An 86,678-nucleotide genomic window follows, 5' to 3' on the forward strand; every position below is an offset into this window, starting at 1 on the left:
AGCCCGCAACAGTTCGAGGACCAACACGCCCGGCAGATGGTCAAAACTGCGGCTTGACCCTGTCCGGTCCGAGGGGCGCACTCCAGTCATCGGTAAAAATGTTCCACGACTGAGGCGAGAATCGCATGGATCTCAAGATCGCCGCCCGGATAGCAGCCGTTCTTGCCCTTGGCACCGCCATGACCGCCGCCTCCATGGCGCTGCGCGGCGACGGCTCGCACGACGCGTCCTCCCCGCGCTCCGCATATCCGGGCGGCGAGCCGGCTAAGGTCGAGCTTGCCCGATGCCGGGCCATCGGCATGGCGGCCGTTGACGACGAAGCCTGCAGGAGAGCCTGGGCGGAAAGCCGCCGACGCTTCCTGCAACTATCCCTCCGCCCCATCGCGCCAAACGCGGCTCCGTGGATCGAAAAGGACCAGAGCCGAATGCTGCCGCTCCAACCGCCAACTCCGCCTCGCGCGGAAGACCGGCTGCATCCGGAAACGGTGGCGCCATGAACGACACCGGCGTGATCGATCGCTTCCTGGAGACCTTTACCCGCTATATCGATTCTGGCTTCGGGCTGCTCAGCGGCGAGGTCGCATTCCTCACCTCCACTTTGATCGTCATCGACATCACGATTGCCGGCCTGTTCTGGGCTTGGGGTGCGGATGAGGACGTCCTGCACCGACTGATGAAAAAGACGCTCTATATCGGCTTCTTTGCCTTCATCATCGGCAACTTCAATCGTCTGGCCGGGATCGTCTTCGAGAGCTTTTCCGGGCTCGGTCTGAAGGCGGGAGGTTCGGCACTATCGGGCGCCGCACTGCTGCAGCCGGGCCGCGTCGCGCAGGTCGGCGTCGATGCCGGCAATCCAATCCTCGAAGCCGCCAGCCAGTTGATGGGCTACGTCTCGTTCTTCGAGAATTTTGTTCAGATCGTGGTCCTGATGATTGCTTGGGCGATCGTGCTGATTGCGTTCTTTGTTCTCGCCGTACAGATCTTCGTCACGCTGGTCGAATTCAAGCTGACGACGCTTGCCGGCTTCGTGCTGATCCCTTTTGCGCTGTTCAACCGGACCGCCTTCCTCGCTGAAAAAGTGCTCGGCAACATCGTTGCCTCCGGCGTGAAAATCCTGGTGCTCGCCGTCATCGTCGGCATCGGCTCGGGCCTGTTCGGCGAGTTCACTCAAGGCTTTGGTGCCGAACAACCGACGATCACCGATGCGCTGTCGCTTGTTCTCGGCGCATTGTCGCTGATGGGCCTGTCGATCTTCGGTCCAGGCATCGCGACGGGGCTGGTTTCGGGTGCTCCGCAACTGGGCGCAGGTGCCGCTGTTGGCACGAGCCTCGCCGTTGGTGGCCTTGGCGTAGCCGGCGCTATGGGCGCCCGCGCCGCAATAGGCGGCGCAGCAGGCGGGCTCAGTGCAGGCGGGCGCATGTCGGCAGCCGCCGCACGTAGTGGCGCGCATCTGGCCGGCAGCACTTCGGCCGCCTGGGAACTCGCCGCAGCCACGTCTGGAAGAGGTGGTGCAGGCTCAATCGCCGCCGGCATGGCGGGTGTCGCAAAGGCTGGTGCCAGCGCTGCCGTTCAACCCGTCAAGCAGGCAATGTCGCGCGCCGCGTCAGCCCTGTCCGATAGCTACGAGGCCGCCCGCTTGGCAGCTTGGGCTACGACGAGTGGAGAGCGATCGTCGCGAACGGCTTCCTCCGGTGACTGGTCGACCACCCAAACCAGTGCCGACGCCCCGCCCGCATGGGCAAAACGCATGAAGCGCGGCCAGGCCATGAGCCATGGCGCCAGCATCGCCGCGCATTCAGTTCATTCGAGCGATGATGGCGGCGGCTCAATGAATGTTTCCCTCGATCAGGACGACCGCCGATGACCCCCTTTAGACGCCCTTTTGTTCGTTACGGAAAAACGCCTCACCCTGAGACGCCATATCAGCGTGCAGCCCAGATTTGGGACGAGCGCATCGGCTCGGCTCGCGTCCAGGCGAAAAACTGGCGGCTGATGGCCTTCGGCTCGCTCGTCCTGGCCGGCGGTTTTGCATCCGCATTGGTCTGGCAATCGACGCGCGGTTCGGTGATTCCTTGGGTGGTTCAGGTCGACAAGTTTGGCGAGGCGCAGCTTGTCGCCCCGGCCATTGCCGACTATCGGCCGACCGATCCGCAGATCGCCTGGCATCTGGCCCGCTTCATCGAAGAGGTCAGAAGCATTCCGGCCGACCCGGTCATCGTCCGCCAAAACTGGCTGCGCGCCTACGATTACACCACAGACCGCGGCGCCATTTCCCTCAATGATTACGCTCGCTTGAACGACCCGTTTGCCAAATTGGGCAAACTCCAGATCGCCATCGAGGTTTCCAGCGTCATCCGTGCTTCGCCGGATTCTTTCCGCGTCGCCTGGATCGAGCGCCGCTACGAGAACGGCAACCTGGCCGGCACCGAGCGCTGGACCGCAATCCTCACAATCGTGATTCAGCAACCCCGCGACGCTGACCGGCTCAAAGTCAATCCGCTTGGCGTCTATGTCAACGCCATCAGCTGGTCGAAGGAGTTTTCATGATGCGTGCAGCACCAACAAGAACATCGGCGAGACCGGCCACGCGCAATGCGCCCAAGGCACGTAGGCTTGCCCTGGCATTGCTGTCGGCAACGGCGCTCGCCGGCTGTGCATCGAAGAAATACATTCCGCCGGAAATCGCCTACGACGATGCGGTGCCTGCCGTGCGCAGGGTCGACCCGCCTGGTCCGGTCAAGGTGGTGGAAGTGCCGAAACTGCTTCCGCTGCCTGGTCAGTTGAAACCGGTCGAGGCCACGAACCCGAAGGTGAAGCCGGAGCCAGCCGATCCGAAGCAGCGGATCAGCCAGGCCAATGAGGCCGCGCGCATGCAGCCGGTTCGCGACGGTTTCGTCAATGCCATCCAGCTCTATCCCTGGAGTGAGGGCGCGCTCTACCAGGTCTACGCCGCACCCGGCCAGGTCACCGACATCGCCTTGCAGCCCGGCGAGCAGCTTGTCGGCTCCGGGCCAGTCGCCGCCGGTGACACAGTGCGCTGGATCATCGGCGATACGCAAAGTGGGGCAGGGGAGCGCCAGCAGGTCCATATTCTTGTGAAGCCGACACGGCCAGACCTCCAGACCAACCTGGTCATAAATAGCGACCGCCGCACCTATCATCTCGAGCTCCGCTCGACCGAAAAGACCTACATGGCCTCCGTCTCCTGGCAGTATCCGCAGGACCAACTGATTGCGCTGCGGCGCCAGAATGCGCAGGCTTCCGCCGCAAAGCCGGTCGCGACCGGCGTCGACCTCCAGAAACTGAATTTCCGCTACCGCATCGAGGGCGATGCCGCACCCTGGCGGCCGCTTCGCGCCTTCGATGACGGTGCAAAGGTCTATATCGAGTTCCCGTCGGGCATAGCGCAAGGTGAAATGCCGCCGCTCTTCGTCATCGGCCCATCGGGCGGCTCGGAGCTGGTCAACTACCGTGCTCGCCAGAACTACTACGTCGTTGATCGGCTGTTTGCCGCCGCTGAATTGAGGCTCGGCGACAAAACAAGCGAAAAGCGCGTCCGCATCGTGCGCACGGACGGCAAACGAACCTCGCCTAGCACGAGGCTGTTCCGATGAGCGACCCTGCAAATGCACCCAACCAGGACATTCGAGCGGAACTGCGCCTTCGGCCCGAACCGGCCAGGGTCACGCGACTGTCGCGCAAGGTGCTGATAGGCGTTGGTGGAGTTGCCAGCGCTGTGATCCTCGGCACGTTGATTTGGGCGCTCGACACCAGACAGCGCGGAACCGAACAGCCGCCCGAGCTCTTCACCACCGAAAACCGCTCAACGGCCGACGGGCTACAGAAGCTGCCGAAGGACTATGCCGGTGTTCCGCAACTCGGCCCCGCGCTGCCTGGCGATTTGGGCCGGCCGATCTTGCGCGCGAAGGAGCGCCGCCAACCGATTGGGGCGTCCAACGTCAGTGGACCGCGCGCAGATCCGGAGGAGCAGCGCCGACTGGCCGAGATCGAGGCCGCACGCGTGGCGAAGCTCTTCACCGATACGAATACGAGACCTGGTCCCGCACGACAGAATGCTGGCACCAGAGTCATAGAACCGGACACCCAATCTGGTCTGACTCCGCCGCCGGGGCCGCCACCAATCGATCCTGGCGCCGCGCAAAACGTGCAGGATCGCAAGCTGGCCTTCGTCAATGCCGAGCCAGACCGTCGTACAGTCAGCCCCAATCGGCTCGCCGAGAAGGCCTCGCCCCATGTGGTGCAAGCCGGCAGCGTCATTCCAGCTGCCCTTATCACCGGCATCCGCTCCGATCTGCCCGGCGAGATCACCGCTCAGGTCACGGAAAATGTCTACGACAGCCCGACAGGATCCCATCTCCTGATCCCGCAGGGTGCGAGGCTGATCGGCCAGTACGACAGCCACGTCGCCTTCGGCCAGTCGCGCGTGCTGCTGGTCTGGAACCGGCTGATCATGCCTGACGGCACCTCGATCGTGCTGGAGCGCCAGCAGGGCGCAGACGCTGAAGGATTTTCCGGGCTGGAGGACGAGGTCGACCGTCATTGGGGCCAGATGTTCCGGGCCGCAGCACTCTCGACATTGCTGGGCATTGGGACATCGCTTGGGTCCAGCGACGACGAAAGGGAAATCGCCAAGGCCATCCGCGAAAGCGCGCAGGATTCGGCCTCCGATATTGGCCAGCAGCTCGTGCGCAATCAGCTCAATGTCCAGCCGACGCTCACCGTGCGGCCCGGTTTCCCGGTTCGCGTGATTGTCAATCGCGACCTTCTTCTTGTGCCTTACGGCACGCCAAAGGATCCATCATGACCAAGCTGAAACTTTCTGCCATTCCCGATGACCGTCCGGTCAAGATCACCGTCGAACTGCCTGCCGCCGTTCATCGCGACCTCGTTGCCTATGTCGATTATCTGAACAGTCAACATGTCTTTGTCTCACAAGCAGGAGGTGAACCATGCCGGATCTGAGGCTCGGTCGGCTGCCGAAGGTTGGCGTCGTCCGCATGACCATCTCCCTGTCGGAACCGCTCAAGGAGGAACTCGACCAGTATGCAGCCGAACACAGCCGGCTCTACGAACCCGTGGACGCCGCAGCCCTGATTCCGCACATGCTGGAAGCCTTCGTCCGTTCGGATCGCGGCTGGCGCGGCCGTAAGGCGAAGGCCGGCCGTGCCCGTCAACGAGGGGCGTCTCCAGCCAGCAGTACGACACGAAGCGGTGCTGAAGGTGATGGCTCCGCCTGAAGCTGTCCTGGTGGCTTTACCCTAAGCGGAAGTTCGCTCGCCCTCGGTTGAACTCACACTCATGGACCCAATCCTGACCTTCCGGGACCCATTTTCCTTCCAGAAACCGGACATTGGGCCCAACCAGCGCTCGTGACCCGAAGGCGACCTTCATTTCCTAGAAGCGCGTATGACTGCTCTTAGCCGGAAACCCGGCATTTGATGGACGCTGTGCTTGGAGGGCGGGTAATGAAGCGTCATAGCATCGTCGGCATGATAGGCGCCGTCGGCTTGCTTCTCGCCGCTGTGTTTGATTGCCTGTTGCCTTCCACTGATGAAAGAGTCGACTAGGACCTTTTTTGCTGTGACCGCACCGAATTGGTGATTAGATAAGTTGTCATGTCCGACCCACGCATCGACAGGGGCGATGACGGGCGCAATTCCAAGGATGTGGAACTGGTCCGCCGCGCGTTGGCGCGCGACGCGGACGCATTACGAACCATCATGCAGATGCACAACCAGCGCCTCTACCGTATCGCGCGTGGATTGGCCGACGACGACAGCGAAGCCGAGGACATCGTTCAGGAAGCCTATGTCAACGCCTTCGCCCACTTTGCCGAGTTTCGAGGAGAATCGGCATTGTCGACATGGCTCTGCAGGATCGTCGTCAACGAGGCACTAGGACGCTTGCGAAGGAGTCGGCGCGCGGCAGCTTTTGCAAAATCCGCGGCACGGGCCAATGCCGAAGTCATACAGTTTGCTCTCGACAAGCATTCCGGGGACGCAGAGCGAACGGTGGCGCAACGACAAATCCTGAGCTTGGTCGAACAGGCAACCGATAGGCTGCCCCCCGCCTACCGCGTTGTTCTTATTGCCCGAGCAATCGAAGGACTCTCTAATGACGAGACAGCGGAACTGCTCGGCGTGCGTCCCGAGACAGTGCGGACGCGGCTCCATCGCGCTCGCCGTCTCCTTCGCCAAGAGCTAGACGAGCAGATTGGCCCCGTGCTGCTCAATGCCTTCCCCTTCAAGGGCCGACGCTGCGAGCGACTAATCGACACCGTTATAGATCGCCTTCGTTTTCCAGCCTGACTGCGTGACGGAAGGTCTTTCTGCGCCTCTCTCTCCCATGCCGGCAGAAGGTCCATGCTCTATCGATCGATCGGTCTTCGCGCCGGACGCGGGAACGTTTTGACGGTTCGGTCATCCAATATTGTCAGCCAGATTCGGTAGCCACGCAATCGGGACGTCGCCGAACGGGTAGACCAACTGGAAAACAATGTTCGGGAGGACAAGGCAGTGTCAGCACGGTTCAATCGTATTGGTGTCTCCTTGGTCATTCTGGTCTCCGCGGCTTTGATTCCGGCCGCTGCCCAGACGGGCGCAAAAGGATCGGTCAGTGGAAAGGATTTTGACGCCGCCACGGCCGAGCAGGCCAAGCGATATCTTAAGGAAGGTCGCGAGACTTTCCGTTTCGATACCTTTGGTAGCGAGGAGTTTTGGGGCGGCAAGCTCAAGCTCCATGAGGCGATCGCCGGGGAGAAACTGGGCGGGGTCGGACCTGGCCTCAGTCCGGAAATGGCTCTCGAACTTGGCCTCAAGGTCGATGTCAATGCAATTCCGAAGGATGTGGCTGCAGCTCTCGACAAAGGTGAGGTCGACCTTACCGATCCTGCAAGCACGCTTCTCCTGCTCAAAGCCAATGCCGTTGTCGGGGTCACCGGGTTCTTCGCCGAGGACGGAAAGACGCTGACTTCGGTCGGCATACAATGTGCCGTGTGCCATTCGACCGTTGACGACGCATATGCGCCAGGCATCGGGCATAGGCTGGACGGCTGGCCGAACCGCGACCTCAATATAGGCGCTGTCGTTGCATTGGCGCCTGACCTCACGGCGTTCACCGAAATGCTGCAGATATCCGAAGCGGAGGTGAAGAAGGCGGTGGAAGCATGGGGCCCTGGCAAATTCGATGCTGAACTGAACCTCGACGGCAAGGCATTCCGGCCGGACGGCAAGACGGCCGCCACGCTCAATCCACCCGCCTTCGGATTGGCCGGCGTGAACAACCATACATGGACCGGAGCCTGGGGCACGGTGAGCTACTGGAACGCCTATGTCGGCAATCTCGAAATGCACGGCAAAGGCGTTTTCTACGATCCGCGCCTGGACGATACAGAGAAGTATCCGGTCGCAGCGAGAACGAAACAGGGCCACAAGCAGGACGAGGAAGACCGGATCACGGCGAAGCTGCCGGCGCTTCACTTCTATCAGCTTTCGCTGCCGACCCCGAAGCCGCCCGAGGGCGCCTTCGACAGTGCGGCGGCGGAGAAAGGCGAGGCACTTTTCAACGACAAGGCCAAATGCGGCACTTGCCACGTGCCGCCACTATTCACCGAGCCGGGATGGAACCTGCATACGGCCGATGAGATCGGGATCGACGATTTCCAGGCGATGCGATCCCCGGACGAGCGTTACAGGACGGCATCGTTGCGTGCACTTTGGAACACGGAAAAAATCCACAAGGGCGGTTTCTACCACGACGGGCGGTTCGCCACCCTCAATGACGTCATCAAGCATTATGACGACCATCTGGGCCTTGATCTGACCGATCAGGAAAAGAGTGACCTGATCGAGTACCTCAAGTCGATTTGACCCAGCACTTGACGGCGTCGGCGTTCCTCGGATGTCGATTGGGAGGAAAGGTTATGAACGGTGATCGTAGTGAGGCAAATCGCTGGTCGGCACACAGCGTGCCAAGCCAGACGCTGTCTCGTCGGAAGTTTCTGAAGGTATCGATGACCGGCGTCGCCATGCCGGTGGAGGCGGGCTTGCTTCCTGCATGACGGGCCAGCCTGCGGCGCGTGGCGCCGGAATAACGCCAAAGCCTCTGGCACTCTATCAGGATGTTCCAGACAAAGGTCGCCGCTGCGCAGGGTGGGCCCATTTCCTGGAGCCGAATGCATGCGAGATCGTTGCGGGCGAAATCAGCCCTGATGGCTGGTGCCGCTTTTACAAACCGCGGCCAGCCTGATCGGTCGGAAACCAGCGGCAGGGGAACCTCGTTGGAAACGGATCAAGGAATCACTTGGGCGCAGCAAAACGTGTATTCCGCCCGAAATCCGCAGTGCACGTCCAACATCGCGGCCCACCCGATCCAACCAATGTTGATCCCGTTCCTGGTAGCTTTTGATCACGACATTCTCATGGGATCGCTGTCAGGAAATGGATCATCAATTCGCCTGATCTTGCTGGACAAACATCCGAGAAGAGGCCGGATCGCGATCTTCAGTGAGTCCACTGCAGACGTCCGCGCATGGCGCGACCGAGCCGGCCGAAGGATTCGTTCTGCCGTACAGCCGCGGAGCGTTCTTCGTCGCGGTTGGGCGGCGAGCCGACTTTCTGGCTGCGCGCGCCGCAGACCGGTTGACGTTAGAAAGAGGCCATTCCTTCTGTTTCCGATCAAGTGGGGCTCACAAGGAGCTACCAACTGGACTCTAGCTCAATCTGCTGTTCATTGTAACGAATGGGCAACCAAAAATCCTCAGGGGAAAGCAGGCCACCCCGGTTGTACAATCTCGGTTCAACTGGCCTTGCCGAAGCGATCCTGCAGACAATGGATCAGCCGCTGCTGGTCCTAAGAGACGACCTTACGGTCGAGGAAGCCAATTCGGCGTTCTATACGCTGTTCAAGGTCGACACCGAAGAGACCCGCGGGCGCCTGCTCTACGAAATCGGCAATGGCCAGTGGAATATCCCCGAGCTCCGTCGGCTCCTGGAAGAGATCCTGCCGCAGCAGTCGGTAGTGGAGCACTACCGGCTAGAGCATAAGTTCCCGGAGATCGGCAAAAGGATCATGATCCTGAACGCGAGGCGGCTGCCGCCCGAGGGCGACCGCCCTGAACTGATCCTTTTGGTCATCTCAGATCGCACCGAGACCGAACAGGCCCGGTTCGAACTCGAAGGCTACGTCGAGTTCGGGGAAAAGCTGATTGACAGTACCCGGGAGGCGCTCCTGGTGCTCGATTGGGACCTGAAGGTGGTTCGCGCCAACCGGCCCTTCTATGACGCCTTCCAGGTGTCTCCTGACGACACTAAGGGGCGGCTGATCTACGAGCTCGGCAATCGGCAATGGGACATCCCGCGTCTGAGAGAGCTGCTTGAGAACGTCCTGCCCAACAACAACGCCTTCGATGATGTGGAAGTGGAGCATGATTTTGAGCACGTCGGCCGCCGCGTCATGCTCCTCAACGGGCGACGCCTCGACCACCTCGACCTCATACTGCTGGCGATCCGCGACGTCACCGAGCAGCGCCGCATGGAGAAGGAGCGGGAAACGCAGGTTGGCGAGCTCCATCACCGGATAAAGAACGTCCTCACCACAGTCGATGCGCTGGTAAGACGAACGCTGCGCGACAGCGGTTCGCTTGAGGAATTCGGCCGAGCCTTCGAGAGCAGGCTCGGTGCCATGGCACGCACGCAGGATCTGTTGGTGCGCGCGCCGAGGGGAAGTGTTGATATGTCCGAGATTCTGCGGCTGGAGCTGCAGGCGCATGGCGGACGGGAAGGTGGGAATTTCAATCTCGACGGCCCCGCAATCGCGCTACCGCAAGATGCGGTCCAGGCATTCGCAATGGCCGTTCACGAACTCACCACCAACGCAGTCAAGCATGGCGCGTTTGCTTCGCCTGAGGGGCGAGTTGACATTCAATGGACGGTGCAGGCGGGCGAAGGGGGCGCGACGCGTGTAATGTTTCGCTGGCGGGAACGTTGCCCGATCATAACCAGCGCCGGCCTCACCGGCTACGGCTCCCGCGTCCTGGAGGCAGCGTTCCGCCACACCCTGAAGGGCAGCTCCCGGCTTACGCTGCATCCTGATGGAGCTGAATTTTCGGCTGAGTTCCAGCTCTAATACCGCGCGGACATGTCGAGGCTGCGAGGACTGCGCCAAATCCCATATCCACATGATGGTGTCAGGCCGCGGTTCTGCATGCTGGCATAGCAACCGGTCTGGATCGAACGGGTTCCGCCGGGGGCGATGGGAGGAATGACTGCGGAACCCTGGGCAGCGGTCGTTTCGGGCCATGGGAGGTCGCATCAAGTCATAGCGCGAACGGCAGGTTTGTAGATGCCATGAAGGTCAGCAAATGGCGCGCAACATGACCTCCAGCATTGTCACCCGCGATGTCCGCTTCCGGGCGGAGGCTGAAGAGACTGCCACCGCACTTTCAACCTCGCCAAGGAACACCTCGAACAGCTCAAGGCGAGGCCATCGACTTAAGCCTAGCTGTGCGTGTTTCGACATTTCGACGTCGCGGTGTCGGATTATTTGCATGCAAACCAGTTTTACGACGCTATCCTCCCATCCTCAACGGAAGATTCTGGGAGGAATGCATGGCTGCGCATGAGCAACATGCCGTTGAAATCATTAGGGACAAAGAGTGGTCGGTTCGCGTGACGGTCAACGGCACCACCACCACGGTCCCTTTTACATCTGAGAGCTACGCGCGTTCGTTCGCAGACGGTCAGGCGTTCCGACTGGGCGTTCAGGTCGCGGAGATCAAGAAGGCGGCCTAGCCGCGCGCTTGCCCCAAGAGCCCCACAGCGATTGAACCTCGAGTGACCAAAGCCGGTTGAAATTAGCCGTTGCGCGGCATAAGAGCTTGTGCCTATAGTTAGTACGTGGCTCGCACGAACAAACAGACTGACTGTGACGACCTGTAGATGGCGCCCAAGCTGGGCTGCTGCGCGGTCTGGACGTGAGCCGGAACACTCGGTCAACAGGGGATACGCACAGTGAACCGCTTTCAGAAACTCTCGACCGCAGCGCTCGTCGCAGCATCCTTCACGTCGACCGCCCTCGCCACGAATGACAAGCTGACGATCGGCATCGTCACCTTCTCGACATCCGACGTCGACACAAACCAGATGGTCGACACGATGAGCCAGGAAGCCAAGTCTAAGGGCTGGTCGGTGGAAACGCTCAATGCCAATGGCGATCCTTCGCAAGCGATCACCAGCATCAAGCAGCTGGCAACCAAGAAGGTGGACGCCATCATCGTCACGGTCTTCGATTCGACGGGCCTGGCGGCCGGGCTCCAGGCGGCGGCGGACGCAAAGATCCCCGTGCTTTCGGCCGGCGGCGGCATGGCAGACGGGATCGCGCTATCTGCAAGTACCGGTGCTGCGCAACCGCTGATGGACTTGATGCTGAAGGACATCGGCAAGTCCGGAACTGTACTCGACCTCACCTACCATCCCGGCATTCCGTGCCGCGAACGAGCCGACGCCTTCGATACGGCCGTCAAGGCAAATCCGGGGCTCAAGGCGACCTCGCACGAGATCAGCATCCCGGGTGCTGCCGAATCGTCGCAGGCCGCGACCAGCGCCTGGCTTGCAGCCAATGCCAACGCCAAGGGGCCGTTCGCCATCTTCAACTGCTATGACGACAACGCTATGGGCGCGATCGCGGCGCTGAAGCAGAACGGCCGCAGCGACGTGAAGGTCTATTCGTTCAACGCCACGGCGCCCGCTGTCCAGGCTGTCAAGGACGGGACGATGACCGCCACGCTCGGTGTCGATCTGACTTCGGCAGGCAAAATGCTAGTTGATCAGATTCCCGACATCCTGGCAGCCGGCGACCAGTGGAAGCCCAAATCCTTCGTGCCAGGCTATACGCTCGTCACCAAAGAGAACGTCGACAAGTTCATCAAGGACAATCCGCAGTAAGCTCTCCTGATTGTGGGTCTGGGCCGGACTTGCCTGGCCGGGCCGGAGTGCTGTCATGAGAGCCGCTATGTCCGCTGATCATTCCCTGCCCGAAACCCACGCTCCGGCAGAGGCGCCCCGCGTCCTGCCGTCAACGCAGACCGGCTATGCCTCGCCCAATGCCCGACAGCGGCGCGCGTTGCTCATGCGCCTGCTTGGAACCTACGGCACCATCATCGTGCTGGCGTCGATGCTGGGGATCTTCTCGGTGCTGGAGCCGGGGACCTTCGCAACCATCGGCAATTTTCGCAACATCGTAAACGACATGGCGATCGGCACCATTGTCGCGGCCGGCCTCACCGTGCCCCTCGTCGCCGGTGATTTCGACCTCAGTATCGGCTATGTCGCGAGTTTCTGCGGGCTTCTCGTGGTCGGGCTGTTGAGCAGCAGTGGCTTGCCGATCCTACCCGCCATCTTCCTTGTCGTCGGCCTCGGAACGGTCATCGGCATTGTCAACGGCATTGTCGTTTCGAAGATCGGGGTGAACGCCTTCATTGCCACGCTTGGCACGGGCACCATCATCGTCGGGCTGAACTACGCCTATTCGGGCGGAATTCCGCTGCAGCTCACCCAGTCGCGCGAATTCACCAGTATCGCGATCGGCCGGATTGCCGGAGTGCCGCACCTCGTCATCATCATGGCCGTCGTGCTTGCGCTGCTGTGGGTGATCCTCAACCGAACAGTGCAGGGCCAACACATCAAGGCCATCGGCGTCAGCCCGGAATCAGCGCGCCGCGCCGGCGTCGCCGTCGATCGCAGCCGCATCGTTGCCTTCGCCATCGCCAGCACCTGTGCTGCTATCGGTGGCGTGCTGATGGCCTCCAATCTCGGCTCCGGCCAGGTGACGGCGGGTGACAGCTTCATGCTGACGTCGTTTTCGGCCGCCTTCCTCGGTTCGGCGGCGCTGCGAGAGGGTCAGTTCCATATCCTCGGCACCTTGATCGGCGTGCTGACGGTCGCCGTCGGCAACAATGGGCTGGCCATGATCGGCGCGCCGATCTTCACGCAGTTCCTGTTCACCGGCTGCCTTCTCGTCGTCGCCGTAGCGCTCGGCGGTATTGGCCGCCGCTATGCGAGGGGATAGGCCATGGCGCAGAAGATGCTGCTCAGCCTGCGCCGGATCTGCCGCAGCTTCGGCGGCATCCAGGCACTCGATGACGTTTCGCTGGACATCGCCAGGGGCGACATACTCGGCCTCGTTGGCGACAATGGTGCCGGCAAGTCGACGCTGATCAAAATCCTGGCCGGCGCGCATGACCCAACTTCCGGCGACGTGATCCTCGAAGGGCGGCCGCAAAAGTTGTCGCCGCCGTCCGAAGCGCAACGCCTCGGCATCGAGACGGTCTATCAGGACCTGTCGCTGATCGGCACGTTCACTGCCGCCGAAAACTTCTTTCTCGGCCGCGAGATTGCGCTTGGCCGCGGCCCGGCGCTGCTGCGCTGGATCCGCCGCAAATCGATGGGCGACATCGCGATGCGCGGCCTCGAGGAACTGCACATCGAGATCCCCGGGGTGCGCAGCAAACCGGTGGATCGCATGTCCGGCGGCCAGCGCCAATTGGTGGCGATCGCGCGCGGTGCCTTTTGGGGCCACAAGCTGCTGCTGCTCGACGAGCCCACCGCGGCGCTCGGCGTGCGCGAATCCCGTGAGGTGCTCGACCTCATCAAACGACTCGGCGCCCAGGGGCTGACGATCGTCATGGTCACCCACAATCTCGATCATCTCTGGCAGGTGTGCAACCGCGTGGTGGTGATGCGCAGGGGCCGCAAGGTCGCCGATCTCGCAAGTTCCGGCACCAACATGGAGGATGTCGTCGCTTATATCACCGGCGCCAGGCAGCCGGCGACCGCGCAGGCGGAAGCATGAGCGCGGCTGAAACGATGACGCTGCGCCGGCTGCTGGGCAATGCGCCGAGCCGCTGGGGGCATTGGGGTGCCGACGACGAGATCGGAGCGCTCAACTATCTGACCGCCGACGAGGTCAAGCGGGGCCTGGCGTCGGTGCGGGACGGCCGCACCTTCACCCTCGGCGTGCCGGTCGGGACTTCTGAGGGCGATGCCGTCTTTCCCGGCCGCTGGCCGGCGAAGCATTTCATGGTCGCCGACAAGGCCGGCTTCGAGAACGGTCACTGGCAACCGCTTGCCGGCGGCCTCGAATTCGCAGACGACTATATCACCAGCTTCGCACAGGCCGGCACGCATTGCGACGCGCTCGGCCACATGTGGTTCGACGACACGCTTTGGAACGGCTTCGCGGCAAGCAGTACCAATGGCGGCATGACCAAGGCCAGCATCATGCCGATCGCGGAGCGCGGGATCGTCGGACGCGGCGTGCTGCTCGACATCGCCCGGTTCCGCGGCAAACCGGCCCTTGAGCGCGCTGAAACATTCACGCATCGCGACCTCATGGAATGCGCCCGGGCCCAAGCGGTCGATATCCTGCCGCGCAGCATCCTTCTCGTTCGCACCGGCTGGGTCGGCGCACTGGCGGCGGGAAGCCAGCGCGTCGGCGATGGATATTGGGAACCCGGACTGACCTTCAGCCTCGACCTCGTGCGCTGGTTCGACCAGATGCAGATCCCCTGTCTGGTTACCGACACACTGGCCAACGAGACAACCTACGAGCCCGAGACCGGGTTGATGCTGGTGCTGCACGCCGCGCTGATGCGCAATCTGGGCGTGGCGTTCACCGAAATGGCATCGCTCGACCTGCTGGCCGCCGACTGTGCCTCGGACCGCCGCTACGAAGGCTTCTACTGCGCCAGTCCGGTCAAAGTGAGCAAGGGCACCGGCGGCGCGGCAAATCCAGTGTTCATCAAATAGCACCCAACAAGCTGGAACGGCTTATGACTTCTGCAGACGACCAGATCTGTTTCCTGCCGGCCACGGAACTGGCCCAGCGCATCCGGCGCCGCGACCTGTCGCCGGTTGAAGTAACCGAGGCCTATCTGCGCCGCATCGAGGCGCGCAACCCGGTGGTCAACGCCTATACGCTGGTTCTCGGCGACCAGGCGATGGAAGCTGCGCGGGCCGCCGAAAAGGCCGTGATGGCAGGCGGTTCGCTTGGACCGCTGCATGGCGTCCCCGTCGGCATCAAGGACCTCGACGATATGGCCGGCGTGCCGACCTCGATGGGGTCGTGGGCGGTGCACGACCGGGTGCCCAAAACAAGTGCTGTGGCGGTCGAGCGCCTGCTCGACGCAGGCGCCATCGTGCTCGGCAAGACCAACACGCCGGAGTTCGGCCATAAAGGTATCACCGACAATCTGCGCTTCGGGCCGACCAGCACGCCCTTCGCGATCGGCTACAATTCCGGCGGCTCGTCCGGCGGCAGTGCGGCAGCGGTCGGCGACGGCATGGCGGCCCTGGCGCAAGGCACGGACGGCGGCGGTTCGGTCCGCATCCCCGCCTCGTTCAGCGGCACCGTCGGCTTCAAGCCCTCTTTCGGCCGCATTCCTTCGGTGACTCGCCCCGACGCCTTCTTGTGGGGACATCCTCTGGTCCATATCGGACCGCTGACCCGCACCGTTGCGGACGCCGCGCTGATGACCAAGATCATGGCCGGGCCTCACAACCGCGACCCGTTCTGCCTGCCGGATCACGGCGTTGACTATGTCGGCGCCGTTGCCGGGCGGACGCCGAAACTGCGCGTGGCCTACAGCCCGCGACTGGGCAATTTTCCGGTCGAAGCCGGGGTCGCCACCGTCGTTGCCCGGGCAGTCGATGTCATGCGAGCACATGGCATTGAGGTTGATGAGGTCGAGCTCGATTTCAGGGCCGATCACAAGGAACTGGCTGCGCTTTGGGTGCGCACGATCTCGATCCACTATGCTGCCATCGCCGTGTACTGGAAACAGGAGGGCATCGACCTAATGGGCAAGCACGCCAAGGTGCTCACCCCGCAGTTCCTCGCCATGCTGGAGGGCGCCTACAAGGTGTCCGCCGTCGACCATGCGCTCGACGATCTTTTGCGCACCGGCGTCCTTGACGGCCTCGAGGATGTATTCGAAACCCATGACCTGATCGTCTCGCCGACGCTGGCCGTTCCGCCCGTCAAGAATGCCCCCGACGGCAACACGATCGGGCCGACATCGATCAATGGCGAGGCGGTCGATCCGCTGATCGGCTGGTGCATGACCTATCCGATCAACTATACCGGCCATCCGGCGATTTCGGTTCCGGCCGGCCTGACGGCGCAGGGCCTGCCGGTCGGCCTGCAGATCATCGGGCGGCGGCACGCCGACGAAACCGTTCTGGCGATGGCGGCTCAGTTCGAACGTATGCAGCCCTGGTTCCAAAGCTATCCGGGGCTCGCTGGATAGTTGGGTGTCGGAATACCTAGATCGGAAGCTGCAGCAGCTCGGAAATCACCAGACCGGCTGCGCCTAGGAGGGCGGCCCGGTCACCTGCATCGCCGGCAATGAATTCGATCGCGCCGCCGGGTCGTGACGGAACCATGGCGCGGACATGCTCCGCGATTGCGCCGAGCAGGCAATCGCCGCCGAGCACGACATCGCCATGCATGATGAAAATGTTGGGCGCCACCGTCTGCTGCAGATTGGCGATGCCGACGGCGACGTTGCGGGCATAGCGGTCGAGCAGCTCAGCCGCTCCCGGCAGCCGCCGCGCCGCCATGTCGACGAGGCGGGCCGAGTCGATCAGGTCTGGCTCTGGCAGAGCCGTGCGGGCGGCCTCCCGCCGGAGCCAGCTCAAGGTGGCAATGGTGTCCCAGCAGCCGCGCCTGCCACAGCGGCAGGGCTCGCCGTCGAGCTGCACGAAAGTGTGTCCGAGTTCGCCGCCTGCGCCTGCCGTGCCACGATAGAGGTGCCCGTCGAAATAGAGTGCGCCGCCCAGCACCTCGCCCGTGTAGACGACCGCGAATTGCCTGACGCCGCGCCCGGCGCCGAACCAGCGGTCGCCGACCAGCAAGGCGCGCGGATGATGGTCGAGCTTGACCGGCAGGCCGAAGCGTCGCCCGAGATCGTCGGCGAGCGGGTAGCGGTCGAGCGCCGGCGCGAGATTGACAGCGACGATCGACCCGCGATCGGTGTCAACCATGCCGCCGACGCCAACACCGATCCCGAGAGGCATGCGCCGCGCCCTGGAGAGAGTGTCGCCGACGCATTCAGCGATCGACTCGATGATTGGCCGGACCGGCCCCCTGCCGTCCGGCAGGGCCATCTTGCGTTCCGATTCGATCTTGCCGTCGAGCGTCGCCACGCAGGCATGCACGGCATCCGGCATCAGCAGCACACCGCAGATCGGACGGGCATTGGGCGAGAACCACAGCGGCCGGGCCGGCTTGCCGCCGCCCGGACTGGGAGGAACCGGGTCGCTCTCGACCAGCACCTGATCGTCGATCAGCGGCTGCACGATTCCGGAAATGGTGGTGCGGTTGACCCCGGCCAGGCGGGCCAGTTCAGCCCTGCTCGTCGGCCCAAGATCGAACAGGGCCTGCAGCACACGGCCGCGATTGGTCGAGCCGACCATCGAGGACGACAGCAGCGCCTTGCGCCGGCGCGAAACCCGCTCCGCGCCGGACGCATCGCCGGGCGGCGTGAACAGAGCGCTGCGTCCGCCATTCGGGCGCCCATCGTCGGTATCGTCCATCGTCGGGTTTTTCATAAGGGGCATCCTGCCAGCTCTTCTAACCCAGGACCTTACCGGTTTCGAGCACTTTGTGCGAGCAGGCAACAAACTCGTGCATTGCCAGGACAAGATGCGTCGCAAATGTTCAAAGACACGCCAGCTCGGCGTCTCCTGACTAATTGGTGTCACAATAAGTTCCTGACCCACTTCGGCTTTGACACGTTGCGCGACCTGCCGGATTTCGAGGCACTCGAGGACGCTGGCCTGCTGCCAAAGACAAGCTGCTCGCCGGCGATATTCCGGTTGGCCAGACGAGCGGGGAGCGTGATGATGAGGTGGACATCGTCGCTGAAGGCGAGATGCCATGAGCAGACAGGCTTCTCTCTTCGACTCTCGGCAATCTCACGTCCAGGACCGACCGAACTGCAAATGCCCTCTCACGCTCCACCCATATAAATATCCATGATCTGCCGATCGTCGCGCACATCCTGAGGCTTTCCCTCGAAGCGCCTTTCGCCGGCCGCCAGGATGTAAAGCTTGTCTGCCATCGGCATCGCCTCACGGATATTCTGCTCCACCATCACGATGCCGATGCCGTGCGCGGTGAGGCTGCCAATGCGCTCGAGCGTCTCGATGACCATGGCCGGCGATAATCCGGCGGAAGGCTCGTCGAGCAGAATGAAGCGCGGTTCCGAGACCAGCGCTCGCCCCAGCCCAAGCATTGCCTGCTCGCCGCCAGAAAGCGAACCGGCCGCGGTTCGCCGTCGCCGCGCCAAAGAAGGATATTGCTCGATCACCGCCTCGATGCGCTGTTCGACTAGCCGGCTGTCCGCGATGGCGTAGCCCCCCATGCGCAAATTCTCTATCACTGTGAGGCGCGGAAACACACCGCCGCCCTGCGGCATCAGCACCAGCCCCTGGCGCACCACCTCATGGACGGCAAGGTTGGAGAGCGTTGCATCGCCCAGGCTGGCCGTGCCGCTCCACACCGGCAGGGCGCCGGCAATCGCCTTGAGCAGGGTCGACTTGCCACAGCCGTTCGGTCCGAAGATGCAGGTGATCTTACCAGCCTCCGCGCTTAGTGAAACGCCATGGACGATCTCCTGCTTGCCGTAGCCGGTGACGATGTTTTCGGCGGTGAGGGTGGTGCTCATTGCGGCCGCCCCAGATAGGTCTGCATAACTTCCGAATTGCGAACGATGTCGTTAAAAGAGCCGCTGGCCACGACGCGCCCTGCATCCATGACGATGATGCGATCGCACACGTTGCGTACCATCTCCATGTCGTGCTCGATGACCAGGAAGGTGATGCCGTGTTCGCGCAGCCGCGCGATGGCCTCTAGGATGATCTTGCGGATGTTGGGATGCACCCCCGCCGTCACCTCGTCGAGCAAAATGAGCGTGGCCTGTCGCATGATGACGCGCCCGAACTCCAGCAGCTTCTGCTGGCCGCCCGAAAGGTCCGAAGCGCGATTGTCGGCGACATGGTCCAGCGTGAGCAGCGCCAGCGTTTCGGCTGCCCGATCACGGGCGCCCTGCCAATGGCCCTCGGCCGCTGCCGCTAGCAGGTTTTCGGTGACGCTCATATTGTCGAACATGGCCGGAATCTGGAAGGTGCGCGCAAGCCCCAGCCGCGCGATCGCGTGAGCCTTTCGGCCGCCAATTTCGTGACCGTCGAAGCGGATCTGGCCACGATCCGGCGCCACCGTGCCCGACACCAGGCTGAACAGAGTCGACTTGCCGGACCCGTTGGGCCCAATCAGGCCGGCGATCTCGCGCCGACCGACCTCCAGAGACACACCGTTAACAGCCTTGATGCCGCCGAAATGGCGGTAGAGTTCGCGCACGACGAGGATAGGGTCGCCGGCCCCGGCCGTTTTGCCCTCGACCACGCTCAATTGGGCCCTCCATGGCCGTCGCCGACAACCTTGCCGACCGCCTTGTCCAGCACGGCGCCGGACTTGGCCCCGTGCCGCGAAAACAGACCGGCGATGCCGTTCGGCATGAACACCACCACCAACACGATGGCCGCGCCCAATATGGCGATGTAGAAGGCGGTGTCGCCCCAGTACATCCAGATCACGCGGTTGACGACGAACAGCCCTACACCGCCCAGTGCCGGCCCCCACAGGCTGCCTAACCCGCCCAGCAGCACCATTACCACCATCTGGTCGGTGATGTCGCCGCCGAAGACGCTTTTCGGATTGATGAAGGTGACCCAGTAGGCGAAGATCGCGCCGAACACCGAAGCGGTAACGGCGCTGAGTACGAAGGTTTGCAGCTTGACCAGCGACGTGTTGATACCGATTGCCTCGGCAGCCGGCTCGTGGTCGCGCAGCGCCTTGACCTTCAGCCCGAAACGCGACCGCTCGAACAGCGCCCAGGTGATAAGGTAGGTCAGCGCAGCCGCGCCGAACATGGCGAAGTAGAAGAAGCGCTCGTCGAGAAAGGGCGGCAGCCCAATTCCGCCAATGCCGCCGGTAAAGTCCATCACCGAGGTGAACTGGATGAGCACCTCGGCGAAGGCCCAGGTGGCTATAGCGAAATAGGCGCCGCGCAGGCGAAGTGTCGGCGCGCCGATCATGATGGCAAACAGCGCCGTCACCACGATACCGGCCGGGACGGTGGCAAAGAAGGGCCAGGCGAGTTTGTCGCCCATCAGCAGCGCCGTGACATAGGCGCCGAGCCCGAAGAAAGCCGAATGGCCGAAATTGATGTAGCCGGCATAGCCGCCGAGCATGTTCCAGGAGCAGGCCAGCCCCGCCCACATCAGCGCGCCGGTGGCGATGCGCAGCCAGTAGTTGTTGACCAGCATCGGCAGGAGCGCCAGCACAATGATCACCCCAATCAGCAGGAGGAGGCCGGTCCGGCGTTGCTTCATGTCCGGCCTCACAGGCCGTGTCGCAGGATCCCGCTCGGGGACAGGAGCAGGACGAGGAACAGCGTGGCGAAGATCGCCAGCAGCGAATAGCTCGACCCGACATAGGTCGCGACGAAGGCTTCGATGACGCCGAGCAGCAAGGCGGCGACAAGGGCACCGCCGACGGAGCCCAACCCGGCAAGCACCGCCACGAAGAACGCGAACAGCGTATAGCGCAGGCCGACCTCCGGATTGACTGAAAAAATTGCACCCATCAGCACGCCGGCCATGGCGGTGATGCCTGCGTAGAGCGCGTACACATTGGCGCTGAGGCGGCGAATGTTGACGCCCATCAGCGCAGCGTTCTGCCGGTTTTCGGCCGTCGCTCGGATCGCCAACCCATAGCGGGTGCGGTAGAGGAACAGGAACAGCCCGCCGGCGATGGCGATGGCGAACGCCGCCGCCGCCACGCGGATCAGCGGCACCGTCACCGGCCCGACGGCAAGGCTCTCGCCGCTCAACGCCGTCGGAACGCTGTGGGTATTGAAGCCCCACGCGGTCAGCATGCCGCCGCGTAGCAGCGTGAACAGGCCGAAGGTCAGCGCCAGCGCCATCAATTCCGGCCGAGCCGTGCGGCTGTTGCGGACATTGTAGAGGATCGGCCCAATCAGATAGCCAATGGCGCCGAACAGCACGAATGCCACGGGGATCGCCAGGAATCCGTCTACGCCCAGTCCGGCGGCCATGTAGTAGCCGAGATAGCCACCCAGTACGACCCAGCCGCCCACAGCGAAATCGATGACGTGCAGCACGCCGAAAGCGAGCTGGAATCCGATCGTAAAGGTGGCGATGACGCCGCCGATCAGAAGGCCGTTCAGCAAGGTCTGTAGGAAAAGATCCAAGGCGGGAACCATCCGTCAGTCAGCCAAACCAAAAAAACGCGGGGTGCCGCGGCAAGGCGGCCGCACTCTATGGCATGGTCCGTTATTTTCTGAGCACGCGCAACCGTCGTCGTTCCCCCAGAAAGGGTGATGGCGATGAGGCTGCCCACCCCCTGTCCGAAGCCGCTTATTTCCAGGCCGGCAGCGGGTAGGTGAGGTTTGCCGACGCGGCCTCTTTCGGGCCCACCGCCACCGTCTTGCCGCCCTGAATCTGGATCAGCACCGGAACCGGTTGGACGTTGTCATGGTAGTGGTTGCCTTCCTTCTCGAACTTGATCGGCCCATAGAAGGTCTGGATTTCTGTCTCCGCGATCGCGTCCTTCAGCGCCACCCTGTCTTCGGGCGTTAGTGCCGGCTTCTTGCCGAGTCGCTTGACGGCATCGCCGAAAACGAGGCCGCTGGCCGCGCAGGCCGCTTCGGTGTAGTCGGGCTCGTGCCCGGACTTCTTTTGCGCCATCTCGGCAAACTCCCTTGCGGTGCCGAAGACGTCGTCCTTGTACGGAACCGATGGCAGCCACACCGAGACGCCGCAGGTGCCGTCGGCGTCCGCGGCCAGCGCCTCGGCGAAGGCCGGGTCGGTGACGCCGTAGTGCATTATCAGCGCCTTGGGCCGGAAGTTTAGCGACTTCGAGGTCTTGACGACATTGATCAGCGGCTCCTCATGGCCGCCGACGGCGACGATGTCGGGATTGAGCGCTGCGATCTTAGAGATAACTGGGGTTAGGTCGCCCGAGGCGGGCACCAATTCGTAGGCGACGACTTCCAGCCCGGCCTCCTTGGCTCCGTCGCGGAAACCTTCGCCGGTTTCCTTCGAGAAGGGCTCGTTGACCCCGATCACCGCAATCGTCTTGGCCGTGGGGTTGGACAGTTTCGCCAGCACGGCCAGCGACTTACCGGCAGTGGTGTCTACGGCCGGGATGATGCCGAAGTTGAATTCCGGCTTGGCCTTCCAGACGTTCGGCGATTCCGCGGAGCCGGAAATCATCGGCACCTGATACTTCTGGCAGATCGGCTGCACGGCGATGGTCGAGCCGCTGGTGTAGGGGCCGAACAGCACGTCCACCTCGTTCTGCACGATTAGGCGCTCGGCGGCGTCGGCGCCGGTCGCCGGGTTGCTCTGGTCGTCACCGTAGAACATGTCGACCTTGAAACGCTCGCCGGCGACCTCGACGCCCCCCTTGGCATTGATCGCCTCCGCCCACAGGTCGTAACCGCGCTTGGTCAGGTTGCCGCCGAGGATGTTCTCGCCCGACAGCGAGGTAATAACGCCGGCCTTGTAGGTCGCCACCTGCGCGTGTGCCGTTCGCACGAACGGCATTCCCAACGGACCGGCCGCGAAGGCGACAGCGCTGCCGCCGAGGACCCAGCGACGCGAAAAACCTTTGCTGTTCGTGGACATCATTCAACTCCCTTTGCCCGGCTATGAGATTTGGAAACCGACCATATTCTTGTTCCTACCACTATATGCCCTTTGTGCGGATAAGGAAGATTTCGCTGCCGTCCTCGGATCACGGCGGCGCAGGCGGCGATGAAAGCCATCTGGAATGACGATGGCTCCCGCTCGGTAGCCCTATGTTGATGACTATTGCAAACTCGCCAGCGGATTGCTCATCGGCTTGATTAATGCCAGCGCGGGCCGGCGCTTCCGCAATGCCGCGCCGCTCGCCGTCAACTGCAGAAATGGGACAGTCGTCATCAGGACAGGTCAGCTCGTCGCTGCTCGACTCCGCGATCGAGAGGAGAAACGCCGGAAGTGGCGGTTAGCTCAAGCCAGGATGGAGCGACCCGGCGCCCGCAGGTCAAATCCTGCTGTCGCAACGATTAGGAGGGCCCGACAATCTACCTTGATCGCAACGCCACGGTAGTCAACACGATAGCTGACGCCGCGAAAGCGCTGGAACAACCATGGCCATACATGGGCAGGCAAGGGACGTTGTGGAGGCGTTTCGTCAGGAAGTGGGTGGCGCCCATGCGGGCCTTGATCGTGCCGAAGGGATGCTCGACCGTCTCGCGCCTTGTCCGCATGGCGTCGGGATTGGCGTTGAGCCGGCGCTGGACCTCCTCCACGACATGCTCGCGCTCCCATCGGGTGATCCGGCGCTCCTTGGACGGCGTGCATTGCCGCTTGATCGGGCAGGCCGCGCAAGCTGCGGTCGACCAGTAGCGACGCAGCGTCATGCCATTCTCGACGTTGCTGTAGTGGTAGGTCAGCAACGCTCCGGACGGGCAGCGATAGACATCCTGATCAGGTAGATAGGCGAAGTCCTGCTTGCTGAACCGTCCGTCGGCCTTCGCGCCGGCTGTTCACAGCTGCTCTACGCGCTCAGTTCTCGACAAGCCGGCCAGAGAACTATCCTTCCAGAAGCGACGCGGGATCAAGGGACGTCGCCTGGCCAGACGTGACGCGCAGGAGAGGGCATCTTTGCAAACGCGACGATCACTCCGGCACGCCGGAGATGCCCAGCGCCTCGACGTAACGCTCGGCGAACACCTTGTCCCGCCACGGGTTGATCTGTCTCTGCAGGGTGAGCGTGTAGGTCGGGAACGCCTCCATCAGCCGCCGCGCCGCCGCCTGCGCTTCGTCCAGCCGGTTGAGTTTGACCAGCGCCATGATCACCACCCGGTGCGAGGAGCCGTAATTCGGCATCTCGCGCAGCGCTCGTTCTCCCCAAACCAGCGCTTCCTCGTAGCGTTCGAGCATCAGGTAGCTCATCCCGATGCCGGAGAGCGCGATGCCCTTCTCGGGGTCGACCGGACTCAGCCGCATTGCCCTGTGGAAGTGCTCGATCGCGACGAGGGGGTGGCCGGAATGGGCGTTCACCCAGCCGCTGCCCGTATGGCCCTGCGCCGAATTGGGGTTAAGGAGCAGGGACCGTTCGATCGTGTCCAGCGCCGTCTCGTAATCCTTGGCGCTGTAGGCGATTACCTGCGCGGCGAAACGCAAGCTTGTCGGGTCGTCTCGCGCGTCCGCCAGCACCTCGCGAGCCATGCGCACGGCGACGCGGATATCGTCGGGCTCGTGCCAGCACTGACTCACCGACAGGCTGCGGATATAGGCACCGAGTGCCTTCGCCAGGGTGAAGCCTGGGTCGATGCTGAGCGCCTCGTTGGTGAGCCGGCGCACGTCGGCGAAGCCTTCGCGCGTCATGCTGTAGAAGCGCGGCAGCGCACGAAGGTAGAGGTCGTAGGCACCGATGTAGTCGGTCGGCTTCATGCGCGCCTGCTTGATCTCCTGCAGCCGGATGCTCGGTTCGACAGCGCCGACGACGCTCTCGGTCACCTTGTCCTGCAGGTCGAAGATATCGCTCACGTCGCCCTCGAAGCGGTCGGCCCAGACATGATGTCCGCTGATCGCGTCCACCAACTGCCCACTGATGCGCACCCGCGATCCTGCTCTGCGGATGCTGCCTTCGAGCACGTAGCGGACGCCCAGCTCGCGCCCGACCTGGCGAAGGTCCACCGCCCGGCCCTTGTAGGTGAAGGACGAGTTGCGCGCGATCACGAAGAAGGAGTCCACCCGGCTCAATCCCGTGATGATGTCCTCCACCAGCCCGTCGGCGAAGTATTCCTGATCGGGATCGCCGCTCATGTTGGTAAAAGGCAGAACCGCGATCGAGGGTTTCGCGGGCAGCGGAGGCGGTGCAGCCACCGAGGCACCGGCGTCGGTCTCGACGCGGTAGGCGCGCACAGGCCGCTCGATGTTCTTGAGGCGCAGGTCGCCGAGCGGCGTGAAGCCGCAGTCGAGCTTGCCCTGAAGGTGGTCGTAGGCGGTGCCTGAGACGACCACGGTGCCGGGGTCGGCGATGCTGTCGAGGCGGGCGGCGATGTTGACCCCGTCGCCGTAGAGGTCGCCGTCCTCCTCGCAGACCACGTCGCCGAGATTGATGCCGATGCGGAAGCGAATCCGCTCTTCCTCGGGCATCTCCGCCTCGTGTTCTGCCAGGGCCTGCTGGATCGCCATCGCCGAGGCCACCGCGTTGACGACGCTCGCGAACTCACACAGCATGCCGTCGCCGGTGAGCTTGACGATCCGACCCCGGTGCTCAGAGACCAGCGGTTCGAGGAGGTCCTTGCGGTAGATCTTCAGCCGCTCGAGCGTGCCGCGCTCGTCGCGCTCCGTCAGGCGCGAATAGCCGACCACGTCGCAAACCATGATCGCTGCGAGGTGGCGCTGCGTGGTCATTGCACCGCTCAGCCAAGCGCCTGCACGCGGGCCGCCCCGCGTCCATGTCCTGCCAACTTCCAGACGCCCCACGTGCATGGTATCCGTCTCTCCCAGTCGCCGCCCGTCGCCGATACAGAACGGAAAACGCAGCTCGACCTTGCCTTCACGAGATTTCGCTATCCCGCTTGCCAGGCGTGGAGCGTTCCAGTCGCCGCGCTAACAGCCAACCGGCGACACGCCCACGCAGCCTCTGGGGACGCTGACACGCCAATCCCAGAAGGCCGGAGATATTTGCTGCCCTTGGTAACCGGTTGACGCCACCGTCGCGGTGCTTTTGTCACCGCGATGTAACAGCGAGATGGCCCTACGAACGCGCGCATCGGGCATCACACCAGACGTTCGCGCTTAGAGGTGCTGAGGTCGGAAAGTGGCGCGTTCTTCCGCTTGGCGAACGCGTAACAATGACTCTCGTTGCTGCCGTTTAGTCGCAAAATCCCAAAGCCCGGATCGGGTGACGGCATCTACTGTTCCGAGACACCGGCCGCGCGGTGCGAGGCCATGTCTGCGGCCATCCGCTCGACATCCCTACGGAACTGCGTTCTAAACCAGGACGTGATGGTGAACGTTGGCCGCGCCGCGACAAGCTGCGCCGCCCCGTCCGACGAGCTTCTTCGATGCGCCCCGCCTGCTCCTGGATCATCATGATGTATTGGCATGGCGCGACCCCAACTACGGCAATGTCGCATATTGCTATTCAGGAATCACTCGATTGCAAGGCCGTCGAGCGGATGGAGAAAGTCAGCGACGAACAATACCGCCGCTGAACCTTACCGGGGCCGCACCGTCTCGCACTTGGCGAAGTCTTGCGCTGCCGAGTTCTGCAATAGTGACAGGCACGCTGCCAACTCACCCCAGCCAATACCTCGGCCCCGGCCCCTTGCGTCCTGCCATATCGGCAGGGTTCGCAAGGCTACACCGGTCGATCGACAGGCAGCCGCAACCGATGCACTCGGTAAGCCCCGACCTCAGGCGCTGCAACTCGGCGATGCGCTGGTCGATGCGCTTGGTCCACTGGCTTGACAACCGCGACCAATCCCGACGCGACGGCACGCGATCGGCTGGCAACTTGGCCAGCTCGGCGCCGATCTCCTCGAGCGTCAGCCCAATTCGCTGCGCGAAGACGATGAAGGCGATCCGGCGCAGCACGGATCGCGGATAGCGTCGGTGTCCCGAGCCGGCCCGCTCGGACCCGATCAGCCCGCGCTCCTCGTAGAAGCGCAGGGCCGATGAGGCGACGCCGCTGCGCCGTGACACGTCGGTGATGGTCAGCATGGAATCCATGCATGAACGAAAGCACAATTCCCGCTTGACTTCAAGTTAACTTGAACTTGTAGCAAGAGGCATACGGATTAAAGGAGCACTGGCAATGCAGACGAATATCGAACTTCAGGGACTTCGCGTGGCAGTCACGGGCGGCACGTCCGGCCTCGGACTGGCGCTTGTGCGGCAGCTTGCCGCACAGGGTGCGTGCGTCGCCTTCGTCGCCCGGACCGCCGCGAATGTCGAACGCATCGCCGATGAGACGGGCGCGCACGGCATTGTCGGCGACGTCGGCAAGAAGGCGGACATCTACCCGATCGCGTTGCAGGTTACTGCCAGCCTCGGCGGGCTCGATGTCCTGATCAACAATGCGTCGAGCCTCGGCCCTGTCCCTCTGGCGCTCCTCGCCGATACCGAGTGCGAGGAGCTGGAAATGGCGCTCGCGGTCAATCTCGTCGGCGCCTTCCGGCTGACGAAAGCCCTGTTCGGTGCGCTTGCCGCGTCCGCACGCGAGGGCCGCGGCGCGCTGGTCATCAACATTTCCAGCGACGCCGCGGTGAACGCCTATCCCGGCTGGGGAGCATACGGCGCGAGCAAGGCCGCTCTTGCCCATCTGACGGCGATTTGGGACGAGGAGGCGAAAGCAGACGGCATCCGGTTCCTCGCGCTTGACCCCGGCGATATGGACACCCCACTGCACGCGCTCGCGATCCCTGATGCTGATCCGGCGACCTTGAAGCGCCCCGAGCAGGCAGCTGCCGAGATCATCAAAAAGATGCTCGACGCGTTGCCGGTCCGCTCTACCCTTCTGGCCGGAGCACATGGATGATTGCCGCCGATCGTCCCGATCGGCGCTCCGCCAGGCTGTTCGTCGTCGAGGCGGACGGCACGATGCGCGACCTGCCGCGAGCTGGACTCGCGACGCTGTTCAACCCCGGCGATCTGGTCGTCGCCAATGACGCCGCGACCTTGCCTGCCAGCTTGCACGGCACGCATGTCCCAAGCGGCGAGGCGATCGAGATCCGCCTGGCGGGCTGGCTGTCACTTCCCGATCCAACCCGTTTCGTGGCGATTGCCTTCGGCTCGGGCGATTACCGCACGCGCACGGAAGACCGGCTGCCTCCACCTCCGCTGTCACCAGGCGATCGCCTCCGGCTCGGCTCGCTTGACACCGTCGTCGAGCGCCTTCTCGACCATCCACGCCTTCTCGAGTTGCACTTCCCAGGCAACCGCGCAGCGGTGCTTGCAGAACTGGCGCAGCTCGGCCGGCCGATCCAATACGCGCATGTTCCCGAGCCGTTGGCACTGTGGGATGTTTGGACGAAGATTGCCGCCGGGCCGGTCGCGTTCGAGGCGCCGTCGGCAGGCTTCGCGCTCGACTGGCGCACGCTCCAAGCCTGGCGTCGGCACGACGTTGGCTTTGCAACACTCACGCATGCTGCGGGCGTCTCTTCTACCGGCGATCCCGCGCTCGACTCGCGCCTTCCCTTCGACGAGCCATACCGCATCCCTGGGCGCACCGCGGCGCAGGTCGCGCGGGCGAAGCTGCGCGGCAGCCGCATCATTGCGATCGGCACGAGCGTAGTGCGCGCACTTGAGGCAGCCGCCAATCCCGGCGGCAATGTGCGTGCCGGAAATGGCATTGCGACAGGGCGCATCGCGCGGGGCACGCGGCTTCGCGTGGTCGATGCGATTCTCACGGGCGTCCACCAGCCAGGCGAAAGCCATTTCGAGCTCCTGCGCGCCTTTGCCGACGATGCTCTGCTCGCCAAGGCCTCCGCAGCCTTCATCGCGTATCGATACCGCGCGCATGAATTCGGCGATTCCATGCTGCTCAATCGCCAACCGCCGCTTCTATCGCGCGAACGGAACCGTGCCGAGGTGCTCCAGACGAAGCCTCTACTCGAGGCGTGGCTATGATGTCGGCAGGTTCGGTGGCATTCCGGCCACACCGCGAACGCCAGCTTCGGAGAAGCGCCGGAAAGGTCGGCAATTGGCGCGATCGAGGCGATGCGGACTTCGCCTACTCAGCAGTTGCCAGCTCGCGTCAAACGGCTTGGTTGGGTGGCAGTCGGTCATCCGCGTCGGCCTTCGGAAGGAGCAGATCGCCGCCGTGCCACGCCACGTCCCGCAGGTGAACTATTCCCAGATTCACGACCCGTCGTATGCTATCCTTGGCCGATTGGTCTGCTTGAGGAGAATTCTTGGAGAGAAGGCTCGCAGCCATCCTGGCGGCTGACGTGGTTGGCTACTCGGCGCTCATGGAGAGTGACGAGGCAGGGACCTTTGAGCGTCTCAGAGCGATACGCACGGAACTGTTTGAGCCCAAAATAGCGGAACGACACGGACGCATATTCAAGCTCATGGGCGACGGACTGCTCGCCGAGTTCTCCAGCGTGGTGGATGCGGTCGAGTGCGCGGTGGCGCTGCAGAGTAGCTTGGTCGAGCGCAACGCGGATTCCGTCGCGAACGATCGCATTGAGGTGAGAATAGGCATCAATCTCGGCGAAGTAATTGTCGAGGGCGAGGATCGCTACGGCGACGGCGTCAACATCGCAGCGCGCCTGCAGCAACTAGCGGAGCCTGGCGGCATCTACATCTCCGGTAAGGTTGCTCGCGAAGTCGAAAGGAAGCTTCCCTTTGGCTTCGAATCGATGGGCGAGCAGCATGTCAAGAACATCGCTGAACCGCTCCCGGTCTATCGCGTTCTTCGCCAGCGGTTCGTCGCCGACATGCAACAGCTCAGATCGCCTTCGTTGCCCAACAAGCCGTCCATCGCCGTGCTGCCGTTCACCAACATGAGCGGTGATCCCGAGCAGGAGTATTTCACGGACGGGCTGGTGGAGGACCTCATCACTGGCCTGTCGAAGATACCCGGTCTGTTCGTCATCGCGCGGAACTCCACTTTCGCCTACAAGGGCAGAACGCTCGATATCCGGCAGGTCGCAAGAGAGCTTGGCGTCCGCTACGTGATGGAAGGGAGCGTGCGGCGGGCTGCCGACAGACTGCGCATAACCGCACAGCTTATCGAGGGCAAAGATGCAACCCATGTTTGGGCAGACAAGTTCGAGGGCGCGGCGGAAGACGTGTTCGACCTGCAGGACCGATTGACCGAGAGTATCGTCGGGACGCTTGAACCCACCCTGCGGCGCGCTGAGATCGACCGAGCGCGCCGCAAGCGGCCGGACAGCCTTGACGCATATGATCTCTTCCTGCGCGCCTTGCCACATGCCTACGCCAACACGCCGGCCGATACCAACGAAGCCCTGCGCCTGCTGAACGAGGTCTTGAGCCTCGACCCGAACTACGCTTCCGCACATGGCTATGCGGCCTGGGGATACGAACAGCGCTTTCTGCGCGGAGGCTTCCATCCCGAAGACAGGGCTGCCGCGCTGAAGCACGCCAACATCGCAATGGCGATCGGCGCCGACGATCCCCAGGCGCTGTCGATGGGGGCGTTCGTTCACGCCACGATTACCCATGACTACGCACGGGCCATCAGCGCTCTCGATCGAGCTTTGAAGCTAAACCGCAACTTAGCTCTGGCATACGGCTTCAGCGCGATGGTGCACATGTACAGCGAAATCTATGAACGTGCGTGCGATCACGCGTTCAAGGCACTTCGCCTCAGTCCTTTCGATCCCCTGAACTATCATTCGTATCTGGCGCTGGCCTGGGTCCACCTCTTCACTGGCCGGTATGATGACGCGGTGAACTATTCGACGCTGGCGATCCAAGTAGCGCCCGGCTTCAGCGTCCTCTATGCCAGCCTCGTCGCAGCCTATGTCAATCTCGACCGCCTGGATGCCGCACGCGCAGCCGCCTCGCGGCTGTTGGAGGTCGCGCCGGGCTGGACAAACAGCGCATTCGTGCGGATGAGCGTCGTCCGACCAGAACTCATGGAAATGCTGGCGTCGGCGCTGCGAAAGGCGGGATTGCCGGAATGACCGGGCGAAGCAAGCGCAGGCAGGAAGGGCTGTCGAGAACCATGAAGCCGGCGGCTGGCGCGCCGTCGGTGCACCGGCTAGGCGTATCGTTGCGGCGTCTGCAGAAAGTGTGCCGAGCGCGGCGAAACGATAATGGCCCGCCTGTGGGACGAGCCTCTGAATCGTGCAGCCGGGCTGCTCATCGTGCCGGATGCGGCGAAGCGGACCATAACCGACATTGCATTCCGCTGCGGCAGGAGAGCCGGAGCGTCGCGCGATCCATGGTCTCAAGAGGCGTGATCTGTGGTATCAAAGGCCGGTAAGGGCACGCCGGAGGCGCCGATCCTACCCGCCTCTGACCTGCGGCTTGCGTGTCGCGAATCCTAACTGAGGCCCAACATGGAGCGGAAGCTCGCTGCCATCCTTGCCATCGATGTTGTCGGGTACTCGGCGCTCATGGAGGCGGATGAAGCGGGCACCTTCGACCGGCTAAAACGTGGCCGCAAAGAGCTGTTCGAGCCGGAAATCGCAACACGACACGGGCGAATCTTCAAGCTTATGGGAGACGGCCTGCTGGCGGAGTTCGGCAGCGTGGTGGATGCGGTCGAATGCGCGGTCACGCTTCAACGCGGCATGGCGGAGCGTAACGCGAGCGTCGCCGAAGACCAGCGCTTCGAAGTCAGGATCGGAATCAACCTTGGAGAAGTGATCGTCGAAGGGGACGATCGCTATGGCGAGGGCGTGAACGTGGCCTCGCGCCTCCAGCAACTCGCCGAGCCCAGTGGCATCTGCGTTTCAGAGAAGGTGTCCAAGGAAGTCAGGCAGAAGCTGGCGTTTGCGTTCGAGCCTATGGGCGAGCAGCGGGTGAAGAATATAGCCGAGCCGATATACTGCTATCGCGTAACCTGCAGCTTCCGAGAGCCGCTCCGGTCGGCCGACTGGCATCGCTGGAATTGCCCGACAAGCCCTCGATCGCGGTTTTGCCTTTCACTAACATGAGCAACGATCCGGAGCAGGAAACCTTTGTCGACGGCTTGACCGAAGACCTGATCACCGACCTATCTCGCTGCGCCGGCCTCTTCGTTATCGCGCGCAACTCGACCTTTGCTTACAAGGGGCGGTCGGTCGATGTGCGTTTGGCCGCGCGTGATCTTGGGGTGCGCTATGTGGTTGAAGGCAGCGCCCGGCGCGCCGCGGGGCGCGTGCGCGTTAATGCGCAGCTGATCGAGGCAATCGGCGGCGATCATATCTGGGCCGAGCGCTATGACAGCAGCCTCGAGGACATCTTTGCAGTGCAGGATGAGGTCACGGCCAAGATCGTCGAAGCCCTAGTCGGCCGATTGGCCGGACGGCCGGCGCGCAAACGGCCGACGAGTCTCGAAGCCTATGACCTCTGCGTGCAAGCGCGCGGCGTCAGTTTTCAGACCGGGTTAGGCGCGCGGGAAGCGCGCATGCTCCTGGAAAAGGCGATTGGTCTCGATCCCGACTATGCCGAAGCACATAGCTGGCTGGCCCTCAATCTTTGGCTCGGCTGGCTGTTCTGGGACGAGCCGAAGGAAGCCAACCAGCCTCGCTCGCTCGCGGAAGCGCAGCGGGCAGTGGCGCTCGACCCTAACGATGCCGGGAACCGCTGGGTGCTGGGCATCATACTTGGTCACGAACGGCGTTTCGCGGAATCGGATGCTGAGTTCGAGGCGACCTTCAAGCTCGATCCCAATCATGCCGATGCCTGGGCGATGCGCTCGGATCTCATCACCTTGAGGGGCGACGCGGTCAAAGGCGTCGAATTCGTGAAGCGGGCATTGCGGCTCAATCCGCGCCCACCGGGGTGGTATTATTGGATGGCGGGCCAAGCCTACTATGCGCTCGGCGACTATCAATCCGCGGTCGAGGCTTTACGCAAGCCGGAAACCTACCGCACCACGTCGCGGCGCATGCTAGCGGCAGCCCTCGCGCAGCTCGGGCGCCAGGATGAAGCCCATCAGGAGGCGGAATTCTTCATGATGAGCAATCCCCATTTCAGCATCAGGCACTGGGCAACATCGCAGCAATTCGACGACGAGGAATTGCTCCAGCGCTTCGTCGAAGGCTACCACAAGGCTGGCCTTCCCGACTAAAGGGCGCATCGCTTTGGATCGCCTACTTGCTCTCGTCAGACATAGGCTTGTTTTGGTTGTGAGGGCGATGACCGTGGGTTCCGATCAATGTCCGTTAAGGGCGGGTTGTGCCCCATTGTGAAGGTGCACTTCATCGGCACCGACAACCAACAACTTTCAAACCGATCCTTTGTAGCGCTTCCAGGTGAGACGCTAGAATTCGCGGGCTCACGTCGAGCGCTGCGGCTGCGGAGGGCGGCATGGAGAAGAACCATGCCCAGCTGGAACAGAGGCCACATTGTCGGTCAGAAGCCTCCTCTCAAGCCGTGCGAGGTCTGGAGCATTAGAACACGACTGCAGGTGTCAGGCGCGGCACGTGATCTGGCACTGGTCAATTTTGCCATAGACAGCAAACTTCGATGCTGTGACCTCGTCACGATCACGGTCGGCGACGTCGCACTATCCGGCACGTTTCGCGACCGGGCGGTAATCGTCCAGCGCAAGACCGGACGGCCAGTACAATTCGAGATCACGGAGCAGACTCGAGCTGCCATCAGCGCCGGGATAGGTCGTCGCGGTCCCGTCGAAGGAGAGTATCTGTTTCCAAGTCGCATGAGGCCGAAACCGCAGTTGTCGACCAGACAGTACGGAGATTGTCGACAAATGGGTTTCCAGCGTCGGGCTCGATCCCAGGCGATACCGAACTCATTCGATGAGGGGTACGAAAGCCGCGCAGATCTACACGAAGACGGGAAACATTCGCGCGGTGCAACTGCTCCTGGGCCATACGAAGCTTGAGAGCACGGTTCGCAATCTTGGCATCGAAGTGGACGACGCTTTGGCGATCTCTGAACAGATCGACCTGTGAAATGAACCTGCGACAACGGACAGAGCGACGCGGGCTGGAAGCGTCGCTTTGTGACCCTTTCGAGACCTTCCAGAGTCGAATTCTCTTCTTGGAAGCCGACATTGGCCGGAACCAGCATTCGTGATCCATTGCAGACCTTTGTGTCCATCACTCGGAACGACCGCAAATTGATCTAAAAGCCGCTTCCTATAGTCCAGCCGCCTCGCAGTCCTGTCTCCCGCCAGCCAACCCGGCGACGCTTACCCCGGCGGTAGCGCCAACGCCACGCATGCACTAATGTCTCAGCCCCTGGGCTGGCCAGTGACCTGTTCAAATTAGGGAAGTACCCGTGACCGAACATTGCTGTGGACCGGGCTATGCTTCTCCCGCCGAGGCCACGAGGGCACCCCGCGAAAAGTTGCTCTATACGATTGCTATCTACACTGGCACGGGCATTCAGAAGCCAGACTATTTGTGTACCATTGATGTCGACCCGGAGAGTTCGACCTACAGCCAAGTGATTTCACGTTTGCAAATGCCGGGTATTGGCGATGAGCTTCATCACATGGGCTGGAATGCCTGTTCGTCGTGCCATGGCGATGCGAGCATGGAGCGCAAGTATCTGATCGTGCCCGGTGTGCGCTCGACCAATCTCCATATTGTTGATTGCGGTACCGATCCCCGCAATCCGACACTGTTCAAGGTGATAGAGGGCGCCGAAATCAAAGCCAGAACCAACCTGTCGGCACCGCACACAGTGCATTGCCTTGGTTCGGAGATCATCATCTCAATGCTTGGCGACGCTCAAGGCAACGCGCCAGGCGGTTATTTGAAACTCAACAAGGAGTTCGAGATTGTCGGCCGTTGGGAAAACTCCATGGGCAGGATCAAGTTTGGTTATGATTTCTGGTACCAGCCGCGACACAACGTAATGGTCAGCTCGGAGTGGGCCGCGCCTAACACTTTCATGCCTGGTTTCGACCTTGAGGAGGTGGGCCACCTGAAGTATGGCCGAGAGATCCATTTCTGGGATTTTGAGAAGAAGGAACCAAAGCAAACATTCTATCTCGGTGAAGATGGCTTGATCCCGCTGGAAGTGCGATTCCATCATAATCCCGACAGCAGTCACGGCTTTGTTGGCGCGGCCCTTTCCGCAAACATTATCCACTGGTGGAAGGATGCAGCGGGTGACTGGCAATGGGAAAAAATCGTGGATGTCGAAAATGAGCCGCATCCCGAATGGCCCATTCCGATACCGGGCGTTATCTCAGTCATTCTGCTCAGCATGGACGATCGATACCTCTATTTATGCAACTGGTTGCATGGCGACATCCGTCAGTATGATATCTCGGACCCCCACAACGCCAAGCTTACCGGACAAGTGTGGATGGGCGGACTTCTCGGACGTGCGCCTGAGGTTAATGGCGTGAAAGTGACTGGCGGGCCGCAGATGATACAGCTCAGCCTCGACGGCAAGCGCCTTTATGTGACGACCTCGCTCTTCTCGACCTGGGACAATCAGTTCTATCCGGAAATCCGCACCAATGGCGGATGCATGCTGATGGTCAATTGCGATACGGAAAACGGCGGCATGGAAATTGATCCGCGATTTGTCGTCGATTTTGGCAAGGAACCAAATGGACCAAGCCGCTGCCACGAAACCCGTTATCCCGGCGGTGATTGCACGAGTGACATCTGGGTATGACCAACTTCACCATCACTCTCGTCAATCAAGGCGGTGCGGCCTTTGACGTCGATCGCCGGAAGCCCCTCTTGCAAAGCTTGCGCGAGCAGGGCGTGGACCTGCCCTACGGGTGCAAGTATGGCGGCTGCATAAGCTGTGCGGCCAAGATAATCAGCGGCAAAGTCAATCAAAAAGCGCAGCGGGCGCTGAACAACCGCCAGATCACCAATGGCTATATAATCCTCTGCGTTGCCCGCCCTATGAGCGACTGCACGCTGGAAGTCGGCGTTGAAAGCCACGACAAGCTCTATCGCAACCCCTTCCTTGACCCCTTGGCCGCTCATGAATTGAAAGCCGATATTGCGACCCCGTTGGAAGCAAAGAAATGACCCACATGAATCATGATGAGCCCTATTCGGAGGCTTATCTGCAAAACATTCTGAAATCGGTCAAAACCATCGCGATGGTGGGGGCCAGCCCCGACAAGACCAAGTTTTCCTATGGCGTACTCAGGGTTCTGCACGAAACCGGCTATGACATGATCCCGGTTAATCCCACTCCCGGTCTGGATGAAATTCGAGGGCTCAAGGTGTACGCGTCACTGGCGGCCATCGACCGGCCTGTGGATATGGTGGAGGTTTTTCGCCGCTCCGAAGATCTGTTGGAAGTTGCACAGGAAGCCATCGCAATTGGTGCCAAGGTTCTGTGGAGTCAGATTGGGGTGCGCGACGACGCTGCCGCCCTGTTGGCGGAGGAAGCGGGTTTGAAAGTTGTGATGAACCGCTGTCCCAAGATTGAGTTGTTCCGCCCCTTCTGGAAGCCGAAGTTGCACTTGGGAATATGATTGCAGAGTCACGGAATTCGGCGTTGTCGCGGTAGCTGACCTGTTCCCTTGGCCTTAGACGTTGATTGATTTTTGCCTGAGGTAAGATGCCAGATGGTCGCTGAGATCACGCGCGTCGTCGCCGGCGCCGTCGATCAGCGCAGACTTGCGGCGGCGCAGAAACTGCATCCCCATCAGGTACATGCCCGGATGTTCCGCAACGCCGCCGTCGTGACGGAGGTGGCCCTTGCGGTCGAGGACCGGCAGCTCCAGCCAGGAGTAGTCCGGCTTGTAGCCAGTGGCCCAGATGATCGTCCTGATCGCGCCTCCGGTAAGGTCGAGGCCGAGCGGCGGGTTGTCCTCGACACGGGTCGGCGGCAGGCGATCCGGCGGCCCGACCGCAGCGTCAAGGCCGTTGGCGCGCGCCCATTCGTCGATGAGGTCGAGCAGCCGGGCCATCTTGAGATCGGAAAGCGCGCACATGTTGCGCAACGACCCCGCAAACTGGGCCTTGCCGTCTTCCGTGATGCCAGCGAGACGGCCAACGAGCCTGACGCCGAGGTCGACCAGCGCATTGAGGTCGAGGGTGGTGCGATCGGGAGTGCCGGCAAGCTGCAGCGAAGGAACCCGTCGCGCCCGCCTGATGTCGTCTACCTCGTCGTAGCGCTCGTCGAGCACGCCGGCGGCGTCCATCCACCACTCCAGGTCCTTGCCGCGATAGACGCGCGGCGCCCGGATGTGCTCGCCCACCGACAGGGTTACTTGACGCCCCGAACGCTGCAGCTCCTGTGCGATCTGGGTGCCGCTCGACGAGGCGCCCACCACCATCACGCCGCCGTCGGCGACCTGAGCCGGATTGCGATAGGACTGTGCCGTCAGCATGGCGACCGACGGCGGCACGCGGACGGCCAAATCGGGCAGGCGTGCGATGTTGCACGCGCCCGACGCCAGCACGACAGTTCGGCAGCGCCACTCGCCGTGGTCCGTGCGCACGACATATCCTGCCCCGTCGCTGCGAACCGAGGTAACGGTCGTGTGTGTTCTGACTGGAGCCGCGATCGCCTTGGCATAGTTCCCGAGGAAGTCGATCACTTCAGGCATCGTCCGGTAGCCGTCGGGGTCGTCACCATCATAGCGGAAGCCCGGCAGCCGGCTCTGCCAGTTCGGGGTGAGCAGCCGCAGCGAATCCCATCGCTCGGTGCGCCAGGTATGGGCGATCTCGCCGCGCTCCAGCAGAACATGGTCGATAGAGCGCTCCGCGAGGCAGCGGCTCATCGCGAGCCCCGCGTGCCCTGCGCCGACGATCACTGTGGTGACGGAACTAATCGCGCCCTCTCATCAGGAGAGTCTACGGCTCGAAGCGCCTTTCAATTCACCACGACCGTGACATTCGTCGGATTGGTTACAATGTCATAGACAGCCGACCGCTTCTGTGACTGAGCGACGAGAGCCTCGATGTCCTCGCGCTTGGCGTCGGCGTCGATGTTGTACTTCACCGTGATGCCGCTGAAGCCGTTGCGGACGTCGCTGTCGATGCCGAGTATGCCCGCAATATCCATGTCGCCTTCGATGGTCGCCTTCACCGACTTCAACTGGATGTTCCGGTTCTGGGCAACCGCGGCGATGCCGGCTGTCAGGCAACTCGCCAGCCCGACCAGCACGTATTCGACAGGCGTGGCGCCCTGATCCAAGGAAGCAAAGACCTCCGGATGGTCGGCATCGAATGCGAAGGTGGTCTTGCGATGCTGGTCCTGGCCGAGACCGTAGAAACTCTCGACCGTCGAGTGGCTGTGGGTGCCATCCTTCCATTCGCAGGCCGCGCGCCACTTGAACTGCGCGGCCTCCGGGGCGTTGGTAAGCGCTTCGCGTGCGCCGAGCAGCGCCTCGACGTTAACGCCATTGTTTGCCTGTACTTCGGAAGCCATAGTTATCCTCCCTACTTTGCACTGGCTTAAAAACCCGACCCATCCCACCGACCTCCTGATCAGATTTCACCATGACTTGACATGCTATGGGTAGCGAAGCGTTTCTTCAAGTTGTTTCCGCAGAGGCAAGGTCGTCCCTCGTGTGCCGAGTTGCGTCTTGCAGGTCAAGGATGCCCTGTGTCGGTCGGCGTTGGTTCGGCATCCAGGTGTCGGAATCGTGATGCATTTTCTTGAAGGGCCGGCAAGCTCAGTCGACTGCAATCCCGCCGAGCGATCTTTGGCGCTGCGAACAGCTGTTTCGCTGTCGCGAACGGGCAATCCAAAGCTGCGAAGTTAATTTCGGCTTTTGGCGCGTCCCGCTGGTTCAAACATCCCCCCTCGAGAACACCTCTAAATGAGCGTCGAATGACTCGGTTGGGTGGAAAGCGGTCCTTGGTCGACGGTCAGCGACGGGCCGGCTGAAATAGCTCGACGACGTTGCCGGAGGGGTCGACCAGTAGGATCTGAGACCCGCCGGGCCCGGTCACAATGTCGTTGCGGAACTGCACACCGGCCGTACGCAGCCGCGCCACCTCGGCGGCAAGATCGTCGACGATGAGATGAATGCGACCAGCCGCCGGGCCCAGGTTTCTCGCATCGGGCATCGGTCGCGCGGCAGAGCTTATCGGCCCGCTGAGCAGCAGCCGTAGCGACCCAAGCGTGACGTCGGCGAATGCAGGGGCTTGGTTGGAAAGGAGTCTAAAGCCGAGATGGCGGGTGTACCAGGCGACGGCGGCCTCGACGTCATCGACTAGATAGCGAACATTGCTTGCAGATGACATGCCTGCCTCACGAGGTCGGTGCTCTATAATTCCGATATGATCGGGCAGCTCTCATCCTTGGCCCAGTCCGAGAAGCTGAGATAGTAAACCCTCACATCCGGAAAGCCCGCACGGACTGCCGCGACCGCAGCCAACGCCGCACGGCCGCCGCCGTCGCAATGCGTAACAACGTGCTCGCCGGGCCGGAAGCCGGCAGCGTCGATCAACCGATGCAGATCCTCCGGCGACTTCAGCTGCTTCCCTTGCAGCAGGTCCGCATGGGAAAGCAGGCGTGCGCCGGGAAGATGTCCACCGCGAGCGTTGCTCCTGAGGTCCTTGCCGTCGAATTCCGCTCTCGTGCGCGCATCGAAGATAGTGGTCTCGCCATCCAACTCGTCCTTTAGCTCATCGCGCTCCACGAGCCCGACCTCGCCGGAACCCGGCGCAGCTTTGAACGGCCTTCCTGTGAAAGTTTCCAGCGGAAGCGGGAGCGCAATGCCGGCCTCAGACAGGACGGGCCAACCACCATTGAGGATGTGGGCCTTTGCACCGAAAAACTGGAGAATAAACCAGACGCGCGCCGCCTCCGTCATGCGGCCATCATCGACCACGACCGCCGTTGTGATCGCGCAAACGCCAAGCTCGCCGATCTGTCGTTCCCAGAAGGCGGTGCTGGCGAAGGATGTTTCGCTTCTCTTCGCAGCCTCCACCCAGGCTTCGATGGGAACCCGCACTGCGCCGGCGGCATGGTCTTTCTCGAATGCCTCGGCCTCGCGCACATCCAGCAGGAGAACATTGGAGAATTGATGCAGGGTTGCGACCTCGATGACGGGGTCGTTTGGCATGTGCGTTCTGCCCGCGAAAAATCGTTCCTGCAGTTTAGGGCTTGTCTGCGCCGAGGCAACAGACGGTAACGGAAAACGATATCGTATTTCGATAGGAACGAGGAAAAATGTTCGCGAAAGGGCCATGGAACATCGCGACCTGCTGTCAGGACTGATGCGGCTGCACATCCTGCATCATGCGGACGAGCACGAGATCTATGGCCAGTGGATGATCGACGAGCTTGCCAGCCACGGCTACCGGCTCTCGCCGGGAACGCTCTACCCGATGCTGCACAAGATGGAGCGTGACGGGTATCTAGTCTCCCGCGAGGAACGGGCGGGCCGGTCGGTACGAAAACTTTACCGCGCGACCGACAGGGGCCGCGAAGGCTTGGCTGTCGCAAAGGAACGGGTCCGGGAATTCACCGGCGAGGCCATGAAACCATGAATGACAGTCTGCACCGAAGCGCAACACAGCCCGTGGCGCAGGAGGAAGGTGGGCAAGGCGAAGTCTTTGCCGCCTTCCTGAAGCTGTTCCCGGTGCGGTTGACGCCTGGACCCAGCTCAATGCCGATCATGGAAAACTGGCGCTGGGCAAGCTTTTTGCTCCTGCGATCGAGTTCGCCGAAAGCGGCTACGCCATCTCCCCACGCGTGCATTTCGACTGGGAACAGGAGGCGGCGCTACTTTCCGTCGATCCTGCCGCAAAAAGCATCTTCTCCCTGGGGGGCGGGCGCCGAGGATCGGCGAGGTGCACCGGCAACCCGCACTCGCCGCAACATTCCGCAAGATCGCGACGGATGGACGCAACGCCTTCTACATGGGGGAGGTCGCCGAGGACATGGTTTCGCGCCTGCGAAGCCTCGGCGGTTTGCACACACTGGATGATTTCATGGGTGCCAGGGGCGAATATGTGACGCCGATAAAGACAGGTTTCCGCGGCCACGACGTCTACGAATGTCCGCCAAATGGCCAGGGCGTCATAGCGCTCATGATCCTCGATATCCTGTCGCGCTTCGAGGCCAAGGGTGACCCTCAATCCGCCGACCGGCTGCACATCGAGATCGAGGCGACGCGACTTGCTTATGCGGCGCGCGATGCTTTGCTCGCCGACCCGGCGAAGGTGGCGGTGCCGGTTGAGCAACTGCTTTCCAGTGCGACGGCGGATCGTCTGGCGGGGATGATCGATCTTGGGAGCGCGCGCGGATCTTCCTTCATTCGATATGCCGGTGCATCGCGACACGGCCTATATTTTCCGTCGTCGACAAGGATCGCAACGCCGTCAGTTTCATCAACTCGATCTATTATGGTTTGGCTCAGGCATCGTCGCGTCGCGCTCGGGCGTGATACTCAACAATCGCGGTATAAGTTTTTCCCTGGATCCCAACCACCCCAACGTCATCGAACCAGGCAAGCGCCCGCTACACACCATCATTCCGGGCATGCTGGTGAAGGATGGGCGCGCAGTTATGCCTTTCGGCGTGATGGGTGGCGCGTATCAGGCCATGGGTCACCCGCACTTCCTGTCAAAAGTTCTTGATTTTGGCCTCGACCTTCAGCAAGCCATTGAGCTGCCCCGGGTCTTTCCAATTCCTGGCACGATGGAAGTGGAGGTCGAGAACAGGCTTCCAGTCGCGGTTCAGGAAGAACTTGCCGGTCGCGGGTTCCGCATCGTCCCGGCGGCAGAGCCGATCGGGGGCGCCAAGCGATCATGATCGACTGGATGAATGACGCTGCAGGGCGGTTCAGACCCACGCAAGGACGGCTGCGCAATCGGTATTTAGAACGCCACACAGGCGTTGGACGAGGAACAAAGGTCGGGGCCACTGCCCGGCCATCTCGCATACTTGGGCCTGTGGTCTCATCCTAGTCGGATGAAGTCTGAGGAGGAGCTTCTGGCAGCAGAGCGGACACCCCTGAGCGGCCGGCTTCGGCATTTCGAGAACGCAAAAGCGGCGCGGAATGTTGCAGACCAAATCTTCGCAGCACGGTCGCCAAAGTGCGTGGTAAGACCGCGACGGCGCAACCAGCGGAGTCTGATTTGACCATGCCTTCTTCTACCACCAAGCGTGCGCTGATCACCGGGGCGGGTGCTGCCGACGGCATCGGCTTTGCCATCGCGCGGCAGCTCGGCCTTGCCGGTCATGCCGTTTTCCTGAACGGTGCCAGCGCGCGTGTACTCGATCGCGCCGCCGAGCTTTGCGCCGAAGGCATCAATGCCAAAGCCGCGGTCGCCGATCTCACCATCGCAGCCGAAGTCGCGCGGCTGCGGGCTGATGTTGGCGCCGTCGACATCCTGGTCAACAATGCCGGCATGGGCTCGCTGGCATCGCCCTCGGCCGATAAGGCGTTTCTCGCCATGACCGAGGCCGACTGGGAGCAGGGGATCGACGTCAGCCTGAAGACCGCATTCCTGGTCACCCGCGCGTTTTTGCCGGCGATGGTAGAGGCAGGCTATGGGCGCATCGTCAATGTGGCGTCGGTTACCGGGCCGCTGGTGTCTTTCGAAGGCACATCAGCCTATTCCGCCGCCAAGGCCGGCATGGTCGGCCTGACGCGAACGCTGGCGCTCGAAGTGGCAAAAAGCGGCATCACGGCCAATGCCGTGGCCCCCGGCTGGATCGAAACGGGCTCGTCGAGCGCAATGGAGCGGCAAGCTGCCCTGCACACGCCACCGGCGCGGGCCGGGCGACCGGACGAGGTTGCGGCAGCGGTGGTGTTCCTGACATCGGAAGGCGCGAGCTACGTCAACGGCGCCCTGCTGGTGGTCGACGGCGGCAACAGCCTTCAGGAGCGCAAGGGCTGACTCTGAAACGACCGGTCGTTCACGATCGGGTCGCGGGTGATCGAAAGCATTGGAAATAGCATCGCCAACGCATTCGCCGAGGCCGGAGCGACGGTCCATGCAAATGGGTGCCAAAGCAGCCGCAGTGGAGATCGCTCGCGCAAACGGCACGTCCCTCTCGTAACTCGGTACTCGCCGGCGGGACACGAAGGCGGTCGATGACTATGCCAATCAGTTTATGTCCGTTGCAGCGCTCGTAAATTGCGCCGGAGGTAACCTGCGCGGACGAATTCACGGTCCTAGGTTTTGAAACAGTGGTCGATATCAACCTCGCGGGTTCTGCTCGTTTTTCTCGGATTTCTCGCACGTTCAGCCCGCCAGCATCGGTCGCCAGAAGCGTTCCGGCGCGCGCCAGTCGATGCCCTCGATGAGCATGGCAAGCCGCGCTGGCGTCAGCATCATCGTACCGCCTGGCTGGGCCAGACGCGGCCACACGAACCGTCCGTGGTCGATGCGCTTGGTGAACAGGCACAGCCCCGTTCAGTCCCAAAAAAGGACCTTCAAGAGCGAGGCGTTCTTGTCGCGGAAGACAAACAGATGGCTCGAGAAGGGTCCTTCTTGAGTTGCTCCTGGATCAGCGTGGCGAGGCCATCAAGCCCCTCGGATGTCGGTATGGCCGGGCGCCAGATGCACTTTCACTCCAGCCGGAACGACGGTCATGGCGCCTTCTCCTTTCCGGCGAGCTGCCGCTTCACTGCAGCCGCAATCGCGCCCGCCGGCGCAAACACGCGCCGCCCATCATCCAGTTCGATCGCCACCATGCCGTCCGGCGGTCGTACGAGATCGCGCAAGGGCGCGGGCGCCGGCGGCTCGTTTTCTCCTCTATCGGCTAGCTCGACCACCGCCAGTTGCGGCGCCTTGCGGGCGTTCAGGCCGAACTCTTCCCGCCAGCGGGGCCATGCTGGTGGCAATGCCATGGCGGTGGCAAACCGCCGCCACGCTGACGCCGGACTTCTCGTCTCGTCATTGCTGAAGAGGATGCCAAGCAACGCATTGCAGAACTCAAGGCACAGCTCTCTCACATCGAGGCGCAACTCTCGAATCTCGATGAGCCACCATCGACCGTGGCTCTCCATCCAGCGACGCTGCAGCGCTATACCGAAACCGTCGATGCTCTTTCAAAGGGCTTTTTTCCGCCGCCTTCGGCTTTGCATCGCGAAACAAAAAGGCCGTCGCCGGCCGCCTTCCCACTGCGTTTCAGCCCTAGGGGTGCGGCCCGATCGTCCCCGGTCTCACGACCACCATCGAGGCCGCGATACGCGCGGCCCGAGAAAAACAGAAGGAACCACCAAATGGCTACGATCGGCACTTTCTCCCGCACCGCGAACGGCTTCTCCGGCTCGGTCAAGACCCTCAACCTCAACGTCAAGACCGTGACGTTCTCTCCGGCCGATGGCGACAATGAAAAGGGTCCGACCTTGCGCATCTTCGCCGGCGCCACCGAGTTCGGGGCGGCATGGAAGAAGACCTCGCGGGAGGGACGCGACTACCACTCCGTCAAGCTCGACGATCCGAGCTTCCCGGCTCCGATCTATGCAAGCCTGGTCGAGACCGACACCGAGGGCGAGTTCTCGCTCATCTGGTCCCGCCGTGCTGCCGAGTGATCCGACCTAACGCGAAGCCCCGCCGCAAGCGGGGCTTCACCACGTTCAGGTTTGCCGCTGCCTGGCAGCTCTGTCGGGTGCAGCACGCTACGCTTTGACGGGTGCCTTGCGCGCCTTCTTCACAGGCTGCTTGATTGCCGTTGCGGCTGTCGTCGCTGCCGCGCGAGCAGCTCGTTTTGGTTTTTCTGCCGCAGCTGTTGCTGGCGCTGCCGCCTTGCGCCCCAGGCCTATTGATTTCGCCAGGGCCGAGCGGGTGGCTGCGTAGTTCGGCGCCACCATCGGATAGTCGGAGGGCAGGTTCCATTTCTGCCGGTATTCGTCCGGACTCAGATTGTAATGCGTTCCGATATGACGCTTCAAGGATTTGAACTTTTTCCCGTCTTCCAGGCATATGACGAAATCAGGTGACACTGACTTCTTGATCGACACCGCCGGCTCCAGTTTGGCTGCGATCGGAGCCACAGGTCTGCCGATCCCTTGCAAAGCGACATAGACATCCCCGATCAGCTTCGACAACTCGCCGACCGGCAGCGGATTGTTCGAAACGTAGGCGGAAACGATGTCGGCGGTGATTGATACGAGATCAGCCTGGTCGCTTGGGTCTGGAGAAACGGTCATCGAATTTCCTCTTGTGTAAAGGGCGCTTTGAAAACGGATAGTCTGTCTATTCGGCAAATGATTGATTATTCTCCAACAAACCTCATTCGTCGCAAATATCAAGCCGGCAAGCTTCGCCTCCCATCGTTCTGCCCGGCAGCGGACAGAGTTGCCGATAAACCGGGAAGCAGCAACACTTCCCTCTCGTCTCCCGCGCGAGGGTGCAGACCTACGCACGTAGGCTCTACGAAGCCCCGCCGCTGCATCGCAGATTGAGCGATGAACATGCGCGCTCGATCCTTATGTGCCAGAAGCGGTCGTCGATGCTCAGAAATCGGCTCCCTCGAAGTATTTGGCCTTCAGCCATGTGTTCGACGGTCCGCTTCTGTAGCCGCTGTCGGCGCGCTTTGAGATGATGCTCTCGAGCCCCACCTTCTCGATGGCCCGAAAGATCGCTAGTCTAGCGCACTGCTCTCGAAATGCTCGCTGTACTGGATCTTGCCGAGGCCGTGCTCAACCAGTTGCCACAGCGCCTGCTTGCGCTGCAGCAGGGGCAAGGAGGCTAGATTGCGACCGTCGAGATGAAGGATATCGAACGCGACGAACACCAGCCGGCTCGGTTCGTGCCAGATCGCGGCTTCCAGCGCAGGGCAATGGGGAGCGCCCTGCTCGCCTGGAACAATGACCTCGCCGTCGATAATGGCAGCCCGGCATGGCAGCTCGGCAGCCAGCGCGATGGGCCAGTATTTCGTGGTCCAGTCACGGCCGTTCTTGCTGTAAAGACGCACGCCGCCTTTATCGATGATGATCTGCGTTCGGTAGCCGTCAAGATTGACCTCGTGAAGCCATCCCTCATCTTCGGGCGGCTCCTTGACCCGAGTCGGGATCTGCGGCGGAATGAACTCCAGCCGGCCGCCGTTCACCTTGGCACGCTTACTCAATGACGCCACCTTTGATCGCGCAGCGGCGGCTGATCGGCACAGGGAGCCCGACATCCCCCCAACCTGGACGCCTGCCGCCTGTGCCGAGCCCCCGCCGAGCCATTGCGAGCATCTGCGCACCAGGCCGGATTGTCGTTAGCTTCGCATCCACATACTTGTCCTGGCGTACATATCTCGCTCGTTGCGGCGGTCTTGCACCACGCAGTCCTTTGGCTAATTTCGAGCGACCTGGTTAGTCCATCAAAAGCACCAGAGCGGGATGCAGCTTCTTCAGATTCGGCAATGATTTCGATTGCCAGGGTATGTCGGGCGCTCCACGCACGACGAGTCGAACATCGGGATGCTTGCGCACCTCGATGGTAAATTTCGCCAGCAGGTTGATGCCGGAAGAGTTGAGAAAGTGAAGGTCCTTCAGATTGAGCGTAATGGAAGCGGGATTCGAGGCAAGCACACTGGTCGCCAACGCCGTGATAGGCGCACCGGCGTCGGAACTGGCAAGCCGCATTGCACCGTCGAAGAAAATTTCGCTTCCTTCAATCCACACGCGGTAGTCGTCTGTCCTGATTTCCATAGCCTGGCTTCGTTTCCTCTAATTGTGAATTTGAGAGATCGGAATGGAGGCATATGTCTCCAGGCAAATCCGATCGCTTTCGTCGGCGGCGCTGAATATCCAAGCCAGGCGCGCGCCGTAGTCGCTCATCAACGTCAGCAATCCAAGTCCGGAGCCTCCTACGTCGGGGTTCGCGGCATTGGCTTCAATTCGCTGTATCAGCAGGTCCATGGGGTCGCCAACCGTGATGTCCTCCAGGAGACTTTGGAACTCGGACGCATCTTCACCATCGACGTCATTCGACACCTTGAGCTTGAAGCTTTCCGAATCCATCGACGCCTCGATCAAGATCTCACCCGGTGCGCGAAACTTGACGGCATTTTCGATGAGTTCGTTGACCAGATATCCAATGCTGTGCCGCACTTCCATGTAGTCATTGCGGGACGACCGGAAGCGCAATGCGAAAAGATCGGCGATGAAGTCCGAGGTCGTGGCACAATGACGCCAACTCAAGTCGAGAGGTCCGTCGAACAGCCGCACGCGACTGACACTCTCCTTCATCCCGATTGCAACGTCAGGGGTCCCGAACAGCGTTGTCATGGCTATGTGTGCCTTATGATCACGAGGGTGATGTCGTCGTGGATCTTCTGGATCCCGATATGGGCCATGAGATCCTCGATGATCCCGGTTTTGATTTCCTCGGCGCTCCCGCCTTGACGTTTTCGTGCGCTCTGGCAGAGGCGCTCGAACCCGAACAGCCTTCTGTCTTGGTCTTCCGCCTCGGTCACACCGTCGGTGTGCAGCACGATCACGTCGCCACTGCCGAACAGGATGTCGCGCGTGGCAATGAACCTCGAGATGTCATTTTCCAGGCCAACCGGCAGACCGAGATCCATCGTGTCGATACGTTCGACGTCCCCGTCCGCACGCACGACGAGAACGTCCTCATGCTGGCCGGATAGCGTTACCCGCTCATCCTCGAAGTCAAGGAAGGCCAGCGAGAGATGCTTGCCGGTGTTCGTCCGCTCGATGTTCTTGTAGATCGCTCTGTTCAGCCGATCCAGAAACTGGTGCGGATCCCCCTCGTTGGTCTCCTGCAGCGCGCGTGCAACGGATTGCACCATCAGCATCAGCACGCCGCTCTCGAGACCATGACCGGTCACGTCGCCGATGCCGATCTTGACCCGTGACCCGTTCTGCAGGACGTCATAATAGTCGCCGCCGACCTCGTCGGCCGGCCGCATGTAGGCCGCGATCTCCAGCCCCGGAATCGCTTCGAGTTCGAATTGTTTCGGCAGGACCATCATCTGTATCTGCCTGGCGACCGCGAGTTCGGCGCCAAGGCGGACGTTCTCGTCCTGCAGCTTTTCGTTGAGTGCGGAAATCTCCTGATTGGCGTCCCCGAGTTCCCTGGTTCGTTCGTCGACGAGTTGCTCAAGGTTTTCAGTGTGAAAGCTGATCTGCTCGGCCATCCGGTTGAAAGCGATTCCTGCCGCTCCAACCTCGTCGCGCGTCGGAATGTTCACGCGGACTGAATAATCTTTGGACTGGAGCCGCTGGGCGGCGCTGGCAAGCGCCCTGAGGCCCGCGGTGATCCGCTTCGAAATTCCGAGCACGGCCGCAAAAACAATCAGAAGCGAAACGGCGATCGCCGCGATCTGAAACAGCAGGATACGATTGGTTGCGCGAGAAATACTCTCCTGCGCGGCGAACAGGGATGCATAGATCTCCCGTTCGGGAACGACGATCCCGACCGACATCGTTTCGGACTTGATTGGTCCCGAACTCCACAGATTGGTCGGCTTCAATCTTTTGAGGACAACAATATAGGGAACGTGTTCGCCCTTGTTGTCGAGCATGATATGCTGAATGGCACCGTCATTGTTCTGGTCTAGAGGTAGTGACGCGATAGCCGGCTGCGTACTTCCCCGCAGAGACCTTTCCAAGCCGGTGACGCCCTGCGTGCCCGCATCGCTCGATGAAGTCAGGCCGATGATCGCCTGGCCCGACGGATTGATCGCCACCACGTTGCCAGTCGACATCGTGAGGAAGCCGAACCCGGTTTCAGCGATCTGCACCCTTTCGACGACTTTCGCGAGCTGATCGAGAGTGATGTCTGCTCCCGCCGTACCGGCGATACCGGTGCGATCGCGCGTCCATAGCGGGTGGAAAAAGCTGACGATCAGCTTTCCCGTGATTGCATCGGTGTAAGGCGCTGTCTGGGTAATATCGTCAGGGACCGGACGTGAGGCTGGATCCCTGGCCCATTGCTGCCATGAACCATAGATTCCCGGAAAGAAGAACTCCCAGAATTCCGCCTTGTTGTGGCCTGGATAGAGTCGGTCGAAGGTCTGTGCCTGATCCGTATACGGTACCGTCCGGAAGATCGGCCGTTCTTTTGGACCAATATAGTACATCTGCAGTTTGGAGGACCCGCTGGCCATGAGAGTCGGCGCGACGAGATCGATCACGGTACTGTCTTCTATTTCCTGCTGAACGCTCGGCAGCGGACTGTGGTCGGCGCCCAGCAGGTAGCCCCAGACGCTTACCACGGAAGGCGCGCCCGGCAGATTCTGCGCCCAATCGCCCTGCGCGTTGTAGACAACCTTCACGGAGCCGGGCGCCTCATGCGAAAGCGTGGCTCCGACCTGTTGCTGCCTCCTCGGATCGTCGATCTGGGCCTGCAGCACGCCAGCTAGCGCCTTGACGTCCCCGTGAACCCGATCGAGCAGCAGGTCAACGCTCAACGCCGTCGACTCGGCATAGGAACGAATGTATTCCTGGTTTGCGTTCGTCAGGCCCTCACCGACTTCCGATGTGGCGTCGCGCGACAGTTTTTGAACGTTCCAAAGCGCCAGACCACCGCTCAGCAGGAGGTCGAACAGTACGGCGCCGCCAACGACCAATACGAATTTCGCTCGAAAGGAGCGCAGGCCGAAGCGCGGTGTAGGCTCGTTATCGGCTTTCATTGTGGCCGTCGCCCCGATGCGACCCAGATCGGCCAACCCGCATAACCCTTGGGGTGTAGTGCAGCGAAAATGTGATCCTCGAAGCCCTGCCGGAACCGTGCGACGAACTCCGGTCCGTCACCGCGTCTGGTCGCCATCTCCCCGGCATAGACATCCGCCCAGGCTGCAATGACGTCGGCGAAGTCCTGCGGATCGCCGTCCAGGTTAGTGACCATGAAGGTCTCCACAAGGATGTCTTCGAATCCGGCTTCCACCAGGTATCGCCGACTCTTGGGCCCAAGCTCGACGTCCATCTCGAAATGCCCGAACAGCTTCGCCACCTCGTCGTAGGTCCAGCGAATGCTTTCGGCGCGCGGCTCGCCGAGGCAATGCGAATTCTTTTCGTTGGTGATATAGACCCGACCGCCTGGCTTGCATATGCGGTAGAGCTCCTTGAGGATGAGTTCAGGTCGATTGAAGATTTGCAGGGAATGTCGGCAGGTGACCAAGTCGAATTGCGCTTCGTCGAGCAGCATCTCCGACGCATCGCCATACGTATATTCGATGCCCCGGATGTCGAACTCCCGCATCACTCGTCGAGCATAGTTCAGGCTTGATCTGGAGTGGTCGAGGGCGACGATCCGCGATGGCTGGAACTCCTTCTGCGCGAGCACAGCGAAATCGCCGATCCCGCAACAGATGTCGGCCATGACGATCCCGGGCCTCATCCCGTGTCGCGGCAAGATTGCGCGCTCGTGGCGCCATGTCATCTTTGTCTGAGTACGCAGGATCGGTACGAACCCGCCTTCCTCAAGGAAGCCCTGCCCCGGATAGAATTCGGTGTCATACTCCTCGACGGTGATGTTCGGTTCAATTCCGCTCAGGCGACCGAATTTTCGCGAGGTCCATCCGACGACGCTTGACGTGATGACGACGAATTTGAGATCGGGTCGAGCGCGACAAGCGTCGATGATGATCCTCGAAAAGGTGTGAAACGCAGCGTTGTTCATCTGCGTCAGGCGCCTGACATTGACGTAGAGAACGCCGCGCACACGGCCGATCGCATCGCGAAGTAATGCCATGCTAGGCCCAAGCTCATCGATTGCCTGAGGCCGGACCACTCCCGATATGGAGAACTCCTGGTTGTTCGCGTCGTATTGCGCCTTAAAGCGCGGGAGAAGGTCGTAAGGGCTCAATTTTGCAAGCCCTCGAGCGGAAGATCCACGACAAGCTTGATTGCATCGCCGTCGGCTTCCTCGATCCAGAGTGTCGCGTTGTAGTCGACAGCCAGTTCCAGGAGTATGACCTCGCGGCTCGGCGCGAGATCCCCAGACACCGAATTGAGGTATCGCTCTCTGGCCTCTATTCCTGCAAGTTGCGACACGGCTTCTTCGTAGAATTGGCGCTCCTCCGGCACGCAAGGAAATGTCAACTCGATCCTATCCGTCGCGCCATGGCGAGACACCCTGCATGCCAGTTCGCCGTCGGCATGGCGCGTGCGAAAGGCGACTTCCAGCAATTCGTTGAAGGCGGAGGAAAAGAGATTTGAATGCCGGACCGAGTCAGACCTGTTCTGACTGATCATCCGGGCCATGTATGTCGAGACATAATCGCAGTGTCTCCAAGCGGAGACAAAAGCTTTGATTTCCATGTCGATCTGGATCATGGGTTCAAAGGTCGGTCCGCCGCCAGCCAGGTCATGATGAACAGGTCCCATCGGCATCCTCACTTGTTCCATCAGTATTGAACCCCCGCGGGGTGATGGCCTCCGCGACGAAAAATTTCACCGCCCGTGGTCAGTCAGTCTGGCACTGACTAGAAGGATTGCGCGGTATCCGCCTCGATCGTTCTACAAATCTCCACTTCATCGTTAACAAAGGGTTCAAGGCGCTAGAGCGCCCGATTTGATTCCTCCATCGCTCGTACCACCCTCGGCGGGGACCGCTTGATGAAATCGCTGATCGCCTCGGCTCCGAGCGGCCGTCCTAGGTAATTACCTTGCAGGCAATCGCAATGTTCCTTGATCAGCCACCGTGCCTGTGCCGATGTTTCGACTCCCTCCGCAGTGACATTTATCCCTAGGCCGTGCGCCAGATTCATGATGGATCGCACGATCGTTTGGCTTTTGAGGTCGGTCTCCAGGTCCGCAATAAAGTACTGATCGATCTTCAAAGTATCGAAGGGAAAGTTCTTAAGATAGCTTAACGATGAGTAGTATGTTCCAAAATCGTCGAGCGAAATTCGTATTCCCAGGACGTTCAGGGTATTCAACGTATCGATATTGTCGATCGTCTTCTCAAGTAGGACCGTCTCCGTTATCTCAAGTTCAAGTCTGTCGGCCTCGATTCCAACTGCGTCGATGATCTGGGCGACGGTGTCCGTCAGCGAACCGCTAAGGAACTGAGCTGGTGACAGGTTCACTGCGACTGTCAGCGAGGAAGGCCACGTCAACGCCTGGCGACAGGCTTGCTCGAGCACCCATCGTCCAATCTCGTCCATCAGACCGTCGGCTTCGGCGATCGGTATGAACACGTTAGGTGGAATGATTCCGACCTCAGGGTGCCGCCACCGCAGCAGCGCTTCGAAACCGATCACCGACGAGGGAGGCCGAATGAGCGGCTGATACTCCAGATAAAGCTCGCCCCGCTCCAGCGCGGTTCGAAGGCTGCGCCTCAGATTCTCGCGTTGCTCAAGCAAGAGCAGCATCGAACGGTTGAATGTTCGAGCGCAGCCGCGTCCATCTGTCTTGGCCGCGTAAAGGGCAATGTCAGCGGCTTTCATCAACTGTTCGCCATCGGTCCCGTGCTCCGGCCCGAAAGCAATTCCGATACTCGAGCCGACGAAGACGGGAATGCCGTTGATGACGAACGGGTTCTTGAACGCGTCGACCAGCGATCCGGCGAGGCGCTCAGCTTCTGCTGGCTGCTCCTTTCCCAATTGGATGACAGCGAACTCATCGCCGGCATACCGGTACGCGGATTCGCCGTCCTGCAGCGCGCCGCGGATACGACCCGCCGCGAGCTGAAGAAGCGTATCGCCTGCTCCATGACCGAGCGTGTCGTTGACCGCTTTGAAATCGTCAAGGTCGATCTGCAGCAGGGCGGCTTTCGGCTTTGGTTCGCCGAGGGCCGCCAGTGCTTGCTGCAGCCGCTCGCCGAATCGCCGCCGATTCTGCAGTCCGGTCAACACATCGTGCGTCGCCTGATGGAGCAGAATTACATGCTCTTGCTCCTCCGCTACGCTCCGCCCACCGCGCTCCCTTGATTCGATGATTCCCACACCATTTGCAGTGGAGAAAACGAAAGCGGAGCGCGGCGCTTCGCCCGATGATCGCGGCAAATCGATGCTTGCCGGCGGGCCGCCGTGGAACACACGAAGAAATTCGTCGCGATATCTCGCATCGAGGAAGCTCGGGTAGATCTCCCAAACGGAGGCACCCGGCGCCACCGCGCCTCCGTACACGCCTTTGAGCTTGGTTGCGTAGTGGGTCAGACAGAAGTCGCGGTCATAGAACGACAAAAGTTCGGCCGTGTTCGCCAAAAGGTCAGCGAGAAGCGCTTCGCCGGGACGTAGAACATCGCTTGAGGAAGGCCCCTCACTCCCCTTGCCGACGCCTGATGCCTCTGGGTGCAAGAGCCACCTCCATAGGCGGTGCGAATCCACGTCCCCCATTCCAGAAATAGCATAACTGGCAAGCTTGGCAAATTTTTCAATGCGCAGTCTTAACAAGTGCCGCATGCGGCGTAGTTGCAATGTGTGCTCCGCTGTGATTGGCAGCGACAACGATGAACAATCGCAGTTGGTTATTAAATCGGGAATTGTTGCGAATTGGCTATATGATTGATGGCGTGGTGGACGCGACACGAAATATTCTGGTCCATGAGGCGGCGTGGTCTTCCCCTGTTTTGAGCCCGCCCCATCTCAACCACCGCCGATCTTGTACTCAGCTTCCGAGCGCTTTGAGCCAACCTTCAAAGGAAGACGCCTTCTCGTGTTCAGCAAGCGAAACAGAGTGGGCGGGGCGCGGTAACACCACAGTACTGCGGCCTTCGCGGGGGCTGTAACCGAATTCCTTGCTGAATGCTCGGCTGAAATTAGCCGCTGAACTAAACCCGAAGGCCTCAGCAATATCGACAATTCGCCGGCTGTCCGCCGGATCGCTAAGCGCAACATGGGCTGCCAGAAGTCGGCGACTTTGTATGTAATGGAGAACACCACCGCTCGGTTCGAACAATTGATAGAGACGAGAGCGCGATACGCCGAGCGCCCGGCACATTGAATCCGGTGCCAGATGAGCCGCATCCAGATTGTTTTGGACGTATCGACGCGCTCGCTCCATCAGCGCGACACTCGCCAATTGTTCGGCGGCCGCGGCATGTTCCGCCGGAGGCGCGAGGCAGGCAATGATCATGCTGCGTGTTGCGTGTACGATGCGGGGCAGATCTTCAGCCGTGAGACTGCGCAGTCTTGCTTCGATGCTGTTGACGTAGTCGACAAAGAGGTTGGCAAAGTTGCCGGACATAATTGAATTGTTCTTTGCGTCGAGGGTTGACGCCGCATCAGAGAACAAATCACGCGGCAGATAGAGAAAGAGGCTTTCCGAGTCCGTTACCCTCCCGCGAAACGGGTAGCCAAGCGATCTGATCTCCAACTTGCCCGGCTGGTTTTCTGCAACGCGGCGATCGACCTCCGTCCACGACCGGCCAGTTCGTGGCAAGACGATATACCAGTGATCGATCGAACTGGATCGGAGCTTCGCGGCGGAACGCAAGTAGCTATGTGCCGGCGCGCGCTGTTGAACAATCAGCATGCCACCGAGATTCCAGGCTGTGTGGTCGGCGGGAAAACCATCGTTCAGCGATTTGTCATCCGGCAACCTGACCTCGACAAGCGGCGCCATTTGCGCTTGCCAAGCGGCGAATTGATCCCCTGGCGCCAGTTCGAGCGTTGAAAAGGGCAGAGGTTCGAGCGCCGGCGCGAGTGATGGAGCGGCCTCATTGCGGGGTTGACCTTCGCGCGACCAACGACGTCGATCACGGTCCCGCGGCTGCCTCGCAGGAGCCTCGTCTTGCCTCTTAGTGTCCATCGCGTGGTGCCATATCCGAATCGGGTATGCCCATGCCCCTCTCAATCATGTGGTGTATTTCAGGCATCTGGCAAGGCTGGCGGAACTCGAGTCGACCGAAACGGCGATCACGCTGGATTACAGTAAGAAATGCATTCCGAGATAAGTTTCTGGATGCGAAGATAACGACACTCTTCAACCTGATGCGTATAGAATCTAGCACCGTGAAATAGTAGTTGAGGATGTCACCGAAATGAGCACAAAGCTAAACAGCGAAGCTCGTCGCAAGATAATTCTTGATGGATACCGTGACAACGGGCCGTTGAAAGTTATTGCGGTAAAGATCGGATGCTCGCTGGCGAGTTTGAAAATCACCGCCAGCAAACTCGGATGTACACGAACTCCTAAAGAAGCGGCGGAATTTCGGCGCGGACTTCACGTCCGGAAGTACGCGCTGAGTTTGGAACTATTAACAGAGAAAGCATTAGGCAGCAGGTAAACTGATTCCAATACACTGTGAGCGATATTATCGCTTAAGCATCCCATCGCGTCTCCGGTTCATCAGCAAAAAGCCCGCCGCAAAGCATGGGGGCGGGCCTGAAAGGTTTGCACAGATGCTGCGTCGGCGTTTCAATCCCACCTGCCTGAGCCCTCACGATCTGGCTATTTGCGAACGCGTGTTCGATCAGGTCTGCTCGGATGAGAATTTCGACCCTTTGGACCCGGACACCGAAATCTTGGCGGTGATGGTTGTGGCCATTTTTCGAAATGCTCACACCAGCGAGCGCGAACTGCTGGAGGCGGTCAGGTCTCGTCGGCAAAAGGCTGCGGCAACCGGACATTAGTATATGTCGCCCAAAAGTGCGCGCGTCGCATGAATCCGTTCAGTCGCGACGCGCTTGTCTTATCACATTATTTGCCGAAGAGGCGAGACGGGGCGAGGGCGCTGGAATTCACCATCCTTACGTCTGCGCGAAGTGGAGAGGCGAGAGGGGCGGTCTGGTCGGAAATCGATCTGGACGGAAGCTATGGTCGCTTCCTGCGGCCCGCAGGAAGTCAGGTAAGGCGCACCGCGTGTCATTATCAGATCGTGCCGTCGAAATACTGCGCGACATGAAGAACAAACACATTTCCGATTTTGTATTTCCGGCCAGCGTCCGCGCTCGCCGCTTAGCGACATGACTCTCGCCAAGCATTGAAAACGGCAGGCGGCGGCGACTTCACAGTTCATGGAATGCGCAGCGCGTTGCGAGATTGGGTGTGTGAGGAAACGGACTATCAGACCGAAGTTGCCGAGGCAGCAACTTGCGCACGCTACTGGCACCGCAGCCGAGCGCCTACCGGCGAGGCGACGCCTAGGATAAGCGGCGCAAGATGATGGCGGATTGGGCAGCATATTGTGCCAGCTCCGCATTATAGCATGCCAAACTGCTCATTTAGCCACTGAATCTTATGTCACCCGTAGCAGCAACCTAGTGCTGACGTGCGGCCCGTTGGTCGCCTGCAGGATGGCCAGACCAGCATCCCGCCGCTCCCATGTGGACGATGACGAAACCTCCCAGCTCTTTCAAATCAGCAGTTGAACCGCGTCCGAATCTGTCGGGCTGCGAGGAGGAACCATGAACGATAACTCGCCTACACTTGTGTCCTTGAATGACGCCGCGAAGATGACGAGCATGAGTCGAACGATGGTCAACAGATATCGCGCCGAAAGGCCGGTTTCCGGTTGCGGTCTCACTCGGCGACCGCCGCGTCGCCTTTGTTCACTCAGAGCTCTCCGACTGGATTGCAGCGAAGATCGCGGCGAGGGCGGCTTAACCCGCTGTCTTCAAAACCACCGCGGATCCAACCGCGGCAACTTCAAAAAGGGAACCACCAACTTGCACATATTGTCAATTAGACCGGAGCCGCCTGGCGCCGGGGGCGTCATCGCGCGCTATGATATTTCGCTAACCGATGCCTGCCGATTGTACGGCATGAAGCTTGTTGAGAAGCCCGACGGCCGACGCATGACGTACGGGCCGCAATCAGGCGGCCTGCACGTCGCGACCTTGGCACCAGCATTCGCAGAAGAAATCACGTGCGCCGCTGGCGTAGCCCTTGGAGGCTTGAACGCCCATGAGGATCTCAGATACCATACGCTCATCACGACGAGTTCCCGATCACTTGGGCGACTTGGCTATCGAATGCCGGCATTGTTGTGGCGTGACGTTCGACTCCGCAACCTTCGCCGTCGAGGCCGCCGTTCGAGGTGAGGGCGTCGTTTCGGGTCGAACCATGCTGGTCGGGGCTGACCTTGCCGCCGGCACACTTGTACGTCCCTTTGAACTCGCCCTCGAGGCCTCGTCAAAATACTTCATCTTCTACCCGCCCCGCGCCATTGCCCAGCGGAAAGTCAAAGCGTTTCGGGATTGGCTGTTTGCTGGGATGGATCCAAACGACGGCCCTTATGGCAAGACTGAGATGCGCCCAAGAAGAGCCACCAGTTCCGCCTGACGTTTGGTTTCGGTCTTGGCGAATAGCGAGGCAAGCTGGGAGCGGATCGTGGTGCGGCTGAGGCGCCAACTGCGGGCGATCTCCAAAGGCGCATCGCCCTGAGCCAAGCGCAACGCGAGGTGCGTTTCCGCGCCCGTCAAGCCAAACATCTTTTGCAGTGTCTGAGGATTTGGCCCCGACCTGTTCTCGCGGTCCAGTAACGCCACAATGCTCGTTTCGTCAGGAGCGATAAACCCGTTCTCGTTCAATATCACCGGCCTGTCGGCGCTGCTGCGGATCACCACCCATGATAGTGAGCCCGGCAGGAAATGGGCCGGAACATTCGCGATCAGCCGCCTCAAGGCCACTGAAAGGCCGCTGGCCGTATCGGCTACTTCGCCCTGGCGCTCCAGAGTGGTTTGAGCGGCTGCGTTCCATTCGACCACTTTCCTCTCGCGGTTCAGCACGAGATAGCCGCAGCCGATGCGATCAAGCATGCCGGTTATGGATTCCAGACTGCGTGCTCTTGGCTCCCCGACCCCTGCGCCCAGTCGATCTGATGCACGATCTGAATAGGCATAATAGGGCCGCTTCGTATGGGCCTCGCGGTCATACTTGATCCTCATCACAATGGATCGGTTGCCCGCTGCAGCTTCAGTGTGTCTATCGATCAGAGTCATTTTCTACCCCTACCCAAAGTTTCACCAGCCTGAAGCAAGTTATTCGGGATTTACAGAAAGTCGTTAAGTGACAATATCGTTTCAGATGGTGTTGTAACAAGTTACTCGGTACCTGATGATTTCACCGTTAAGACCCCAAAGTTTGCACGCAATCGCGACATTTATACTATTCATGGGTCATTAACTGTGGCAATCTTCCCATTTATGTTCCGGGATATGAAAGCCACGCCGAAATTCGGCCGCCTCCTTCGGGGTTCGAGTGCAACCGAATTTACTGGTGCGTTAAACTCGCCAGTGAGCATCCGATCGTGGCTGCAAAATGTTTCAACGGTTCGTTATTAACGTATCCAGCTAGCATTACCTTGCGACGGGCTGCGCTTTTGAGCTTTGCGTTATTTCATGGACATCCTCAACGACGCTTTCACAATGCGCGATTCTATACGCACCAAGTTTAAGATTGTCGTTAGCTTCGCATCCAGAAACTTGTCGCGGGATGCATTTCTTAAGATTTCTTCATACCGCCAAGCTGCCGATAGTATTCCTGCTCACCTATTTTAGCGTTCCGTCGAACGACTGGCCACCGCCCAGCCGAGGATCGCACCTTCGACCGTCTGGAGGTGCCGACAACGCGGACGCCGTGCCGCGGCTCCCGAGTGCCGCCCCCTGGCTATGCACAGGCTTCAGGTATCTGCTGCCATGCTGTTTCTTCGGCCCTTGTCCAGCCGCGGCTTGTCCCTGAGCCATGCGAAACTACCTGGCCGTTCGGACTGCTCACTCTCCGATGCGACGTCCTTCTCGCGTCAAAGCCAGACGGCAAAGATTGACGGCCCTTGGCAAATGGAAGACAGTCCTTAAGCTGCAACTAATATCGTGGCGGCTCCGGGCCAATGCCCGGCGCCAATCGAATAACGTCCGAAGATCTGAGCGCAGCGCTTTTTCTGGCATGCGAAATGTTCGTCGTGAGGCGGGGCCATGAAGTCCGACCAGGAATTATTCGCGAAAGGTCTCGCAACATACCAGAAGGTTGTCGCGGCGAATTACATGGCGCACAGCGAGGTCTACGAAATGCTGCGCCAAGTTCTGCTAGATGAGGCTTCCGACGGCTTCGTGTTCGCCGATCTGGCCTGCGGCACTGCTCCTGGTTCGGCAGCCGCACTGGCCGGCAACAACGTCGCACGCTACATCGGCATCGACATATCCCAACCGTCGCTCGACGTGGCGAAGGAAGCGCTTGCCCCTCTCACCTGTCCGGTCGAACTGCGTTGCGGGGATTTCGTCGTGGCGATCGATTCCTGGAAGGGCCCGCTCGACGTGGTTTGGATTGGCCAGTCCCTGCACCACCTCCTTGCGCAGGATAAGGTGGCCCTTATGCGCAAAATCCACAGCCTGCTGCCACCAGGTGGTCTTTTCTTGATCTGGGAGCCGACGTGCCTCGAGGGCGAGGACCGCGAGGGATGGATGAAGCGATTTCATCATATGCGGCCGGATTGGGCAGCGATCTCCGACGAGGAGTTCGCCGCCTTCGAGAGCCACAGTCGAACGTCCGACTATGCCGAGACGGCCGCGACTTGGATTGGCATGGCCCGGGATGCTGGCTTCAGCACTGCGAACGAACTCATGACGGTGCCGAACAAACTGGCACGCGTCTACCGTTTCCGTCACTAGTTTCGACAAAACCGGTGCATTTGGACCTCGGCATTGCAGCACTTGAAGGCGAGTTCCGTTCCTCGAGGTCCGGAATTGAGCGCATGGAGGATCGGTGATGATTGAAACGGATCACCTGACCAGTCGCCCGACTATGTCCCCTTCGTGACCCAAACCGGTCATTGCCGCTGCACGGCGGCAACGTCGCTAGAAGGATAGGGAGCGGACCTTCAGGTCAGACGCATTGCATCGCCAGTGCAACAGCCAGATAATCTTCGCCTTGCGCCGAGCTGATGAAATGGAATGGGCTGTGGGTGCGTCCCTTTACGAGCCGGTGAACGTCTACAAACCTCAGGGACCCTATATTGGTGTCGTTGACGGTCCGTTTGAGTATCTGACGGTAGCAGGAACAAAACTTCCGCTGCCATTCACCACTCGGATGACGGTGGTGCGCCTATCGAACGGCGATCTGTTCCTTCATTCGCCCATTAAGTTTGCTTTGACGGTGGCCAAAGAGTTACGGAACTTGGGCAGAATTCGCCATCTCGTTTCACCCAACCAGTTTCACTACGCTCATATCGGTGAGTGGTCGAAGGCTTTCCCTGAGGCAATAACATGGGCATCGCCCAGAGTCCGGCAAAGAGCACGCGCACGGCACGCGGATGTGACGTTCGCACGAGATTTGGAGGCCGATCCTCCGGAGGAGTGGCGGCGGGACATGGATCAGACACTGTTTCCCGGTGGCTACTTCAAAGAGTTCATATTCTTCCACCAAGCTTCAAAGACGCTGATCCTTACAGACACGATCATCAATCTCGAATTGGACATGATCGATGAGCCTTGGCGCACGATGGCCAAGCTGACTCGGATGGCTCACCCGCACGGGCGGACCTTCTTTGGCATGCGGCTGCCAATTCTCTTCAATCGGCGGAAAGCACAGGCAGTAATATGCAAACTCCAGTCGTGGCAGCCGCGGCGGGTGATTCTCAGTCACGGCCGCTGCTTTGATGCGAATGAGGACGAGATTGTCCGTAGAATATTCGGAAAGTCGGGTTGGTGACGCAGTGGCTTTGGGAGGCCAAATGTCCATTTTGGGTCGGCTCCGGCGCTCGGCCTCGATCGCTTCAACGACCGCTCCTGTGATGCCTGCTCGTCCCGCTCGACGAGACAGACGGCAGAGAACCACCCAACCAAGCCGTTTGACCCGCACTGGCGGCTGCTGAGTAGGCGAAGTCCGCATCGCCTCGATCGCGCCAAGAGCGGACATGCGCCTTAGTCTTTCGTGAGAGGCAGCCGCCCAGTGTCATGACTAGCTCTAGGCGTGCGACCAGGCGCCTACTTCCGAACGGCTCACGATGACGCTACCCGCCTCGATTTCGCGCTGCATCCGCTGTCCCAAAGTTTCAATATCGACCTCAGCGGCCGTCGCAACGCCCCGGCTCTGGATATCCGGCAGCATCGTGACAATGAGTTCGGCGGTCTGGTGTGACCAGTCGAAGCCGCCATTGGTTCCCCCAACAACCGCCTCCATACGCATTGAGGGCGCGGTCAATCCAGCCGCGCGGAATGCCGCATCGAGCTTGATACCCATATTGGTCTCGATACCGCTGCGCCGGAACGTCTCGACGATCCATCGACAGCATTGGTCGTAGGTCGGCGCCGGCGGGCTGGATCGACAGCCGTCCCAATCCGGCTCATGGAAGACGATGGTCCCTCCAGGCCGGAGATGACGAGCGACGCCACGCAGCATGGCCACAGGATCGGCTTGAAACATCAAAATGTAGCGGCCGATCACGGCGTCGAACGGTCGGTCGAACGAGAGTGCCGCGGGATCGCCTTCACGGAAGCTGACGTTCTGGATCGGATGCGCCGCCGCACGCCGCTCCGCCGCCGCCAGGGCCGCTGGAGCCCGATCTGCGCCGATGACCTGACCTTCGCTGCCAACCATCTCGGAAACCAGGAATGTAACATCACCCGCGCCACAGCCCACGTCGAGCACGCGCATCCCGGGGCTCATGCCCGCAGAGAGCAAGATTCTTCGCGTGATCGGGTTAATGATGTCCGCCTGATGGCTGAGACGCCTGATCTCGCGATCGGAATGGACGAGAATATACGGGACGTGAACGTCGGCACCAGCGCCACCGGCGACTTCCATGGCCTGCCTCCCCTCATACGACTGTTCCCCAAATGGGGCATCGTGCTGGTCGACGACTATGCGCCGATGCGGCAGCCAGTCAACGAGACTCGCTGTCCACCTCAGCGCGAATGTCGCTTCAGGGTCACGACCCCCGGTTCCGCTAAAGGTCAGCTTTCGGGCCGCCAAATCGCCCCGGGAAGGGTCGGTTCGGGTCATCGGCGTGAATTCGCCCTCGACGAACGAACTTCCGCTCGGGGTCGACTCAAGCCGTAGCGCGAAGGTCAGGTTTGGAGAAGCGCCGGGAATGGCAGCTCCTGGCGCTCCTTGCCCGTTCGGCTGGACAAAACAAACAGCCGCTGTCCACCTCTGAGCGGCAGTTTAGTTGGGTGCCAAGCGTTAGATTTTGGCAGGAAGCGGCCGGCTTTGCGACCGCCACGCCGACCGCGGTCGATCAGCCCGCGCAGTTTCTGGAACAGGTTCGGTAGCCGGTGGACCTCGTCGAGGATAACCAGCTTGTCCTGATGCTCGGCCAAATAAAGCTCCGGCTGGGCAAGCCGTGCGCGGTCGGCGTCCGACTCGAGGTCAAGGTAGATCGAAGGACGCCGTTCGGCTATTTCCGGCGCCAGGGTTGTCTGCCGACCTGAAGCGGCCCGAGCAGCGCAACAGCGGGCATGCTGTCCAGCGTCTCGGTGAGTTCTATGCTGATGCGGCGTCCAATTATCCTTGCAATTATGGAGTATAGTTCCAGTTTTGCAAGGAAACCGGCAGCCCAGCCGTGCAAGACGCGCAGAGCCAAGGGCTTGAAAGCGCCGACGTCTTCGTTGTGAGATTGGCCCGGAACCGATCCCGCCGATGCTGACCCGGTTCATCACAATAAACAGAGCATTCGCCAAGGCACGACGGACTCTGAAACCGGGTGACTGTTCGGGTCATGCCGGTCGGATGACTGTCAGCACGAATACCGATCGCGCAGGAAAGAGATGAAGGTCGGCAGGGCAGGATTAGCGTTGTCGGATCGCCAACGGGCTAAACTGGAGATCTGAATTGGTTTGCCCCCGATCCGCAGCTTACGACAGATCGCATCTTTAAGAACCCTGTCGGCATCTCGGTCGTGGATCAGAGCGACTACAAGCCCGTTTCCGACGAGGCGCAAAAGATGCCTGCACTGACGTGATATTTGAGGATTGGAGGACGCTGCACGCTGCGTCCAACAGCGTCGGCGAGCAGAAATGCTTCGCCCCTGCGTACCAGCAGCGTTTCCTGGTGCAACTCGTGCCACTCGATCACGGAACGGCTGGCGAGAGAATGATTTGAAGCAAGAACGACAGCCAGAGTGTCTTTCCACAGCGTCAATTCGAACGCGCTGCCGGTAAACCGGGAGGAGGAGGTCACGACCACGTCGACCTGGGTGGCACCCAGAGCAGCCTCAGGCGAAGGGTAAGGACTCTCTGTCAAGCTGACGGTCACATTGGGATGAGATTGCCCGAACTCGATGATTGCATCCAAGGCCCGCCCGGCGCGGATGATCCCGTTGGAACCGATGGAAAGCTTTTGTTGGTCATCTCTGGTGCCGGACCTGGCCAGAGTGAGCGTGTTGTCGAGCTCGAGCAGCACGGAGCGCAGACGCTCCAGGAAGCGCTCGCCGGCCGGGGTTGGGCCGACGCCGCGGGCATGGCGATGAAATATCCTCGTACCCACCGCGTATTCCAGATCGCGGATGCGCCTGCTGAGCGCGGAGTGATCGATCCCTGTGCGTCGCGAGGCGCGAAGGAAGCTGCCCTCCTCCGCGACCACAAGTGCATAATTGAGGGTCGCAAGTTGGATGGAGCTCCGCATCTCTGCTCAAAGTCAAGTTGGCGACAAAACGCGTTTGAGCGCTTTTGGCCGCTGCGGGCTATCGCCAAATCTCACTATTGACACAGGGTGAGCAGTCCAACCCTCCTTACAAGAACAATAATGAAGACACGTGCATGGCGCGCTCGTTTTGGACGGTTGTCCGCATGGCCAACCGCGCTCGGTGAGTGCTGCTGTGTCTAGTCCATTATTGGGCGCCCCAATTGGTGGGGTCGATCTTGCCCGTATCTTTGCATGATGCGCTTGCCTTGCCACTACCAAGATTTGGCGAGTGACAGCATGGATCAGTCATAAGCATCATCTGTCAATTCCAGGTGAGGAGATGACGTGGTGACAAAGACGAGGATGACGAGATCTGGCCATCGGACAAGCTCGGACAACAACGAGGCTATCAGGCTGCCTCTGGCGGTAGGAGTCGGACGAGCGCACGCCCATCATGGGGAATTCCTCCAAGGCGTCTTTGAAGGGGAAAACGGAAGGCTTTGTCGCGGACTCGTAACCCTGCCGCTCACGTCGCAAGAGTCGCTAGCGACTTTCTGGCCGCATGAACAAACTGGGATTCGACCGCGGCCTGCAAACCGGACCAAAGCGGCTCGCGCGGCGGCCCTCACGCTCGCGCATATCGGAATAGCTGAAGGAGGTGGAGAACTTACGATCGAAAGCCCTATTATGATAGGGCATGGCTACGGTTCCTCGACCGCAGACGTCATTGCTGCGATTCGTGCGGTGGCAGCTGCAGCGGGCCTCACGCTGCGCCAGTCCACGATTGCGCGACTGGCGGTGGCCGCGGAAGGCGCAAGCGATGCCATTGCCTACGGCGACCAACCCCTTCTCTTCGCCCAGCGGGAAGGCCGTACGATCGAACACTTCGGTGGCGAATTCCCGCCCCTTCTCTTGGTAGGTCTCAGGGACGGCAGTGCCCGGCCGATCGATACGCTAACCATGCCGCGGGCACGCTACGATGGTGAGGAAATCGGGCTGTTCCGTGTTCTGCGGGGACTGGCGAACCGCTCCATCCGGCAACAAGATCCCCGCCTGCTTGGACGTGTCGCAACCATCAGCGCCAGTATCAGTCAGAGGCATCTGCCGAAGGCATCCTTCAATACCGTTTTGGATATAGCACGGGCGCATGACGCGTGCGGTGTGCAGGTGGCGCATAGCGGAACATTGATCGGCATCCTTCTGGACGCGGCTGCGCCCAGGGCGGCCATGCGCGCTGCTGAGCTGGCAAGGCAGGTGAGCGGCGCAGGCCTCCAAGGCGTCCATACGTTTGCCCTTAATGCCGAAACGGGGCCAATCCAGTGAGCGCGGCGCAAGACTATTTACGCGCCTATGAAACGCCGCGTTTTGCCCAACTCGCACCTAACCTCAACGCCGCCTGCTTTTCCCTCATGAAGCTGATCCCCGCCCGGTTCATGGTCGATCAGGCGGAAGCATCAGGACGCCTCAGGCAGGAAGGTCACATCATCGAAACGACGTCGGGCACATTCGGCCTAGCCATCGCAATGCTAGCTGCGGTTCGTGGCTACGCGCTTACACTTGTCACGGCCTCCAGCCTCATCGACCTGAAACTCAGGCGGCGACTGGAACAACTTGGTGCCAAAGTCATGGCCATCGACGATCCTCAAGGAGACGGCAATCAGCGCGGTCGGCTCCAGTATCTTCAGCAGACCCTGCAAGATAGCCCGGGCACGTATTGGCCTCGACAATACGACAGTCCGGAAAACCGCCTTGCCTACGCGCGCCTGGCCGACCTCGTTGTCCGATCATTCGGCCGTATCGATTGCCTCGTCGGCTGCGTGGGCACTGGGGGATCGCTTTGTGGAACCGGAGGCTTCCTTCGTGAGCTCTTTCCTGATCTCAGGATGATTGCTGTCGATACCCACAGAAGCATGCTCTTTGGCCAGCCTGTCGGACGTCGCATGCTGCGCGGGCTCGGCAACAGTGTTTTGCCGGAAAATGTTCGTCATGAGATGATCGACGATATTCATTGGGTGGGCGCATTGCCGGCTTACGCAATGGCGCATGGACTGTTTCGTGATCACGGGCTGTTCATGGGGCCGACCAGCGGCGCCGCAGCCTTGGTCGGCGCCTGGTTCGCCAGGCAAAATCCGGAAGCCTCCACCGTCGTGATAATGCCAGATGAAGGGCATCGTCATTCCGATACAGTCTACAACTCCGACTGGCTCGCCGGTTTGAAGGATTGGCCAATCTCAATTCCTCTTGAACCAACTGTTCTCACGCAAATTCGTCCGGCCGAAGAGACGGCGTGGACGAGATTCCCTTGGAACCGCAGAACTTTAAACGCCGTCCTCGCAGAGATGGATGGCTGGTTCCCTACGCAGTGACAGTTCCGAATTCAGGCAAGGCGACAAACCACATCGACCAGGGTCAGACAGGGTGCATGACCCGGTGAAGAAAATCCCTAGTGCGTTCGTGTTTGGGATATCGAAGGAGCTCCTTAGCCGGGCCTTGCTCAACGATCCGGCCGCCGTCGAGAAAGAGGACGCTATCGGAAACCTCTCGCGCGAACTGAATTTCGTGCGTAACCACGAGCATGGTCATGTTCTCGTCTGCGAGCGCGCGCATGACCTGCAGGACCTCGCCGACCGTTTCCGGGTCAAGTGCGGAGGTGGGTTCGTCGAAAAGAATGGCCTGTGGGCGCATCGCCAGGGCGCGGGCGATGGCCACGCGCTGCTGTTGGCCGCCCGACAATGAGGCGGGATAGGCATTCGTCTTGTCGGCTAAGCCGACGCGATTGAGCAATGCCATGGCCCGCTCGCGGACCTGGTTCCTATTTTCCTTCAGCACGTAGAGCGGCCCTTCCATGACGTTTTCCAGGGCGGTGCGGTGCGGAAACAGGTTGAAGCGTTGGAAAACCATGGAAACGCGGCTGCAGATGGCGTGAACCTGGGGCGAGGCGGCATCCACCACCGTCCCGTCGATGCTGATGCGACCGCGCTGATAGGTTTCAAGCCCGTTCACACATCGTAGAAGCGTCGATTTGCCGGAACCCGAGGGCCCGATCAGACATACGACCTGTCCCTTGGCGATCTCGGCGTTGATTCCCTTGAGGACTTCATGGGCGCCGAAGGACTTGTGCACGTCGTCGAAAGTGATCATCCCGCCGCCCCAAGATAGCTCTCGACTCTGTGCATAAACAGGTTCAGCGGAACCGTCAGGCACAGGTAAAGCAGTGCCACCAAGGTAAAAACTGTCATGTTGTCGAATGTGGACGACGCAAGCATCTTACCCTGCATGGTCAACTCCTGAACCGAAATCACCGATACAAGCGAGGAATCCTTCAGCAGCATGATCATGTTGTTGGCGTAAGGCGGCAGGATAATCTTGATTGCCTGCGGCAGCACGACGCGGCGCATCATCAACGGACGCTCCATCCCGATCGATTTTGCCGCTTCGACCTGACCCTTGTCGACCGCCTCGATGCCCGCGCGGAAGGTTTCCCCGAGATAGCAGGAGTGAGCCAGGCCCAGCCCGATCGTGCCAGCCTGGAGCGCAGTCAGGTTGATGCCGATCTCGGGCGCGACAAAGTAGATATAAAAGAGAACCACCAACAGTGGTATGCCGCGTACGAAGTCGACAAGGAGCCGCGTCGGCACGGCGAGACAGCGTATCCCCGATGTCCTGAACAACGCCCAGACAAGGCCGAGCGCCGTCGCAAGACACAGCGCAAGAAAGGTTATCACGACGGTCAGCCAAACGCCTTGAAGAAGAAGCGGTAGATATTCCGTTGCGTGGGCGATGAAATTGGTCATGGCCGGCTTCCTCTTGGCACGTTCCCCGGCTCTCACAGCCGGTCATTGCGATGCGATCCTATGGTCCTGCCAGCCGACGCTTGTTTCGAGCTCAATGCGGGATGGCTTCAGAGGCCATATTTGGCGAATATTCGGCTTAATTCGCCGCTTTCCTTCAGCTTGGTGATTGAGGCATTCACCTTTTCGAGAAGCAGCGGATTTTCCTTGGCGACCGCTAACGCGACTTCGCCTTGCTTCATCGGCCGATAGCCGTCGACGAGGCGAACTCCCAGTTCGGGGTTCTTTGAAAGCTGATATGCGACGATCGGGGCGTCACCAAAGCCGGCCTTGATGCGGCCCAGGACCACATCGCGCATCATGTCAGCGATTGAGTCGTAGAGCTTGACTTGACCGAAGACGCCAAGCGCTTCCAGGGCGTCGGCGTAGGTCGAGCCGATCTGCGCCCCCACGGTCTCACCTCTCAGCTCTTCGATCGTGTAGTTCTTGCTGTCGCTGGCAGCAACAAACATCGCCTCGCCATAGGCGTAAACCGGCGTGCTGAAATCGATCACCTGCTTGCGCTTGTCTGTTATGAACATGCTGGCGGAAATCAGATTGATCTTGTCGGTCGTCAATGCCGGGATCAGGGCTGGAAAAGCGTTTACCTGGAAGTCGGCGGTCGTACCAAGGTTCGCGGCAATCGCACTTGCCAGATCGACCATCGCGCCAGTCGGCTTTCGGGTTGCCGTGTCGATAAACGTGAACGGCACCCCGGTTGGCGTGACGCCGACCCTGAGGGTTTCCTCAGCCATCGCCTGAGTTGCCGTCGCGACGCCGAGGGCTGCGAGCCAGCCGATGAGTGTTTTGCGAAGCATGAAAATTCCCCTTTCATCATGTTTGAATCGAGATTCCGCTCGCTAAGCGAGTTGAATTTGCCTCTCGTGGATAGCTTTTGGAAGTCGCAATTCCGTCCAGTGGTGGACGAGATCATCAGTCGATCAGAAGTCGTATCTGTTCATGATCGTCTCTATCTTCTCTTCAGGACATCTTGGCCGCGCGTTGTTCATCAGAGGGCGTGAAATAGTCGCTGTCCTGGGCAAGGTGTTCCCACGCTTCGGCAACTGACCGAAACGATTGTTGTGCTTGGCCCGCGCCGGTCGAACGATCCAAATCCTTGAGGCCGCTCGCCGTCACGATGGCAACGACGCTGTCCGACCGCGCGATCGTGCCCTCGCATCTCAAGGATTCAATAGCTGCAAATGGCGTCACCGAGGCAAGCTCGGCAAACACTCCCTCCGTGGCCGCAAGCTGCTGCTGCATGGCTATCAGGCCGAAATTGCCGACCGGCATCGCCATGCCGCCGGATTCACGCAGCGCGTTGAGCGCCTGAAACGTGCTGCGTGTGGTGCCGATCGAGATGGCAAGCGTGTCGAAACCCGCGGGAACCTCGGCGACCAGATCGGCCTTGCCGGCAAGCGCCTTTGCCAAGGATCCGTGCACTTCCGCCGCCACGAGTCTCGGCAACCGATCGATCCTGCCTTGGCTGAGAAGATGCTTGAATCCCGCCCAGAGCCCGGCAAGCGCGTCGCCATAGCAAACAGGCACGGCGCACCAGTCCGGCACGGCTCCGTGCATCTGTTCGACGATCTCATAAGCCAAGGTCTTGTAGCCCTCGATCCCGACAGGATGACTGCCCACCACGGGGTTGTGAAACGGGGACGTCGCAAACCATCCGAGGCGCTCGGTACCAGCGGCAAGCAATGGCCAGCGATGGGACTTGTCGGCCAGGGATATGACGCTTGCGCCGTATTTGCGGATCTGCGCCAGCATTGCGCCGGCGGTGCCTGAGAATGTGACAACGACGCATTTCAGGCCCGCCCGTGCAGCATAGGCGGCAAGCGAGGCCCCGGCGTTGCCCGACGAAGCAGTCGCCACCACACGTGCGCCACTCAAACGTGCCATGGACACCGCCACGGTCGAGAAGCGGTCCTTGTGGGACCACGTAGGGTTTGCGCCCTCGTCCTTGATAAGAAGCTTGGGGACGCCGAGCTGCTTTCCCAGCCTCTCGGCGCTCAGCAGCGGCGTCAGGCCCTCGCCAAGGGAGATTGCATCGCCGAGCCCACAAGGAAGCGTGTCGGCATAGCGCCATAGCGAGGGCAGCGCGGCAACCGCTGCGGAAGCGGCCGACCTAGCTCCGGATGGATCGTAGACGACCTTAAGATTGGCTGGCGCTTCGGCGCAGCATATCGGGCAGCCGCGTGAGTCGATTTTGGTATCGATCGGGAACAAGGCGCCGCATCGAATACAGGAAAAACCTGCCGCGCGGCTCATAACGGAACCCGGGTGATTGCATCGTGCGTCTGCGTCAGCCGCTCCACTCCGCGCCGGCGAACAACCACCATGTCCTCCACCTGGAGTCCCCAGCGGCCGATTTCGTAGTAGGGGGTCTCCACGCACAGCACCATTCCTTCTTCAAGGACGTCTGTACTGCGCGCCGAGAGCGTCGGCGCATCGTAACCATCAAGGCCGATGCCATGGCCGACGTGATCGCGCTCGTAGTGGGCAATTCCTTCGCTCTGAACCACACGCACCACCGTCTCGAAGAGCTGTGCTGCCGGCATGCCGGGCCGGATAATATCGCAGGCATGCTGAACGCCGCGCAGCAGCGCCTGCTGTAGCCGATGCGCCTGCGGCGGCGGCTCGCCCAGCGTGGCGATGCGGGCAATGTCGGCGCGGTAGTGCCGAAACCGGCCACCGACGTCGAAGCGGATGATTTCTCCAGCGCCCAACTTGCGGTCGGACGGCTGGACGTTGATGAGCGCGCTGCGCTCGCCAAAGCCGATGCATCCCAGTACGGGCAGGGCGCCTTCCTCGACCGTCCTGACGTGAAAAGCGCGCGCCAGATCGGCTTCGGTGGCGCCTTCCTGAGCAAGGGCGAGGGCGGCTTGAATGGAGCGTTCGGCAATCTGGGCAACCTGGCCGAGCCGTTCGATTTCATCTGCCGTCTTTACGGCACGAACCTCGCGAAGCAGCGCCGTCGCTGGTAGGAACGACGCATTGGAAAAATGGGCTCTGAGGGTTTCCTGGTATCCTGGCGCGAGCCCCGCCTCGTCTATGCCTATCCGCCCGCGGCCGAGCCGGGCTTCTTCCAATGCCGCGATCAAAGCCGCAATTGCATCGCCATGCCTCGGCAGGTCGCGAAGCTGGAGGTGTCGTTCATTGGCGCGGTCCACGGTGGTCGAGGAACCGACATCGGCGTAAAAGTCGCCGTAGCGCCGCACCTTGCTAACCCAGACTTCCTGATCGGCAATGAGGTCGAGCGTGCTGGTGCTGGTGATGATTTCAGGCGTGCCCTTGTCCGGAGCCGGCCACATTACATAAGTCTGCGGACCACGACGAATCCATTGCGGCAGAGCCCAGAAGCCGCTCATATAGGTCACGTTTTCCGGTGTCGTGGCTATAACGGCATCAAGCCCGGCTGCCGACATGCATTGTTGCAGGCGGGCCTCGTTAAGCAGCATGGTGGGAATCCCGAGCCTGTTTTGCTTCCGGAAAGCCGAGGCCGGCAGAGATGCGCGCCGCAGCCGCCATTACTGCCTCTCCAGTCTCGCCGATCTCCACATGCGGCCCCACAGACCGGGGGTAGGCCACACTTATCGCCGCAATGATCATGCCTGATGCATCGCGAAGCGGTGCGCCGACAGCGATCAACCCGGTAAAGTTCTCGTCCAGGGAGGTTGTGTAGCCGATAGACTCGGAGGCTCTGATCTGAGCGATGAGCTTGTGCGGATCCGTGACGGTGCGTACGGCAACCTGCTCCAGCGGACCCCGTCCGAGAATTCCAACAACTGCATCGCCGCTCAGCTCCATCAGGAGTGCCTTACCCAGCGCGGTGGAGTGCAAGGGGAACATTTCGCCGGGTGACGAGCGAATGACGACCGGACTCTTGCTTTGCACGGTCAGGAGATAAATACCGCGATTGCCCCGCCTGATGCCCAGGAATGCATTGAGGCAACCTTCGGCGGCCAACGCCTGCAGTTCGATTTCTGCCAAACCAACCAGGCGATCTCTGTCCAGGACCTTCCGCGCCAGCGCGAGAACAGAGTGACCGAGCCGGTAGCGCCGCGAGTCTGGCGACTGCTCGACATAGCCCTGCTCTGCCAGGGTGTTCAGAATTCGCTGCACGGCGGGAGCACTCTGCTCAAGCCGGCGGGCGAGTTCGCGCACCCCGACCGCTTCGTCCGCTTCCTTGAGGACATTAAGAACCGCAAGGCCACGTTCCAACGAAAGATTTCCTGTCACTGGCGTTCCTTATTTCGGAATGGCGTTCCGCAATATGATGAGAAAAGCAGCAATGGCGGCGTCTGTCAATGACGAATGTTCACTATAGTGTGTCGTCCTAAAGTGTACGCAGCGACGACCATGCCCTCATGGACCTACGGGTGGTTGTCGGCTTGAACGTACAGAGGATTCGGCGCGCACAAGCCCTCTCTCAGGAGGAACTGTCGTTCCGTTCAGGGTTCACGCGCGCCTACCTGAGTGGTCTGGAGGCCGGCCGGCGCAACCCCACACTTCTGTCGCTTGCAAAGCTTGCCACTGCATTAAGCGTCGACATCGCGGAATTGACCAAACGGCCAGGCAAAGACGCCCCAGCTGTGGTGCAACGTGGGCGACGCAGCAGAAAATCCTGATCCTCCCGCGGCCTCTTAGCCGGTGGATTACGGCGAGTTGCGACGGACGAGCTGCTCCACGTCAACCTGCAATGCCAACGCCAGTACCTCCAAGGTATCGAGGGTCGGTGAGTTCTCCTCCCGCTCGAGCTTGCCGACATAGTTTCGATCAAGGCCGGCAAGGTCCGCGAGCTGTTCCTGCGACAAGCCGGTACCTTGGCGAAGCAACCTCAGATTGCGAGCAAAAACCGACCTAAGCCTCATGCTGCGAGGCAGTCAGAACGCGCCCTTTAGTGCCACCTACTATAGTAGTCAAACGTCATGCCGCATGTTGCGGTCGCGGCCAACTCATTTATTCTTTCTTTGTCTCAGTACATTGAAGGGGCGTGAAATGCCGGCAGTTCATGGGAGCGTCTTACAGCACCAGTTAGCGCAAATCTTTGAAGCAACCGCGCTGATTGATCGTGCAAGCAGCGTCGCCGAAATCATTCGGCAACTGCGCAAGAGCATCGAACGTCATGGCTATGCAGCCTGTCTCGTCACCGAATTGCCACGCCAGGACACCGGATCGCTGGATGGACACATCCTCGTCAACGGTTGGCCGGGGGAATGGTACGACCACTACATGGCTGCCGGGCACTATCGTCATGACCCTTGCGTTGCTTTGTGCCGTGGTGCGATCGGGCCGTTCCTTTGGAGGGACGTCCATCACGGCTTGACGAACGGCAATGCCAGGAGGGTGATGGATGAGGCAAAAGAATTTGGGCTTTGGGACGGGATCTGCATCCCAATCCAGGCTTCATTTGGCAATCCGGCCTGCGTAACGGTTGCCGGACGCGAAATTGATTTGGCGCCGACGGTGCGCTGCACCGTTCATGCGCTTGCGCGCCATGCCTACTCGGCTGCCGAACGACTCGTTGGCAGCTCGCTCGGGCGGCCGAGACAAAAGCTTTCCCAACGGGAGCGTGAAATCCTGCAGTGGGTCGCCGGCGGGAAGACCGCATGGGAGGTTTCCCGAATACTTGGCATTTCGGAAAACACCGTGACGACCCATCTGCGCAACATCAAGCAGAAGCTCAGCACCGCCAACGTCGTGCACGCCATTGTCGAGGCTTATCGCAGGCGCGAAATCGAACTTTGATCCATCCTCAGATCTGGGTATTTCATGGGCAATCGTCGCGTGGTCGGATGGGGTTCCATCTCGAGGAACCGCAATGATTCAGGTCCACGTTGTCGATGCGTCAAACAGCTTTGCCTATCGAGGGGATCTCGACAGTTACTTCCGCCTGCGACATGAAATCTATGTCGATGAACGTGGCTGGCACGAGTTGAGGCGCCCCAACAGTCGCGAGATCGACCCCTTTGATACACCAGAAGCGATTCATCTGCTCGGCATCCAGCCGGGAAGAGGTGTCGTTGCCGGATCCCGCCTGGTGCCGAGCCTCAGTCCGCATCTGATGAGCGAAATCTTTCCGCAACTTGCCGAAGGTGGCGTTCCACGCCGAGCCGATATCTATGAGTGGACGAGATTTTTCGTGGCCCGGGATTTTCGCGAGCCTGGTCGACCCTGCCAGGCCGCCGGCGTGATCTACTGCGGAATTCTGGAATTCTGCATTCAAAGAGGCATAGGCAATCTGACGATCGTCTGTGAGGACTACTGGTTCGACCGCTTGGCATCGATCGGCTGGTGCCCAAAGCAGCTTGGGTCTTCATTCAAGTGCGACGACATGACCATCATCGGCGTGATGGTCGACGTCGGCCCGTCTGCCTTGGCCGCGACGCGACAATTCTACCGCATAACCGACCCCGTGCTTTGGGCCGAAACGCCAATCAAGCGGCTGGCCTGACCGCGGCCGCCGTTGGGCGTTACGCCTCGAACGAACATGCTGCCTGGCAGACAAGTTGGTGGATGCCGGCGATGGTGCATCTACCTGTCAGCCGAAACGCTAATCGCAAAAACGGCCGCTCCAGTCACCACCGGGCGAAATCGGGCTGTTCGAAACCGGAGAATTTAAGCGATGGACTTGCCAACGTTTGGAAAAATCATGTCTCGACCGGCAGCCGGTTCGACCGCTTGATCTGCGCAAGCGCGAAGCTGGACTCGATCGAGGAGACGCCATCGAGCCGCGTCAGCTTTTCCTTCAGGAAGCGCTCATAGGCGTGCAGGTCGCGCACCACCACACGCAGCAGATAGTCGCGCTGGCCAGTCATCAGATAGCAATCGACCACCTCCGGCCAGCGCGCGATTGCCGCGTTGAACCGCTTCAGCTCGTTCTCGCGCTGGCGCTCAAGCTTGATCGAGGCAAACACCGAGATCGGCAGATCGACCATGTCCTGGTCGATCAGAGCGGCATAGCCGGTGATCACGCCCATATCCTCCATCAGCCGGACCCGGCGGGCGCAGGGGGAGGCCGAAAGGCCGACCCGCTCGGCAAGCTGCTGGGCCGTCATCCTGCCATCGACCTGCAGCGCAGCAATGATCTTTCGGTCGATACCGTCTAGTCGAGTTTTTGGCATGGAACGTTACTCCATTGGTCGATATTGCTGAAACCAGCTAACGCAGCTGCCATTCTCATGCAAGTTTAGCGACAATCGGTTCTTGCTCAGCCCTATGATTGCGACGATCGTAACCGAGAGTCTTGCAGCATGGACAAACAAAAACTGGAGGCACTTTCGGCGCTGGAGAAAAAGGTGCTCTGGCTGTCGACATGGATGATCCATAACGCCAATCACCTGCGCGAAAACACGGACGGCTTGAAGGTTGGCGGACACCAGGCGTCCTCGGCCTCGCTTGTGACGATCATGACCGCGCTTTATTTTTCGGTGCTGAGGCCGGACGACCGCATCGCGGTGAAGCCGCATGCTTCGCCAGTGTTTCACGCCATCCAGTATCTTCTGGGCAATCAGACCAGGGAGAAACTCGAAGGATTTCGCGCCTTCGGTGGCGCGCAAAGCTATCCGTCGCGGACCAAGGATGTCGACGACGTCGATTTCTCCACCGGTTCCGTAGGTCTCGGCGTCGCGCAGACGCTGTTTGCCTCGCTTGTGCAGGATTATCTCGGCGCTCGCGACCAAAATATGCCCGAGGGCCGCATGGTGGCGCTGCTCGGCGATGCCGAGATGGACGAAGGCAACATCTTCGAGGCGCTGCTCGAAGGCTGGAAACACGGCGTTCGCAATTGCTGGTGGATCGTTGACTACAATCGCCAGAGCCTCGATGCCGTTGTGCGCGAAGGCCTTTGGGAACGCTTCGAAAGCATCTTCAGGAATTTCGGCTGGGATGTGGTCATCCTGAAATACGGCAAGCTGCTCGAAGCCGCTTTTGCCGAGCCGGGCGGCGAGGCGCTGAGGGCCTGGATCGACGCCTGCCCGAACCAGCTTTATTCGGCGCTGACCTTTCAAGGCGGCGGCGCCTGGCGCAAGCGGCTGCTTGCCGACATGGGCGAAAAGCCGGGCCTGAAATCGCTTGTCGACCGGCGCTCCGATGCCGAACTCGCCGCGCTGATGACAAATCTCGGCGGCCACGACCTGCAGTGCCTGATCGAAGCTTTCGAGACGGCGCGCGGCAACGACCGGCCGACGTGCTTCATCGCTTATTCCATCAAGGGTTTCTGCCTGCCGCTGGCCGGCCACAAAGATAATCATGCCGGGCTGATGACCAAGGATCAGATGGCAGTCTTTCGCGCCTCGCTGTCGATCGGTGAGGGGCGGGAGTGGGATGCCTTCGAAGGCCTGGATATCGGCAAGGTTGATCTCACACGTTTCCTTGATGCTGTGCCTTTTGCCGCGAAAGGCCGGCGCCGCCGGCACGCCCAACGCATTCTCGTCCCCGATCGCCTCGGCCCGGAAGGCAAGGGCAGCGTCTCCACCCAGGTCGGATTCGGCAGGATCCTGGACGAGATTGCACGGGCCGGCGGGCCGCTTGCCGACGCTATCGTCACAACATCGCCCGATGTCACCGTTTCGACCAATCTCGGCCCCTGGGTCAACCGGCGCGGCCTGTTCGGGCGTCGCTCGCTTGCTGACACCTTCCGCAGCGAACGCATAGCATCGGCACAGAAATGGGAATTCGGCCCCTCCGGCCAGCACATCGAGCTTGGCATTGCCGAGAACAATTTGTTCATTCTGCTGTCGGCGCTCGGGCTGTCGCATTCGATTTTCGGCAAACGGCTGTTGCCGATCGGCACGCTCTACGATCCGTTCATCCAGCGCGGTCTCGATGCGCTCAACTATGCCTGCTACCAGGATGCACGCTTTCTCCTTGCAGCCACCCCGTCGGGCGTCACGCTGGCGCCGGAGGGTGGCGCGCACCAGTCGATCGCCACCCCGTTGATCGGCATGGCGCAGGACGGGCTTGCGGCTTACGAGCCGGCATTCGTCGATGAGTTGAGCGTCATCACGCGTTTTGCACTGGATTACATGCAGCGCGACGGCGAAGCCGTGCAATCGGAGCGCACCTGGCTGCGCGACCAGACCGGCGGCTCGGTCTATCTGCGGCTCTCGACGCGCCCGGTCGAGCAGATCATTCGTGCCATGGAGCCTGAGCTTGAGCAGGACATTGTCGACGGCGGCTATTGGCTGCGGCGTCCGGGTCCGAATCCCGAGGTGATCGTCGCCTATACAGGCGCCGTCGCGCCGGAAGCCATCGAGGCGGTCGGCATGATGGCGGAGGACCGTCGCGACGTCGGTCTTCTGGCCGTGACCTCGGCCGACAGGCTGAACGCAGGCTGGACGGCGGCAAGCCGTGCACGTGAGCGCGGCCTTGTTCATGCCAGGAGCCATGTCGAAAGGCTGTTCGCCGAGCTTCCGGCCCATTGTGCCATCGTCACCGTCGCCGACGGCCACCCGGCCGCGCTGGGCTGGCTGGGCTCAGTCTACGGCCATCGCACGCGCAGTCTCGGCGTCGAGCACTTTGGCCAGTCGGGGACAATCGGTGACCTTTACCGGCACTTCGGAATAGACGCCAATTCCATAGCGACAGCCGCCGACCGGATTGCTGGTGGGCGCCCCATCCGCTATCTGCGCGCGCTGGATTGATGCTGGCGACATTCTCTGGCCGGGGCCTCGTCGTGGATCTGAAGTCATGCCACTCGCTGCTCGGGTAACGCAATGTCTGAACGGCGCCTCTGTCGGACCGGGCTAGTGCTGAAGCCCGGTGATCATGGCGACAATCTCGTTCTTGTCGGTCTCGCTGGTCTTGCGCACGCCGATCTGTTTGCCACGTCTCAGAACACAGATCCGATCTGAGAGCCTGAACACCTGGTCGAGGCTGTGGCTGATGATCAGCACGCCGATATTGCGCTGCTTCAGCGACAGAACAATCGTCTCGACCTTGGCGGTCTCGGCAACGCCGAGCGCGGCGGTTGGCTCGTCGAGCAGGATCAGCTTGCTTGCCCAGTGCGTGGCGCGCGCGATCGCCACGCCCTGGCGCTGGCCGCCCGAAAGATCGCGGATGGTGGCGTGAGCCGATGGGATGCGAACGTCGAGATCCTTCACCAGCTTTTCGGTGTCGTCGATCATCCGGCGTCGGTCGAGCAGGCCGAAGCGGTTCACCGGCTCGCGGCCAAGAAACATGTTCATGTAGACGGTCTGCTGATCGGCGAGCGCCAGGTCCTGATAGACCACCTCAATGCCGTGTGCGCGCGCCATGGTGGCGCTCGACATTGCCACCGCCTGCCCCTCGATGATGATCGTCCCGGATGTCGGAGCATGGACCCCTGTCACGATCTTGACCAGCGTCGACTTGCCGGCACCGTTATCGCCGACCAACGCTACTATCTCGCCGGGATAGAGCTCGAGCGAGAAATTTTCGATGGCGGTGAGGCCGCCGAAATTCTTGCGGATGTCGCGCAGCTGCAAAACAGGGGGCGTGCCGGTCGTGGTCGCGTTCATCGCTTGCTCCTAGACAGGCCAGGCAGCGGTTTCGCCAAAACCGTTTTCGATCGTTTCGACTTGGGGCGCCCCCTTTGAGACACCGGAGATGCCGACCACGTAGGCGCGGGTCACGAACGCCTGGCCACGAAAGCCGAACACCGCCGTGTCGCCGGGGCGTGGAGCATTGGCGCCGCTAGCGTCAATCATTGCGTAATAGTCGATTGCCGCAGGCGGCGGCACCTCGACGCTTCTGAGCGCGGCGGCGGCCGTGGTCGGTTCTGCGGACACGATTGCCTTCACCTCGTAGTCCGGAAAGATCGGATCGATATAGAAGCCGCCACCCAGGCAGTAGGCTTTGCCGCCAGACAAATGCGAGACCTCGGTCAAATACAGAACGGCAGGGAGCTCCGGCAGATCCTCCATGACGTGCAGCGCGGTGGTGCCGGCCAAGCCATTGCCCGGTTCACATTGCGTGGCGCCGGCTTCGGCCAGCGCGCCAAGCAGGACACTCGACGTTGTGCCGGGCGCGTTCACCTCTATGTCGCTGCGGCCGGACTTGGCGAGCGCTTCGGCAGCTCTGCCCAGTGTCGCCAGATTGTGTGTCGGCAGGACCGTTCGCGTGGTCTGGTCGAACAACAGCGCCGGGAAGGTGGTGATACCAGCGAACCGTGCGCCGTCGAGACCATCCAGTTTTTCGGCGACCGCGGCGATATCGGCCGCCTCAAAACCACCTTCGTGGCCGCGGTAGAAAACGTCACCATCGGCGCGAATGCGGGCAAGTAGGTTTTGCGTGTACCCGGCGAGCCTTGCGCCGGCAGCGGCTTCTTCAGCCTTGGTGTCGTTGAAGACGGTCCAATAGTCCGGCCTGAATGTTTTGGCCGCCGCATTGGCCTCGTGCCTTGCGATCTGCTGCAGGTGGCCAAGATGACCGAGCCTCAGGCCGGCTCTGTGCGTTGCCCGCGCGCAGGCCATGTCGACGGCAACGGCCTGATCGATGCCGCCACGCTTGAGCGCATGGCAGAACGAACTGGCGCGGCCGACCTGCTTGGTCATCGCGAAAATCTTCAGGCCGAACCGGTCGGCCTCGCGCTTCAGAACCCGGCCGTTGCTTTCGACGGCATCGAGGTCGAGCACATAGGAATTAGCCGGCAGCTTTCCTTCCTGGTGCAGGCGCGTGGCGCTTTCTATAAAGCTCGGATTGCGGCGCCGCAGAACATCGAGGAACATGACAAAACTCCTTCAACGGGACTTTTCGCGCAGCGATACGGCGACGGCGGCAAGAATGATCAAGCCGCGCACGATCATCTGGTCGGAGACGGACAGGCCCATCAGGATGAGGCCGTTGTTCAGCATGCCCATCATAAGCGAGCCGACCAGCGCACCGACAATCGATCCCTTGCCGCCGTTAAGCAGGGTTCCGCCGACAATGACGGCCGCTATCACCGTCATAAGGTCGGTTTCGCCGAGCGTGTATTTCGCAGCCTGCAGCCGGCCGGCATAGAGCAGCCCGGCAAGGCCGGCGAGTCCGCCGCTTATGGTCAGAACGGCCAGCCTTATCTGCGCCACGCTGATGCCGGAAACACTGGCGGCACGGCTGTTGTCGCCGGTGGCCAGCACATGGGCGCCGAAGCGCGTCTCGCGAAAGATGAGATGCGCGATCGCAACGGCAATGACCGTCCACCAGATCAACGACGGAACACCCAGCAAAGAACCTGAGCCGAAGAAGCCGGTGAAGGCGTCGTTGGTGACCGGGATCGACCGCAAATCGGTCATCGAGCGAGATACCCCGGCAAACAACCCGAGCGTCGCCAGTGTTACCAGGAATGAAGGCAACTTAACGTAAGCCACGAGGGCGCCGTTGAGCAGGCCGATCAGCAGGCCGGCGCCGAGGCCGGCCAGCACCCCGGCCAACAAGCCGTAGGCGTTTATCGCCACCGCGGCGGCAAGGGCTGCCACGGCAACGATCGAACCTATCGAAAGATCAATCTCGCCCGCCGACATGACAAAGACGAGGCCGATCGCCATGATCGTCACGGGTGCCGTCTGCAGCACGATGTTCGACAGGTTGCGGACCGTCAGAAAACCGCTGTCCTTCAGTACGATCGCGAAGAACAGGAAGATCGTCAGAAATCCGAGATAGACGACATATTGCTGCAGGTTGAAGCGGCTGACCAAGCTCGCTGCCCGGCCGGGGCTGGTGTTGATACTCGACATTCTCACTTCCTCCGGCGGGGCGCCATTGTCTGCCGCTACTTCATGGCGGCCGCGATGGTCGCGGGCACGTCCTTGTTGAGGGACCGCTTCCACCCGTCCTTGACAGTGTCCTTGGTGACGGCGAGGGAATCGACCACGATGAACGGCGCGGCCTTCTTGCCGATCAACGCGGCGGCCGTGGCGCGTGCCAGCGTCACGCCGATGTCGTAGGCTTCGTCTGCGATGAGTGCCGCAACGTTGCCGCCTTTCATCATGTCCAATGCCGCCGGTTCGTTCAGGTCGAGCGTGACGATCTTGGTGTGGCTGTTGCCGGCCGCCCGCAATGTGGACAGCACGCTAAGCGCCGGCTCAGCCCAGGTAACGTAGATACCGTCGAGGTCTGGGTGCTGTGTGATCATCGCCTGCGCGATCTCCTCGCTGCGCGCGGGGTCGGCCATTCCGGCCTCGGCCACGATCTTCATGTCCGGATAGTCCTGCTCGATCGTGTGCTTGAATGCTCCATCGCGCTGGTTGGTGACGTAGAAATCGGCATCGTGAAAGATGTAGCCGACCTTGCCCTGCTTGCCGAGCGCGTCGGCCATTGCGATCCCGGCCTTGTTGCCCATCTGGAAAAGGTCGTCCGAAACGATGGTCACATAGTCCTTGTCCTGAACGTAGCCTGCCGGCGAATTGTCGACGAATCCCAATTTCACGCCGGCCTGGCGCGCAGGATCAAAGACGATGGCCGCACTTGCGGGATCGACCGGTAGGGACAGTATAATAGAGGGCCTTTTGGCGAGTACTGTCTCGACGTCGGATTTCTGCCGGGCCGCATCAAAGCCAGCGTCGGTCTGAGCGACGACCCTGATGCCGAGCCGCTTCAACTCGTCCTGGGCGCCGCTGTTCACCGCGTTGGTGTATTCGCTCATCTCATGCCAGACCAGCGCGGCGGTGTATTTGCCGTCCTTGATCTGCTGCTCCTCAGCTGGTGTGAGCACGACGCTCTTTGCCGGCGTCGGCTTTTCCCCGTTCGGTCCCGTGGTGGTGCCCTCGGCTGCGAAGGCGTTGGCGGCGGCGAGCGCTACCAGTGCCGACAACATTCCAATTGCTGTGCGCATGTCAGTTCCCCTTGTTTTTATGATGTCGGCGGCCCTGATTGGCCGCCGGGCATTCGCCTGTCATTTGGCCGCGTCGAGCACCGATTGCGGCGCGTCACGGTTCAACGAATCCTTCCAGCCCTGCGCAACGTTCTGCTTGGTCACGGTAAGCGCCGGGGCAACGACGAAGGCCGGGGTCTCCTGGCCGAGCAGCGCCTTGACGCCGACAGCGGCCATGGCGCGACCGAGCTCATACGCCTTGTCGGCCACCAGTGCGGTCACATTACCGCCCTTGACCATATCGAGCGCCACCGGTTCGGCGAGGTCGAGCGTGACGATCTTGGTCTTGGTGTTTCCGCTTGCCCGCAAGGCCGACAGCACGCCGTCGGCCGGTTCGGCCCAGGTGACGTAGATGCCGTCAAGATCGGGATGCTGCACGAGCATGGCGCTGGCCAACTCTTCTGCCCGCGCCGGATCGGAGATCCCCTGCTCGGCGACGATCTTGATACCGGGATAATCCTTCTCGATCGTTGTCTTGAAAGCCTGGTCGCGCTGGTTCGTCACATAGTAACTGGCGTCGTGGAAGATGTAGCCGACCTTGCCCTTGCCATCGAGCGCCTTGGCCAGTGCATCGGCCGCCTGCTTGCCCATCTGGAACAGGTCGTCAGTGACGATGGCGGCATAGTCGGTTCCGTGCTTGTAGCCTTTCGGCAGATTGGAAAGGAATACCAGCTTGGTGCCGTCGGTGAGCGCCTGACGGAACGCCTCGGCCGAAGTGACCGGATCGAGGGGCAGCGACAGGATGACGTTTGGCTTCGCCGCGAGCGCGGTTTCGATGTCGCTGCGCTGGCGCGCGGCGTCAAAGCCCGCGTCGGTGGTGGCGACGATTTGAATGCCGGCACGGGCAAATTCATCCTTGGCACCGGACGTGACCGCATTCGTGAAGTCGGAGGAGGTGTGCCACAGCAGCGCCGCCTTGTAGCCCTTCTCCTTTACTGCGGCCAGGTCTGCATCCGACAATCTAACCTCGGCGCTGGGTGTCGCCGTCTCGCCGCTTGGTCCTACTGTCTGTGCGCCGGCACCGTCGGCCACCAGCATCAGGCTGCCTGCAAGTGCTGTAGCAACAAGTCTGTCTATCAGCATGATAGTTCTCCCATTCGCTCTCAGTTGTCATTCATTCCGTAACGCCGCAATACTCCACCATGAACCGGGCGAAGCCTACGACGCCGGCCAGATATTCCTCGACCTCGACGTGTTCGTCGAAGGTGTGGCAGTTGCGAATGTCGCCTGGCGCGCAGTACACGGCGGGGATGCCGAGCCGGTTGGTGAAAAATGATGACTCTGACCAGAATGGCGCGCCTTCGATGGCGCCGCGACCAGCCATCGATCGGGCCATGGCGGCAGCAAGAGCGCCGACCTCCGGCCTGTCAGGTGCAATCTCGGCGGCGTTACCCCCGAGCGGATGATCGCGGCCTGCCGGATAGGCGAACGCCAACATAATTTCGGGATCGGTGATGGCGCCGCGCACCACTGCCTCGATTTCGGCGGCGGCCTCGTCCAGCGACTCGCCGGGCAACAGCTTGCGGATCAGCGACAACGTGCAGCGTTCGGGCACCGCGATGTAGCCGCCGCCCGCAAGGCGGGTGATCAGCAGGAAGCCACGCCCAATCAGCGGGTGCTCGGCTCTTGTTGCAACATCTTCCGAATGCTTCCACAGCGCGCTCATGACGGCGTGGCTTGCACGCAAGGCATCCTTGCCGAGTTCGGGTACGCCGAAATAGGCTGATCGTCCGGTGATGGTGATGTCGGTAATGAAGAAGCCAATTTGGGCCGGATAAACCGAAAGGCGGGTAGGCTCCACATAGACGACGAAATCGGGCGCCAAGACTTCGCCTCTCTCAATGCGGCCGACGAAATCCTTGATGCCGGCGGAGACGCCGGTTCCAGGCTGGCCGCTCTCCTCGTCGCCGACGAAGGCAAAGGCAACGTCGCCGGCCAGTTGGATGTCGGCTGTGTCGAGCAGAGAGAGTGCCGACAGCGCGGAGCAGATGCCGGCCTTGAGGTCGCCGGCGCCGCGGCCCCAGATCTGCCCGTCGATCATTGGCGCGGCAAACGGATGCTGCTTGGCGGTGCCAGCCCAGTGCTCGCGCCAGCCCTCGACATGGACCGTATCGGTGTGGCCGATGAAGAGCAGCCGCTTCCCGGCGCCAGCACCTTTGCGCTCACCCCAGACGTTGGGCCGGCCGGGCGCGAATTCCGCACGCCGAATTTCGCTCAAGCCAAGCACGCGCATCCGGTCTTCAAGGAAGTCGACAAAGTTTTCTTCGTGACCGGTTATGCTTTCGCGGCCGATTGCCCCCTGCAGAAGCTCCACCGCTGCGTCGCAATCGAGGGCGGCGCGCAAGCGGGCGGTGATGTCCTTTAAGGCGGTCATAGCGTGGCCTCGCGCAGCACGGCCGAACTGGCTGGGGGAAGCGAAATGCGTCCGTCGGGCGCGTCGACGCCGAACAGTGTGTTGTGCAACTGGCTGAGCCCGATGGCGGCAGCGCCGATGAGCGCTGCCCGCGACCCGAGTTCGCTGGCCTCAACGGCGATAGGGTAGGGGAAGCAGCGCGGCAGCAGGTCCCTAACGCGCAACAGGATTTCCGGCCGCAGCCCGATCGAGCCGCCCAGGACGACCTTTTGCGGATTCGCAATTGCCGCTATGGCCACAATGCCTTGTGCGAGGTAGCGCGCGGTTTCGTCGAGCACCGTCGCGGCATGCCTGTCTCCAGCCAATGCACCGTGGAAAATCGTCGGCACATTGACGATGTTGCCCGTCAGCGTTGCGTAGCGTTCAACCATGGCGTTGGTTGCGACCACGCGCTCGAAAGCGCCGGCGCGCAACGATGTCGGCGCGAAAGGATCGGCGCCAATCGGCAAAAAGCCCATCTCGCCGGCTGCATTGCTGGCGCCCCGCACCAGATTGCCTGCAACCATGAGGCCGCTGCCGATACCGGTACCCAGCGCTATGAAGGCTAGATTGTCGATACCGCGGCCGCACCCCTGCCAGTTCTCGCCGAGCACCGCCAGATTGACATCGTTCTCGATCATCACATGAACCCCGAATGCCTGCTCGAAAGCGCGAACGACATTCATCGTGCCAAAGCCGGCAATATTCGGGGCAAGCAGGACGCGGCCCGTCTTCTTGTCGGGTGCACCGGGAACACCAATCACCGCCAGCCTTATCTTTGTGCGCGAGATTCGGTGCCTCTCGGCCGCCTGAAGCGCTAGATCCACGATCTGGTCGACGATGAACTGTCCGCCCCGAGGATCGGTCGGCGCCGTTTCCTCTGCGAATATCTGGCAGGCAAGATCGGTGAGGGCGACCCGGACTTTGGCGCCGCCGAGGTCGACGGCCGCGATGTAGGCCGCGTCAAATACGAGTTCGTAAGTGACAGCCGTGCGTCCGACATGTCCGCTCGTGCGCCCTGTCTCCTGCACCCAGCCTTCCTGCTCGAGTGTCCTGACGATCTCGGAGATTGTCTGCTTGGACAAGCCGGTCTGCTTTGCGATTGAAGCGCGCGAGATCGGCCCGCCTTGCACGATCGCCTCCATGACGGAGCGCTGGGAGAACTGACGAGAAATGCGCGGCAAGTCGTTCAACAGCAGCTCCGATTAATTCGTTCTGTGACCGAACTTAATAATCATTTTGGACGGCCGTCAACTGGCCGCTCAACAAGGGGTTTGTCTACCATGCGACGGAGTGTCGCAAAACCAAAAACGGAGAAGAAAATCAATGCTTTAACGAAGAGCCATTCATCCATTAAAGCCTCGCAAAGTTGTCTAGGTGCAGAATGGAGCGGCGTCTACAACTGCTCGCGGCGCCAATGGCGTACAAAGAGCATTCGTCGACGAAGCTGATGCACGACGCGCCATTAACCACCACCAGCCTGCGGTGCTGTTATCCCGTGAGTCGGTAGGGGGAAAGCCCGGGCTAGCGCCCCGAGCATTTGTGGCGCAACTGCGACGTTCCCGGCTACGCTGACCGCATCGTCGGAGATTTTTCAATTCACGTTGATGAGCCATTGGGCCCTCCATTTCCCGCGTGGCGAAGGGCAGCAATGCGCCTCTCGGCCGTAGAGATCAGCTTCTCCGCGTCCTGAAAGCAGACATCGCAAGCGAGGACTCCGGAGGTCGCGGTTGCGCCCTCAAGCCCCGCCCGGTCGACCAGATAGAAGATCGCATTGGCCTCGCCGCCCGGCATCGTCTCGCTGCACTGGATGCGGCTGTTAGGCTGGATCAGACCGAGCAGGGTCTCCGCCGCACGATAAGCCTAAATTTCTTCCGCGAGCAATATCCTGGCCTCCTTGGCAGCAGCGATGAACGCCTGGCGCGCTATCCTTGGTGGTTTTTCTCCACGGATTACGGCAAGGCATGCTTCGATTGCGGCGAGCCGCGACTTGCCTTCCCGCGTCGGCCAATCCCTCAGCAGAACTTCGGCCGCGTCGGATACCGACGCAACAACTCTGTCGCGATCGATCCGGCCGGGTTGAACGATGACGGGCTTTCTGAAACGTCTCGTACCCACGACAGCCTCCAAGAAAAAGTTATGTTAGCTTCTGCGGATCCTTTGCGCCACATCAAACGTCCGCAAGTAACTAAAGGCATCCGCTTGGCCCAGAAGCTGCCGCCGCGATGGACGCTGGCCAGTGCTTCAGCACGTCGGGCTTGGCCCCGAGTTTCGAAGAGCGCATCGCCAAGAGCGGCGTTACCCAATAAATGATGCACAAATACCCAGTGAAGCGGAGTTCTCCGAACACCGCGAAATGGAATCTCGGGCCTGAATTTTACTCCATATCCGGCCACGAACTCAAATCTGGATAGAAACTTGGGGCAACGTCAGTCTCCATAGTCGATCTCGGCCAAGCGGTGTGCGTTGCCGGATTGGAGTTCAGATGACCGCGCATGCTTGGTGGAATTCGAGCCTTGCCGCGCGCGGAAACGGTTCTTGCCCGTGCCGTAACCAAAGATTGCAGATGAAAATCACTTTGAACTGCCCGGTGGCACGGCATCGCTGTCGAAACCGGACATCAGGCCCCAATCGATGCTCAGGGCTTCCTTCTTAAGCGCAGTAACTTTGAAACAAATCCTGCCGGCAGGCGTTCCAGGATGGCGGGCGGCGTTGCCGGAGGACCCAATGCCCGACGAATACAATGACATCGTCATCCCCCAAGACCACGATGCATCGCCACTTCGGGAGGAGGAGTATTTCGTCCTCTGCCCGGCGTGCGGTCAGGCGTTCGACATCAGGTGTATGGCAGAGGCGCTTCATCACAACGAGCTAGGCCACGAGCCATACGACCTCGACTCGTAGTCGGCAGTGATGGACGACCGTCGACGAGCGTTTGGAGATGTCCCTTCACGGCCTCTATGCGAGCCGGGGTCGAGACCAACACCGAGGGTAAGCTCTCGCTCATCTGGCCGGTCGCGTTGCCGACTGATCGGCCTAAAACGAATCCCTGACGCGAGGGCGGACCTTCGCCGGCACGCTATGTCTTCACAGGTACCTTGCGGGCTTTCGATGCGGCCGCGGCCGTCACCGACCGGGTTGTTAACCCAGGGCGACGGCGCCTACTCCACCGCAACCATGTCGCCCAGTTCTGTCGCGGCGCTCCGAAGCAGACCTGTTGCCGGCATCGGGTGCCGGGACCAACATGTGATCTCGATAATGCGTAAGAGCCGAAGGCCGATCGCCCGCAACAAGTCGCTCATTGCAGAGAAAGGTTACGATCGATCGGATGCCCGCGTTGCCTTCACCCGAAATGTTGCTGGGCGCCTCCTTCGACAGCGCGCACATGCGACACGTCCTGGCCGGGCGCGGCGCCTGTTGCCGAGAGCGACGATCGCGAATCCGAACGCTGGACGGCAGGTGAGGCGCGGTTGCGATAGGCCAGGTCTGACTTGCT

The 86,678-nt window shown here is 61.0% G+C and carries 83 protein-coding genes and 5 pseudogenes; 45 read left to right on the top strand and 43 right to left on the bottom strand.

The features are described from left to right. Window positions 1–125 precede the first annotated feature (125 nt). The 16 genes from trbK-alt (at window position 126) to NKI58_RS25950 (ending at window position 16,324) form a co-directional block, all read left to right on the top strand. Window positions 126–497, top strand: coding sequence for a putative entry exclusion protein TrbK-alt (trbK-alt, locus tag NKI58_RS25875; RefSeq protein WP_352853899.1), 372 nt, complete (start codon window positions 126–128; stop codon window positions 495–497). Next, a complete protein-coding gene (trbL, locus tag NKI58_RS25880) occupies window positions 494–1,864 on the top strand; it encodes a P-type conjugative transfer protein TrbL (RefSeq protein ID WP_352595170.1) in 1,371 nt (456 codons plus the stop codon). Before trbK-alt ends, trbL begins: the two co-directional genes overlap by 4 nt. Further along, entirely contained in the window at window positions 1,861–2,547 is a 687-nt protein-coding gene (gene trbF, locus NKI58_RS25885; RefSeq protein ID WP_352595167.1) for a conjugal transfer protein TrbF, read from the top strand. The genes trbL and trbF overlap by 4 nt, the downstream gene beginning before the upstream one ends. Beyond that, window positions 2,547–3,614 carry a P-type conjugative transfer protein TrbG gene (gene trbG / locus NKI58_RS25890; protein ID WP_502898844.1) on the top strand — a complete coding sequence of 356 codons (1,068 nt, stop codon included), beginning with the start codon at window positions 2,547–2,549 and terminating at the stop codon, window positions 3,612–3,614. The genes trbF and trbG overlap by 1 nt, the downstream gene beginning before the upstream one ends. Further along, the gene (locus NKI58_RS25895; RefSeq protein WP_352595162.1) at window positions 3,611–4,825 is read left to right on the top strand and encodes a TraB/TrbI/VirB10 family type IV secretion system protein; all 1,215 of its coding nucleotides are present in this window, start codon (window positions 3,611–3,613) and stop codon (window positions 4,823–4,825) included. Before trbG ends, NKI58_RS25895 begins: the two co-directional genes overlap by 4 nt. After that, window positions 4,822–4,983 (top strand): DUF2274 domain-containing protein, encoded by a 162-nt coding sequence (locus tag NKI58_RS25900; protein WP_502896937.1) that lies wholly within the window; start codon window positions 4,822–4,824, stop codon window positions 4,981–4,983. The genes NKI58_RS25895 and NKI58_RS25900 overlap by 4 nt, the downstream gene beginning before the upstream one ends. Further along, window positions 4,971–5,258, top strand: a complete 288-nt coding sequence (locus NKI58_RS25905) for a DUF2274 domain-containing protein (protein WP_352572196.1) — start codon at window positions 4,971–4,973, stop codon at window positions 5,256–5,258. Before NKI58_RS25900 ends, NKI58_RS25905 begins: the two co-directional genes overlap by 13 nt. A gap of 378 nt (window positions 5,259–5,636) precedes the next feature. Continuing rightward, window positions 5,637–6,329 carry an RNA polymerase sigma factor gene (locus NKI58_RS25910; protein ID WP_023679398.1) on the top strand — a complete coding sequence of 231 codons (693 nt, stop codon included), beginning with the start codon at window positions 5,637–5,639 and terminating at the stop codon, window positions 6,327–6,329. Between the two features lie 207 nt (window positions 6,330–6,536). Further along, window positions 6,537–7,889, top strand: a complete 1,353-nt coding sequence (locus NKI58_RS25915) for a hypothetical protein (protein WP_352595159.1) — start codon at window positions 6,537–6,539, stop codon at window positions 7,887–7,889. Between the two features lie 913 nt (window positions 7,890–8,802). Next, on the top strand, window positions 8,803–10,146 hold the full coding sequence (locus tag NKI58_RS25920; RefSeq protein ID WP_352853902.1) for a sensor histidine kinase: 1,344 nt from the start codon (window positions 8,803–8,805) through the stop codon (window positions 10,144–10,146). A 482-nt stretch (window positions 10,147–10,628) separates the two neighbouring features. After that, window positions 10,629–10,811 carry a hypothetical protein gene (locus NKI58_RS25925; protein ID WP_023679139.1) on the top strand — a complete coding sequence of 61 codons (183 nt, stop codon included), beginning with the start codon at window positions 10,629–10,631 and terminating at the stop codon, window positions 10,809–10,811. Between the two features lie 219 nt (window positions 10,812–11,030). Next, a complete protein-coding gene (locus NKI58_RS25930; protein ID WP_352595153.1) occupies window positions 11,031–11,963 on the top strand; it encodes a sugar ABC transporter substrate-binding protein in 933 nt (310 codons plus the stop codon). A 67-nt stretch (window positions 11,964–12,030) separates the two neighbouring features. Continuing rightward, on the top strand, window positions 12,031–13,086 hold the full coding sequence (locus tag NKI58_RS25935) for an ABC transporter permease (protein ID WP_352624516.1): 1,056 nt from the start codon (window positions 12,031–12,033) through the stop codon (window positions 13,084–13,086). A gap of 3 nt (window positions 13,087–13,089) precedes the next feature. After that, window positions 13,090–13,869 carry an ATP-binding cassette domain-containing protein gene (locus NKI58_RS25940; RefSeq protein ID WP_352457238.1) on the top strand — a complete coding sequence of 260 codons (780 nt, stop codon included), beginning with the start codon at window positions 13,090–13,092 and terminating at the stop codon, window positions 13,867–13,869. Next, entirely contained in the window at window positions 13,866–14,825 is a 960-nt protein-coding gene (locus tag NKI58_RS25945; protein ID WP_352595147.1) for a cyclase family protein, read from the top strand. Before NKI58_RS25940 ends, NKI58_RS25945 begins: the two co-directional genes overlap by 4 nt. A gap of 23 nt (window positions 14,826–14,848) precedes the next feature. Beyond that, complete coding sequence (locus tag NKI58_RS25950) at window positions 14,849–16,324, top strand: amidase (RefSeq protein ID WP_352595146.1); 1,476 nt, start codon at window positions 14,849–14,851, stop codon at window positions 16,322–16,324. Window positions 16,325–16,340: 16 nt separating this feature from the next. Here the strand turns inward: NKI58_RS25950 and NKI58_RS25955 are convergent, their stop codons facing one another. Next, on the bottom strand, window positions 16,341–17,627 hold the full coding sequence (locus NKI58_RS25955; protein ID WP_352595144.1) for an ROK family protein: 1,287 nt from the start codon (window positions 17,625–17,627) through the stop codon (window positions 16,341–16,343). A gap of 156 nt (window positions 17,628–17,783) precedes the next feature. Between NKI58_RS25955 and NKI58_RS25960 the strand changes: the two are divergent. Then, window positions 17,784–17,959, top strand: a pseudogene (locus tag NKI58_RS25960) (SMC-Scp complex subunit ScpB); the annotation flags it as partial. A gap of 69 nt (window positions 17,960–18,028) precedes the next feature. Here the strand turns inward: NKI58_RS25960 and NKI58_RS25965 are convergent. The 7 genes and pseudogenes from NKI58_RS25965 to NKI58_RS25995 form a co-directional block, all read right to left on the bottom strand. After that, a complete protein-coding gene (locus NKI58_RS25965) occupies window positions 18,029–18,745 on the bottom strand; it encodes an ABC transporter ATP-binding protein (RefSeq protein ID WP_352595141.1) in 717 nt (238 codons plus the stop codon). Beyond that, a complete protein-coding gene (locus NKI58_RS25970; RefSeq protein WP_156937422.1) occupies window positions 18,742–19,482 on the bottom strand; it encodes an ABC transporter ATP-binding protein in 741 nt (246 codons plus the stop codon). Before NKI58_RS25970 ends, NKI58_RS25965 begins: the two co-directional genes overlap by 4 nt. A 2-nt stretch (window positions 19,483–19,484) precedes the next feature. After that, on the bottom strand, window positions 19,485–20,471 hold the full coding sequence (locus tag NKI58_RS25975) for a branched-chain amino acid ABC transporter permease (protein ID WP_352595138.1): 987 nt from the start codon (window positions 20,469–20,471) through the stop codon (window positions 19,485–19,487). Window positions 20,472–20,479: 8 nt separating this feature from the next. After that, window positions 20,480–21,352: a branched-chain amino acid ABC transporter permease gene (locus NKI58_RS25980; RefSeq protein WP_352853903.1), complete on the bottom strand. Its 873-nt coding sequence runs from the start codon at window positions 21,350–21,352 to the stop codon at window positions 20,480–20,482. Between the two features lie 166 nt (window positions 21,353–21,518). Further along, the gene (locus tag NKI58_RS25985) at window positions 21,519–22,790 is read right to left on the bottom strand and encodes an amino acid ABC transporter substrate-binding protein (protein ID WP_352595135.1); all 1,272 of its coding nucleotides are present in this window, start codon (window positions 22,788–22,790) and stop codon (window positions 21,519–21,521) included. Between the two features lie 530 nt (window positions 22,791–23,320). Beyond that, window positions 23,321–23,695, bottom strand: a pseudogene (locus NKI58_RS25990) (transposase); the annotation flags it as partial. 133 nt (window positions 23,696–23,828) lie between these two features. Then, on the bottom strand, window positions 23,829–25,574 hold the full coding sequence (locus NKI58_RS25995) for an adenylate/guanylate cyclase domain-containing protein (RefSeq protein WP_352595132.1): 1,746 nt from the start codon (window positions 25,572–25,574) through the stop codon (window positions 23,829–23,831). A gap of 656 nt (window positions 25,575–26,230) precedes the next feature. Between NKI58_RS25995 and NKI58_RS26000 the strand changes: the two genes are divergently transcribed. Then, window positions 26,231–26,380: a hypothetical protein gene (locus NKI58_RS26000; protein ID WP_502897605.1), complete on the top strand. Its 150-nt coding sequence runs from the start codon at window positions 26,231–26,233 to the stop codon at window positions 26,378–26,380. 82 nt (window positions 26,381–26,462) lie between these two features. Here NKI58_RS26000 and soxR read toward each other — a convergent pair whose 3' ends face one another. Next, the gene (gene soxR, locus NKI58_RS26005; protein WP_352458231.1) at window positions 26,463–26,897 is read right to left on the bottom strand and encodes a redox-sensitive transcriptional activator SoxR; all 435 of its coding nucleotides are present in this window, start codon (window positions 26,895–26,897) and stop codon (window positions 26,463–26,465) included. An 85-nt stretch (window positions 26,898–26,982) separates the two neighbouring features. On the opposite strand from soxR, the gene NKI58_RS26010 reads away from it, so the two are divergent. The 8 genes and pseudogenes from NKI58_RS26010 (at window position 26,983) to NKI58_RS26045 (ending at window position 36,273) form a co-directional block, all read left to right on the top strand. Beyond that, window positions 26,983–27,705, top strand: coding sequence for an SDR family NAD(P)-dependent oxidoreductase (locus NKI58_RS26010; protein ID WP_352625753.1), 723 nt, complete (start codon window positions 26,983–26,985; stop codon window positions 27,703–27,705). Next, window positions 27,702–28,796 (top strand): S-adenosylmethionine:tRNA ribosyltransferase-isomerase, encoded by a 1,095-nt coding sequence (locus tag NKI58_RS26015; RefSeq protein WP_352785701.1) that lies wholly within the window; start codon window positions 27,702–27,704, stop codon window positions 28,794–28,796. Before NKI58_RS26010 ends, NKI58_RS26015 begins: the two co-directional genes overlap by 4 nt. 284 nt (window positions 28,797–29,080) lie before the next feature. Next, window positions 29,081–30,823, top strand: a complete 1,743-nt coding sequence (locus tag NKI58_RS26020) for an adenylate/guanylate cyclase domain-containing protein (protein ID WP_352625632.1) — start codon at window positions 29,081–29,083, stop codon at window positions 30,821–30,823. 378 nt (window positions 30,824–31,201) lie between these two features. Next, a pseudogene (locus tag NKI58_RS26025) lies at window positions 31,202–32,919 on the top strand (adenylate/guanylate cyclase domain-containing protein). Window positions 32,920–33,171: 252 nt separating this feature from the next. Next, a pseudogene (locus NKI58_RS26030) lies at window positions 33,172–33,766 on the top strand (tyrosine-type recombinase/integrase). A 328-nt stretch (window positions 33,767–34,094) separates the two neighbouring features. Next, window positions 34,095–35,450, top strand: coding sequence for a selenium-binding family protein (locus tag NKI58_RS26035; protein WP_352595773.1), 1,356 nt, complete (start codon window positions 34,095–34,097; stop codon window positions 35,448–35,450). Further along, window positions 35,447–35,818, top strand: a complete 372-nt coding sequence (locus NKI58_RS26040) for a 2Fe-2S iron-sulfur cluster-binding protein (RefSeq protein WP_352625634.1) — start codon at window positions 35,447–35,449, stop codon at window positions 35,816–35,818. The genes NKI58_RS26035 and NKI58_RS26040 overlap by 4 nt, the downstream gene beginning before the upstream one ends. 5 nt (window positions 35,819–35,823) lie before the next feature. After that, entirely contained in the window at window positions 35,824–36,273 is a 450-nt protein-coding gene (locus tag NKI58_RS26045; protein ID WP_352595804.1) for a CoA-binding protein, read from the top strand. A gap of 54 nt (window positions 36,274–36,327) precedes the next feature. Here the strand turns inward: NKI58_RS26045 and NKI58_RS26050 are convergent, their stop codons facing one another. From NKI58_RS26050 to NKI58_RS26065, 4 genes are all read right to left on the bottom strand, one after another. Continuing rightward, entirely contained in the window at window positions 36,328–37,560 is a 1,233-nt protein-coding gene (locus NKI58_RS26050; RefSeq protein ID WP_352595779.1) for an NAD(P)-binding domain-containing protein, read from the bottom strand. Window positions 37,561–37,619: 59 nt separating this feature from the next. Continuing rightward, the gene (locus NKI58_RS26055) at window positions 37,620–38,177 is read right to left on the bottom strand and encodes an OsmC family protein (RefSeq protein ID WP_292664767.1); all 558 of its coding nucleotides are present in this window, start codon (window positions 38,175–38,177) and stop codon (window positions 37,620–37,622) included. A gap of 443 nt (window positions 38,178–38,620) precedes the next feature. Continuing rightward, window positions 38,621–38,998 (bottom strand): VOC family protein, encoded by a 378-nt coding sequence (locus NKI58_RS26060; protein ID WP_352595782.1) that lies wholly within the window; start codon window positions 38,996–38,998, stop codon window positions 38,621–38,623. A gap of 23 nt (window positions 38,999–39,021) precedes the next feature. After that, entirely contained in the window at window positions 39,022–39,948 is a 927-nt protein-coding gene (locus tag NKI58_RS26065; protein WP_352595784.1) for a sulfurtransferase, read from the bottom strand. On the opposite strand from NKI58_RS26065, the gene NKI58_RS26070 reads away from it, so the two are divergent. From NKI58_RS26070 to NKI58_RS26085, 4 genes and pseudogenes are all read left to right on the top strand, one after another. Further along, entirely contained in the window at window positions 39,947–40,249 is a 303-nt protein-coding gene (locus NKI58_RS26070; RefSeq protein ID WP_352595787.1) for a PadR family transcriptional regulator, read from the top strand. The genes NKI58_RS26065 and NKI58_RS26070 overlap by 2 nt on opposite strands. A gap of 136 nt (window positions 40,250–40,385) precedes the next feature. Then, window positions 40,386–40,969 (top strand): annotated as a pseudogene (locus NKI58_RS26075) (gamma-glutamyltransferase); the annotation flags it as partial. Between the two features lie 22 nt (window positions 40,970–40,991). Next, on the top strand, window positions 40,992–41,516 hold the full coding sequence (locus tag NKI58_RS26080; RefSeq protein ID WP_352595790.1) for a gamma-glutamyltransferase: 525 nt from the start codon (window positions 40,992–40,994) through the stop codon (window positions 41,514–41,516). A 332-nt stretch (window positions 41,517–41,848) separates the two neighbouring features. Beyond that, on the top strand, window positions 41,849–42,607 hold the full coding sequence (locus NKI58_RS26085; RefSeq protein ID WP_352595793.1) for an SDR family NAD(P)-dependent oxidoreductase: 759 nt from the start codon (window positions 41,849–41,851) through the stop codon (window positions 42,605–42,607). 348 nt (window positions 42,608–42,955) lie between these two features. On the opposite strand, the gene tnpB is transcribed toward NKI58_RS26085, so the two are convergent. Together tnpB and NKI58_RS26095 are read right to left on the bottom strand one after the other, a co-directional pair. After that, the gene (tnpB, locus tag NKI58_RS26090; RefSeq protein ID WP_352595807.1) at window positions 42,956–43,120 is read right to left on the bottom strand and encodes an IS66 family insertion sequence element accessory protein TnpB; all 165 of its coding nucleotides are present in this window, start codon (window positions 43,118–43,120) and stop codon (window positions 42,956–42,958) included. 182 nt (window positions 43,121–43,302) lie between these two features. Then, window positions 43,303–43,680, bottom strand: coding sequence for a hypothetical protein (locus NKI58_RS26095; RefSeq protein ID WP_352853905.1), 378 nt, complete (start codon window positions 43,678–43,680; stop codon window positions 43,303–43,305). 258 nt (window positions 43,681–43,938) lie between these two features. Here NKI58_RS26095 and NKI58_RS26100 point away from each other — a divergent pair, with 258 nt between their 5' ends. Further along, window positions 43,939–44,250, top strand: coding sequence for a DUF736 domain-containing protein (locus NKI58_RS26100; RefSeq protein ID WP_352596420.1), 312 nt, complete (start codon window positions 43,939–43,941; stop codon window positions 44,248–44,250). Between the two features lie 87 nt (window positions 44,251–44,337). Here the strand turns inward: NKI58_RS26100 and NKI58_RS26105 are convergent, their stop codons facing one another. From NKI58_RS26105 to NKI58_RS26145, 9 genes are all read right to left on the bottom strand, one after another. Continuing rightward, window positions 44,338–44,868: a Ros/MucR family transcriptional regulator gene (locus tag NKI58_RS26105; RefSeq protein ID WP_352625104.1), complete on the bottom strand. Its 531-nt coding sequence runs from the start codon at window positions 44,866–44,868 to the stop codon at window positions 44,338–44,340. Window positions 44,869–45,302: 434 nt separating this feature from the next. After that, on the bottom strand, window positions 45,303–45,842 hold the full coding sequence (locus NKI58_RS26110; protein ID WP_352595914.1) for an ATP-dependent DNA ligase: 540 nt from the start codon (window positions 45,840–45,842) through the stop codon (window positions 45,303–45,305). A gap of 178 nt (window positions 45,843–46,020) precedes the next feature. Then, window positions 46,021–46,359: a slr1659 superfamily regulator gene (locus NKI58_RS26115; protein ID WP_352595916.1), complete on the bottom strand. Its 339-nt coding sequence runs from the start codon at window positions 46,357–46,359 to the stop codon at window positions 46,021–46,023. A gap of 18 nt (window positions 46,360–46,377) precedes the next feature. Continuing rightward, window positions 46,378–46,938: a slr1658 superfamily regulator gene (locus NKI58_RS26120; RefSeq protein ID WP_352595918.1), complete on the bottom strand. Its 561-nt coding sequence runs from the start codon at window positions 46,936–46,938 to the stop codon at window positions 46,378–46,380. A gap of 2 nt (window positions 46,939–46,940) precedes the next feature. Beyond that, window positions 46,941–49,307, bottom strand: coding sequence for a SpoIIE family protein phosphatase (locus NKI58_RS26125; RefSeq protein ID WP_352625105.1), 2,367 nt, complete (start codon window positions 49,305–49,307; stop codon window positions 46,941–46,943). Beyond that, window positions 49,304–50,482, bottom strand: a complete 1,179-nt coding sequence (locus tag NKI58_RS26130; RefSeq protein WP_352625100.1) for a methyltransferase domain-containing protein — start codon at window positions 50,480–50,482, stop codon at window positions 49,304–49,306. Before NKI58_RS26130 ends, NKI58_RS26125 begins: the two co-directional genes overlap by 4 nt. Next, on the bottom strand, window positions 50,479–51,003 hold the full coding sequence (locus tag NKI58_RS26135; RefSeq protein ID WP_352592387.1) for a ubiquinone biosynthesis methyltransferase UbiE: 525 nt from the start codon (window positions 51,001–51,003) through the stop codon (window positions 50,479–50,481). Before NKI58_RS26135 ends, NKI58_RS26130 begins: the two co-directional genes overlap by 4 nt. 173 nt (window positions 51,004–51,176) lie before the next feature. Continuing rightward, entirely contained in the window at window positions 51,177–52,958 is a 1,782-nt protein-coding gene (locus NKI58_RS26140) for a putative bifunctional diguanylate cyclase/phosphodiesterase (RefSeq protein WP_352625106.1), read from the bottom strand. Window positions 52,959–53,229: 271 nt separating this feature from the next. Then, the gene (locus NKI58_RS26145) at window positions 53,230–54,372 is read right to left on the bottom strand and encodes a helix-turn-helix domain-containing protein (protein WP_502898123.1); all 1,143 of its coding nucleotides are present in this window, start codon (window positions 54,370–54,372) and stop codon (window positions 53,230–53,232) included. Between the two features lie 232 nt (window positions 54,373–54,604). Between NKI58_RS26145 and NKI58_RS26150 the strand changes: the two genes are divergently transcribed. From NKI58_RS26150 to NKI58_RS26165, 4 genes are all read left to right on the top strand, one after another. Further along, the gene (locus tag NKI58_RS26150) at window positions 54,605–54,850 is read left to right on the top strand and encodes a hypothetical protein (protein ID WP_352595928.1); all 246 of its coding nucleotides are present in this window, start codon (window positions 54,605–54,607) and stop codon (window positions 54,848–54,850) included. Between the two features lie 115 nt (window positions 54,851–54,965). After that, on the top strand, window positions 54,966–55,196 hold the full coding sequence (locus tag NKI58_RS26155; protein ID WP_352625102.1) for a hypothetical protein: 231 nt from the start codon (window positions 54,966–54,968) through the stop codon (window positions 55,194–55,196). A gap of 856 nt (window positions 55,197–56,052) precedes the next feature. Continuing rightward, entirely contained in the window at window positions 56,053–56,169 is a 117-nt protein-coding gene (locus NKI58_RS26160; RefSeq protein ID WP_352853909.1) for an AlpA family phage regulatory protein, read from the top strand. Between the two features lie 300 nt (window positions 56,170–56,469). Beyond that, window positions 56,470–56,847, top strand: coding sequence for a LysR substrate-binding domain-containing protein (locus NKI58_RS26165; RefSeq protein ID WP_352596215.1), 378 nt, complete (start codon window positions 56,470–56,472; stop codon window positions 56,845–56,847). Here the strand turns inward: NKI58_RS26165 and NKI58_RS26170 are convergent. Next, on the bottom strand, window positions 56,799–57,506 hold the full coding sequence (locus NKI58_RS26170; RefSeq protein ID WP_352596212.1) for a helix-turn-helix transcriptional regulator: 708 nt from the start codon (window positions 57,504–57,506) through the stop codon (window positions 56,799–56,801). The two genes, NKI58_RS26165 and NKI58_RS26170, sit on opposite strands and share 49 nt — an antisense overlap. Before the next feature lie 972 nt (window positions 57,507–58,478). Here NKI58_RS26170 and NKI58_RS26175 point away from each other — a divergent pair. Together NKI58_RS26175 and NKI58_RS26180 are read left to right on the top strand one after the other, a co-directional pair. Next, window positions 58,479–59,171, top strand: a complete 693-nt coding sequence (locus NKI58_RS26175; protein ID WP_352596209.1) for a class I SAM-dependent methyltransferase — start codon at window positions 58,479–58,481, stop codon at window positions 59,169–59,171. Between the two features lie 277 nt (window positions 59,172–59,448). Further along, window positions 59,449–60,210, top strand: a complete 762-nt coding sequence (locus NKI58_RS26180; RefSeq protein WP_352596206.1) for a DUF4336 domain-containing protein — start codon at window positions 59,449–59,451, stop codon at window positions 60,208–60,210. A 255-nt stretch (window positions 60,211–60,465) separates the two neighbouring features. Here the strand turns inward: NKI58_RS26180 and NKI58_RS26185 are convergent, their stop codons facing one another. The 3 genes from NKI58_RS26185 to NKI58_RS26195 all read right to left on the bottom strand — a co-directional run bounded on the left by NKI58_RS26185 (window position 60,466) and on the right by NKI58_RS26195 (window position 63,123). Next, window positions 60,466–61,305 carry a class I SAM-dependent methyltransferase gene (locus NKI58_RS26185; RefSeq protein ID WP_352595469.1) on the bottom strand — a complete coding sequence of 280 codons (840 nt, stop codon included), beginning with the start codon at window positions 61,303–61,305 and terminating at the stop codon, window positions 60,466–60,468. Window positions 61,306–61,568: 263 nt separating this feature from the next. Next, window positions 61,569–62,156: an AAA family ATPase gene (locus tag NKI58_RS26190; RefSeq protein WP_352595474.1), complete on the bottom strand. Its 588-nt coding sequence runs from the start codon at window positions 62,154–62,156 to the stop codon at window positions 61,569–61,571. Window positions 62,157–62,412: 256 nt separating this feature from the next. Beyond that, complete coding sequence (locus NKI58_RS26195; protein WP_352595466.1) at window positions 62,413–63,123, bottom strand: LysR family transcriptional regulator; 711 nt, start codon at window positions 63,121–63,123, stop codon at window positions 62,413–62,415. A gap of 363 nt (window positions 63,124–63,486) precedes the next feature. On the opposite strand from NKI58_RS26195, the gene NKI58_RS26200 reads away from it, so the two are divergent. Both NKI58_RS26200 and NKI58_RS26205 read left to right on the top strand, forming a co-directional pair. Beyond that, window positions 63,487–64,446, top strand: a complete 960-nt coding sequence (locus NKI58_RS26200; protein WP_352853911.1) for a GHMP family kinase ATP-binding protein — start codon at window positions 63,487–63,489, stop codon at window positions 64,444–64,446. Then, window positions 64,443–65,489: a cysteine synthase family protein gene (locus NKI58_RS26205; RefSeq protein WP_352595463.1), complete on the top strand. Its 1,047-nt coding sequence runs from the start codon at window positions 64,443–64,445 to the stop codon at window positions 65,487–65,489. Before NKI58_RS26200 ends, NKI58_RS26205 begins: the two co-directional genes overlap by 4 nt. Window positions 65,490–65,532: 43 nt before the next feature. Here NKI58_RS26205 and NKI58_RS26210 read toward each other — a convergent pair whose 3' ends face one another. From NKI58_RS26210 to NKI58_RS26235, 6 genes are all read right to left on the bottom strand, one after another. Continuing rightward, window positions 65,533–66,264, bottom strand: a complete 732-nt coding sequence (locus NKI58_RS26210) for an amino acid ABC transporter ATP-binding protein (protein WP_352595461.1) — start codon at window positions 66,262–66,264, stop codon at window positions 65,533–65,535. After that, a complete protein-coding gene (locus NKI58_RS26215; protein ID WP_352853907.1) occupies window positions 66,261–66,917 on the bottom strand; it encodes an amino acid ABC transporter permease in 657 nt (218 codons plus the stop codon). Before NKI58_RS26215 ends, NKI58_RS26210 begins: the two co-directional genes overlap by 4 nt. A 107-nt stretch (window positions 66,918–67,024) precedes the next feature. Next, on the bottom strand, window positions 67,025–67,771 hold the full coding sequence (locus tag NKI58_RS26220; protein ID WP_352595456.1) for an ABC transporter substrate-binding protein: 747 nt from the start codon (window positions 67,769–67,771) through the stop codon (window positions 67,025–67,027). Between the two features lie 163 nt (window positions 67,772–67,934). Continuing rightward, complete coding sequence (locus tag NKI58_RS26225; protein ID WP_352595453.1) at window positions 67,935–69,227, bottom strand: threonine synthase; 1,293 nt, start codon at window positions 69,225–69,227, stop codon at window positions 67,935–67,937. Continuing rightward, a complete protein-coding gene (locus NKI58_RS26230) occupies window positions 69,224–70,417 on the bottom strand; it encodes a M24 family metallopeptidase (protein WP_352625029.1) in 1,194 nt (397 codons plus the stop codon). The genes NKI58_RS26225 and NKI58_RS26230 overlap by 4 nt, the downstream gene beginning before the upstream one ends. Continuing rightward, a complete protein-coding gene (locus tag NKI58_RS26235; RefSeq protein WP_352595448.1) occupies window positions 70,407–71,180 on the bottom strand; it encodes an IclR family transcriptional regulator in 774 nt (257 codons plus the stop codon). The genes NKI58_RS26230 and NKI58_RS26235 overlap by 11 nt, the downstream gene beginning before the upstream one ends. Before the next feature lie 146 nt (window positions 71,181–71,326). Here NKI58_RS26235 and NKI58_RS26240 point away from each other — a divergent pair, with 146 nt between their 5' ends. Further along, entirely contained in the window at window positions 71,327–71,587 is a 261-nt protein-coding gene (locus NKI58_RS26240; RefSeq protein ID WP_352595445.1) for a helix-turn-helix domain-containing protein, read from the top strand. A gap of 27 nt (window positions 71,588–71,614) precedes the next feature. Here the strand turns inward: NKI58_RS26240 and NKI58_RS26245 are convergent, their stop codons facing one another. Further along, window positions 71,615–71,830 (bottom strand): helix-turn-helix domain-containing protein, encoded by a 216-nt coding sequence (locus NKI58_RS26245; protein WP_352595442.1) that lies wholly within the window; start codon window positions 71,828–71,830, stop codon window positions 71,615–71,617. Window positions 71,831–71,957: 127 nt separating this feature from the next. Between NKI58_RS26245 and NKI58_RS26250 the strand changes: the two genes are divergently transcribed. Further along, entirely contained in the window at window positions 71,958–72,707 is a 750-nt protein-coding gene (locus NKI58_RS26250; RefSeq protein ID WP_352595439.1) for an autoinducer binding domain-containing protein, read from the top strand. Next, the gene (locus NKI58_RS26255; protein ID WP_352595437.1) at window positions 72,670–73,413 is read left to right on the top strand and encodes an acyl-homoserine-lactone synthase; all 744 of its coding nucleotides are present in this window, start codon (window positions 72,670–72,672) and stop codon (window positions 73,411–73,413) included. Before NKI58_RS26250 ends, NKI58_RS26255 begins: the two co-directional genes overlap by 38 nt. 196 nt (window positions 73,414–73,609) lie before the next feature. On the opposite strand, the gene NKI58_RS26260 is transcribed toward NKI58_RS26255, so the two are convergent. Continuing rightward, a complete protein-coding gene (locus NKI58_RS26260; protein ID WP_352595435.1) occupies window positions 73,610–74,083 on the bottom strand; it encodes an Lrp/AsnC family transcriptional regulator in 474 nt (157 codons plus the stop codon). 129 nt (window positions 74,084–74,212) lie between these two features. Between NKI58_RS26260 and NKI58_RS26265 the strand changes: the two genes are divergently transcribed. Further along, window positions 74,213–76,603, top strand: coding sequence for a thiamine pyrophosphate-binding protein (locus tag NKI58_RS26265; protein WP_352625027.1), 2,391 nt, complete (start codon window positions 74,213–74,215; stop codon window positions 76,601–76,603). A 102-nt stretch (window positions 76,604–76,705) separates the two neighbouring features. On the opposite strand, the gene NKI58_RS26270 is transcribed toward NKI58_RS26265, so the two are convergent. From NKI58_RS26270 to NKI58_RS26300, 7 genes are read right to left on the bottom strand one after another with little or no spacing between them, the layout of a single operon-like run. Continuing rightward, a complete protein-coding gene (locus NKI58_RS26270; protein WP_352458022.1) occupies window positions 76,706–77,458 on the bottom strand; it encodes an ATP-binding cassette domain-containing protein in 753 nt (250 codons plus the stop codon). Between the two features lie 9 nt (window positions 77,459–77,467). Beyond that, a complete protein-coding gene (locus NKI58_RS26275) occupies window positions 77,468–78,667 on the bottom strand; it encodes an alanine racemase (protein WP_352595431.1) in 1,200 nt (399 codons plus the stop codon). Window positions 78,668–78,679: 12 nt separating this feature from the next. Beyond that, the gene (locus NKI58_RS26280; protein WP_352595430.1) at window positions 78,680–79,654 is read right to left on the bottom strand and encodes an ABC transporter permease; all 975 of its coding nucleotides are present in this window, start codon (window positions 79,652–79,654) and stop codon (window positions 78,680–78,682) included. Window positions 79,655–79,689: 35 nt separating this feature from the next. Then, window positions 79,690–80,751 (bottom strand): substrate-binding domain-containing protein, encoded by a 1,062-nt coding sequence (locus NKI58_RS26285; protein WP_352625025.1) that lies wholly within the window; start codon window positions 80,749–80,751, stop codon window positions 79,690–79,692. A 60-nt stretch (window positions 80,752–80,811) separates the two neighbouring features. Further along, on the bottom strand, window positions 80,812–81,873 hold the full coding sequence (locus NKI58_RS26290) for a substrate-binding domain-containing protein (RefSeq protein WP_352595426.1): 1,062 nt from the start codon (window positions 81,871–81,873) through the stop codon (window positions 80,812–80,814). Window positions 81,874–81,904: 31 nt separating this feature from the next. Further along, window positions 81,905–83,164 (bottom strand): M20 family metallopeptidase, encoded by a 1,260-nt coding sequence (locus tag NKI58_RS26295; RefSeq protein ID WP_352595424.1) that lies wholly within the window; start codon window positions 83,162–83,164, stop codon window positions 81,905–81,907. Then, the gene (locus NKI58_RS26300; RefSeq protein WP_352595423.1) at window positions 83,161–84,375 is read right to left on the bottom strand and encodes an ROK family transcriptional regulator; all 1,215 of its coding nucleotides are present in this window, start codon (window positions 84,373–84,375) and stop codon (window positions 83,161–83,163) included. The genes NKI58_RS26295 and NKI58_RS26300 overlap by 4 nt, the downstream gene beginning before the upstream one ends. Window positions 84,376–84,817: 442 nt before the next feature. Here NKI58_RS26300 and NKI58_RS35620 point away from each other — a divergent pair, with 442 nt between their 5' ends. Continuing rightward, window positions 84,818–85,495 carry a hypothetical protein gene (locus NKI58_RS35620; RefSeq protein ID WP_502898114.1) on the top strand — a complete coding sequence of 226 codons (678 nt, stop codon included), beginning with the start codon at window positions 84,818–84,820 and terminating at the stop codon, window positions 85,493–85,495. Window positions 85,496–85,909: 414 nt separating this feature from the next. Next, window positions 85,910–86,086: a hypothetical protein gene (locus tag NKI58_RS26310; RefSeq protein ID WP_352495879.1), complete on the top strand. Its 177-nt coding sequence runs from the start codon at window positions 85,910–85,912 to the stop codon at window positions 86,084–86,086. Window positions 86,087–86,678 lie beyond the last annotated feature (592 nt).

This window comes from Mesorhizobium sp. M0522 (assembly GCF_040321085.1).
Classification (GTDB): domain Bacteria; phylum Pseudomonadota; class Alphaproteobacteria; order Rhizobiales; family Rhizobiaceae; genus Mesorhizobium.

What these genes read in the sequence shown, in the direction of transcription:
- trbK-alt (WP_352853899.1), top strand. Translation starts at nt 126, where the DNA reads ATGGATCTCAAGATCGCCGCCCGGATAGCAGCCGTTCTTGCCCTTGGC.
- trbL (WP_352595170.1), top strand. Translation starts at nt 494, where the DNA reads ATGAACGACACCGGCGTGATCGATCGCTTCCTGGAGACCTTTACCCGC.
- trbF (WP_352595167.1), top strand. Translation starts at nt 1,861, where the DNA reads ATGACCCCCTTTAGACGCCCTTTTGTTCGTTACGGAAAAACGCCTCAC.
- trbG (WP_502898844.1), top strand. Translation starts at nt 2,547, where the DNA reads ATGCGTGCAGCACCAACAAGAACATCGGCGAGACCGGCCACGCGCAAT.
- NKI58_RS25895 (WP_352595162.1), top strand. Translation starts at nt 3,611, where the DNA reads ATGAGCGACCCTGCAAATGCACCCAACCAGGACATTCGAGCGGAACTG.
- NKI58_RS25900 (WP_502896937.1), top strand. Translation starts at nt 4,822, where the DNA reads ATGACCAAGCTGAAACTTTCTGCCATTCCCGATGACCGTCCGGTCAAG.
- NKI58_RS25905 (WP_352572196.1), top strand. Translation starts at nt 4,971, where the DNA reads ATGCCGGATCTGAGGCTCGGTCGGCTGCCGAAGGTTGGCGTCGTCCGC.
- NKI58_RS25910 (WP_023679398.1), top strand. Translation starts at nt 5,637, where the DNA reads ATGTCCGACCCACGCATCGACAGGGGCGATGACGGGCGCAATTCCAAG.
- NKI58_RS25925 (WP_023679139.1), top strand. Translation starts at nt 10,629, where the DNA reads ATGGCTGCGCATGAGCAACATGCCGTTGAAATCATTAGGGACAAAGAG.
- NKI58_RS25935 (WP_352624516.1), top strand. Translation starts at nt 12,031, where the DNA reads ATGTCCGCTGATCATTCCCTGCCCGAAACCCACGCTCCGGCAGAGGCG.
- NKI58_RS25940 (WP_352457238.1), top strand. Translation starts at nt 13,090, where the DNA reads ATGGCGCAGAAGATGCTGCTCAGCCTGCGCCGGATCTGCCGCAGCTTC.
- NKI58_RS25945 (WP_352595147.1), top strand. Translation starts at nt 13,866, where the DNA reads ATGAGCGCGGCTGAAACGATGACGCTGCGCCGGCTGCTGGGCAATGCG.
- NKI58_RS25950 (WP_352595146.1), top strand. Translation starts at nt 14,849, where the DNA reads ATGACTTCTGCAGACGACCAGATCTGTTTCCTGCCGGCCACGGAACTG.
- NKI58_RS25955 (WP_352595144.1), bottom strand. Translation starts at nt 17,627, where the DNA reads ATGAAAAACCCGACGATGGACGATACCGACGATGGGCGCCCGAATGGC.
- NKI58_RS25965 (WP_352595141.1), bottom strand. Translation starts at nt 18,745, where the DNA reads ATGAGCACCACCCTCACCGCCGAAAACATCGTCACCGGCTACGGCAAG.
- NKI58_RS25975 (WP_352595138.1), bottom strand. Translation starts at nt 20,471, where the DNA reads ATGAAGCAACGCCGGACCGGCCTCCTCCTGCTGATTGGGGTGATCATT.
- NKI58_RS25985 (WP_352595135.1), bottom strand. Translation starts at nt 22,790, where the DNA reads ATGTCCACGAACAGCAAAGGTTTTTCGCGTCGCTGGGTCCTCGGCGGC.
- NKI58_RS25995 (WP_352595132.1), bottom strand. Translation starts at nt 25,574, where the DNA reads ATGACCACGCAGCGCCACCTCGCAGCGATCATGGTTTGCGACGTGGTC.
- NKI58_RS26000 (WP_502897605.1), top strand. Translation starts at nt 26,231, where the DNA reads ATGCGCCCCGCCTGCTCCTGGATCATCATGATGTATTGGCATGGCGCG.
- soxR (WP_352458231.1), bottom strand. Translation starts at nt 26,897, where the DNA reads ATGGATTCCATGCTGACCATCACCGACGTGTCACGGCGCAGCGGCGTC.
- NKI58_RS26010 (WP_352625753.1), top strand. Translation starts at nt 26,983, where the DNA reads ATGCAGACGAATATCGAACTTCAGGGACTTCGCGTGGCAGTCACGGGC.
- NKI58_RS26015 (WP_352785701.1), top strand. Translation starts at nt 27,702, where the DNA reads ATGATTGCCGCCGATCGTCCCGATCGGCGCTCCGCCAGGCTGTTCGTC.
- NKI58_RS26040 (WP_352625634.1), top strand. Translation starts at nt 35,447, where the DNA reads ATGACCAACTTCACCATCACTCTCGTCAATCAAGGCGGTGCGGCCTTT.
- NKI58_RS26045 (WP_352595804.1), top strand. Translation starts at nt 35,824, where the DNA reads ATGAATCATGATGAGCCCTATTCGGAGGCTTATCTGCAAAACATTCTG.
- NKI58_RS26055 (WP_292664767.1), bottom strand. Translation starts at nt 38,177, where the DNA reads ATGGCTTCCGAAGTACAGGCAAACAATGGCGTTAACGTCGAGGCGCTG.
- NKI58_RS26060 (WP_352595782.1), bottom strand. Translation starts at nt 38,998, where the DNA reads ATGTCATCTGCAAGCAATGTTCGCTATCTAGTCGATGACGTCGAGGCC.
- NKI58_RS26070 (WP_352595787.1), top strand. Translation starts at nt 39,947, where the DNA reads ATGGAACATCGCGACCTGCTGTCAGGACTGATGCGGCTGCACATCCTG.
- NKI58_RS26065 (WP_352595784.1), bottom strand. Translation starts at nt 39,948, where the DNA reads ATGGCCCTTTCGCGAACATTTTTCCTCGTTCCTATCGAAATACGATAT.
- NKI58_RS26085 (WP_352595793.1), top strand. Translation starts at nt 41,849, where the DNA reads ATGCCTTCTTCTACCACCAAGCGTGCGCTGATCACCGGGGCGGGTGCT.
- NKI58_RS26100 (WP_352596420.1), top strand. Translation starts at nt 43,939, where the DNA reads ATGGCTACGATCGGCACTTTCTCCCGCACCGCGAACGGCTTCTCCGGC.
- NKI58_RS26105 (WP_352625104.1), bottom strand. Translation starts at nt 44,868, where the DNA reads ATGACCGTTTCTCCAGACCCAAGCGACCAGGCTGATCTCGTATCAATC.
- NKI58_RS26110 (WP_352595914.1), bottom strand. Translation starts at nt 45,842, where the DNA reads ATGTCGGGCTCCCTGTGCCGATCAGCCGCCGCTGCGCGATCAAAGGTG.
- NKI58_RS26115 (WP_352595916.1), bottom strand. Translation starts at nt 46,359, where the DNA reads ATGGAAATCAGGACAGACGACTACCGCGTGTGGATTGAAGGAAGCGAA.
- NKI58_RS26120 (WP_352595918.1), bottom strand. Translation starts at nt 46,938, where the DNA reads ATGACAACGCTGTTCGGGACCCCTGACGTTGCAATCGGGATGAAGGAG.
- NKI58_RS26125 (WP_352625105.1), bottom strand. Translation starts at nt 49,307, where the DNA reads ATGAAAGCCGATAACGAGCCTACACCGCGCTTCGGCCTGCGCTCCTTT.
- NKI58_RS26135 (WP_352592387.1), bottom strand. Translation starts at nt 51,003, where the DNA reads ATGGGACCTGTTCATCATGACCTGGCTGGCGGCGGACCGACCTTTGAA.
- NKI58_RS26140 (WP_352625106.1), bottom strand. Translation starts at nt 52,958, where the DNA reads ATGGGGGACGTGGATTCGCACCGCCTATGGAGGTGGCTCTTGCACCCA.
- NKI58_RS26145 (WP_502898123.1), bottom strand. Translation starts at nt 54,372, where the DNA reads ATGGACACTAAGAGGCAAGACGAGGCTCCTGCGAGGCAGCCGCGGGAC.
- NKI58_RS26150 (WP_352595928.1), top strand. Translation starts at nt 54,605, where the DNA reads ATGAGCACAAAGCTAAACAGCGAAGCTCGTCGCAAGATAATTCTTGAT.
- NKI58_RS26155 (WP_352625102.1), top strand. Translation starts at nt 54,966, where the DNA reads ATGCTGCGTCGGCGTTTCAATCCCACCTGCCTGAGCCCTCACGATCTG.
- NKI58_RS26165 (WP_352596215.1), top strand. Translation starts at nt 56,470, where the DNA reads ATGAGGATCTCAGATACCATACGCTCATCACGACGAGTTCCCGATCAC.
- NKI58_RS26170 (WP_352596212.1), bottom strand. Translation starts at nt 57,506, where the DNA reads ATGACTCTGATCGATAGACACACTGAAGCTGCAGCGGGCAACCGATCC.
- NKI58_RS26175 (WP_352596209.1), top strand. Translation starts at nt 58,479, where the DNA reads ATGAAGTCCGACCAGGAATTATTCGCGAAAGGTCTCGCAACATACCAG.
- NKI58_RS26180 (WP_352596206.1), top strand. Translation starts at nt 59,449, where the DNA reads ATGGAATGGGCTGTGGGTGCGTCCCTTTACGAGCCGGTGAACGTCTAC.
- NKI58_RS26185 (WP_352595469.1), bottom strand. Translation starts at nt 61,305, where the DNA reads ATGGAAGTCGCCGGTGGCGCTGGTGCCGACGTTCACGTCCCGTATATT.
- NKI58_RS26190 (WP_352595474.1), bottom strand. Translation starts at nt 62,156, where the DNA reads ATGAACCGGGTCAGCATCGGCGGGATCGGTTCCGGGCCAATCTCACAA.
- NKI58_RS26195 (WP_352595466.1), bottom strand. Translation starts at nt 63,123, where the DNA reads ATGCGGAGCTCCATCCAACTTGCGACCCTCAATTATGCACTTGTGGTC.
- NKI58_RS26200 (WP_352853911.1), top strand. Translation starts at nt 63,487, where the DNA reads ATGACGAGATCTGGCCATCGGACAAGCTCGGACAACAACGAGGCTATC.
- NKI58_RS26210 (WP_352595461.1), bottom strand. Translation starts at nt 66,264, where the DNA reads ATGATCACTTTCGACGACGTGCACAAGTCCTTCGGCGCCCATGAAGTC.
- NKI58_RS26215 (WP_352853907.1), bottom strand. Translation starts at nt 66,917, where the DNA reads ATGACCAATTTCATCGCCCACGCAACGGAATATCTACCGCTTCTTCTT.
- NKI58_RS26220 (WP_352595456.1), bottom strand. Translation starts at nt 67,771, where the DNA reads ATGCTTCGCAAAACACTCATCGGCTGGCTCGCAGCCCTCGGCGTCGCG.
- NKI58_RS26225 (WP_352595453.1), bottom strand. Translation starts at nt 69,227, where the DNA reads ATGAGCCGCGCGGCAGGTTTTTCCTGTATTCGATGCGGCGCCTTGTTC.
- NKI58_RS26230 (WP_352625029.1), bottom strand. Translation starts at nt 70,417, where the DNA reads ATGCTGCTTAACGAGGCCCGCCTGCAACAATGCATGTCGGCAGCCGGG.
- NKI58_RS26240 (WP_352595445.1), top strand. Translation starts at nt 71,327, where the DNA reads ATGGACCTACGGGTGGTTGTCGGCTTGAACGTACAGAGGATTCGGCGC.
- NKI58_RS26245 (WP_352595442.1), bottom strand. Translation starts at nt 71,830, where the DNA reads ATGAGGCTTAGGTCGGTTTTTGCTCGCAATCTGAGGTTGCTTCGCCAA.
- NKI58_RS26250 (WP_352595439.1), top strand. Translation starts at nt 71,958, where the DNA reads ATGCCGGCAGTTCATGGGAGCGTCTTACAGCACCAGTTAGCGCAAATC.
- NKI58_RS26260 (WP_352595435.1), bottom strand. Translation starts at nt 74,083, where the DNA reads ATGCCAAAAACTCGACTAGACGGTATCGACCGAAAGATCATTGCTGCG.
- NKI58_RS26265 (WP_352625027.1), top strand. Translation starts at nt 74,213, where the DNA reads ATGGACAAACAAAAACTGGAGGCACTTTCGGCGCTGGAGAAAAAGGTG.
- NKI58_RS26270 (WP_352458022.1), bottom strand. Translation starts at nt 77,458, where the DNA reads ATGAACGCGACCACGACCGGCACGCCCCCTGTTTTGCAGCTGCGCGAC.
- NKI58_RS26275 (WP_352595431.1), bottom strand. Translation starts at nt 78,667, where the DNA reads ATGTTCCTCGATGTTCTGCGGCGCCGCAATCCGAGCTTTATAGAAAGC.
- NKI58_RS26280 (WP_352595430.1), bottom strand. Translation starts at nt 79,654, where the DNA reads ATGTCGAGTATCAACACCAGCCCCGGCCGGGCAGCGAGCTTGGTCAGC.
- NKI58_RS26285 (WP_352625025.1), bottom strand. Translation starts at nt 80,751, where the DNA reads ATGCGCACAGCAATTGGAATGTTGTCGGCACTGGTAGCGCTCGCCGCC.
- NKI58_RS26290 (WP_352595426.1), bottom strand. Translation starts at nt 81,873, where the DNA reads ATGCTGATAGACAGACTTGTTGCTACAGCACTTGCAGGCAGCCTGATG.
- NKI58_RS26295 (WP_352595424.1), bottom strand. Translation starts at nt 83,164, where the DNA reads ATGACCGCCTTAAAGGACATCACCGCCCGCTTGCGCGCCGCCCTCGAT.
- NKI58_RS26310 (WP_352495879.1), top strand. Translation starts at nt 85,910, where the DNA reads ATGCCCGACGAATACAATGACATCGTCATCCCCCAAGACCACGATGCA.